108 protein-coding genes, 1 tRNA gene and 2 riboswitches (2 of these 111 cut by a window edge) are annotated in these 113,301 nt (G+C 61.4%); of the genes, 55 read left to right on the top strand and 54 right to left on the bottom strand.

Annotated features, from left to right (window positions below):
* The 3 genes in view from SE16_RS10620 to SE16_RS10610 are tightly spaced (at most 23 nt apart) and all read left to right on the top strand, a layout consistent with a single transcriptional unit that may run on beyond the window.
* Positions 1-140, top strand: the 3' portion of a protein-coding gene (locus tag SE16_RS10620; protein WP_054491691.1) for a site-2 protease family protein. It extends 499 nt beyond the left edge of the window; 140 of the gene's 639 nt are visible here — the last part of the coding sequence; its start codon lies beyond the left edge, outside the window; the stop codon is at positions 138-140.
* Positions 141-143: 3 nt separating this feature from the next.
* Complete coding sequence (locus SE16_RS10615) at positions 144-668, top strand: hypothetical protein (protein WP_054491690.1); 525 nt, start codon at positions 144-146, stop codon at positions 666-668.
* A gap of 23 nt (positions 669-691) precedes the next feature.
* Positions 692-1,681 (top strand): prephenate dehydrogenase, encoded by a 990-nt coding sequence (locus SE16_RS10610; RefSeq protein ID WP_054491689.1) that lies wholly within the window; start codon positions 692-694, stop codon positions 1,679-1,681.
* A gap of 60 nt (positions 1,682-1,741) precedes the next feature.
* Here SE16_RS10610 and SE16_RS10605 read toward each other — a convergent pair whose 3' ends face one another.
* Genes SE16_RS10605 through SE16_RS10590 form a run of 4 tightly spaced genes read right to left on the bottom strand, consistent with a single transcriptional unit; the run spans position 1,742 to position 6,778 of the window.
* Positions 1,742-3,571, bottom strand: coding sequence for a hypothetical protein (locus tag SE16_RS10605; protein WP_152917990.1), 1,830 nt, complete (start codon positions 3,569-3,571; stop codon positions 1,742-1,744).
* Positions 3,475-5,724, bottom strand: coding sequence for a glycoside hydrolase family 2 protein (locus SE16_RS10600; protein WP_054491687.1), 2,250 nt, complete (start codon positions 5,722-5,724; stop codon positions 3,475-3,477). The genes SE16_RS10605 and SE16_RS10600 overlap by 97 nt, the downstream gene beginning before the upstream one ends.
* The gene (locus SE16_RS10595; protein ID WP_054491686.1) at positions 5,700-6,197 is read right to left on the bottom strand and encodes a peptidylprolyl isomerase; all 498 of its coding nucleotides are present in this window, start codon (positions 6,195-6,197) and stop codon (positions 5,700-5,702) included. The genes SE16_RS10600 and SE16_RS10595 overlap by 25 nt, the downstream gene beginning before the upstream one ends.
* Positions 6,198-6,211: 14 nt before the next feature.
* Positions 6,212-6,778, bottom strand: coding sequence for an Asp23/Gls24 family envelope stress response protein (locus SE16_RS10590; RefSeq protein ID WP_054491685.1), 567 nt, complete (start codon positions 6,776-6,778; stop codon positions 6,212-6,214).
* Positions 6,779-6,915: 137 nt separating this feature from the next.
* A riboswitch (cobalamin riboswitch) is annotated at positions 6,916-7,060 on the top strand.
* A 26-nt stretch (positions 7,061-7,086) separates the two neighbouring features.
* Here SE16_RS10590 and cbiB point away from each other — a divergent pair.
* From cbiB to SE16_RS10565, 5 genes are all read left to right on the top strand, one after another.
* A complete protein-coding gene (cbiB, locus tag SE16_RS10585; protein WP_160316922.1) occupies positions 7,087-8,067 on the top strand; it encodes an adenosylcobinamide-phosphate synthase CbiB in 981 nt (326 codons plus the stop codon).
* A 42-nt stretch (positions 8,068-8,109) separates the two neighbouring features.
* The gene (locus SE16_RS10580) at positions 8,110-8,382 is read left to right on the top strand and encodes a type II toxin-antitoxin system VapB family antitoxin (RefSeq protein ID WP_054491684.1); all 273 of its coding nucleotides are present in this window, start codon (positions 8,110-8,112) and stop codon (positions 8,380-8,382) included.
* Positions 8,383-8,470: 88 nt separating this feature from the next.
* On the top strand, positions 8,471-9,559 hold the full coding sequence (locus SE16_RS10575) for a pyridoxal phosphate-dependent aminotransferase (protein WP_054491683.1): 1,089 nt from the start codon (positions 8,471-8,473) through the stop codon (positions 9,557-9,559).
* A gap of 17 nt (positions 9,560-9,576) precedes the next feature.
* Entirely contained in the window at positions 9,577-10,140 is a 564-nt protein-coding gene (gene cobO / locus SE16_RS10570) for a cob(I)yrinic acid a,c-diamide adenosyltransferase (protein ID WP_054491682.1), read from the top strand.
* 24 nt (positions 10,141-10,164) lie between these two features.
* Positions 10,165-14,514, top strand: coding sequence for a cobaltochelatase subunit CobN (locus SE16_RS10565; protein WP_060687572.1), 4,350 nt, complete (start codon positions 10,165-10,167; stop codon positions 14,512-14,514).
* 18 nt (positions 14,515-14,532) lie between these two features.
* Here SE16_RS10565 and SE16_RS10560 read toward each other — a convergent pair whose 3' ends face one another.
* Genes SE16_RS10560 through prfA form a run of 5 tightly spaced genes read right to left on the bottom strand, consistent with a single transcriptional unit; the run spans position 14,533 to position 19,336 of the window.
* Complete coding sequence (locus tag SE16_RS10560) at positions 14,533-15,594, bottom strand: glycosyltransferase family 9 protein (RefSeq protein WP_235472295.1); 1,062 nt, start codon at positions 15,592-15,594, stop codon at positions 14,533-14,535.
* A gap of 1 nt (position 15,595) precedes the next feature.
* Positions 15,596-16,708, bottom strand: coding sequence for a glycosyltransferase family 4 protein (locus SE16_RS10555; RefSeq protein ID WP_060687570.1), 1,113 nt, complete (start codon positions 16,706-16,708; stop codon positions 15,596-15,598).
* A gap of 22 nt (positions 16,709-16,730) precedes the next feature.
* Positions 16,731-17,372, bottom strand: coding sequence for an L-threonylcarbamoyladenylate synthase (locus SE16_RS10550; protein ID WP_054491793.1), 642 nt, complete (start codon positions 17,370-17,372; stop codon positions 16,731-16,733).
* A gap of 18 nt (positions 17,373-17,390) precedes the next feature.
* On the bottom strand, positions 17,391-18,257 hold the full coding sequence (prmC, locus tag SE16_RS10545; RefSeq protein ID WP_054491792.1) for a peptide chain release factor N(5)-glutamine methyltransferase: 867 nt from the start codon (positions 18,255-18,257) through the stop codon (positions 17,391-17,393).
* On the bottom strand, positions 18,254-19,336 hold the full coding sequence (gene prfA / locus SE16_RS10540; protein WP_054491791.1) for a peptide chain release factor 1: 1,083 nt from the start codon (positions 19,334-19,336) through the stop codon (positions 18,254-18,256). Before prfA ends, prmC begins: the two co-directional genes overlap by 4 nt.
* A 297-nt stretch (positions 19,337-19,633) precedes the next feature.
* Between prfA and dnaK the strand changes: the two genes are divergently transcribed.
* The 3 genes from dnaK to SE16_RS10525 all read left to right on the top strand — a co-directional run bounded on the left by dnaK (position 19,634) and on the right by SE16_RS10525 (position 23,525).
* A complete protein-coding gene (gene dnaK / locus SE16_RS10535) occupies positions 19,634-21,529 on the top strand; it encodes a molecular chaperone DnaK (RefSeq protein ID WP_054491790.1) in 1,896 nt (631 codons plus the stop codon).
* Positions 21,530-21,623: 94 nt separating this feature from the next.
* Positions 21,624-22,265: an RNA polymerase sigma factor gene (locus SE16_RS10530; RefSeq protein WP_054491789.1), complete on the top strand. Its 642-nt coding sequence runs from the start codon at positions 21,624-21,626 to the stop codon at positions 22,263-22,265.
* Positions 22,266-22,304: 39 nt separating this feature from the next.
* Positions 22,305-23,525: a VLRF1 family aeRF1-type release factor gene (locus tag SE16_RS10525; RefSeq protein ID WP_054491788.1), complete on the top strand. Its 1,221-nt coding sequence runs from the start codon at positions 22,305-22,307 to the stop codon at positions 23,523-23,525.
* Positions 23,526-23,600: 75 nt separating this feature from the next.
* Here the strand turns inward: SE16_RS10525 and pspAB are convergent, their stop codons facing one another.
* Entirely contained in the window at positions 23,601-24,233 is a 633-nt protein-coding gene (pspAB, locus tag SE16_RS10520; RefSeq protein ID WP_054491787.1) for a PspA-associated protein PspAB, read from the bottom strand.
* Between the two features lie 8 nt (positions 24,234-24,241).
* Positions 24,242-25,132, bottom strand: a complete 891-nt coding sequence (gene htpX / locus SE16_RS10515) for a zinc metalloprotease HtpX (protein WP_054491786.1) — start codon at positions 25,130-25,132, stop codon at positions 24,242-24,244.
* 793 nt (positions 25,133-25,925) lie between these two features.
* Here htpX and SE16_RS10510 point away from each other — a divergent pair.
* The 8 genes from SE16_RS10510 (at position 25,926) to SE16_RS10475 (ending at position 31,210) form a co-directional block, all read left to right on the top strand.
* Entirely contained in the window at positions 25,926-26,177 is a 252-nt protein-coding gene (locus tag SE16_RS10510; protein WP_200907160.1) for an SWIM zinc finger family protein, read from the top strand.
* 259 nt (positions 26,178-26,436) lie between these two features.
* On the top strand, positions 26,437-26,784 hold the full coding sequence (locus SE16_RS16020; protein ID WP_054491785.1) for a hypothetical protein: 348 nt from the start codon (positions 26,437-26,439) through the stop codon (positions 26,782-26,784).
* Between the two features lies 1 nt (position 26,785).
* Entirely contained in the window at positions 26,786-27,196 is a 411-nt protein-coding gene (locus tag SE16_RS10500; RefSeq protein WP_054491784.1) for an ANTAR domain-containing protein, read from the top strand.
* Positions 27,193-27,672, top strand: a complete 480-nt coding sequence (locus SE16_RS10495) for a GNAT family N-acetyltransferase (RefSeq protein ID WP_054491783.1) — start codon at positions 27,193-27,195, stop codon at positions 27,670-27,672. The genes SE16_RS10500 and SE16_RS10495 overlap by 4 nt, the downstream gene beginning before the upstream one ends.
* 9 nt (positions 27,673-27,681) lie before the next feature.
* A complete protein-coding gene (locus SE16_RS10490) occupies positions 27,682-28,401 on the top strand; it encodes an HNH endonuclease (RefSeq protein ID WP_054491782.1) in 720 nt (239 codons plus the stop codon).
* A 14-nt stretch (positions 28,402-28,415) separates the two neighbouring features.
* Positions 28,416-28,886 (top strand): DinB family protein, encoded by a 471-nt coding sequence (locus tag SE16_RS10485; RefSeq protein ID WP_054491781.1) that lies wholly within the window; start codon positions 28,416-28,418, stop codon positions 28,884-28,886.
* 6 nt (positions 28,887-28,892) lie between these two features.
* Complete coding sequence (locus SE16_RS10480) at positions 28,893-29,993, top strand: glycosyltransferase (protein ID WP_054491780.1); 1,101 nt, start codon at positions 28,893-28,895, stop codon at positions 29,991-29,993.
* Complete coding sequence (locus SE16_RS10475; protein WP_054491779.1) at positions 29,990-31,210, top strand: glycosyltransferase family 4 protein; 1,221 nt, start codon at positions 29,990-29,992, stop codon at positions 31,208-31,210. The genes SE16_RS10480 and SE16_RS10475 overlap by 4 nt, the downstream gene beginning before the upstream one ends.
* Positions 31,211-31,218: 8 nt before the next feature.
* On the opposite strand, the gene SE16_RS10470 is transcribed toward SE16_RS10475, so the two are convergent.
* The 4 genes from SE16_RS10470 to SE16_RS10455 form a co-directional block, all read right to left on the bottom strand.
* Complete coding sequence (locus SE16_RS10470; RefSeq protein WP_054491778.1) at positions 31,219-31,602, bottom strand: SHOCT-like domain-containing protein; 384 nt, start codon at positions 31,600-31,602, stop codon at positions 31,219-31,221.
* A 69-nt stretch (positions 31,603-31,671) separates the two neighbouring features.
* Positions 31,672-32,097: a DUF2089 domain-containing protein gene (locus tag SE16_RS10465; protein ID WP_054491777.1), complete on the bottom strand. Its 426-nt coding sequence runs from the start codon at positions 32,095-32,097 to the stop codon at positions 31,672-31,674.
* 16 nt (positions 32,098-32,113) lie between these two features.
* Entirely contained in the window at positions 32,114-33,469 is a 1,356-nt protein-coding gene (locus SE16_RS10460; RefSeq protein ID WP_054491776.1) for an MFS transporter, read from the bottom strand.
* A gap of 293 nt (positions 33,470-33,762) precedes the next feature.
* The gene (locus SE16_RS10455; RefSeq protein ID WP_054491775.1) at positions 33,763-34,917 is read right to left on the bottom strand and encodes a thiolase C-terminal domain-containing protein; all 1,155 of its coding nucleotides are present in this window, start codon (positions 34,915-34,917) and stop codon (positions 33,763-33,765) included.
* A gap of 104 nt (positions 34,918-35,021) precedes the next feature.
* Here SE16_RS10455 and coaE point away from each other — a divergent pair, with 104 nt between their 5' ends.
* The 7 genes from coaE to SE16_RS10420 all read left to right on the top strand — a co-directional run bounded on the left by coaE (position 35,022) and on the right by SE16_RS10420 (position 41,419).
* Entirely contained in the window at positions 35,022-35,681 is a 660-nt protein-coding gene (coaE, locus tag SE16_RS10450; RefSeq protein WP_082373844.1) for a dephospho-CoA kinase, read from the top strand.
* The gene (locus SE16_RS10445) at positions 35,648-35,866 is read left to right on the top strand and encodes a hypothetical protein (RefSeq protein WP_054491774.1); all 219 of its coding nucleotides are present in this window, start codon (positions 35,648-35,650) and stop codon (positions 35,864-35,866) included. Before coaE ends, SE16_RS10445 begins: the two co-directional genes overlap by 34 nt.
* A complete protein-coding gene (locus SE16_RS10440; RefSeq protein ID WP_082373841.1) occupies positions 35,841-36,839 on the top strand; it encodes a GNAT family N-acetyltransferase in 999 nt (332 codons plus the stop codon). The genes SE16_RS10445 and SE16_RS10440 overlap by 26 nt, the downstream gene beginning before the upstream one ends.
* 33 nt (positions 36,840-36,872) lie before the next feature.
* Positions 36,873-38,414, top strand: coding sequence for a glutamine-hydrolyzing GMP synthase (gene guaA, locus SE16_RS10435; protein ID WP_054491772.1), 1,542 nt, complete (start codon positions 36,873-36,875; stop codon positions 38,412-38,414).
* Positions 38,415-38,437: 23 nt separating this feature from the next.
* On the top strand, positions 38,438-39,799 hold the full coding sequence (locus SE16_RS10430; protein ID WP_060687568.1) for a hypothetical protein: 1,362 nt from the start codon (positions 38,438-38,440) through the stop codon (positions 39,797-39,799).
* A 130-nt stretch (positions 39,800-39,929) separates the two neighbouring features.
* Positions 39,930-40,757, top strand: coding sequence for a hypothetical protein (locus SE16_RS10425; protein WP_054491771.1), 828 nt, complete (start codon positions 39,930-39,932; stop codon positions 40,755-40,757).
* A gap of 29 nt (positions 40,758-40,786) precedes the next feature.
* Positions 40,787-41,419 carry an MBL fold metallo-hydrolase gene (locus SE16_RS10420; protein ID WP_054491770.1) on the top strand — a complete coding sequence of 211 codons (633 nt, stop codon included), beginning with the start codon at positions 40,787-40,789 and terminating at the stop codon, positions 41,417-41,419.
* A 45-nt stretch (positions 41,420-41,464) separates the two neighbouring features.
* On the opposite strand, the gene SE16_RS10415 is transcribed toward SE16_RS10420, so the two are convergent.
* The 4 genes from SE16_RS10415 to SE16_RS10400 all read right to left on the bottom strand — a co-directional run bounded on the left by SE16_RS10415 (position 41,465) and on the right by SE16_RS10400 (position 45,070).
* Complete coding sequence (locus SE16_RS10415) at positions 41,465-42,079, bottom strand: GGDEF domain-containing protein (RefSeq protein WP_054491769.1); 615 nt, start codon at positions 42,077-42,079, stop codon at positions 41,465-41,467.
* Between the two features lie 181 nt (positions 42,080-42,260).
* Complete coding sequence (locus SE16_RS10410) at positions 42,261-43,508, bottom strand: threonine synthase (RefSeq protein ID WP_054491768.1); 1,248 nt, start codon at positions 43,506-43,508, stop codon at positions 42,261-42,263.
* Positions 43,509-43,645: 137 nt separating this feature from the next.
* Positions 43,646-43,756, bottom strand: a riboswitch (SAM riboswitch).
* Between the two features lie 82 nt (positions 43,757-43,838).
* Complete coding sequence (ruvC, locus tag SE16_RS10405) at positions 43,839-44,324, bottom strand: crossover junction endodeoxyribonuclease RuvC (protein WP_152917998.1); 486 nt, start codon at positions 44,322-44,324, stop codon at positions 43,839-43,841.
* Entirely contained in the window at positions 44,321-45,070 is a 750-nt protein-coding gene (locus tag SE16_RS10400; protein WP_054491767.1) for a YebC/PmpR family DNA-binding transcriptional regulator, read from the bottom strand. The genes ruvC and SE16_RS10400 overlap by 4 nt, the downstream gene beginning before the upstream one ends.
* 275 nt (positions 45,071-45,345) lie before the next feature.
* On the opposite strand from SE16_RS10400, the gene SE16_RS10395 reads away from it, so the two are divergent.
* The 3 genes from SE16_RS10395 to rsmA all read left to right on the top strand — a co-directional run bounded on the left by SE16_RS10395 (position 45,346) and on the right by rsmA (position 48,344).
* Complete coding sequence (locus SE16_RS10395) at positions 45,346-45,879, top strand: hypothetical protein (RefSeq protein WP_054491766.1); 534 nt, start codon at positions 45,346-45,348, stop codon at positions 45,877-45,879.
* Positions 45,880-45,996: 117 nt separating this feature from the next.
* Positions 45,997-47,484, top strand: a complete 1,488-nt coding sequence (locus SE16_RS10390; protein ID WP_054491765.1) for a ubiquitin-like domain-containing protein — start codon at positions 45,997-45,999, stop codon at positions 47,482-47,484.
* On the top strand, positions 47,481-48,344 hold the full coding sequence (gene rsmA / locus SE16_RS10385) for a 16S rRNA (adenine(1518)-N(6)/adenine(1519)-N(6))-dimethyltransferase RsmA (protein WP_200907157.1): 864 nt from the start codon (positions 47,481-47,483) through the stop codon (positions 48,342-48,344). The genes SE16_RS10390 and rsmA overlap by 4 nt, the downstream gene beginning before the upstream one ends.
* On the opposite strand, the gene SE16_RS10380 is transcribed toward rsmA, so the two are convergent.
* Positions 48,317-48,898, bottom strand: coding sequence for an RNA polymerase sigma factor (locus SE16_RS10380; RefSeq protein ID WP_054491764.1), 582 nt, complete (start codon positions 48,896-48,898; stop codon positions 48,317-48,319). The two genes, rsmA and SE16_RS10380, sit on opposite strands and share 28 nt — an antisense overlap.
* A gap of 42 nt (positions 48,899-48,940) precedes the next feature.
* On the opposite strand from SE16_RS10380, the gene SE16_RS16220 reads away from it, so the two are divergent.
* Positions 48,941-49,123, top strand: coding sequence for a hypothetical protein (locus SE16_RS16220; RefSeq protein WP_054491763.1), 183 nt, complete (start codon positions 48,941-48,943; stop codon positions 49,121-49,123).
* Position 49,124: 1 nt separating this feature from the next.
* Here the strand turns inward: SE16_RS16220 and SE16_RS10370 are convergent, their stop codons facing one another.
* From SE16_RS10370 to SE16_RS10345, 6 genes are all read right to left on the bottom strand, one after another.
* Positions 49,125-49,775 carry a hypothetical protein gene (locus SE16_RS10370; RefSeq protein ID WP_054491762.1) on the bottom strand — a complete coding sequence of 217 codons (651 nt, stop codon included), beginning with the start codon at positions 49,773-49,775 and terminating at the stop codon, positions 49,125-49,127.
* 11 nt (positions 49,776-49,786) lie between these two features.
* Positions 49,787-50,290 carry an NUDIX hydrolase gene (locus SE16_RS10365; protein WP_054491761.1) on the bottom strand — a complete coding sequence of 168 codons (504 nt, stop codon included), beginning with the start codon at positions 50,288-50,290 and terminating at the stop codon, positions 49,787-49,789.
* A gap of 43 nt (positions 50,291-50,333) precedes the next feature.
* A complete protein-coding gene (locus tag SE16_RS10360) occupies positions 50,334-51,083 on the bottom strand; it encodes a DUF3891 family protein (RefSeq protein ID WP_054491760.1) in 750 nt (249 codons plus the stop codon).
* Between the two features lie 110 nt (positions 51,084-51,193).
* The gene (ilvD, locus tag SE16_RS10355; protein WP_054491759.1) at positions 51,194-52,903 is read right to left on the bottom strand and encodes a dihydroxy-acid dehydratase; all 1,710 of its coding nucleotides are present in this window, start codon (positions 52,901-52,903) and stop codon (positions 51,194-51,196) included.
* Between the two features lie 131 nt (positions 52,904-53,034).
* Positions 53,035-53,970: a branched-chain amino acid transaminase gene (locus SE16_RS10350; RefSeq protein WP_054491758.1), complete on the bottom strand. Its 936-nt coding sequence runs from the start codon at positions 53,968-53,970 to the stop codon at positions 53,035-53,037.
* A gap of 130 nt (positions 53,971-54,100) precedes the next feature.
* Positions 54,101-54,442 (bottom strand): YkvA family protein, encoded by a 342-nt coding sequence (locus tag SE16_RS10345; RefSeq protein WP_054491757.1) that lies wholly within the window; start codon positions 54,440-54,442, stop codon positions 54,101-54,103.
* Between the two features lie 147 nt (positions 54,443-54,589).
* Here SE16_RS10345 and SE16_RS10340 point away from each other — a divergent pair, with 147 nt between their 5' ends.
* Positions 54,590-55,774: a hypothetical protein gene (locus SE16_RS10340; RefSeq protein WP_054491756.1), complete on the top strand. Its 1,185-nt coding sequence runs from the start codon at positions 54,590-54,592 to the stop codon at positions 55,772-55,774.
* Positions 55,758-57,125 (top strand): AlbA family DNA-binding domain-containing protein, encoded by a 1,368-nt coding sequence (locus tag SE16_RS10335; protein ID WP_054491755.1) that lies wholly within the window; start codon positions 55,758-55,760, stop codon positions 57,123-57,125. The genes SE16_RS10340 and SE16_RS10335 overlap by 17 nt, the downstream gene beginning before the upstream one ends.
* 30 nt (positions 57,126-57,155) lie before the next feature.
* Here SE16_RS10335 and SE16_RS10330 read toward each other — a convergent pair whose 3' ends face one another.
* From SE16_RS10330 to thrS, 5 genes are all read right to left on the bottom strand, one after another.
* Positions 57,156-57,917, bottom strand: coding sequence for a TrmH family RNA methyltransferase (locus SE16_RS10330; RefSeq protein WP_054491754.1), 762 nt, complete (start codon positions 57,915-57,917; stop codon positions 57,156-57,158).
* A 78-nt stretch (positions 57,918-57,995) separates the two neighbouring features.
* On the bottom strand, positions 57,996-58,352 hold the full coding sequence (gene rplT, locus SE16_RS10325) for a 50S ribosomal protein L20 (protein WP_054491753.1): 357 nt from the start codon (positions 58,350-58,352) through the stop codon (positions 57,996-57,998).
* A gap of 97 nt (positions 58,353-58,449) precedes the next feature.
* Entirely contained in the window at positions 58,450-58,656 is a 207-nt protein-coding gene (locus SE16_RS10320; protein WP_054491752.1) for a large ribosomal subunit protein bL35, read from the bottom strand.
* A gap of 55 nt (positions 58,657-58,711) precedes the next feature.
* Positions 58,712-59,242 carry a translation initiation factor IF-3 gene (gene infC, locus SE16_RS10315; RefSeq protein ID WP_082373832.1) on the bottom strand — a complete coding sequence of 177 codons (531 nt, stop codon included), beginning with the start codon at positions 59,240-59,242 and terminating at the stop codon, positions 58,712-58,714.
* A gap of 131 nt (positions 59,243-59,373) precedes the next feature.
* Positions 59,374-61,242: a threonine--tRNA ligase gene (gene thrS / locus SE16_RS10310; protein WP_082373829.1), complete on the bottom strand. Its 1,869-nt coding sequence runs from the start codon at positions 61,240-61,242 to the stop codon at positions 59,374-59,376.
* Between the two features lie 497 nt (positions 61,243-61,739).
* Between thrS and SE16_RS10305 the strand changes: the two genes are divergently transcribed.
* Together SE16_RS10305 and SE16_RS10300 are read left to right on the top strand one after the other, a co-directional pair.
* Positions 61,740-63,920: a penicillin acylase family protein gene (locus SE16_RS10305; RefSeq protein WP_054491750.1), complete on the top strand. Its 2,181-nt coding sequence runs from the start codon at positions 61,740-61,742 to the stop codon at positions 63,918-63,920.
* Between the two features lie 83 nt (positions 63,921-64,003).
* Positions 64,004-65,590 (top strand): hypothetical protein, encoded by a 1,587-nt coding sequence (locus SE16_RS10300; RefSeq protein ID WP_054491749.1) that lies wholly within the window; start codon positions 64,004-64,006, stop codon positions 65,588-65,590.
* 52 nt (positions 65,591-65,642) lie between these two features.
* Here the strand turns inward: SE16_RS10300 and SE16_RS10295 are convergent, their stop codons facing one another.
* The 4 genes from SE16_RS10295 to SE16_RS10280 all read right to left on the bottom strand — a co-directional run bounded on the left by SE16_RS10295 (position 65,643) and on the right by SE16_RS10280 (position 72,248).
* Positions 65,643-66,908 carry a S1C family serine protease gene (locus SE16_RS10295; RefSeq protein WP_054491748.1) on the bottom strand — a complete coding sequence of 422 codons (1,266 nt, stop codon included), beginning with the start codon at positions 66,906-66,908 and terminating at the stop codon, positions 65,643-65,645.
* Positions 66,909-66,986: 78 nt separating this feature from the next.
* Complete coding sequence (locus tag SE16_RS10290) at positions 66,987-68,480, bottom strand: hypothetical protein (RefSeq protein WP_152917997.1); 1,494 nt, start codon at positions 68,478-68,480, stop codon at positions 66,987-66,989.
* Positions 68,434-70,311: a glycosyltransferase family 2 protein gene (locus tag SE16_RS10285; RefSeq protein ID WP_054491746.1), complete on the bottom strand. Its 1,878-nt coding sequence runs from the start codon at positions 70,309-70,311 to the stop codon at positions 68,434-68,436. The genes SE16_RS10290 and SE16_RS10285 overlap by 47 nt, the downstream gene beginning before the upstream one ends.
* Positions 70,312-70,313: 2 nt before the next feature.
* Positions 70,314-72,248, bottom strand: coding sequence for a cellulose biosynthesis cyclic di-GMP-binding regulatory protein BcsB (locus tag SE16_RS10280; RefSeq protein WP_054491745.1), 1,935 nt, complete (start codon positions 72,246-72,248; stop codon positions 70,314-70,316).
* Positions 72,249-72,424: 176 nt separating this feature from the next.
* Between SE16_RS10280 and SE16_RS10275 the strand changes: the two genes are divergently transcribed.
* A complete protein-coding gene (locus SE16_RS10275) occupies positions 72,425-73,741 on the top strand; it encodes a M23 family metallopeptidase (protein WP_054491744.1) in 1,317 nt (438 codons plus the stop codon).
* Between the two features lie 3 nt (positions 73,742-73,744).
* On the opposite strand, the gene menH is transcribed toward SE16_RS10275, so the two are convergent.
* From menH to hisS, 5 genes are read right to left on the bottom strand one after another with little or no spacing between them, the layout of a single operon-like run.
* Positions 73,745-74,539: a 2-succinyl-6-hydroxy-2,4-cyclohexadiene-1-carboxylate synthase gene (gene menH / locus SE16_RS10270; protein ID WP_054491743.1), complete on the bottom strand. Its 795-nt coding sequence runs from the start codon at positions 74,537-74,539 to the stop codon at positions 73,745-73,747.
* Positions 74,540-74,541: 2 nt separating this feature from the next.
* Complete coding sequence (gene ruvA, locus SE16_RS10265; protein ID WP_054491742.1) at positions 74,542-75,111, bottom strand: Holliday junction branch migration protein RuvA; 570 nt, start codon at positions 75,109-75,111, stop codon at positions 74,542-74,544.
* 18 nt (positions 75,112-75,129) lie between these two features.
* Complete coding sequence (locus tag SE16_RS10260) at positions 75,130-75,912, bottom strand: B-box zinc finger protein (protein WP_054491741.1); 783 nt, start codon at positions 75,910-75,912, stop codon at positions 75,130-75,132.
* Between the two features lie 8 nt (positions 75,913-75,920).
* A complete protein-coding gene (locus SE16_RS10255) occupies positions 75,921-76,778 on the bottom strand; it encodes an NAD(+)/NADH kinase (RefSeq protein WP_054491740.1) in 858 nt (285 codons plus the stop codon).
* A gap of 20 nt (positions 76,779-76,798) precedes the next feature.
* On the bottom strand, positions 76,799-78,073 hold the full coding sequence (hisS, locus tag SE16_RS10250; protein WP_054491739.1) for a histidine--tRNA ligase: 1,275 nt from the start codon (positions 78,071-78,073) through the stop codon (positions 76,799-76,801).
* Positions 78,074-78,244: 171 nt separating this feature from the next.
* Between hisS and SE16_RS10245 the strand changes: the two genes are divergently transcribed.
* From SE16_RS10245 to SE16_RS16015, 4 genes are all read left to right on the top strand, one after another.
* A complete protein-coding gene (locus SE16_RS10245; protein WP_054491738.1) occupies positions 78,245-78,838 on the top strand; it encodes an NUDIX hydrolase in 594 nt (197 codons plus the stop codon).
* A 122-nt stretch (positions 78,839-78,960) separates the two neighbouring features.
* Entirely contained in the window at positions 78,961-82,005 is a 3,045-nt protein-coding gene (locus SE16_RS10240; protein ID WP_054491737.1) for a tetratricopeptide repeat protein, read from the top strand.
* Between the two features lie 2 nt (positions 82,006-82,007).
* Positions 82,008-83,027, top strand: coding sequence for a glycosyltransferase family 4 protein (locus SE16_RS10235; RefSeq protein WP_054491736.1), 1,020 nt, complete (start codon positions 82,008-82,010; stop codon positions 83,025-83,027).
* A gap of 12 nt (positions 83,028-83,039) precedes the next feature.
* Positions 83,040-83,177 (top strand): hypothetical protein, encoded by a 138-nt coding sequence (locus SE16_RS16015; RefSeq protein WP_160316925.1) that lies wholly within the window; start codon positions 83,040-83,042, stop codon positions 83,175-83,177.
* 43 nt (positions 83,178-83,220) lie between these two features.
* Here SE16_RS16015 and SE16_RS10230 read toward each other — a convergent pair whose 3' ends face one another.
* Positions 83,221-83,760, bottom strand: a complete 540-nt coding sequence (locus SE16_RS10230; protein ID WP_054491735.1) for a hypothetical protein — start codon at positions 83,758-83,760, stop codon at positions 83,221-83,223.
* Between SE16_RS10230 and scpB the strand changes: the two genes are divergently transcribed.
* Positions 83,759-84,424 (top strand): SMC-Scp complex subunit ScpB, encoded by a 666-nt coding sequence (scpB, locus tag SE16_RS10225; RefSeq protein WP_082373816.1) that lies wholly within the window; start codon positions 83,759-83,761, stop codon positions 84,422-84,424. The genes SE16_RS10230 and scpB overlap by 2 nt on opposite strands.
* Positions 84,425-84,451: 27 nt before the next feature.
* On the opposite strand, the gene SE16_RS10220 is transcribed toward scpB, so the two are convergent.
* Both SE16_RS10220 and SE16_RS10215 read right to left on the bottom strand, forming a co-directional pair.
* The gene (locus SE16_RS10220; RefSeq protein ID WP_054491734.1) at positions 84,452-85,786 is read right to left on the bottom strand and encodes a MazG family protein; all 1,335 of its coding nucleotides are present in this window, start codon (positions 85,784-85,786) and stop codon (positions 84,452-84,454) included.
* An 84-nt stretch (positions 85,787-85,870) separates the two neighbouring features.
* Positions 85,871-86,239, bottom strand: a complete 369-nt coding sequence (locus SE16_RS10215; protein ID WP_152917994.1) for a hypothetical protein — start codon at positions 86,237-86,239, stop codon at positions 85,871-85,873.
* A gap of 266 nt (positions 86,240-86,505) precedes the next feature.
* On the opposite strand from SE16_RS10215, the gene SE16_RS10210 reads away from it, so the two are divergent.
* Positions 86,506-87,201 carry a response regulator gene (locus SE16_RS10210; RefSeq protein ID WP_054491732.1) on the top strand — a complete coding sequence of 232 codons (696 nt, stop codon included), beginning with the start codon at positions 86,506-86,508 and terminating at the stop codon, positions 87,199-87,201.
* Positions 87,202-87,306: 105 nt separating this feature from the next.
* Positions 87,307-88,452 (top strand): M20/M25/M40 family metallo-hydrolase, encoded by a 1,146-nt coding sequence (locus tag SE16_RS10205; protein ID WP_054491731.1) that lies wholly within the window; start codon positions 87,307-87,309, stop codon positions 88,450-88,452.
* 7 nt (positions 88,453-88,459) lie between these two features.
* Here SE16_RS10205 and SE16_RS10200 read toward each other — a convergent pair whose 3' ends face one another.
* Together SE16_RS10200 and SE16_RS10195 are read right to left on the bottom strand one after the other, a co-directional pair.
* The gene (locus tag SE16_RS10200) at positions 88,460-89,443 is read right to left on the bottom strand and encodes a 2-hydroxyacid dehydrogenase (protein WP_054491730.1); all 984 of its coding nucleotides are present in this window, start codon (positions 89,441-89,443) and stop codon (positions 88,460-88,462) included.
* Positions 89,440-90,300 (bottom strand): WecB/TagA/CpsF family glycosyltransferase, encoded by an 861-nt coding sequence (locus SE16_RS10195; RefSeq protein WP_200907156.1) that lies wholly within the window; start codon positions 90,298-90,300, stop codon positions 89,440-89,442. Before SE16_RS10195 ends, SE16_RS10200 begins: the two co-directional genes overlap by 4 nt.
* 49 nt (positions 90,301-90,349) lie before the next feature.
* Here SE16_RS10195 and SE16_RS10190 point away from each other — a divergent pair, with 49 nt between their 5' ends.
* The gene (locus tag SE16_RS10190; RefSeq protein ID WP_054491729.1) at positions 90,350-91,081 is read left to right on the top strand and encodes a class I SAM-dependent methyltransferase; all 732 of its coding nucleotides are present in this window, start codon (positions 90,350-90,352) and stop codon (positions 91,079-91,081) included.
* Here SE16_RS10190 and SE16_RS10185 read toward each other — a convergent pair.
* Positions 91,035-91,589, bottom strand: a complete 555-nt coding sequence (locus tag SE16_RS10185) for an NUDIX hydrolase (protein ID WP_054491728.1) — start codon at positions 91,587-91,589, stop codon at positions 91,035-91,037. The two genes, SE16_RS10190 and SE16_RS10185, sit on opposite strands and share 47 nt — an antisense overlap.
* A 124-nt stretch (positions 91,590-91,713) precedes the next feature.
* Here SE16_RS10185 and SE16_RS10180 point away from each other — a divergent pair, with 124 nt between their 5' ends.
* The 3 genes from SE16_RS10180 to SE16_RS10170 all read left to right on the top strand — a co-directional run bounded on the left by SE16_RS10180 (position 91,714) and on the right by SE16_RS10170 (position 95,222).
* A complete protein-coding gene (locus SE16_RS10180; RefSeq protein ID WP_054491727.1) occupies positions 91,714-92,715 on the top strand; it encodes an isocitrate dehydrogenase (NAD(+)) in 1,002 nt (333 codons plus the stop codon).
* The gene (locus tag SE16_RS10175; RefSeq protein ID WP_152917993.1) at positions 92,712-92,903 is read left to right on the top strand and encodes a hypothetical protein; all 192 of its coding nucleotides are present in this window, start codon (positions 92,712-92,714) and stop codon (positions 92,901-92,903) included. The genes SE16_RS10180 and SE16_RS10175 overlap by 4 nt, the downstream gene beginning before the upstream one ends.
* Positions 92,904-92,999: 96 nt before the next feature.
* Entirely contained in the window at positions 93,000-95,222 is a 2,223-nt protein-coding gene (locus tag SE16_RS10170; protein WP_060687565.1) for a DNA translocase FtsK, read from the top strand.
* Positions 95,223-95,228: 6 nt separating this feature from the next.
* Here SE16_RS10170 and SE16_RS10165 read toward each other — a convergent pair whose 3' ends face one another.
* The 4 genes from SE16_RS10165 to SE16_RS10150 form a co-directional block, all read right to left on the bottom strand.
* Positions 95,229-95,495 carry an amphi-Trp domain-containing protein gene (locus SE16_RS10165; protein WP_054494064.1) on the bottom strand — a complete coding sequence of 89 codons (267 nt, stop codon included), beginning with the start codon at positions 95,493-95,495 and terminating at the stop codon, positions 95,229-95,231.
* Between the two features lie 34 nt (positions 95,496-95,529).
* Positions 95,530-96,585, bottom strand: a complete 1,056-nt coding sequence (gene selD, locus SE16_RS10160) for a selenide, water dikinase SelD (RefSeq protein ID WP_152918216.1) — start codon at positions 96,583-96,585, stop codon at positions 95,530-95,532.
* A gap of 73 nt (positions 96,586-96,658) precedes the next feature.
* Entirely contained in the window at positions 96,659-97,384 is a 726-nt protein-coding gene (locus SE16_RS10155) for a gamma-glutamyl-gamma-aminobutyrate hydrolase family protein (protein WP_054494065.1), read from the bottom strand.
* A 90-nt stretch (positions 97,385-97,474) separates the two neighbouring features.
* On the bottom strand, positions 97,475-98,629 hold the full coding sequence (locus tag SE16_RS10150; protein WP_054494066.1) for an acyl-CoA dehydrogenase family protein: 1,155 nt from the start codon (positions 98,627-98,629) through the stop codon (positions 97,475-97,477).
* Positions 98,630-98,781: 152 nt separating this feature from the next.
* Here SE16_RS10150 and SE16_RS10145 point away from each other — a divergent pair, with 152 nt between their 5' ends.
* From SE16_RS10145 to SE16_RS10110, 8 genes are all read left to right on the top strand, one after another.
* A complete protein-coding gene (locus SE16_RS10145) occupies positions 98,782-99,996 on the top strand; it encodes a DUF711 family protein (RefSeq protein WP_054494067.1) in 1,215 nt (404 codons plus the stop codon).
* A gap of 107 nt (positions 99,997-100,103) precedes the next feature.
* Entirely contained in the window at positions 100,104-100,688 is a 585-nt protein-coding gene (locus SE16_RS10140) for an RNA polymerase sigma factor (protein WP_054494068.1), read from the top strand.
* Positions 100,688-101,446, top strand: a complete 759-nt coding sequence (locus tag SE16_RS10135; protein ID WP_082374449.1) for an anti-sigma factor — start codon at positions 100,688-100,690, stop codon at positions 101,444-101,446. Before SE16_RS10140 ends, SE16_RS10135 begins: the two co-directional genes overlap by 1 nt.
* Positions 101,447-101,486: 40 nt before the next feature.
* Complete coding sequence (locus tag SE16_RS10130) at positions 101,487-103,127, top strand: hypothetical protein (protein WP_161804532.1); 1,641 nt, start codon at positions 101,487-101,489, stop codon at positions 103,125-103,127.
* 95 nt (positions 103,128-103,222) lie between these two features.
* A complete protein-coding gene (locus SE16_RS10125) occupies positions 103,223-104,551 on the top strand; it encodes a PQQ-dependent sugar dehydrogenase (protein ID WP_060687563.1) in 1,329 nt (442 codons plus the stop codon).
* 137 nt (positions 104,552-104,688) lie between these two features.
* Complete coding sequence (locus tag SE16_RS10120; RefSeq protein ID WP_200907374.1) at positions 104,689-106,356, top strand: acyl-CoA mutase large subunit family protein; 1,668 nt, start codon at positions 104,689-104,691, stop codon at positions 106,354-106,356.
* Positions 106,356-108,629: a lytic transglycosylase domain-containing protein gene (locus SE16_RS10115; RefSeq protein WP_060687562.1), complete on the top strand. Its 2,274-nt coding sequence runs from the start codon at positions 106,356-106,358 to the stop codon at positions 108,627-108,629. The genes SE16_RS10120 and SE16_RS10115 overlap by 1 nt, the downstream gene beginning before the upstream one ends.
* An 84-nt stretch (positions 108,630-108,713) precedes the next feature.
* The gene (locus SE16_RS10110; protein ID WP_054494025.1) at positions 108,714-109,652 is read left to right on the top strand and encodes a PLP-dependent cysteine synthase family protein; all 939 of its coding nucleotides are present in this window, start codon (positions 108,714-108,716) and stop codon (positions 109,650-109,652) included.
* On the opposite strand, the gene SE16_RS10105 is transcribed toward SE16_RS10110, so the two are convergent.
* A complete protein-coding gene (locus SE16_RS10105; RefSeq protein WP_054494024.1) occupies positions 109,649-111,199 on the bottom strand; it encodes a spermidine synthase in 1,551 nt (516 codons plus the stop codon). The genes SE16_RS10110 and SE16_RS10105 overlap by 4 nt on opposite strands.
* 149 nt (positions 111,200-111,348) lie before the next feature.
* On the opposite strand from SE16_RS10105, the gene SE16_RS10100 reads away from it, so the two are divergent.
* A tRNA-Gly gene (locus tag SE16_RS10100) sits at positions 111,349-111,420 on the top strand.
* Between the two features lie 391 nt (positions 111,421-111,811).
* On the opposite strand, the gene SE16_RS10095 is transcribed toward SE16_RS10100, so the two are convergent.
* From SE16_RS10095 to SE16_RS10085, 3 genes are all read right to left on the bottom strand, one after another.
* The gene (locus SE16_RS10095; RefSeq protein ID WP_054494023.1) at positions 111,812-112,162 is read right to left on the bottom strand and encodes a transposase; all 351 of its coding nucleotides are present in this window, start codon (positions 112,160-112,162) and stop codon (positions 111,812-111,814) included.
* Positions 112,163-112,170: 8 nt separating this feature from the next.
* The gene (locus SE16_RS16735; RefSeq protein WP_054494022.1) at positions 112,171-112,620 is read right to left on the bottom strand and encodes a winged helix-turn-helix domain-containing protein; all 450 of its coding nucleotides are present in this window, start codon (positions 112,618-112,620) and stop codon (positions 112,171-112,173) included.
* Between the two features lie 86 nt (positions 112,621-112,706).
* Positions 112,707-113,301: the 3' end of a BglG family transcription antiterminator gene (locus tag SE16_RS10085; RefSeq protein WP_082374435.1), read on the bottom strand. Its footprint extends 836 nt past the window's final position; 595 of the gene's 1,431 nt are visible here — the last part of the coding sequence; its start codon lies off the right edge, out of view; its stop codon occupies positions 112,707-112,709.

The following is a 113,301-nucleotide window of genomic DNA, read 5'->3' as shown; positions in this document are numbered from 1 at the left end:
TCCAGTACCAGCGCATTCAGGAGATGGGGCCATTGTTGCTGTTGGTGTTGATTTTCCTGCCCCGTTTCATTGGGCTGGACATTCTTGGCATGCTCATCAGCCCGCCCATTCGTCTCATTCTCACCCTGTTGCTTGGGTAGCCTATGAACCGGGCGCGCTGGCTCTATCGCATTCAGCAAGTGGTTCGCCACCTGCTCGATCGCCCAGCGGCGGACGATGACGCCCTGGCAGCCGCCCTGCTGCCGCCGCCGCTCATGGCGCTGTTTCGGGGCATGTCGCCCAGCGACCAGGCGCACGCCGCGCGCGTCTGTCGGGCGTTGATGCGACAAGGCTACGATGACCCCATTCTTCTGCAAGCCGCCTTGCTGCACGATGTCGGCAAAGCCGGGGGCGTGCCGATTGTCTACCGTGTGCTCTACGTCTTGCTGAAACGGTTCGCCCCCCGCCTGCTGGAAACGCTGGCAGACCGCACGGCGCCGGTTGCGCGCTGGCGGCAACCGCTGGTACGATTAGCCCACCACCCGGCAATCGGCGCCGAGATGGCGGCGCACGCCGGCGCTCACGCCGATGTGGTCGCGCTCATCCGCGCCCACCAGGACGGGCGCGAGTGCCCGCCACACTTGCACGAACACCTTGCCGCTTTGCAAGCGGTAGATGACGCGAATTGAATGTGCGAAAGGAGCAAAGGCGCATGAGTCAATTGAAAGTGAGTATCATCGGAACGGGAACCATTGGCACCTCTTTGGGGTTGGCGCTGAAAAACAGCCAGGCGTCGGTCGAAATCACCGGACACGACCTTGAACACGAACACGCCGGTCAGGCGCTCAAAATGGGGGCGCTTGACCATACCCACTGGAACTTGCCCAAAGCCGTTGAAGGCGCCGACCTCGTCATTCTGGCAACGCCGTTGTCGGCAATCCGCGAAACACTGTTGCACATTGCCGAAGACCTGCGCCCCGACGCGGTGGTGATGGATGTTGCCGAGTTGAAAAAGCCGGTGCTGGCGTGGGCGACGGAATTTTTGCCCGATACGGTGCACTTCATCAGCACGAACCCGCTGGTGTCCGTGCCTTCTCGTGGTCCGGCCGGCGCCTCGGCGACACTTTTCACAGGCAAACGCATTGCCCTTGTGCCGTCGGCCAACGCCAAGAGCGCCGCCCTTGACTTGGTCACAAACGTTGTGCAGGTCATCGGGGCTGAACCGCTCTTCATCAGCGCCGAGGAAAACGATTCGATGGTCGCGGCGATGCGCCAAATCCCGCTCATGCTCAAAGTGGCATATGGGCACCGGATCTTTACTTCCCCCACTTGGCGCGAAATGCGCGAGATGGTGGACCAAACGTTTGCGGCGTTCACGGCATTGCCGACCAACGATGTGGAAGAACTGTACACGCTGCTCTTCTCCAACCGCGCCGCCCTGCGCCATTGGGTGAACGCCTTGCAAGACACGTTGAGCCTGTTGCAAGCCTTCCTTGAAAGCGACCCCGTTGAGGAACAAGAGCAACACGAGCGCCTGCGGCAGATGATTGCTACACTTCTGGAACAACAAGAGCAATGGGATACAGGGGTTGAACAAGAGGAAGTCGAGCGGTTTGACACGGCTATGCGGCAAGCGAAAGAAATCACCAGCCTGGAACAACTCTTGTACGGGCGGTTCTTCCGTCGCCGCCGCAAAGATTGACGCCCCCGCTGAGGAACACGCAAAGCACCACAAACAGCCCCCGCGCGGGGCTGTTTTGTTTCACCACTCTTCGACCCGCGGCAAGTAGCCCGCACGGCGCAAAGCCGCAATCAGGTCGTCCACGCGGTCTTCATCCACCACCACCGTGCGGCGGTTGAGCACTTCGCGGATGAAGGGGCGCAGATGCGGCAATCGGCGCACCTCTTCCAACAACTCCGGGCTATCCACTTCCAGCAGAACAACGCGGCGCACACGCATACGCCCGAAGCCGGCGACCCACGCCCAAAATTGTTCTTCCACTTCGGGCGGCAGGGCGTTGTCGGCGGTGTGCCGCAAGAAGGCGATAATCCGGTCGGGGTGGCTCCCTTCCAGCAAGACGTTGATGATGCGCTCACGGTCCAGGCGGTAGCGGTGCGGCGGTTCTATCGGCACGCTCAAGCGTTCCAGGTGCAGGCGCTCCCAATCGTCCGCCCCTTCGGGCACAAAAATGGCGCCGTCCGGTTCGATGCGCACCGGGCGACGGGGGGGCGGGGCAGGCAACGCGACGTCGTGCCCCAGGAAAGCCGCCCCTTCGCGCGTGATGCGGAACGCAATAGCCTGCGGGGTTGGCGAATCATCGTAGCCGACTTCGACGATGTTCAGCCATTGCAGAGGGCCACGCAAAAAATAGCGCAACAAGCGCCCTTCCACCTCATCCCACGACTCCCAGCCGCGCAAAAAGCGCCCTGTGCGCGCGTCTCGAATGTACCAGGATTCATAGTCGCCGGTCGGGCGCTGAAAATCGGGGTCCACCCGCTTGACGGCGGCGACAAACGAATCCACGCTCACCCACGTATCCAACGGCACCTGTGCCAACCAGTGCAGGAGACGGCGGCGCGTCTGAAAGGGGTCGTTGCGCCAGCCGGTGCGTTCAAAGCGCAGTTCGGGCACACGCCACAGTTCGTTCCATGTCTGGTCAGCCGCCCACGCCCGTTGCAATGAAAAGAGACGGCGCACGCGCGGTGCTTCGAGCCAGCGGCGCACGCGCGGCAAAGCCGGACGCAGCAATCCGCGGCGGTCGGTTTCGATGAGATGCAACGCACGCAACAGGTGCAACAGCAACCCCAGGCGGCGGGTTTCGCGTTCGTGCCCAATGTGCGGTTCGGGGTAGCGCAGGCGTTCGTTGATACGCGCCAGCACTTCGGGCGGCACATAGCGTCCATCCACCGGCGGGGCGGGGTTTTGCTGCAATTCGCTGAGTACCACAAACGCGTCTTCCACAAACGCCAAGCCGGCGGCGCGCACATGCGGCGGTTCGGCAACCGCTTCGACCGAAAACTGCACGGGCGGCGTTTCCACCGGCGGCAACAGCGGCAACAAATCGGATGGAATGTAGCAAATGCGCCCGCGAAATTCGCCCACCACGCCAAACGTGATGTGAATCAGCCCCAAGTACCAGAGCCGCTCCGTCGGTGAGATGGGATGCTCCCATGGGCGCTCGCGCTCCAAACGTCCCGCCCCCAATTCGCGGATGTCGCCGTATTCGCGCATGATGCGGTGCGCGGGGAAAGCGCCCCCTTCGGCAATCAGGCGGTCGAGCACGGCGCGCTCTTCCGGCGTGAGCACGTCCAGCACCCACGCCACGGTTTCGGGATGGGCGATGTGCTCGGCGAGCACGCGCGGCAATTCACTGCGCGGCACGCGGCTGACGTCCAGGTTGTAGCCGGCGGCAATGGCGCGCAGCAAGGGCACCGGATGTTGTTCAAGTGATTCGCGCAAATCTTTGAGCATGGTCTGGTTCTCAGGCGTCGGGTTCAGAAGCGCATGACCAATTTTGCCACGAAACGGCGCAAGCGATAAGCCGGCGGCACCGCCCCCATGTCCACACGCCGCAGGTCGTACATTTCCCACGTGAGCACCTGTTCGCCCCGCCAAAGTTCGATGCGCCAGACCGGTTCGTCCAGGGTGAGGGTGAACCGCCACGCCGGTGTCGCTGCCGACGGCAAGGCGGTGCATGTGGTTTCGTGACGCACGCGCCCCCCTTCCAGAATACGCACGCGCAGGTTATCCAGCGGGTGTGGGGTATCGTTCACCACCCAGACCGTGCCGCGCAAGGTGTCGCCGCGCGCGTAGGCAGCGGGCGGCACATCGAGCGCGGGGGCAACGGGAGCGTAGAGCCGCGCCAGACGTTTGAGGGCGGCTTTGGGGCGCCCGTCATGGTCAAGGAGCGCCCACGAGATAGCCGGCCACGGTTCATTGTACTGCCAGATGAGAACGCCTGCGGCTTCCGCTTTGCGGCGGCGCTGATGTTCCACCACCAGTTGCACCCCCCACGCCTGCGCCTGCTGGCTCGCCAGCACCGCCTCTTCGGCGGAGCGGGGCATGCGCCCCCCTAGCCAGGCGCGCACGTACCGCTCGGCTTTGTTCCATTCGCCGTAGCGGCGCACCCAGGCGGGATTGGGGGGCCAAATGGGGGCGTCGGGTTCGGCGCGCCGCCAGGTGTCAAGCGACGGCAAGGCTTGCAAGCCGGCTTCGCTGATGATTTGGGCGTTGTCGGTGGTGTAGGTGGTGAGGGGCGCAAACCCATGCCAAACCAGCCACTGGTGCGATTCGCCGGCGGACGGCGAGGGCGGTTTGAAGGGACGGGTGGGGTCTTCCCGCTGAACAGCGCGCCGCAAACGCTTCACCAGCGGCGCGTTGCGGCGCGGACCGTATTCGTTGCCGGCGCAATAGAGCGCGACCGAGGGATGCCCACGCACCGCCCGCACAATGGCGGCGGCGCTGGTTTCGGCAAGGTCAAGAAACGCGCGGTCGCGCGGAAAGCGGTCGAGGAAGGCGCAGGCGAACGGCAAATCCTGCCAGACGAGCAAGCCCAGTTCATCGCACACATCATAGAAGGCGCGTTTTTCACGCAGACCGCCCCCCCACACGCGCACGATGTTGGCGTTGGCGTCGCGGATACCGCGCACCAGCGGTTCGTAGTCGGCGCGGGTAAGCCGCCCGTAAAGCAGGTCGGCGGGCACCCAATTGACGCCGCGCATAAAAAACGGCGTCCCGTTGACCTGCAAACGCCACCCATCCCACACCAGCCGGCGCAAGCCAAACGTTGTATGCCGGGCGTCGCTTTCGCCGTCGCCGTCGAAAACACGCACATGCAGGGCGTAGCGTGTGGGCGTCCCAATGTCCCACGGAGACCAGAGGCGCGGTTGGGTGATAGGCAACCGCACGGGCACGCGCTGCCGCCCCGGATGCAGGTTGACCACGGCGGTCACGCCTTCCAGCGTCTGCGGTTCGCCCACCACCTGCCAGCGCAGTTCCAGCCGCACACGCTCCGGGCGGGCGGCGTCCAGTTCGAGCCAGGCGCATGGGGCGTTGGGGTTGCCGTCCACCCAGACGTTGCGCAGGTGCACGCTGCCGGTAGTGATGAGGTGGACATCATCCCAAAGCCCGAAAGCAAGCAGGCGCGGGGCGAAATCCCAGCCGTAACTCATCTGGCAACGCACATGCCCCAAGCGCGGATGGTAGGCGCACAGGCTTTCGGGGGGACGGTGCAATCGCCGCGCTATCGGCTTCCAAAGGCGGTCGAGCCACGACCAGCGCGGTTCAGGCCAGGCGTGGGGTCCCCAGAAACGCACGGCGAGCGTGTGGGTGTGGGAGCGTCCATCGCGGGGGAGAAAGGGCGTGAGTTCGAGATGCGCGGGCACAAACTGCCCAATGTGGCGCGTCACGCGGTGCGTGTTCCACCAAACATCGGCTATGTAATCCAGCCCATCGAAGCGCACAAAGGCACGCTGGTGCGGTTCGAGGGCGAGGTCAATGGCGCACGTGTACCACCAATCGCGGGTTTCCACCCAGGCGGCGCGGTGTGCGCCATCGGCAACGTCGGGGTCGGGGAGCAGGTGGTGGTCAAGCAAATCAGCCTGCACATGACCGGGCACCTGCGCCGTGCGCCAGACGGCGACATGCGCCCGGTCGTCGTCGGTGAAAGCGAGCGGCTGGGGCGGCGCTTCACCAAATCGCCAGGCACGCCCGTTGAGGCTCAGGCGTTGGGCGCGGGGTCGCATTCTTCAATGAGCACTTCTTCCATCACATCCCCAACTTCCAGCCTATCCACAACATCCATCCCCTCGATGACCTTCCCAAAGACCGTATGGCGTCCATCGAGGTGCGGCTGGGGTGTGTACACGATGAAAAACTGCGAGCCGTTCGTATTCGGTCCCGCGTTGGCCATGCTGACCGCCCCTCGTTCGTGGCGGTGCGGGTTGCCGCGCACTTCGTCCTCGAACCGATAACCAGGTCCTCCCCGACCGGTACCGGTCGGGTCGCCCCCTTGCGCGACAAAGTTGGGGATGACACGGTGAAACGTAACCCCATTGTAAAAGCCGTCACGCGCCAGAAAGACGAAGTTGTTGACGGTTTTGGGGGCGGCGTCGGCAAAGAGCCGAATGCGGAACGCCCCTTTGTTGGTGCGGATAACCGCTTCGTACTGTTTCGTGGGGTCAATCACCATGTCGGGATAGCGGCGATACTGTTTCATGCCCAGGCTCCATTTCAGGCTTCTTCTTCAAACGGCGAGTGGTCAATGTTCACCACCAGTTTCTTCACCTTCACGCCAACCTGCTCTTCCAGCACTTGGCGCGCCACCTGCTTGATTTCGGCGTCTTTCATGGGAACGTCAATGTTGGGGCGCGTGCGCACAATGAGATAGGCTTCCACGCCGTCGCCCTTGGGCTTCAGCACGGCGTCCACATCCACCACATCATCCAGTTGGTCAATGGCAAACTTCAAGCGGCGAGTCACCGCACTGGCGGACACAACCGTTTCGCCCCCTTCGCTGGAACGCACGGGCAAGAGCACCTCTTTCGACGGCGCGGGGCGCAAATCGAGCACGAGGAGGACAAACGCCACCAACCCTAACAGGAGGAAAAAGCCGCTCACCGTCGCCCGCTGCGACGTTGGGAGTTGCGCCAGCAAGAGAATGAAATCACTCACCCATTGGCGCACAAAATCGGCGACGGGTCCAATCTGCAAAGCCCACACGCCCAGCGCCATCGCCAGCGCGCAAATGATAAAACTGAGCAAAGCCAGCACAGCCAAAAAACGATTGAGCGCATTCATAACCGGTACGCCTCCTGGCGTTCATTGAAGTTCATGTTTTGATTGTATCCCACTTAGGGGGCAAAGCAAGCATACGGCAAAACGCCCTATTTGCCTCTTGGGCGCACTTTCCTACAATGCCCCTCACCTTTGACAACCACACACCGCCCGGTACAGGTGCGCCAGTCGCCCGGATGCGCGGCGCACAATGGAGGAAGACCGGTGAAAGTCCGGCGCTGTCCCGCAACGGTAACACGCCCGCGAGCGTGAAGCCCGATACTCCGCCTGTACCGTGCTCGTGTACCACCTTCGCGGAAAGGGGGGCGAGCGTGAAGACCAATTCGCGCATTTCCCGCCCTTGGGCGGGTTTTTTGTTGCCACACAACCAGCGCGCCGCTGTTGCCCTGGCGGCGCTCCTGCTCGACCAGTTGCTGGGCGAACTTCCCAACCGTCTGCATCCGGTGGCCTGGCTGGGGCGTTTTGCCCACACCCTGGAAACCCGCCTGCGCGCCCGCCTGCCCTCCTCACCCGTGGGCGACATCGCCGCCGGCGCAGTCGCCCTGTTGGGCGTGCTGGGCGTCTCCGTCGGCGCGGCGCGCGGCATCGAACGCCTGCCGCCCCCTCTGCGCACCATCGCCGAAATAGCAGCGCTCAAACAAGCCCTCGCCGCCCGCGCTCTCGACCAAGCCGTCGCCGCTGTCGAAAACGCGCTTCTTGATGACGATTTGCCCCGCGCCCGCCATCTGCTCGGCTGGCACCTCGTCAGCCGCGAGACCGACACGCTCACCGCCACCGAAGTCGCCATGGCGACGGTGGAAAGCCTGGCGGAAAACCTGAGCGACGGCGTGCTCGCCCCGCTGACGTGGTATCTGCTCGGTGGCTTGCCCGCCGCCTGGGGCTATCGCGCCGCCAACACCGCCGACGCCATGTGGGGCTACCGCACCCCGCGCTACGAATGGTTCGGCAAACCCGCCGCCCGCCTGGACGACCTGCTGAACCTCTTGCCCTCGCGCCTCACCGCCCTGCTGCTCGTGCTTGTCTCAGGGCGTCCACGCCACACCTGGCGCACCTGGCGGCGTGAAGCCCGCCACACCCCCAGCCCCAACGCGGGGCATCCCATGGCGGCCATGGCGGGCGCTCTGCGCACCACGCTGAGCAAGCGGGGCGCGTACACCCTGCACGGCGGCGATACTCCGTGCGATACGGGGCACATACGGCGTGCGCGCATGCTGGCGGGGCGTGTGAGAGGCGCGGCAATGGTGTTGATTCTGCTCAGCGTAGTGGTGAAAAGGCTGAAAAATGGTGGCTAGCACCCCACAATAAGCATAAATGCAAGCAAAACGGGAGGAACTATGCCAATCATTATTGAAAATCTGGAGGTTGAAACGCTTCTCAATGCAGCAGCACAACGGAGCGGACGCAAGAAAACTGAAATCATGCGGGACGCTTTGCAACTCTATCTGGCTCATCACTCAACACGCATCCCCTCCCAACAGCGCCTCGCACTTTGGTATGCTTTTTTGGAAGATGAAATCTGGCCGCACATCCCTCAAGAACAACAGGGGCGTGCTCCAAGCAAAGCCGAACGGGAAGCCATTCTGGGATACGGCGAGGAGGGCGCATGATTCTCAACACACCCACCTTGTTCCCATTTTTCCGCTGCTCTGCGTCGGCAACGACTTCGCGCAAACCGACCTCCCACAGGCATGACCCATGTCCACAGTAGCACACGGCGCGCTCGATTACGGTGAACTCGCCCGCCTGGGGCTGACGCCCGACGACGTGCTCGACTTCTCGTCGAACATCAACCCGTTCGGTCCCCCGCCCGCGCTGGTCGCCGCCTTGCGCGAGGCGCTCAGCGCCCCCCTGCTGGCGCGCTACCCCGACCGCGAATGCCTGGCGGTGCGCCGACGGTTGGCGGCGCTCCACGGCGTCAGCCCCGCGCACGTGCTCGTGGGCAACGGTTCCGCCGATTTGATTGCCTTGCTCATGCAGGTGCTGGCGCGTGGGAAGCGCGTGGCGGTGCTTGCCCCCACCTTTGGCGAATACGCCCACGCCGCCGCGCTGGCGGGCGCAACCGTCCACGTAGTGCCCCGCCCCGGCTGGCGCATGACAACCAACGCTACCTTCACCCCAGCCCCGGACGAGGGAGTGGACGCCTGCGCCAAACGGCTGGCGGCGCTCGCGCCCGACATCGTTGTGCTCTGCAACCCCAACAACCCCACGGGCGACTACCTGCCGCCCGCCGCGCTCGCCCACCTGCGCCAAGCCGTCCCCCATGCGCTCTGGCTGCTCGACGCCGCCTACGAAGCCTTTTGCGATAGCCTCTCCCAGCCAGCCGCCCCCAGCGCGCAAACCATCGTCCTGCACTCGCTCACCAAAGATTTCGCCCTCGCCGGCTTGCGCCTCGGCTACCTGCTCGCCTCGCCCGACATCGCGGCGCGGCTCTACGCCGCCCAGCCCCCCTGGAACGTGAACGCCCTGGCGCAACACGCCGCCCTGCTCGCCCTGGACGCCCTCGACTGGCGGGCGCACACCATCGCCGACCTGCTTGTCGAACGCCGCCGCGTAGAAGCCCATCTGCACGCCGTCGGCTGGAGCCCCTACCCCACCACGACCAACTTCCTGCTCTTGCCCGTCGGCAACGGCGCCCGTATGCGCCAACGTCTCCTGGCGCATGGGCTTCTCGTCCGCGACGCCGCCTCATTCGGCTTGCCCCACTGCATCCGCATCGCTGTGCGGCGTCCTGAGGAAAACGACCGCTTGCTCGCGCACCTTGGTTCACCACCCACAACCACCTGAAACGAAAGGAGCATCGTATGGGAGAAGCAGAACGCCAAGCCGCCCGTGCCGCCAAGAAGAAAAAAGGGCTTGTCATCGTGAACACAGGCAACGGAAAAGGCAAAACCACCGCCGCGCTCGGCATCCTCTTTCGTGCATGGGGGCGCGGTATGCGCGTCTGCATGCTGCAATTCCTCAAACATGAAAACGCCTCATTCGGCGAAAACAAAGCCGCGCGCAAACTCGGCATCGAAATCGTGCCCACGGGCGACGGCTTCACCTGGACCAGCCGCGACATGGATGAAACCGTCGCGCGCGCCCTGCACGGCTGGCAACTCGCCCAGCAAAAAATCACCTCTGGCGAATACGACATCGTCATTCTCGACGAATTCACCTACCCCCTGCACTACGGCTGGCTCGACACTCAGGACGTCATCGCCTGGCTGCGTGAGCACAAACCGCCCATGCTGCACCTCGTCATCACAGGGCGCTACGCCCCCGATGCGCTCATCGAATTCGCCGACCTCGTGACCGAAATGCGGCTTGTGAAACACCCGTTCAAGGAACAACAGATTCGCGCCCAGCCGGGCATCGAATTTTAGACAACCAACCCAGCGAGGAATGCCATGCCGCCGTCACGCTATATCCGCTCGCGCGTTCTGCGTCCCGATGGAAAACTCATCAACGTCGTGCACCACCGCGGGCATCTCATGGTCTGCGCCACAGGCTGTTGCTGTGGACATACCGAACGCGGGCATGCGCCCGTGCCGACCGACCTCTACCATACCGAATGGGAACGCCGCAAACTGCGCAACAAAGTCCACCTGACCCAAGGCGGTTGTCTGGGACCCTGCCCGCTGGCAAACGTGGTTTTGCTCATCTTCGACGGGCGTCCCATCTGGTTTCACTCGGTCAATAGCCGCGAGCAAATCCTCGCCATTTTCGATTACATCGAAGCCATGCTCGCCGCCGACGGCTACCTGCCGCCGCCCCCCGACCTCGCCGATTTCGTTTTCGACTACTACACCTGGACGCACGACGGGCGTTTGCTCACGGGCGAAACCACCCCCGCCGCCACACCCGCCGCCTCGGCGCGCCCATCCCACCACCCCGCCGCCGACATCGTCCTGCTGAGCCACGCCGACACCGACCTGCTCACGCTCGCCGCCGCGCGCCCGCTCCTGCCCGACGATTTCCCCAGCGTGGACGCCGTCAGCCTGAACAGCATCAAGCAAGAAGCGCACATGCAGCGGCTGATTGCCGAACGCCTGCACGGCGCGCGCGTCATCATCGTGCGCCTGCTCGGACGCCTCGGCGGTGTGCCCGGCATGCCCCTGCTGGTTGAACACGCCCGCGCCCACGACACCGCGCTCCTCTTGCTGAGCGGCGCCGGCGCGCCCGACCCCGAACTCGCCGCCCTTTCAACCGTTGACCCCGCCTTGCTGGAAAGCGCCGCCGCCTATCTCCACGCCGGGGGACGCCAAAACATGCTGAACCTGCTCCGCTTCCTCGCCGACCACTTTTTGCTGACCACCTACGACTACGAACCGCCGCGCGACCTGCCCGCCCATGGGTGCTACCATCCCACCCACGCGCCCGAAAGCACCCCCACCCCCACCTGGCTCGACCCCGCCCGCCCCACCGTGGGCGTGCTCTTCTACCGCGCCCACTGGCTCAGCGGCAACCTCGACTTTGTGGACGCCCTGGTGCACGCCATCGAAGCGCACGGCGCGAACGCCCTGCCCGTCTTCACCGCCTCGCTCCGCGAGCAAGATGACGAGGGCTTTCCCGCCGCGTTCACCTTCCTGCGCGATGAATGGGGACGCGCCCGTGTGGACGTGCTGTTGAGCACGCTGGCGTTCGCCATGAGCAGCGCCACACCCGCCGCCGACGACCTCGATTGGTCGGCGGAAGCGCTTGCCCTGCTGGACGTGCCCGTGGTGCAAGCCATCCCCGCCGGCGTGAGCAAATGGCAATGGGAAATTGCGCCGCGCGGCTTGAACCCGCTCGATACCGCCATGCACGTCGCCCTGCCCGAATTTGACGGGCGTATCATCGGCGTGCCCATCTCGTTCAAAGAAAAACGCCCCGCTTGCGACGGCGGTTGCTGTGCCGACGCCGCCACGTTCGACGTGACCATCTACGCCCCCGAACCCGACCGCATCGCGCGTGTGGTGGGGCTGGCGCTGCGCCTGGCTGAATTGCGCCGCACCCCGAACGCTCACAAGCGCATCGCCTTCGTGCTGACCAACTCGTCGGGCAAAGCCGCCAAAGTGGGGAACGCCGTTGGGCTGGATTCGCCCGCCTCGCTCATGCGCCTGTTCGCCGCCATGCGCGAAGCCGGCTACACCCTGCACAACCTGCCCCCCGACGGCGATACGCTCATCCACACTCTGCTGGAACGCGGCTCATACGACGAGACCTTCCTCACCGAAACGCAACTCGCGCACGCCGTCATCCGCATTCCCGCTGAGCAGTACCGCCGCTGGTTCGACGACCTGCCCGCCGCCCAGCGCGAGGAAATCGTGCGCCAATGGGGCGAACCGCCCGGCGACGCCTACGTCCACGAGGGGCACATCTGCCTGCCCGCCCTCGATTTGGGCAACGCCCTGGTGGTTCTGCAACCGCCGCGCGGCTACGGCATGGACCCCGACGCCATCTACCACCGCCCCGACCTGCCGCCGCCCCACTACTACTACGCGCTCTACCGCTGGTTGCGCGATGAGTGGCGCGCCCACGCCATCGTCCACATGGGCAAACATGGCACGCTCGAATGGCTGCCCGGCAAAAGCGTTGGGCTTTCCGCCGCCTGCTACCCCGATTCGTTCCTCGGAGATATGCCGCTCATCTACCCCTTCATCTTGAACGACCCCGGCGAAGGCACACAGGCGAAACGCCGCGCCCACGCCGTCATCATTGACCACCTTACCCCGCCCATCACCACCGCCGACGGCTACGGTGAACTCGCGGAACTCATGCAGTTGGTGGATGAATACTACCAGGTCGAAATGCTCGACCCCGCCAAATTGCCCATCATCCAGCGCCAGATTTGGGACCTCATCAAGCGCGCCAACCTCGACCAGGATTTGGCGCTCATCATGCGGCAAGACCACGGCGACCACGTGCACGAGTGGGACCCCACCGAAACCGAGGACGGCACGCCCGTCTCGCTCGCCGAAATGCAAGGGCGCGACGTTGCCCACCTCATTGAAGACCTGGACGGCTATCTCTGCGAACTCGCCGGGGCGCACATTCGCGGCGGCTTGCACATTTTGGGGCGCATCCCCGAAGGCGACGACCTGGTGGATTTGGTGCTGGCGCTCACCCGCCTGCCCAACCTGGACGCGCCCAGCCTGCGCGCCGCCCTCGCCGCCACGTTCGGGCTGGCGCTTGATGAAATGCTCGACACCCTTGGGCGACGCATGGAGAACGTGCCCACGGCGCTCGCCGACCTTGCCGACCGCCCCCTCATTACCGCGGGCGACGTGGTGCAGGCGCTCGACGAACTCGCGCATCATCTGGTCGCCTCGCTCGCCCTGCACAACTTCGACCCCGCCCGCATCGAAGCGGTGCTGGCGGAGACGCTTCCCACACCGCACGAAGACGTGCGCTGCGTGCTCGCCTTCATTTGCACGCGCCTGGTGCCGCGCCTGCGCCAAACCGAAGACGAAATCGCCAATCTGCTCGCCGCGCTTGACGGGCGCTACGTCCCCGCCGGACCCAGCGGCGCCCCCACACGGGGCAACGCCCACGTGCTCCCCACGGGGCGCAACTTCTACGCGGTGGACCCGCGCGCCCTGCCTTCGCCCGCCGCCTGGCACGTTGGGCAAGACCTGGCACGCGAAGTGCTGGAACGCTACCGCCGCGAAACAGGCGACTATCCCGAAGAAGTGGGGTTGAGCATGTGGGGCACCAGCGCCATGCGCACCCACGGCGACGACGTGGCGCAAGCGCTGGCGTTGCTGGGCGTGCGCCCCGTCTGGCATCGCGCCAGCCGCCGCGTGGTGGGCGTTGAGGTCATTCCGCTGGAAGAACTGGGACGCCCCCGCGTGGATGTGACCGTGCGCATCAGCGGCTTCTTCCGCGACGCCTTCCCGCACCTGGTCGCACTGCTCGATGAGGCGGTGCGCGCCGTCATCGAACGCCCCGAACCGCTTGACCGCAACTTTGTCCGCAAGCATTACCTGGACGACCTAGCGCGTCTCATGGCGCAAGGGCTTTCAGCCAACGAAGCCGAACGCCGCGCCCGCTACCGCATCTTTGGTTCAAAGCCGGGCACGTATGGGGCGGGCATTTTGCCGCTGATTGAAGAAGGCAACTGGCAAAACGAACACGATTTCGCCGAAGCCTACGTCAATTGGGGGGGCTACGCCTACACCGCCGACGAGCAAGGCGTGGACGCGCGCGACACATTCCGCCACCGCCTGAGCCACGTCGAAGTGGCGCTCCACAATCAGGACAACCGCGAACATGACATTTTCGACAGCGACGATTATTTGCAGTTCCACGGCGGCATGATTGCCACCATCCGCGCGCTCACGGGGCGCAAACCGCGCCACTACTTCGGCGATACACACGACCCCTCACGGGTGAAAGTGCGCGACTTGCGCGAAGAAGTGTTGCGCGTCTATCGCACGCGCGTGGTGAACCCCAAATGGCTGGAACGCATTCGCCAGCATGGCTACAAGGGGGGGCTGGAAGTCGCCGCCACAGTGGATTACCTCTTCGGCTACGATGCGACCGCCGATGTGGTGGATGATTGGATGTACGAGGAAGTGGCGCAACGCTACGCGCTCGACCCTGAAATGCAACGCTTTTTGCAACAGAGCAATCCCTGGGCGCTTCAAGCCATCAGCGAACGCCTGCTTGAAGCCGTCGAGCGGGGCTTGTGGGCGAACCCTTCCCCCGAAACGGTGGCGGCGCTTCACGCCCTGCACGAACAAGCCGAAACGGTGCTGGAGCACCAAACGGAGTGAGGCGCGATCTGCACGCTGTCAACGCTTCGCCATCTGCTCCATCACTGCCAACACTCGTTCGGGGGCAAGCCCCGTCAGGCAGGGGCGGTCGGGGCAGCCATCGGGAAGCCCCAAACTATGCCCCCGATAGAAGCAGGGCTGGCACGGCAAATCACGGTGTACAACCGCCGTGTGCGCGCCCCACGGTCCCCACGCCCGCCAGTTGGAAGGACCATACACCCCCACGACGGGCACACCCGCCGCCGCCGCCAGGTGCAGGGGACCGCTATCGTTGCCTACAAACAGGTCGGCGCGGCGCAACAACGCAATGGTTTGGAGCAAGGTGGTGCGTCCGCCCAGGTCCACCAGGGGGGCTTGGGCGTGCGTACACACAACGCTGGTGATGTCCGCTGTGGCGTCCACCAAGGCAACCGTGCCGCCATGCCGCGCATACCAGGCATCCGCGAGCGCGGCAAAATGCTCGGCGGGCCAGCGCCGCGCCGTGCTGTACGCCCCACTGCCGGGGTGCATCACCACCAGCGGGCGCGCCCAATGCTGAACAAGCGCCTCCGCCCACGCCTCGGCGCGCTCATCGCATGGAAGCCACAAACGGTGGTCGCGCGTGCGTGCGCCCAGTGTTGCCACCACCGCCAGGTCATATTCGACTTCGTGGCGTGCGCCGAACCCCTCATCGGGGACGCGGTGGGTGAGGAACCAGCCCCGCCCGTTGTCCAGCCCCGCGCGAATGGGCGCACCACTGGCAAGCGCCAGCGCGGCAAATTTCAGCGCCCCCAACGCCGTTGTCAGATGGCGCGGGATGACCAGCGCATCGTAGCGGCGGCGGCGCAGGTCCCACGCGAGCCGCGCCAATGCCCACCAGCCGCGCGGCGACAACAGGGCGCGCGGGTCGTCAAAGGCGTATTTGTCGAACGCCACAATTTCGTCCACGTAGGGGCAATCGCGCAGCAAAAACGCCGAACGCGGCGGCGCAAACAGGTCAATGCGGGCGTGTGGGAACGTTTCACGCAGGGCGCGCAGTGCGGGCGTGACAAAGAGCAAATCGCCCAGGTCGGCGGGTTTCACCACGAGCAGGCGGCGCATTTCAACCACGGTACGCCTCCATCAGCGCATCCCACACGTGGGCGGCGCTGGCGTCCCACGTGAAGCGGGCGGCGTTGGCACGTCCACGAGCGGCAAGGTCGGCGCGCAAAGCGTCGTCTTCCAGCAGGCGGCGCATGGCGTCGGCAATGGCGTTGGTTTCCAGCGGGTTGACGAGCAGCGCCGCATCACCAGCCACTTCGGGCAACGATGTGGTGGTGCTGGCAATCACGGGGGTGCCGCAGGCGTGCGCTTCCAGCACAGGAAACCCAAACCCCTCGAACAGGCTAGGGAAGACCAGCGCCACCGCGCCCGTGTAGAGGGCGGGAAGTTCCGCATCGTCCACGTACCCTGTGCGCACCACACGGTCGCCCAACGCGGTCAGCAGGTCGGCGAAAGCGTCCATGCGCCAGCCGGCCGCCCCCACCAGCACCAACTGCACGTCGGGGAAGGCGGGCGCTGTTTGCGCAAAGGCGTCCAGCACGCGGCGCAGGTTTTTGCGCGGTTGCAGCGTGCCCACATAGAGCAGGTAGCGCCCATGAATGCCGTAGCGGGCGCGTACAGCGGCGACGGCGTCGGGGGGGCGTGGGGCAAAGTGCGCAAGGTCCACGCCCGGATAGACAACACGCACACGCGCGGGGGGGGCGGCGTAGAGCCGCACAAGGTCGTTGCGCGTGGCGTGCGAGTCGGCAAGGATGAGGCGGGCGGCGCGCACATGCCAGCGGGTGGTCAGGCGCAGGTAGAAGCGCTGAAAGCGCGTGTGGGCGTCGGGGAAGTATTCGTAGCCCACATCGTGCACAGTGACGACGCTGGCGGGCGGATGCCACAGCGGCAACACGTGCGCCGGCTCGAAAAAGAGGTCGGGTGGGCGGCGGCGCAGTTCCGGCGCGAGGGCGGTATGTGTCCAGAGGCGCGGGCGCGGCATGACGACCCATTCGGCGTGGGGGGCGGCGGCGCGCAATGCAGGGGGCGGGGGCTGGTCGGTGTAGAGCCGCACACGCCAGCCGGCGCGGTGCGCAAGCGCACTCAACCGCACGACGAGTTCATAGGCGTAGCGTTCGGTGCCGGTACGGCGGGCGCGCAAGGCGCGGCTGGCGTCAATGCCGAGGGTGGTCATCAGTATACCACACCCCCGATACTCAGGCGATTTCAATTCCCAGCACCTCGGCAATCTCCGCCGCGCTGATCGGTCCCTCGCGCAAGATGCGCGGCGTGGGCGTGCTCACATCCACAATGGTGGACGCTATCCCCTCGCGCGCCGGACCGCCGTCCAGCACGAGCGACACACGCCCCTGCAACTGCGCCAGCACCTCTTCGGCGGTGGCGGGGCTGGGTTGCCCTGAAAGGTTGGCGCTGGTGGCGGCAATCGGTCGCCCCAGACGGCGCGCCAGTTCACGGGGCGTCTCGTGGTCGGGTAGGCGCACGGCAATGGTGCGCTGTCCGGCGGTCAGAATGGCGGGCATGCAGGGGCGCACAGGCACAACCAGCGTCAAACCGCCGGGCCAAAAGGCTTCGGCGAGTTTCCAGGCGGCGGGTGAGACGTAGTCGGCGACTTTGAGCATATCGGCAATGTCGCCCAACAACACGGGAATGGCTTTGTCCAGCGGGCGTTCTTTGACCTCATAGAGCCGCCGAATGGCGTCGGCGTTGCCGCTGTCAGCCGCCACGCCGTACACCGTATCGGTTGGGTGGGCAATCACCTGCCCCGCCAGGAGCAATTGCACGGCTTCTTCCAGTGCCTGGGGGTCATCAGCAGGCAAGACGCGCGTTTCCATCGCCATGTTGCCATGCTCTCCTTTCTAGGCTTCGGCCGTCAACCACAAATCGCTGATTTCTACCACACGGTCAAGCCCCGCCAGGTCGCGGTGAAGCACGACCTGCGCATGCGGCCACCGTTCACGCACCAGGCGCGCCACGGCTTCCCCCTGCGCATAGCCGATTTCCAGCAAGAGCGCCCCGCCGGGCAACAACACCGCCGGCGACACCTGCGCCAGCAAGTCCCGAATCAGCGCCAAGCCGTCTGGACCGGCAAACAACGCCACGTGCGGTTCGTAGGTGGCCACATCGGGCGCGAGAATCTCCATCTCGTCGGTGCCCACATAGGGCAAATTGGCGACGATGAGATGCACAGGCGCATCCAGCGGTTCCAGCAGCGAGCCGCGCCGAAAATCCACACGGTCGGCGACGCCATGCCGTTCGGCGTTGGCGCGCGCCACCGCCAGCGCCCCTTCGCTGACATCGGTGGCAATCAGATGCGCATCGGGACGCTCCGCCGCCAGCGTCACGGCGATACAGCCGCTTCCCGTGCCAATGTCGGCAATGCGCGGAGCGGGCACGTCGGCGAGCCGCGCCAGCGCACGCTCCACCAGCAACTCGGTTTCGGGGCGAGGAATCAGCACGCGGGCGTCCACCAGAAAATCACGCCCGTAGAATGCTTTACGCCCGACAATGTACGCGACGGGCTCACCCCGCTCGCGCCGCGCAATGCGCCCCTGAAACGCCTTGAAGGCATCGCGCGCGAGCGTGTCATGCAGGCGGGCAATCAAGCCGGCGCGGGAGACGCCCAACACATCCGCCAACAGCACTTCGGCGTCCAGGCGCGGGGTGGTGCTGGCGTGTTGCAAACGCGCCGCTCCCCATTGCAACGCCTCGCGGACGGTTTTCACGCGTGCTCCTCGGCTTCCAGTTCCGCCAAGCGGCGCGCCTGGTCGGTGGTTGCCAATTCGTCAATGAATTCGTCCAGATCGCCGTCCAGCACCTGGTCGAGTTTGTAGAGCGTCAACCCAATGCGGTGGTCGGTCACGCGGTTTTGGGGGAAGTTGTACGTGCGGATTTTCTCACTGCGTTCCCCCGTGCCCACCTGACTGCGCCGCGCGGAACTGATTTCTTCCTGGCGCTTGCGCTGTTCCAGCTCGTAGAGCCGCGCCCGCAACACTTTCATGGCGCGCTGGCGGTTCTGCAGCTGTGAGCGTTCATCCTGCGACGTGACAACAATGCCCGTGGGAATATGGGTGATACGAACCGCCGAGTCGGTGGTGTTGACGCTTTGCCCACCATGCCCGCCGGAGCGGAACACGTCAATACGCAAATCCTCGGGGTTGATTTCCACTTCCACCTCATCCATTTCGGGCAACACGGCAACGGTTGCGGTGCTGGTATGAATACGCCCGCTCGACTCCGTCGCGGGGACGCGCTGGACGCGGTGCACGCCGCTTTCGTATTTCAAGCGTGAATACGCGCCACGCCCCTTGATTTCCATGATGATTTCCTTGTAGCCGCCAATCCCCGTCTCGTTGGCGCTGATGACTTCGGTCTTCCACCCCTGCTTTTCAGCGTAGCGCGTGTACATGCGCGCCAGGTCAGCGGCAAACAAGGCGGCTTCGTCGCCCCCCGCGCCCGCCCGAATTTCAAGGATAACGTCCTTTTCATCGTTGGGGTCTTTGGGCAACAACTCAACCTTGATCGCCTCGGTCAACTGTTCCAGCTTCTCTTCCAGCTGGCGAATCTCTTCGCGCACCAGCGCTTCCATTTCGTCGTCCAGGTCTTCTTCAAGCATGGCGCGCGCATCATTCAGCGCCCGCTCCACCTCGCGGTACTCGCGATGCAACGCGACAAGCGGCTCCAGCGACGCCGCTTCTTGCCCATATTCACGCAAGCGGTCGGGGTCGGTCGCGATTTCCGGTTGCGACATGAGGTGCGTCAGTTCGTTATACCGGGCGACAATCTGTTCGACTTTTTCAATCATACGCCTCATCCTTTCACCATGGCATACAAAAAGCCCCTCGCGCAAGAAGGGCTTTCCGGAGATGATGCTTCATTATACCGCAGGCGGACTGAAAACGAAAGAGCGGCGCGCCAGCCGGAAAGCCCTGACGGCAAGACGACTTTGCGCCAATCCCGTGCAGACACGCCATTTTGGGCAAAATTCGTCTTGCTTTCTAATACAATTCTATGATTTCACTAGTAGGCTTCCAACACCTGACGGCTAAGGTAGCCGCAGACAACTCGCGGAAGCCAAATTTTTGAAAGAGAGGTGATGACTATGGGCAAGATTCTGGGCATTGACCTTGGGACGACCAACTCGGTCATGGCCGTGATGGAAGGCGGTGAGCCGACGGTCATTCCCAACGCCGAAGGTGGTCGCACAACGCCATCTGTGGTGGCGTTTACCAAGGACGGACAACGCTTGGTGGGGCAATTGGCGAAACGCCAGGCGGTGGTCAACTCGCAAAACACCGTTTTCTCGGTGAAGCGCTTGATGGGCCGCCGCTATGATGACCCCGTTGTGCAAAAATTCAAGGAACACGCGCCGTATGAAATCGTCCCCGGCCCGCAGGGTGACGCCCGCGTGAAGATTCCGGCGACCGGCAAGGTGTACACGCCGCAAGAAATCAGCGCGATGATTCTGCAAAAGCTGAAAGCCGACGCCGAAGCCTACCTGGGCGAACCGGTCACACAAGCGGTCATTACGGTGCCGGCGTACTTCAACGACAGCCAACGCCAGGCGACGAAGGACGCGGGCAAGATTGCCGGGCTGGAAGTGCTGCGCATCATCAACGAGCCGACGGCGGCGGCGCTTGCGTATGGTCTGGACAAGAAGAAGGACGAAACCATCCTGGTCTTCGACCTTGGTGGTGGGACGTTCGACGTCTCGATTCTGGACGTGGGCGATGGCGTGGTCGAAGTGCGTGCCACCGCTGGTGATACGTTCCTCGGTGGTGACGACTGGGACCAACGCATCGTGGACTGGATGATTGAAGAGTTCAAGAAAGACCAAGGGATTGACCTGCGCAACGACCGCCAGGCGTTGCAGCGCTTGAAAGAAGCCGCCGAGAAGGCGAAGATTGAACTCTCGACGTTGCAAGAAACCGAAATCAACCTGCCGTTCATCACGGCGGACGCTAGCGGTCCGAAGCACTTGCAACTGCGCCTGACGCGCGCCAAGTTCGAGCAGATGACCGAAGACCTGGTCGAGCGCCTGAAAGGTCCGTTCAACCAGGCGTTGAAAGACGCCGGTTTGACGGCGAAGGACATTGACGAAGTGGTGCTTGTGGGTGGCTCGACCCGTATGCCGATGGTGCAGAACCTGGTGCGCCAGTTGACCGGCAAGGAACCGCACAAGGGCGTCAACCCGGACGAAGTGGTGGCGATTGGTGCGGCTATCCAAGCCGGTGTGTTGGCGGGCGAAGTGAAGGACGTGCTCTTGCTGGACGTGACGCCGCTGTCGCTGGGTGTTGAAACGTTGGGTGGCGTGATGACGGTGCTCATCCCGCGCAACACGACCATCCCAACGCGCAAGTGCGAAATTTTCAGCACGGCGGAAGATAACCAGACGGCGGTGGACATCCACGTCCTGCAAGGTGAGCGCCCGTTGGCGAAGGACAACATGACGCTTGGGCGCTTCCGCCTGGAAGGGATCCCGCCCGCACCGCGTGGTGTGCCGCAAATCGAAGTCTGCTTCGATATTGACGCCAACGGTATCTTGCACGTCTCGGCGAAGGATAAAGCGACCGGCAAAGAGCAGAGCATCACCATCACGGCGAGCACCAACCTGAGCAAGGAAGAAGTCGAACGGTTGGTGCGCGAAGCCGAACTGCACGCCGAAGAAGACCGCCGGCGCAAGGAATACATCGAACTGCGCAACCGTGCGGACGCGCTGGCATACCAGATTGACAAGCAGTTGCGCGAACTCGGTGAACAGTTGCCGGCGGACGTGAAAGCCGACATCGAAAACAAGGTGCAAGCCGTGCGCGACGCGCTCGAAGCCGACGATGAAGCCCGCTTGCGCACTGCGTTGAGCGAACTTGAACAAGCCGCCATGCAAATGGGGCAAGCCGCGTACCAGCAGGCTCAGGCGGGTGCCGCTCCCGACAGCGGTGCTTCGACCACGGGTGGCGCTGACGACGACGTGGTCGAAGGCGAATACCGCGAAGCCTAATCGGCAAAGGAGACGCAAGGCACAAGACGGGGGCGGTTCGTGAATGGGAACCGCCCCCTTTTGTCGAAAAGCGCCGCAGAAAAGGAGGCAAACCATGCAACGGCGCATGACGCGAACACGCATTTCCAAGCAAGAAAAAGAACGGTTCCGCCGCCTGATTGAGCGGCACTTCGATGAGTTGTACGAATACGCCGCGCGTGAATTGCGCTACCTGGAAGCGCTGGGCGCGCTTGCACCAGGCGCCGTGACGCCCGCCGAGGTCATCAACGAAGCCGTCATTGCTGCGTGGGATATGTGGCGCACTCGGCGCGGCAAACAGCGCGCAACCGTTTCAGGGCGAACCTTGCTCTATAGCGCCGTGCGTCGTGCGTTAGCCACACTGGCACGTCAATATCAGATGACGAGCGGCGACATTTCCATTGAAGACGTGCTCGTTGACCCGGAAGCCGACCAGCAATTGTGGGCGTATTGGGAGCCGGACGACGTGACCACGTTCGAGGACATCATTCCGGATGAGGAACACGAATCGACGGAAGAGGAAGCCCTGGAAGAGATTGAAGTGGAGGAAGCCGAAGCGCTGTTGAACCAGTTGCCGCCGCTGCAACGGCAAGCGTTTATCTTGCACGCCATACACGGGCTCCCATTGGAAGAAACAGCGCGGTTGTTGAACACGTCAATCCAGGCCGTACAGAAAGCCGTACAAGAAGCACGCCAGCAATTGAAGCAAGTTGGTTGAGATATTTTCAAAATAATCCTGGGTAAAGGAGGGGGCTCTATGACCGAACGCAACACCATCCGAGAAGAAGCACTGGAACGTCTGGACGCGGAGATGAGCCTCCGGGCATACGATTTGCTCACGCCCGAAGCCATTGAATCGCTGGCACAGTTGCGTGCCGATAAAGGCGTCTTTGTCTCGCTCTATCTGGACATGACACCCCAACGCCTGCAAGAAGCGCAATTGCCCGTGCGGGTAAAGCGCTTGTTGCGTGAGGCGTATGACGCATTGGAAGCCGAAGACACACCCAAAGAAACGCTGAAAGCCGCCAAAGAGACGTTTGACCGCATTCAAACGTTCTTTGAAGAAGAATTTGACCTGACGGGGCATCACGGCAAGGGGCTGGTGCTGTTTGCTGCACCGGCAATGGACATCTGGAACATCTATCGGCTGCCCGTCCCTGTGCGCGACATGGTCTATGTCGGCGACCGCCCGCAAGTGCGCACGTTGGTACGCATTGCCGAAGAGTTTGAGCCGACGGGTGTCATCTTTGTGGACCGTCGCCATGGGCGTCTGTTCCGCGTCTTCATGGGCGATATTGACGAATGGGCGGAAGAACGCGATGACGACGTGCCCGGCTGGCACGATCAGGGCGGTTGGTCGCAAGCACGCTATCAACGCCACATTGAAGACCACATCGAACGCCACTTCAAAAAGGTTGCGGAAGATGCGCGGCGCTTCTTCGAGCAAGCGCCCATCACGCGCCTGATTCTCGCCGGGCAATCTGAAAACACGAAGGCGTTTGAGGAATTCTTGCCCAACGACCTGCGCCAGAAGGTCGCGGCGCACATTCCAATGGAACACTTCGCAGGGCTGCGCGATATCCTTGAACGCGTGCTTGAAGTTGAGCAGCAAATCGAGCGCCAGGTCGAAGCGGAACGCTTCCAAAAGTTACAGGACGCCTATCACACCGGCAAAGGGGTGATGGGGCTGGATGAGACGCTGCATGCGCTGAACGAGAAGCGCGTGATGGTGCTCCTGGTCGCTGAAGGGTTTATCGCGCCAGGGGCGGAATGCACGCAGTGCGGTTGGCTCACCAGCAAAGCCGACCTGGCGACGTGTGAACTCTGCGGTGGCGCGATGCTGCGTACTGATGACGTCGTGGAACTCGCTATCGAGCGGGCGGTGGAGCAAGCCGATGATATCGATGTGATTCGCGGCGAATTACGCGAGAAGATGCTTCAAGAAGCAGGCGGCATTGGCGCTATTCTGCGCTACTAAGGTGCATGCGCTGGCACAGCAACACCCCGAATGGACGCTGGTCTGTTCGGGGTGTTGTTTGTTAGGGAGTAGTCATCACATCACATTGCCAAAAGCAGACTTGCCGCCCCCCTGCTGTGGGCGTTGGAGCGGTAAATCCCACAGTGGATACCAGCGGGCGGTGTCTGGCTCGATGGGTAATTCGTTCGCCAGCACTGCTTTGATACGAAACTCGCGCGCGGTATCGCGTGTTTTGCCACCTGTGGGGACAAACGGATAAAAGCGCCCCCGCTTGAAATTGTAAATCATGTACACTTTGTGCTCTTCTTCATCCACATACTCGAAGACCGCCGCGAGCAATGACGGTCCAAAGCCCTGGTCTTCCAGCGAACTGGTTACCAGGTGCATAGCCGCCACCAACTCCTCGAAATCGTCATCGTAGAACACAATCCACCAATAGCCATACGTATCCTTCATGGCATGGCTCACGGTCTGCGTCTCACGCGCCGCAATCTTCAACAAATCGCGAATCTCCGCTTGCAAGCGTGCAAACTGCGCCGATTCCAATGCCTTGAAGACAATCGCCGCCACACCTGTGGGCTTCAAACCCAACGAGACTTCCATTGTGATTTGCGCCGTATTCAGCGCAAAGAGGCGGTCCGATTGGCTAGGCGCGGGGGCGACGTTGCGCCCCAGTATGGCATTCACCCATGCCCGCACACGCTCCATACGCCCCCCTATTGTGCCATTTCCTGCTGCAAGCGTTCCAGGTACGCCAGGCGTTTTTCCAATGGTGGGTGGGTGCTGATAAGTTCGATGAACAAATTTTGCACACCAGCCGGCACAATGAAAAACGCCGACAAGCCTTCAACTTCCCGCAAATCTCGTTGTGGGACGCGATTCATCGCCCCGCTGATTTTGAGCAAGGCACTTGCCAGCGCGCTGGGCGAACCGGTGAGAAGTGCCGCACCACGGTCGGCGGCATACTCGCGATAGCGCGACAAGGCCCGCAACAAGAAGAAACTCACAAGCCAGACCAACAACGAGACCAACCAGACGAACGCGATACTGCCCCCGTTGCGACGGCGGCGACTACCGCCAAATCCTGCCCACATCAACCAGCGCGCCACCAGCTGCGCAACCGTGGCAAAAAAACTCGCCATCGTCATCACGGCCACATCACGATTGCGAATGTGCGTCAATTCGTGCGCTAAGACAGCTTCCAGTTCGCTCGGTGTGAGGAGATCGAGCAACCCTCGCGTCACGGCAACAACTGCGTGGCGCTGGTCGCGCCCGGTGGCGAAGGCGTTTGGTACACGTGAGGGAACAATCGCCACTTTGGGCATGGGGAGGTCGGCTTGTTGCGCCAAGCGCGCCACCATCTCATACAATTCCGGGGCTTCATCGCGTTCAACGACACGCGCACCAGCCGACATCAGCACCAGTTTATCGCTGAAAAAGTACTGGACTCCCAACATGACCAATGCAAACAAGAATGTCGTCGTGGCGCGCGCCCCCGACATAAGCATAACAGCAACAAAGAGCAAATAGACCACCGCCAGCAAAAACATGGTGAGGAACATTCGTATCTGTAATTGCGGGTCCGGTCTATACCATGATTGTTTCATATTTCCCTCGTCTCACGCTAGGCTTGGTACGGCGATATTGTAGGCTTGTTTGGTCAGCCTTCAAGCAACGCCGATAACAGGCTTTGTTGTGTGGTTCAGCACCACAAAACACGTGGTTATGATACGGAATATGAACAAGGAAGTTGCCACTCAACCAATCTCTTGAGATGAAGTAACAAAAAAAAACGCACCCTAGCGGGAGCGTTTGGTGCTGGAGGGGGGGGGAGGGAAGAACGGTAGCGATGGTTGCGAGCCCTTTTCCTTTCGGAGTGTTGCCTTGCGGCGGTTTCTACAGGAGGTGTTTCCTGTTTTCGCCCCCCGTTCTTCCCTGTGGGGGTAGGTGTGCATGCACAGTATACCAACTTGAAACGCGCTTGTATAGGTACACGCGTACTCAATTTATGAGTACATTTGTACTCATTGCTTTTTGTGAATTCTAACTTTTCAGCACGAATTCAATCTAGCGACAGCCACTGGCCGCATTCCACATTCCCCATAGGCGCTGCTCCTCCTTTGGGGGCTCCCATTACATCAACGAAGCCAAGCCTCATCTTTTCTGAGATTTGTAGTTTTGCCGGTTGACAGGCGCTTGTGCGGTGGCTATACTGTTGTTCACAGATGCAATTGCACAGGATCGCACAGGGCGCGACAAAGAGGAGAACAGCCCATCATGCGAACACCAACACGAAAAGCAGCAGTGAAGCAATTCAAACATGCGTAACCAACCCAGGCCTGCATGCGCCTGGGTTTTTTGTTCGGTTCAACCGGTTCAAACAAGGAGAGGAGGCTCCACATGATCGATTCAAGCATGATCAGCAAGATCCAGAAGGCGAAAGAATACGCTAGCGAGCCCCATCGCATTCAATTCAAACAATTCACTGTCCAATTCGACGGCATTCACGACGGCCACACGGTAACCTACAATGAAGGTCAATGGCACTGCGATTGCCACTACTTCGAGGGGCATGGTATTTGCAGCCACACCATGGCGATGGAACGCGTGTTGGGCGTCATGCTGCCGGAGCGTGAACAAGAGACCCCATGATTCTTGAAAATGCGGAGAAACGGGGTCCTGCGGGACCCCGTTTTTACATGCCGCGGCTTTGGACACATCGTCCACGCACAGTATACTTGCGTGCATCAACGCAGCGTCTCTCAGCATGTGATGGAGGGGATTCATGACACAACCCGCACAACTCGTTGTTTGCCCTATTTGTCAGAAAGAACGTCCACCGCAGATGATGCACACCTGCCGCGAATGCGGTGAGCAATATTGCTCGCGATGCAGTGCCATTCGGCGAGCCATGTCCTATGCCATGTGGAGCGAGTCGTGGCACCATGTGCCACCGCACTGGGAAGACCGCTGTGCGGCTTGCTTTGAGAAAGAGATTGCCCAACCGCGCACTTGTGCTTCTTGCGGCAAACCCACTGACCAGGCGGATATTTTCTGGGGTGGCGTCTGCGACAAATGCAACGATTACGTGTGCTACGATTGCGCCATGGCGAAAAAACGAGCGGGGGGCGGCTGGGAAGCCCCCGGCGGCGTGTGGGATTTTCGTTGCCGCAAACACGTGGGCTTTTTGAAATTCGGCTGGCAAACCCCCGAACGCCCGCCCAACTATGAAGGGCAAAAAGTCAGCAAGGGCGTCTGAAATGGCTGAGCGCCGCCTGCTCCTTCTCTCGCGCGATTGGCAAACGCGCGCGCTCGTGTTAGCCGAACTCAAGGAACGCGGCTACGAAGTTCTGGCATTGCCGGGGCTGACGTGGGGCGTCAAAGCGCTTGTCCAAGGGCGTGTCGAACCGCCGCTCATCATCGTGGACAGCCGCGATGATCCCGACGTGACGCCTGAAACGGTGCGCGCGCTCCACCGTATGGCGCCCCACGCCCCGATCATTCTGCTGACAACCGTGTTCGACCGCGCCACGCTAGAACCGATCCGCCCCGAGGTGGCGGCGTTTTTGGTACGCCCGTTTACGGTGGGTGAAGTGGTGGAAGCAGTGGAACGCCTGTTGCCGCCTGCACTCTCACCAACAGGCACAGAAACAGAAGGAGAAGCACCATGAACGAACAAACGCTCACCGTCCGCATTCGCGCCATGCACTCCGATGATTACGAGGCGGTCTTCGAGGTCGCACGGGCGCTGGCCAATTGGTTCACCGCCCCCGACCAACTCATGATTGCCGCAGACTTAGCCCGCTATGAAGGCCTGGTGGCTGAGATAGATGAGCGCGTTGTGGGATTTGCGATCTATCACCCCATCATGCCGGACATTATGGCGCTCGCCTGGATTGGTGTTGCACCATCCCATCAGCAACACGGTATTGGCTCACAACTCCTTGATGCCGTTGAGCGCATCGCCCACGCCCGCGGCTACCAAACGCTGGAAGTGCGTACGATTGCGCCCGAAGTTCCCGCACCACATTTTGAGGCGACGCGCCGCTTTTATTTGCGCCGCGGTTTCAAGGTGTGGCGCCGCGAAGAGCATGTGTTTGGTATTCAACGGCATGCGCTGGTGCTGGTGAAGCAACTGGGAAAATAGAGGAAAACGATGCCAACGTGGCGCGAAAGCGTGCTGAGCGCTCTTCGACACTACGTCGCACAACACGGCTCGGTGCTGATGACACGCCAGGCATTCATCGCCGAGATGTTGCCTCGCATTGTGGCGGCAACCGGAAGCCATGGGCGCACCCCCGAACAAACGTTGAGCCGTGTTCTGCAAGAATTGCGCGACGATGGTTTGCTTGAATTTCTTGGCGAGGGGCGATATCTCTTTCTCGGCGATCCGATCGCAGTGCAAGATGAAGATTTGCCCGATGAAGCCCTCGACCACGCCATTGAAGCAGATCGCCTTACGATCCCGAATGAAGCAACCGTCAGCGATACCGTTCAACGCGCACGTGTACGTCGTGGACAAGACCGCTTGCGTACACTCACGCTTGCCAACTACGGATGGCAATGCGCCTTTTGCGACGTGCGCGACACCACCCTGCTAGTCGCCGCCCATATTGTGCGCTGGGCAGACGCACCTCAATGGCGCGGTTCCTTACACAACACCATGGCAATGTGCCGTTTTCATGATCCGCTCTTTGAGCATGGGTATTTTGGACTCAATGCAAACTTCGACATTGTACGGCGCCCTCTCCCGCCGGAAGCAGGTTCGCTTGCTCAGATGATTTTGGACGCAACAACAACCTTTCATCCCCCACGCCAACATGCGCCAGATCCTCGTTTTCTGGCCATGCATTGTCAACGCCACAATCTTGCCTAAAGGAGGAACCACCCATGTCCGACCTCGTCCGACGGCTGGAAGCCAACCGCAACGCCTTCACATCCTTCCTGAAAACCATCAATGAAGAACGCGCCAACCGCCCTCTGCCCCACAACCCCAACTGGCGCATTCGTGATGTGCTGGCGCATCTCGCCGCCTCAGAAGCGGGCATGCTCAAAATGGTGCAAATCATGGTCGCGAAGAAGGGCTATCAGTTTCGCCCCTACAACCGCGACGAACTGAACGCGCAACGTGTCGCTGAACGCGCCGACAAACCCCTGGACGAGATTCTGGCCGAATGGAACACCGCCCGCCAGCAGATGATTGAAACCGTCAAACAGTTGACGGACGAAGAGTTGGCCTACCAGGGAAGCGATGGTGGTTCCAACTGGGGGGATTTCACGACCCGCGATATCATCGAAACAGCCATCCGCCACACCGAAGACCATATGAAAGACCTTGTCATGACGCTCTTGCATCTGTGAACAAACATGCGCATCCTCTATCTTTCCAAAGCCCTGGTTGTGGGGGCGTACCAACGCAAAATTGAAGAACTGGCAGACCTGGGTCTGGATATCCACCTCGCCGTGCCCCCCGCATGGCGTGATGAGCGCGGTATCCAGCCGCTGGAACTGGCGCACACGCGCGGCTACACGCTCTGGCAGGTGCCCATGCTCTTCAACGGCTCGTACCACTTGCATTTCTACCCTCGCTTGGGCGACCTGCTCGACGCCGTGCGCCCCGACCTTCTGCACATTGATGAAGAACCCTACAACCTGGCGACCGCCCACGCGGCGTGGCTCGCTGTTCGGCGTGGCATTCCGTTTCTTTTCTTCACCTGGCAGAACCTGTTGCGCCATTACCCGCCCCCCTTTGCCTTCATGGAGCGCTTTGTCTATCGCCACGCCAGCGCCGCCATCGCCGGCAACCGCGACGCCGCCCACGTGCTGCGCCGCAAAGGGTTCACGGGACGCATCGAGGTTATCCCGCAATTTGGTGTTGACCCCGACCTCTTCAGCCCCGCCCCGGAACAAACCGAACGCCCCTTCACCATCGGCTATGCGGGGCGCTTCGTTCCCGAAAAAGGCTTGCTGGTGTTGCTTGAAGCGCTCACCCACCTCGACGGCGAGTGGCGCTTTATCGGGCGCGGGAGCGGCCCCCTGTTGGAGACACTCCGCCAGCGTACCGCCGAACTGGGCTTGAGTGCGCGCGTGACCTGGGAGCCGCCCGTCCCCTCAACACAGATGTCGGCGTTCTACCGCACCCTGGATGTGCTCGTGTTGCCGTCGCTTTCACGCCCCAACTGGGTGGAACAATTCGGGCGCGTCCTCATCGAAGCCATGGCGTGCGGCGTCCCGCCGATTGGTTCCAACAGCGGCGAAATCCCCCACGTCATCGGCGACGCGGGGCTTGTGGTCCCCGAAGGCGACGCCGCCGCCCTGCGCGACGCCTTGCACCGCCTGATGACAACGCCCGACCTGCACGCCGCCCTGCGCCAACGCGCCCGCAAGCGCGTGCTAGCCCACTTCACCCAAGCGCAAATTGCCCGCCGCACCGCCGAGGTCTACAAGCAGATACTCGCTGCGCCATGACAACCACGCAACCGCCCTCTCCGGCATCGCCCAAACGCATCGTCTTCATCGCGCCGTTCGGGTTGCGCCCCAAAGGCACCGTCAGCGTGCGCGCCTTGCCGCTGGCGCGCGCCCTTGCCGCACGCGGCCACCAGGTGAGCCTGCTCATTCCCCCGTGGGACGACCCCGACAACGCCGGGCGCACCTGGTACGATACAGGCGTTGAAGTCGTCAACCTGCCGCTTGCCGGGCAGCTTCCCCCCCCCTCTCTCGTGGCGCGCCTGCTTGCCGAAACCCTGCGGCGACGCCCCCACGTGGTGCATGTTTTCAAGCCCAAAGCGTACAGTGGGCTGGTGGCGGCGGTGTTGTGGCATTTGCGACGGCTTCGCCGTGCGCGCCTCGTCATGGACACCGACGACTGGGAAGGTCCCGGCGGCTGGAACAATTTGCACGCCTACCCGCCCCTGCTCAAACGGCTCTTCGCCTGGCAAGAACGCTACGGGCTCACCCACGCCCACGGCGTCACCGTTGCCAGCCGCGCCCTCGAAACGCTGGTTTGGGCAATGGGCGTTCCCCCGCACCATGTGCACTACCTTCCGAACGGCAGCACGCTCGCCATCCCCGCCGACCTGGACGCTCAAGCCGCCCGTGTGCGCCAGGCGCTCGGCTTTGCAGAGACGCCGCTGGTGCTGCTCTACACGCGATTTTTTGAATTCAACCTTGAGCGTCTCGCCGACGTCTGGCAAGCGGTGGTGCGCCAAGTGCCCTCCGCACGGCTGCTTGTGGTGGGACGTGGCTTGTTTGGGGAAGATGAGCGCTTTGCGCACGCCCTGCACACGCGGGGCGTCGCGCAGACGTGGCGCCATTTGGGGTGGGTGGAACCCAACGACCTCGCTGCAACCCTGCGCGCGGCAGACGTGGCGCTCTATCCAATGGATGACACGCTCGTCAACCGCACCAAATGCCCAGTCAAACTCGCCGACCTGATGGCGCTGGGGATTCCCGTGGTGGGGGAAACCGTGGGGCAAGTGCGCGAATACCTGGACGAAGGCGCCGGCGTCCTGGTTCCACCCGCCGACACCGCCGCCTTTGCCCACGCCGTGGTGAACCTCCTCCGCTCACCCGAAACAGCCCGCCGCATTGCCCACAAAGCAGAGCACCGCCTGCGCCACCAGTTCGCCTGGTCGCAACAAGCGGTGCAACTGGAAGCCTTTTATCACGCGCTCCCTACACGATAGCCATCGCCCTAGACGATTTCCACCACCACGCGCTCGCCGCTTTCGTCGTCATCAACTTCCACAATTCGCCCGACCTTCTCCTCGGTCAGCGCGCGCAGAAACTCATCCAGCGGCACACCGTCAATTTGGGGCACAAAGCGCGCCCCCAAGCGCGACCCCAGGCGCACCAGTTTCAGCGGAATGCGCACATTGACGCGCGTTTTGCCGGTGTGCAAATCCGTCACCTGCACACGGAACCAGCGAGGCATCGCCTCGTTGTGCGGCTCCTCCACCTCGACTTCGACGGTTTGCGACGTTTGCGCATCGAGCGCCGCCAGCAATTCTTCACCCTGTTCGGGCGTCAACTTCCCTTCGGCGACCATCTTCAAAATTCGCATGCGTTCGTTGCTCATAGCATCCTCCTTTTTGGTATTTGGTTGGTTGGGGGAGAAACAGCGTGCCGAACACGCCGAATGTCCGCATCAACGTCCTTTCAACAATTGCATGGCTTCTTCAAACGAAATCTCGCCCGCTTCTAACTGCGCCAGCACCGCTTCGCGATCAACGGCGGGCGTTGGCGGCTCAGGCTGTGCGCCACTGCTCGGCTCGAACCCCAGCGCCACCAACACCTCATTCAACCGCGCCCTGAGCGTGGGATAGGACAAATTGAGTTCCTCTTCCAGGCGGCGGAATTTGCCTTCGGCGCGCAAAAACGCCTCGACAAAGCGCAGTTGTTCCGGCGAAAGCCGCGCCAACCGTTGCAGAACAGGCAGCTGCTCGGGCGCAAAACTCGCCAGACGTTCCAGGCTGAAATGCCCCTGAAAGGACGTTTCACAGCCGAAACAGTGCAACTCCGTGACGACCAAATCCGTGCCGCAGAACGGGCATCGCGTAGGGACTGATTGCATACACGCCTCCTTTCATTCAAATGTGTGCCGCTTCGGCACGTATCGTTTGGGTTTCATGGTCGGGGAGCAGGTGTTCGACATCACGAATGGCGGGGATGAGATACCCCACCACACCCGCCAACGCCCCCAGCACGCCGCTCAGAACCAAAATTGCCGCCATGCCTGCACCGGGACCAGTGCCTACCATCGGGGCAAACAGCCGCCCCAGCCACGTATCACCACTGCGCAAAGCCGGCTCAAAAATGTTGTCCGCCAGTGGACCCGCCAACAACATCGCCAGCGGCGCGGTGATTTGGGCAATCATGCGTCGGGCGGCGAACACACGCCCCTGCACATCAGGCGCCACCTTGGATTGCCAAATGGCTTGATTGGAACCATTGAGGATGGGCAGCAGAACCGCTGTGCAAAACGCCGCCGCCATCCAAACGGGGAGCGAACGCCCCAATCCCATCACCGTTTCCCCCAACAGGCTCGCCAGGATGAACCCCATCAGCACGCCATGAATGCGTCGCTTCGGTCCACCCCACACACTCAACAGCACCGCCCCCAGCACACCCCCAACGCCAAACGCCGACTGCACCGACCCCAGCGCCAGCTCGTTGTTGTTGGTGCGCGCCAAAATCATCGGCGTCGCAAGCACAAACCCGAACGTGGTAACAAAATTCGACCAGAAGAAGGTGAGCTGCAACCCCAACAAACTGGGGCGCGCCAAAATGTAGCGAAAGCCGTAGAGCGACTCCTGCCAGAGCGAACTACGGCTTGCTTCGCCTTCGGCGGTGCGTGGCGGTGTGGGAATAGGCACCAAAAGCAAAGCAACCAGCGCCATCACAAAGGTCACCAGGTCAATGAAGAGCACGCCGCCAATACCGATGAACGCCAACAACGCCGCCGCCAGAGGGGGCGCAAAAATCTGCGAAACACCTTCTGCGAGCGACATCATCCCGCTGGCGCGCGCATAATGCTCTTTTTCGACCATAGTCGTAATCGCCGCCGAATACGCCGGCCACTGGAACGCCTGAAACGTCCCCGAAATAAAGCCCCCCACGTACAGGTGCCAGATTTCCAAATGCCCCGTGACATAGAGCAACCAAATCGCCGCCGTGACCACCGCCGACGCCAAATCGCTCAGCGCCATCACCACCTTGCGGTTCCAGCGGTCCACCAGCGCCCCGGCTGTGGGGCTAAACAAAATTTGTGGCGCAAACGAGAAAAACCCCACCAGCGCCAACGCCGTCGCCTCGCCCGTGGTCTGCCATGCCCAAATCGTCAAGGCAAACGCGGACATGGCTGTTCCCACCAGCGAAACCACCTGCCCTATCCAGACAACGAAAAATGCTCGCAAACCCGGCTTCTGTGAAGAAGTGGTGCTCATTGAAAACCCCCGCGGCACTTGCAATTTTCGCAAACACTCTACACCGAAAAATCAATTTTGTCAAGGGTCAATTTTCGTTTTTCAAAACTGAATTTTGAAGAAACTCAAAAATACCCCGTCTGGAATTGCGGAAACAGAAAAGGGGAAACGAAACGCATCATCTTGTGAGAGGCAATGTCATCTCCACATGCGAGGAACCGGGGTGTTCATACAGCCCGGTCGCTGAGGCGGTACATTTTGCACCCGGCGTTGGTGCTCCATCGCGCCGTGGGGCTTGTGCGGCGAGCACGCCATCAAGAGGGACGTTCACGCCCGAAGAGGTGCGTGAGAATGGTCGTGCCTGCGCCGCCCACGCTCTGCAACATGGCGAACCGCGCGCGTTCGAGTTGGTTTGCGCCCGCTTCGCCGCACAATTGCAACACAATCTCGGCTGTTTGGTAGAGCGCCGTCGCCCCAATGGGATGCCCGCGCGCTTTCAGCCCGCCCATTGTCGCGATGGGCAAGCGTCCTTCGCGGAAAATATGCCCTTCAACGGCGAGTTGCCATCCCGTGCCCCGTTCGGCAAACCCACTGGCTTCCAAAAGCAGGCACGCCATAATGCTGAACGCATCATGCACCTCGAAAAAGTCAATGTCGGCGGGCGTCAAACCTGCACGCTGAAAGGCTTTGCGCGCCGAGAGACGGGCGGCTTCCAGCGCCAACGGGTCGGGGCGGTCTTCCACGACAAAGCGGTCGGTGGCCACCGACGACGCCAGAACACGCACAGGGGTGCGCGCAAACCGCCCTGCATGCGCATCGGGAACGAGCACCACCGCCGCCGCCCCATCGCAAATGGGCGAGCAATCCAGCAAGCGAATGGGGGGATTGACAATGCGCGACGCCAGCACATCTTCCACTTGAACAGGTTTGTGGAAGAGCGCAAAGGGGTTCGTCAAGGCGTTGCGGTGCGCGTTCACGGCAAAATTGGCAAAGGCTTCGTAGGGCACGTTGTAGCGCTGCATGTACGCCGCCATCATGCGGGCGTTCATGCTGATGAGCGTTGCGCCTGTGGGCACTTCACGCTTGGCGTCCAGCGCCTTGGCAAGCGCGGGTGTTGGGGGCGCGCTGCTCATCTTTTCCACCCCCACCGCCACGGCGATATCCGCCTCACCACTGGCGACGGCGAAATAGGCCATGCGCAACGCCGCCGCCCCCGTCGCCGTCGCCGCCCGCACATGCAACGCTTCCACGCCAAACAACCCCGCGGCATCCGCCAACAGCGAGGCAATGTGTTTCTGCCCCTGCAACTCGTCCGCCAGCATGTTTCCGGCAAACACAGCATCCGCACGCGGCGCCCCGGCATCACGCAGAGCGTCACGAATCACCGACGCCCCCAATTCCCGCAAAGAGAGGCGCGTCTCTTTTTCAACCGGGCGCATGGCGATACCGACAATACTCACGGGGCGCATACAGGCTCCTTTCATTGGCTCGCATCAAGTGGGGAAAGCGGCTTTTGCAAACCTCTTTGGCGAACAGTATAATCCGCCTGAGCGCCAACTTCAAGGAATACCCAATGAAAATCATCGGTCTGACCGGCAACATTGCATCCGGCAAAAGCACCGTTCTGCGCATGTTGCGCGAACGTGGGGCGGAAACGCTCGACGCCGACAAAGTTGTTCACGCCTTGTTTGCGCCGGGAACGCCCGTCACACAGGCGATTGCCGCCACCTTCGGCGAAGACGTGCTGAATGCAGACGGGAGCGTCAATCGCAAGGTGTTGGGCGCGCGCGTCTTTTCCGACCCCGACGCCCTGCGCCGCCTGGAAGCCATTGTGCACCCGGCGGTGGGGCGTGCCATCGAAGAAGCCATCGCCGAAGCCCGTCGGCGCCCCAACCCGCCGCCTGCCTTCGTCATCGAAGCAGTCAAACTGGTTGAAACAGGGCGCTACCGCCTGGCAGATTCACTGTGGTTGGTGGTTGCCGACCCCGAGGTGCAATTGCAGCGCCTGATGAACGATCGCGGTCTTTCACGCGAGGAAGCGCTGGCACGCTTGCAAGCCCAACCACCATTGGAAGAAAAACGCCGTCTGGCGGACGTCATCATCGAGAACAACGGTTCACTGGAAGACCTCCGCCGGCAGGTTGAAACAGCGTGGCAGCACTTGATGCAAACACCAAACAAAGAGGGAAGCACAGAACAATGCGACGCTTTTGGAACGAACACCCCTACCTGACAGCATGGATTGCCCTATCGATTGGCATGGTTGCCATTTTGCTCTACGCCCTGCGCGGTGTGGACGCCACCGCACTGCAACAATTCTGGATGGTGGTCGCCACTATTGCTGTTGCGGGGCTTTCGGTCTGGATTCTTTCATGGGAAGACGAGTCTGAGGATGGTCACACAAACGCTGGAGTCTAACGCCTCCGGGGGGCGCGGCATACGCCCCATGGACCCGATGCGCGACCTGGAAGGCATCGCCGACCTCATCGAAATCGCCTTCGCCGACGACATGCGCTACGGGGGGCAACAAATCATGCGCGATTTGCGCATGATGCACCGTCTGCGCCCGCTCTTCTGGGCGTTGCAAGCGGTGTCGCCCTCTCTGCGCGCCTTCTTTTCGGGCTTTGTCTGGATTGAGCAAGGGCGCGTTGTCGGGAATGTGACCATCTCGCGTGTGGACCCCCACACGCAAACCTGGCTGATTAGCAACGTCGCCGTCCTGCCTGAATACCGTCGGCGCGGCATTGCCCGCCGCCTGATGGAAGCCGCCCACGAGCACATTCGCACACATGGTGGGCGGCGTATTGTTTTGCAGGTGCGGCAAGATAACGACGCCGCACACACCCTCTACGAAAGCATGGGGTACGAAACCGTGGGCAGTCTGGTGGATTTGGCGGCGCACAGACCTCGCCCACCATCCGCCGCCCCCCCTTCCGACGTCCAGGTGCGCTGGCCGAATGCACGCCACTGGCGGCAAGCCTACCACCTGATGAACCGCGCCACCTCGCCGCTTGTGAAAATGATTCGCCCGCCGCGCGCCTCGCGGCTGGCGTCCAGTCCGCCGTCGCCGCTGACAAGCCTGTTCGAGCGGCTGGGCATGCCCGCACGGCGGCAATGGTGGGCGTATCAGAACGGTGTCATCGTGGGGCTGGCGTTTGCCGAACGCAACCGCCACACCTCCACGCTCGAACTGTTCGTCGGTGAAACCATCACAGGCGCTGTGGAAATGGCGCTTTTACACAAAGCGCTTGCCTTTCTGCGCCACACCCGCCTGGTCCGTACCGAAGTGGACGCTCAACAACACACAACCTTGCGCGCTCTGGAAGCCGTCGGTTTTCAACGTATCCGTGTGCTCGATCAAATGGTGCTTCCATTGGAAAAACCATTCTGACCCTTGCCAACCAACCAAAAGATTCGGGAAACCATGAGCCACAACACAATCGTCATCCTCGATTACGGATCGCAATACAGCCAACTCATTGCCCGCCGCGTGCGTGAAGCACGTGTCTATTGCGAATTGTTGCCGTGGAACGTTGCCCCCGAAACCGTTGACCGTCTGAATCCCGTGGGCATCATTCTCAGCGGCGGTCCGTCAAGCGTGTACGACGCCCACGCCCCCACCCTCCCCTCCCACGTGCTGGAACGGGGCGTGCCGGTGTTGGGCATCTGCTACGGCATGCAACTCCTCGCCCACAACCTGGGGGGGCGTGTCGAAGCCGCCCAGCAACGCGAATACGGCCCCGCCGAATTGACAACCATCCGCACGGATAGCCCGCTCTTCCGTGGGCTGAGCGCCCCCATGAAAGTGTGGATGAGCCACGGCGATAAAATCACCGCCCTGCCGCCCGGGTTTGAAGCGCTGGCAAGCACGCCCAACACGCCCTACGCCGCCATGGGCGATGAAAAACGCCGTATCTACGGGTTGCAGTTCCACCCCGAAGTGGCGCACACGCCGCGTGGGCGCGCCATCATCGAAAACTTTCTCTACGAAATTTGCGGATGCACCGGCGACTGGACACCCGGCAATTTCATCGAAGAAAGTGTGCAGCGTATTCGCGCCCAGGTGGGCGACGGGCGCGTCATTTGTGCGCTTAGCGGCGGCGTGGATAGCACGGTTGCCGCCATGCTCGTGGCGCGTGCTGTGGGTGAACAATTGACCTGCGTCTTCGTTGACCACGGGCTATTGCGGCTGAACGAAGCCGAGCAGGTCATGGCGATGCTGCGCCACCACCTGCCGGCGCGCGTCATCAAAGTGGATGCACAAACACGCTTCCTTGCCGCACTGGAAGGCGTCACCGACCCCGAAGAAAAACGGCGCATTATCGGGCACGAATTCGTACGCGTCTTTGAAGAAACCGCCCGCCAACTCGGTTCGTTCCAGTTTCTCGCACAAGGCACGCTCTATCCCGACGTCATCGAATCGGCGGGCGTTGGCGGAAGCGCTGCCAAAATCAAAACCCACCACAATGTGGGGGGCTTGCCCGAAGACATGCAATTCGAGTTGGTGGAACCGTTGCGCTGGCTCTTCAAAGACGAAGTGCGCGAAGTAGGTATCGCGCTCGGCTTGCCGCCTGAGGTCGTCTATCGTCAACCCTTCCCCGGGCCGGGGCTTGCGGTGCGCATTTTGGGCCCGGTGACAACCGAAGCCCTGCACACGCTTCAATTGGCGGACGCCATTGTGCGCGAAGAAGTGGAAAGCGCGGGGCTCAACCGCGACGTGTGGCAATACTTTGCCGTACTCACGCCGCTCAAAACGGTGGGCGTTCAGGGCGACTATCGCACCTACGGCAATGTGGTCGCCATCCGCGCCGTCACCAGTGAAGACGGCATGACGGCCGACTGGGCGCGTCTGCCCTACGGCGTGCTGGAACGCATGAGCACCCGTATCGTCAACGAAGTGCCCGGGGTCAATCGCGTGGTGTACGACATCACCAGCAAACCCCCCGGCACAATTGAATGGGAGTAAGCAAAACCAAAGGGAGAAGCGCCATGGCAGCAAAGCGTTCCACAAAACAACCCGAATATCCCGACGAAATCAAAGCCCCTCAGCCGTGGGATGAAAGCGGCGTTTCGCGCGACATCGGCGAAGCGCCCTCTCCCGAAGAAGCCGTCGCCGAAGCGTTCCCATGGGACGAGGTGCAACCCCCGCCGATGGACGCCGCCCCCCACGCGCCATCGGCAACAACCGAGGAAGCCATTCCGCTGCAATCCGCTTCGTCCCCATTTGAAGTTGATTGGGAGATGGTCGAAGCCGAAGAAGCGACAACGCCATCCACGAACGCCATTCCCGACACCGATGGGCTGCCCACAGAATCCGACCCGTTCCCGGAAGGGATACCCGCCACTGCGACGCCGCAACCGCCGCTGGAACGCTGGATGCCCCCCGCTAACCCTTTTGAGCCGGCTGAGCGCATACAACCGAAGCCTATCCCCGCCTATCCGGTGGATAGCCGCCAGGAAGCGATTATTGCCCGCCAAATCACCAACGAAATGCGCATGGCGCTTCTGCAAGAAATTCAACATTTGTACGATGAAGTCGAACAAAAATTGAGCGTCAACCGCGACCTTTCCACCGAAGCCCTCAAAAAACTCAACGAAGCCCAAACCATCGTCCTCGCCGAACCGGGACGATATCCCGAAGCCGAATTGCGCGTGAAAGAAGTGCGCATTTTGTTGCGGCGCGCTGAAGAAAGCGAACGCGCCGCGGCGAAACACGCCAAGCCGCTCTTTGCCTTCAATATCGGCGTTTTGGTCTTCTTCTTCGCGCTCGCCATTTTTGACCACGCAATTGCCAAATGGCTTGCCGCCCATGGGGTTGACCCGCTGTATCCCCAGCCGCTCACCGACCCCCAAGGCAATCCCATCCCAATGTCCATGGCGATGTACTTCTTGCCCTGGAACACGATGGTGTGGGGCGGCATTGGCGGCGCTATTGGGGCGCTCTACACCCTCCGCAACTACGTCGCCCACCGCGAATTCGACCCGCTCTACAACATCCACTACTGGGCGCACCCACTCATGGGCGCGGCGCTTGGCGCCATCGTCTATTACCTCTTCGTCGGCGGGTTCTTCGTCGTCGAATCAATCGTCCAAACCGCCCAACTGCTCGACCCCGCCCAGCGCGTCATCACCGCCACCAGCCCCGTCCTCAGCCTGATTGCGCTGGCGTTTGGGCTCTGGCAAAGCGCCGTGTACAAAACGCTCATGCGTGTTGTGGATTCCGTAACCGGGGGAAGCAAGGACGAAGAAGAGAAAGAACGTGTCGCCGCCGAAGCAGAGGCGTTGAAAAACGCGCTCAACACCATGCAACCAACCCCCTTCCACGAAGTTCAACCACCTGACACACCCTGACCTGTTCTGCACACACGCAAGACCTGCCCCGCGGGGCAGGTCTTTTTGTTGCGCCCGGCGATACCGTCCATGTTGGCAATTGCCAGCGCATCGTTAGAATGTGAGCAGATGAAGCAGGGGAGCAGGGACTGTGGGAAATTCACGCCGCTACTGGCCACATATTCGCGACTTTTTGCAAGCGCACGAGGTACCCGCGCCCAACATCCCCAACGCACCGCGGGACGGCGTCTGGCGTGAACTGCTCATCATTCTTGCACCCGCCTGGCTGAAAGGGGCGCCCCCCGACACCGCCGACGCCACATCGCCCTTGGCGGACGTGCTCGGTAGAGTTTTGCGCCGCATGCAAGCGCTCTTCACCCAACACTCCACCCTGCACAAACGCGCCGAACACGCCGACATCCAGATGGCGCTGGTCGCCCCCCCCGGCGGCATGCGCTACCTGCAACAATCGCAACTCCGTTTGCCGCTCCCGCAGACCTTGCACGCCCTCGAAGAAGCAGAGTTTCGCGACTTTTTCGACAACAACGGGTTCTTTCCCATCGCCCCCACCGCCCCTGATGCGCTTTGGTTTGTCGTGCGCCAAGTGAGCGATTGGCGCAAACCACGCGCGGTTGTACCTGTGGCGCCCAGCCACGCCGGCGGTTGGACGGAAGCCGCCCTCTGGTATGAGCGTATCGAACAGCAGATGCCCTACTTTGTGGATATCACATTCAGCGGCGCGCCCAGCGCCGTGCTGGCCGACGCACGCCACGCTTCCTTGCTGAGTGGACGCTTGCAACGTGATGAAACCGGCGTTTGGGTGGCGGAATGGCTTCGCCCGGCACGCCTGCCACTCACCCCCGCACTCTACACCGCCTTCCTGAGCGGTTTGGCGCGCGACTGGTACACCTGGAAGACAACCCACTCGTGGAGCCATCGGCTCAAACAATTCTGGCTCCACCGCAGTGGGCTGGGCTAATCGAACCAAGCCAATCAAAGGAGGAACCGATGCTCGAATTGCGCTCCGCCAGCGTTGGCCCCTGGCCGATGAACGCCTACGCCTTCGTCTGCCCCCACACACGCCACAGCGTTCTGATTGACCCCGGCGCCGAACCCGAAACGTTGCAACGCCTCCTCGACGGCACAATCCCCCAAGCCATCTTGCTCACCCACACGCACCCCGACCATATCGGCGCCCTCGATGAGATGCGCACCGTGCTGGGCGTGCCCGTATTGGCGCACGCCGGCCCCCACTGGCAAGGTGTGGATATTCACCAAGATGGCGTGCTGGTAGATGGCGACATCGTGCCCGTTGGCGAGGGACGTTTACGGGTGGCATACACCCCCGGACACACAGAAGACATGCTCTGCTTCCTGGATGCGCACGGTGTGGATGCAGTCGTTGGCGACACCCTCTTCGAGGGGGGACCGGGCAAAACATGGTCGCCGGAAGGCTTTCGTCAAACACTCCGCACCTTGCGCGACGTAGTGCTCACCTGGCCTGACGAGACACGCTGTCATCCCGGACATGGGGCGTCATTTCGGCTTGGTGATATTCGCGCACGCATTGAAGCATTCCTGGCGCGCGAATACGGTGATTTTTACGGCGACGCCACCTGGGACATGGGGCTGGACGCATAAAAAAGCGCCCCCTGTGCGGGGGCGCTTGCATGTGCCAACGGTCGGTTAGAGTTCAATCAGCGGCTCTTCACCCAACGTGGGAACCCACACGACAATCACACCTTTCCCCGACGATTGGGCTTCTTCCAGCGCCACCAACGCACGACGCAGCAACACATCAAACGTTGTCGGGTCGGCGGCTTCATCAGGCGCATAGACACTCATCCCTGTACTCAGCGTAACACGCACGCGGGCGCTCCCTACAACAAAAATTTTTTCGGCAATCGTCTCAACCAAACGTTCAGCCACATATTGCCCACCGGCGGCATTGGTTTCAGAAAGCACCAAAATAAAGATGCCATCTCCCCAATAGCCAAGGATATCCGTGGCACGCAACGCCTGATCAAGCACCTCGGCGGTTTCAGCCACAACCGTCTTGGCGGTGTTGGGGCCATAGACCTGCTCGATACGCTCGAACTGGTCAAGCCCGGCGGCAATAACCGTGAGGGGGCGATGGTAGCGCTTGGCGCGTTGCACTTCGCGCTCGCCCAATTCGGTCAGAGCACGGCGGTTGTACACGCCCGTCTCTTCATCGAGATAAACGCCTTGTTGCAAAAATTCCAGTTTTTGCTGCAACGCCTCAATTTGCGCACGCAACAGGTCTACACGCACATCGTTCATACATCATCCTCCACGGGATAAGGGCTCGTCTTCCCCTTCACTATACAGGAAACAGCCGCCAAATGCAACGGTTTTATTGAAAATCACGGGGGAGCCGCCTTTCATAACTAAACGCCCATTGAAAACAAAATCGGGGGCTTTTGGCAAAGCCCCCTCATCCCTGCGGAAGCGCACAAGCGCATCACACGGTTGCGTACGCGGTTGTGCCCAACGCCTGTTCCAGTGCCGACAATGTTGGTGCGGTCTGCACCACCTCGAAACGCCCGGCAAGCACATCCGGGGTTTTCAAGCCGTTGCCCGTAATGTACACAACCACGGTTTCATCAGGGTCAATGCGCCCCTGTTCAGCAAGGCGTTTCAAGCCGGCCACGGTCACGCCCCCTGCGGTTTCGGTGAAAATGCCTTCTGTTTCGGCAAGCAAGAAAATAGCCTCGATGATTTCTTCGTCTGTGACCGCTACTGCCGCGCCATTGGAAGAACGAATTTCATGAATGGCAAAAGGACCATCAGCCGGCGCACCAATCGCCAGTGATTTGGCAATCGTGTTCGGTTTCTGCGGCGTGACCTGGTCGGTGCCGGCTTCGTAAGCAGCCACAATGGGGGAACACCCAAGCGCCTGCGCCCCAGAAACGCGCACGGGCTTCTCTTCAATCAACCCCACACGCGCCAATTCGCGGAACCCTTTGGCGAGTTTGCAGAGCAACGCCCCGCTCGCCATGGGGGCGATGATATGGTCGGGGGCATGCCAACCTAGTTGCTCGGCGGTTTCAAACGCCAGCGTCTTCGCGCCTTCGGCGTAGAAGGGGCGCAAATTGACGTTGACAAACGCCCAGCCATACGCTTCGGCGACCAGCGCCGCCAGGCGGTTGACATCGTCGTATGTCCCATCGACCGCCACAATGGTGGGGCGATACACAGCAGACGCCAGAATCTTGTTCGGCTCAAGGTCGGCGGGGATGAAGACAACGGCACGCATTCCGGCGCGGGCGGCGTGCGCAGCCACGCTATTGGCAAGGTTGCCGGTACTCGCGCACGCCAGCGTGTCAAATCCAAGGTCGCGGGCGGCGGTGGTGGCCACACTCACGGCACGGTCTTTGAACGAGTATGAAGGGTTGACGGCGTCGTTCTTGATGTAGAGACGGCGAAGCCCCAGACGTTCCCCCAATCGTTCGGCATGTAGCAACGGTGTACAGCCGGTGCCGATATCCACCACGCGGCTCTCCTCGTGCAAAACCGGCAACAAGGGGCGATAACGCCACAAGGTGTGTGGTCCTTGTGCAATCGTTTCACGCGAGATGGTTGCGGCGATGGCGTCATAGTCGTACCAAATTTCAAGCGGGCCAAAACATTCTTCACAGACGTACGCCGCTTCGAGTGGGCGGGTGGCGCCGCATACGCGGCAACGTAGGGCTTGTGCAAACGTTGGCATGGAAAATCCTCCCTGTCTGGTTGGTGTTTGAGGCGCATGTGTGGGGAACCGGGGGCATAAAAAACACCCTCGCGATGCGAGGGGCGAGAAACAAAAAACCCCATCTGGCGTGATGGGGTTGCGTGTTTCAGCATCCCCTCTCATCGTCCAGAAGCAAGCGCTTCTGCCGGCATTGGCACCTGGCCTGCCTGAGCAGGCTGGTTGCCGGGGCTTCACAGGGCCGGTCCCTCCACCCCTCTTGATAAGAGGTACTGCGCCGTTTCAAGTTTGAAATGTTCGCGCGGTAGTCTAACAGGTTCGGTGGGGGCCGTCAACACCCATTTGGACCATTCAAGCCCACCGTGCGCCAATGTGGTTGTGGCAACAGATGGCAATGGCAAGCGCATCGGCGGCGTCGTCCGGGCGCGGGATCTCCTCCATGCCGAGCAAAAGGCGCACCATTTCCTGCATCTGGCGCTTGTCGGCGCCCCCATAGCCGGTAATGGCTTGCTTGACCTCGGTCGGCTTGAATTCCGCAATGGGGATACCCGCCTGCGCCAACGTCAACAAGACAACCCCACGCGCATGCCCAACCGACAAGGCGGTGCTGACGTTCTTGCGAAAAAAGACCTGCTCAACCGCCGCCCGATCGGGGCGATAGGTTTCGAGCAGGTCTTGCATTTCGCGGTAAATGGTGAGCAAGCGTTCCGGCAACGGCTGTTTCGCCGGTGTGCGAATGACGCCATACGCCACAAGGCGCACATTGACGCCATCACCTTCCACAACCCCCCATCCGGTCAACGCCGTACCGGGGTCAATGCCCAGAAAAACGCTCACGCTGCGAACTGCTCCAGCACCTCTTCGTCAAAGTCCACATTGACGAAGACTTGCTGCACATCGTCCAGATCTTCAAGCGCTTCGATGAGTTTGGCAACCGAGACCTGCGTTTCGGGGTCCAGTTCAAGCATGTTGGTAGGCACCATTTGCAACTCGGCCGATTCAATGGGCAAGTTGTATTCGTCCAGCGCCTCACGCACTTTTTGCAGGTCGTTGCGGCTCGTGTAAATCTGGATAATTTCACCCGCTTCTTCAATATCTTCAGCGCCGGCGTCAATCGCCAACAGCATCAGTTCTTCGGGGTCCTGCCCTTCGGCGCGCACCGTGATGACCCCCTTCTCCTCGAACTGCCAGGCAACTGAACCGCTTTCGCCCAGGTTGCCCCCATGCTTGCGCAAGGTGGAGCGAATTTCGCCCACAGCGCGGTTGCGATTGTCGGTCAACACCTTGATCATGAACGCCGCCCCGCCGGGACCATAGCCCTCATACCAAATTTCTTCCAGGGCTTCGGCTTCGAGCTCACCCGTTCCGCGTTTGATAGCGCGTTCAATGTTTTCCTTGGGCATGTTCGCGGCACGGGCTTTTTCCAACACCATGCGCAGCATAAAGTTGAAGTTCGGGTCGCCACCGCCCAAACGCGCCGCCGTTTCAATTTCACGCGCCAGTTTGGTGAAGATTTTGCCCTTCTTGGCGTCAACAGCGGCTTTGCGGTGTTTGATGTTTGCCCATTTTGAGTGTCCAGCCATGGAATCACCTCTTCAATACAAAATCCCACAAGACGTTTTACGGGTCAACAGGCAGTATAGCACAAAGCCGTATTTGCGACCAAGTGATTTTGCGCATGCCTGGAAAACACCCCATGCAACATACACGTCTTCTTTGCCGAAGCACGCCATTTCTGATATATATTTTTTGAAACGTTTCGCATCTCTTCCGTCGTTCATACGTATGCCGCACACGCATCATCTGCCGTCTTCTTCATCTTTATAGAACATCAAAACCACTGTCGGGAGTGTCAACCATGCATCCTGCGGATTTTGTGCTGATTGCCTATATTCCCACGCCTGCCGACCTGCAACGCGCCCAAGAGGCACATTGGTATCGCATCCCACTGGTCCATGCGCCGCTTGCGCTGCGCTACGCCCGCGCCATTGCCTTTTATCAAGGGCGCGCTTTTGGTGAGGCGCGTTGGCAAGTCGCCTGGTGGAGCTGCATCGAGCAAGTGAGTGTGGTACGCCGGCGCGACCTTTTACCCGAAGAGCCCCAACATCCCCACGCCAACGATTTCTACGTGAAAGTCCATCTCGCGGAACTCAAACCACGTGTACCCCCCCTGGTTGGGCAAAAAGGTCGGCGCTTGCTCTTCAAAACCATCACCTGGTCGGCGTTTTGTCGGGCGGAATCACTTGAAGAACTCTTCAACGAGTACCGCCTGGAAAAAGACCCGCTCTACGCGATTATTCGCTCGCAACTCTCCACCGAAGAGTTGTTCGGCATCGCCGACCCCGACTCGCCACACCAACTCCGCTTGTTTGAACAAGCCGCCCACTGGTAGCACCGTTTTGGCACGCACTGCCGACGGCGCTTTTTCCCGCAAATGTTTTGCAAAAGAGATTTTTTTGTTGTATAACCGCCCCGTTGGTGAGGGGAGACGGAGACGGGAATACAACAGATGAGTGAATCATCTCTCAATCCAGAGCATCGTGCGGTCATCGTTGCTCGCCCAGCCGTCTCAACATGGTGGCCCACACACGGCTTGTTTACACTGGCGGCGCTCCTGCTGCTGATTGCCGCACTCGCACAAGGATACCGCCTCAGCGCGCACACGGTTACGCTGGTCATCAACGGCACGCCCATTCAAATACGCACACACCAGCAAACGCTGGGCGGTCTGCTCGCCGAACAGGGGCTGACCCTTCGTCCCGAAGACGTGCTCATTCCCGGTGCGGAAACCCGTTTGAGCGCCCGCACCCCCCTCGAACTCCATCTCGCGCGCGAAATCACATTTGACCTGTACGGCGTTCAACAAACAGTCTATTCACACGCGCCCACGGTGGCTGATTTTTTGTACGAACAAGGGGTTTCCCTCGGAGCGGAAGACCGCCTGTATCTCGATGGAACGCCCATCACGCCAGAAACGCCGCTGCCGACCGCCGACTTTTTCCAACGCCCACGGGCGCATGTGGAACTGGTGCGCGCGACGCCGCTGCTCGTTGATTTGGACGGTATCACCTTGCGCCTCTTCACCCGCGCCGAAACCCTGGCGCAAGCCCTGCGCGAAGAAGGCATCACCCTTTATCCCGAAGACATCATCAGTCCGCGCCCCAACACGCCCGTTGCGCCCAACATGCACGTCAGCATTCGCCGCGCAACACCGTTTAGCGTGCAGGTTGATGGGCAAACACTCACCGCCCGCACGCACGCCCCCACCGTTGGCGACGCCCTCGCCGAGTTGGGCGTCAGCCTTTCACCGCTGGATCGCGTCGAGCCGCCGCTGGAAACAGCGTTGACGGACGACACCGCTATCACCATCACGCGCGTCGAACACGAAATCATCGTAGAGCGCGAAACCATCCCCTTCCAGCGGGTACTCGTTCCCGACCCCACACTGGAAATTGATACGTTCGCCGTGCGCGAGGAAGGCGCACCGGGCACACGCGCACGCGAGATTTTGGTGGTGTACGAAAACGGGGAAGAAAAAGAGCGCATCGTCCAGCGTGAATGGGTGGAACAAGAACCGGTCAACCGTGTGGTGGCGTACGGCACGAACATCGTCATCCGCACGCTCGATACCCCCAACGGACCCATCCAGTATTGGCGGCGCACCCGTATGCTCGCCACCAGTTATACCGCCGCTTCCAGCGGCAAGCCCAAAGACCACCCACGCTACGGCATCACCCGCACGGGGTTGCCAGCCGGCTATGGCATTGTCGCGGTTGACCCGCGCGTTGTCCCGCTTTGGACACAAGTCTATGTGCCAGGGTATGGGCAAGCCTGCGCCTGCGATACCGGCGGCGGCGTCATCGGCGCATGGATTGACCTGGGATACGACGAGGACAACTACAAGCCCTGGTATCGCTGGGTGGACGTGTACTGGGTAGCGCCTCCGCCCCCGCCCGACCGCATCCAATACATTCTCCCAACAGCCCAAGTGCCATGAACCGCCAGGAAGTTCGCCGCCTGCTCGCCGCGCATGGCTTGCGCCCCCGCAAAGGATTGGGGCAAAATTTTCTGGTGGATGAAACCGCCCTGCAACGCATTGCCGAAACAGCCGAAATCGCCCCGCATGAAACCGTGGTCGAAATTGGACCGGGGCTGGGCGCGCTCACCGAGCATCTGTTGGCGCGCGCTGAACACGTCATCGCCATTGAATTGGACGCAAACATGGTCGCGATTCTGCGTGAACGCTTCGGCGCACAGCCCCACTTTCACCTGGTGGAAGGCGACGTTTTGGAGCAAAACATCCCGGCTTTGGTGCAACACCTGACCGGACAACCCCGCTACAAAGTGACCGCCAATCTCCCCTACTACATCACCTCCGCCGCCATTCGCCACTTGCTGGAAAGCCAGCCCACGCCCGACCTGATTGTCCTGCTTGTCCAGCGGGAAGTGGCCGAGCGCATTGTCGCGCAACCGGGGGCGATGAGCCTGCTGGCGGTGAGTGTTCAGGTGTACGGCACACCTTCGCTCGTGGCGCGTGTGCCGGCGGGGGCGTTCTATCCCCCACCCAAGGTGGAATCCGCCATCCTGAAAATTGTGCCCCACGCGCGCCCGCATGTGCGCCCAGAAGAAGCCGAGCAGTTTTTTCGGCTGGTGCGCGCTGGGTTTCACCAAAAACGCAAACAATTGCGCAACACGCTCTCGGCGGGGCTTCACCTGCCGAAAGAAGAAACCGACCGCCTTTTGCAGGCGGCCGGCATTCAACCTTCACAACGCGCTGAAACGCTTTCGATTGACGATTGGCGACGTCTGTTCGACGTCTGGCGTGCCCATCAAGAAGGGTCGGCTTCTTCCAAATAACGGCGCACCGTCTCTTGAATCTGTTGGCGGGCACGGTGAAGCCGCACTTTCAGCGCACTTTGGGAAATACCCAACGCTTCGGCGGCTTCTTTGGTTGAAAGGCCTTCAAATTCACGCAACAGAAACGCTTGGCGGAGCGTTTCGGGCAAAGCAAGAATCGCGCGGTCCACGACATCAAACAGTTCTTGCGAAAGCAGAGCCTGGTCGGGAATATGGCGCATATCAGCGATGACACTATTGAACGCCTGCTCGTCATCTTCGTCGGTTTCCAACGGCACCGTTTCGCGCTGGCTGCGCTGCCACTGCAAACCACGATTGCGCGCGATACGATAGAGCCACGTACTCAAACGGGCGTCGTTCCGAAACGATTGCGCCGCCTGGCACGCGCTGATAAACGTCTCTTGAAGGACATCTTCGGCGGCATCCGGTTGCCCGGTGAGATGAAGGGCAACACGATAGACGGTATCGTAATAACGGCGCACCAATTCATCGCATGCCGATTGGTCGCCGGCACGAAGCGCCTGAACAAGGTCGGTTTCACTTTTTGCAGACATCACGCACTACCTTCTTCAAAATTGTGATGGATGGAGAAGCCTATGCCAACAACCGAACGACCACCCCAAGAACCCGACGCAACCAAGCGCCCAGAGCCGCCGCGCCGCGAGCCGTTGCGCACCGATGATACGGAATGTTGGCTGTGTGGCGGTCCAGTCATCAAGCGCCACTGCAAAATCATTTGCCAGGTCTGCGGCTTCATGCGCGATTGCAGCGACCCCTAACCTAGCGCCCGCCGCGCTGTTCCCACAGCGCCACAGCCTGCCGAATCATCTGCTGGATTTCGGGGTCGGGCACTTGCTCGATGGCGTAATAGATGCGCCCCTCATAGGAAATGCGCATACGTCCATCGCGCGCCGTTGCCAGCGAGACATCGGGCGGGTTGGCCATCTTCATCAACATTTCCTGCAAAATCACATCCACCTGTTCGGCAAGCCCTCGTGCGGGGTCGGGGTGCATGGTGTTGATGGGCGTCGCCACGCCCGAAAGCGAAGGGCGCTGCGACGGCGTCGCGGGGGGCGCAGGCGGCGGCGTTGGCGCCACAGACGAACGTGGGATATCGGGCGCCGTCCCCGTCAGGCGCTCCCACGTCTCCGGCGGAATTTGGGTTTGCGCCATGCGAATCGCCCCCAAAATCATGCGCAAGTGCTGTTCGTCTTGCACATCGGCCACAGATTCGTACACCACGCCTTCCACTTCAAAACGCACCGGCGCAACGGGGTTTTTCTGCGAAATGATGATTGCATCGCGTTTTTGGGCGGCTTTGCGCTGGGCTTCCCGTTCAACACGCGCACGCAAAATGTAGAAAATCAGCAATCCCAACACCAACGCCATCAAAATCACGCCAATGAGTAGCACAATAAGTTCTGGTGGCATTTTTCACCTCATCATGTGTCCAGTTCAATCGTCTCAATGTCTCCGCCCGGTGTGCGAATCTCCACGTGATTGTTGGCGAAGGTAAATGTAGCGTACACAATCTCGCGCTGTTCGTCCAGCACACGGGGCAACAACCAGCGCAAATCAGCCACCAGGGGCATGTTTGCAAGCGCCGAAAGCGGTATCCATTCGAGCGTGCCTTCATCTGTGGTCGCGTGAATATCGCCCACAGCACGCCCCACGAAGACAAAGAGCAACACACCGGGGTCGCCAACAATGTGAATCACACCGCGCAACGCCAAATCGGTGGGCTGCACGCCCGTCTCTTCGTATGTTTCGCGCATGGCGGCTTCGATGATGGTTTCGCCGCGTTCGACATGCCCCCCAACACCGTTGTAGCGTCCGGCGAACCATTTGTGGGCTGCACCACGCAAGAGCAAAACGGCGTCATCGCGGCGCAAGAAAATGAGAGTGCGTGGAACGAGCGCATAGCGCCCGCGTGTCTGTTGGTCCATGGTCTCACCCTCGGCAATTCGGCTTTTGTAAACGTCAAAAAGGCTAGACCTGACGCGCCACACGCATCAGACGCCATTCACGGAGCACGAGCGGCGCTTGGCGCAGGGTTTCGCGAAAATCCGCATCATCCGCAAAGGTGCGGCGCGGCACCCGGCGGGCTTCCATGCGCACGTGCAGGCTGTCGGTATCAAACGGCCACGGGCGCACGGTGAGATGGGTGGCATCGTCAAGCGGTTCAAGCACCAGCGGCACACCCCCCGGACCACTGCCCAGGTCCACACTGCCATGCTCGGCACGCCCCAGCGCCAACGCCAGCGAGAACCAGTCCATGAGGCGAATCAGGCTATACGCCTCGCGCGTGGCGTTTTCGTCAAGCCCCAATTCGGCCCGCAAACGGGCTTGCAATGCGGACTGTTCGTCCAACATCGCCAGCACAGGGGCTTCACTGCGGCGACCTTCGTACAAGTAGGTGAAGTGGCAACTCACAAGCAAGGCAATCAGGCGGCTTTGTTGCAAGGCGTAGGCAATGCCTTGCCGCCAAATCGCCAGGTGGTCATCAAGGCTCATTTCCAGAAAATCGCGCGGCTCGCCACGTTGGTTGAGCGTCGGCGCGGCTTCCCACGCATGCCACCCCAGGTCGTGCTCGGCGACAGCCACCAACAGAAGCGGCCAGGGGTCGGGACGGGGAAAGTCGGCATCGCCCCGCCAATGCGCCGCCAGAAACGCCGAGACCAGCGCATGGTGGGGTTGGGTTGTCAGCAACCAATCGTTTTCGGCGGTATAGCGAATCACAAGACGCCTCCTTTGGTCGCCCCGTATTGTGGGTGTTTGGCATGGCTTGCCAAATGAAAAGGCACGGCACCACGTGCCGCGCCTTCCTGCAAAGTATCAAGGGGGAAAGCCTATTCGTCGAACAAGTCGGTCACCGCGCCCCGGCTACTGCTGGAAACCAGGCGCGCATATTTCGCGAGCACACCGCGGGTGTAGCGAGGCGGCGGGGGCGTCCATTCGGCGCGGCGGCGTGCCAGTTCTTCATCGCTCAGATGAACTTCCAACAAGTTCTGGTCGGCGTCAATCGTCACCATATCGCCTTCCTGCACCAGCGCAATAGGCCCCCCCACAGCCGCTTCGGGCGCAACGTGCCCGACAACCATCCCATACGTGCCGCCGGAGAAGCGCCCATCGGTAATCAGCCCGACACTGTCGCCCAAGCCGGCGCCGATGATAGCCGACGTGGGCGCGAGCATTTCACGCATACCGGGGCCGCCTTTGGGTCCTTCATAGCGGATGATGACCACATCGCCCGCCTGAATCTTGCCGTCCAGAATGGCTTGCAAACAGGTTTCCTCAGATTCAAACACACGCGCCGGACCGGTAATGCGGCGCTTCTTCACGCCGGTGACCTTCGCAATCGCCCCCTCGGGTGCCAGGTTGCCGCGCAACACCACCAAGTGCCCTTCGTCATAGAGCGGGTTGTCCCACGGGCGAATCACATCCTGGTCGGGCGAGGGTTCATCGGGAACATCGGCAAGGACTTCGGCGATGGTTTGCCCGGTAATCGTGAGCGCGTCGCCATGCAGGACGCCATGGTTGAGCAAGATCTTCATCACCTGCGGAACGCCGCCCGCACGGTGAAAATCAACGGTGACATAGCGTCCCGACGGTTTCAGGTCGCAAAGCACCGGTACACGTTTGCGGATGGCTTCAAAATCATCCAGCGAGAGCGGAACATCGGCGGCGTGCGCCATCGCCAGCAAGTGCAACACAGCATTGGTGGAACCGCCCACAGCCATAACCACGGCAATCGCATTCTCGAACGCCTTGCGGGTCATAATATCGCGCGGGCGGCGGTTGGCACGGATGGCATCCATCAGCACGCGCGCCGATTCTTCAATGTTGCGCACTTTCTCGTCATCTTCCGCCGCCATGGTCGAAGAGTAGGGAAGGCTCATGCCCATTGCTTCGATAACCGACGACATCGTATTGGCGGTGTACATACCGCCACATGCGCCTGCTCCGGGGCACGCATGGCGTTCAATTTCGCGCAACGTCTCTTCGTCAATGCGTCCCGCGCTGTATTCACCCACCGCCTCAAACGCGCTCACAATGGTCAAATCCTGCCCATCATAGTGGCCGGGCTTGATTGTGCCGCCGTACACAAAAATAGCGGGAATGTTGAGCCGGGCGATGGCAATCATCGCTCCGGGCATGTTCTTGTCGCACCCCCCGGTGGCCAGCAAACCATCCATTGCCTGCGCGTTGCAGACGGTTTCGATGGCGTCGGCAATCACCTCGCGCGAGACGAGCGAGTACTTCATGCCTTCGGTGCCCATCGAAATCCCATCGCTGACCGTAATCGTCCCAAACATCTGCGGCATCGCCCCCGCTTCACGCAACGCTTTTTCGGCGCGTGCAGCCAGCCGCCAAATGCCCAGGTTGCACGGCGTGAGATTGCTGTACGCATTAGCCAACCCGACGATGGGCTTGGTGAAGTCCTCATCGTCGAAGCCCACAGCGCGCAACATGGCGCGGTTGGGCGTGCGCGCCACCCCCTCCGTGATGACCGCGCTGCGCCAATTCAAACGTTCTTGGGTTTGTTCTTGCCGGCTCATACCACTCCGCTCCCCTTTCATAAAATCAGTTTGATAGTGATTGAGAGGCACAACATGCATCTTGAAAATGCAAAAGCGCCGAACGTATCTGTTCGGCGCTTCGTTGCCTGTTGGATTGTTGGTGAAACGGTCTAACTCGCCGGCGCCTCTTCGTACACGTAGGTCAGCCAGCCATGCCGGTCTTCAATCTCGCCGCTTGTAATGCCAAAGAATTCACGCTGCACCTTTTCGGTGATGGGACCACGGCGGCCGCTCCCCACCGGAATGCCGTCCACCGAGCGAATGGGCGTCACTTCGGCGGCTGTACCCGTGAAGAACAATTCATCGGCAATGTAGAGCATTTCGCGCGAGATGACTTGCTCTTTCACGGGGATATTCAAATCCGCGAGCAGTTGCATCACCAACTTGCGCGTAATCCCCATCAAGATGGAATTGCCCGTCGGCGGCGTGTACACAACACCATCAAACACCAGGAAGAGGTTTTCACCACTGCCTTCGCTCACGTAGCCGTAAATATCCAGCGCAATGCCCTCGGCGAAACCACGATCGTGGGCTTCCATCGCCACCAATTGCGAGTTGACGTATTGCCCACCAATCTTGCCCATCGCCATCAACGTGCCGGGCGCCATGCGCCGCCACGAACTCACACCCACATCCACACCCTGCTCGATGGCTTCTTCGCCCAGGTAGCGCCCCCATTCAATGGTAGCAATCGCCACTTGCACCGGGCATCCGCGGCCATCAACGCCCAATTTGTTCATCCCACGGAAGACGAGCGGGCGAATGTAGGCCGATTTGAGGTTGTTCGCGCGCAGGGTTTCCAAAATGGCGTTGTTGATTTCGTCTTCGGTGTAGGGGATTTCCATGCGCATCATCTTCGCCGAGTTGAAGAGGCGGCGCGTATGGTCTTGGAGCGCCAACACCGCCGGACCGCGCTTGGTGTTGTAAGCCCGAATGCCCTCAAACACGCTTGTGCCATAGTGCAGGGCATGCGCCAACACGTGGACGGTTGCTTGTTCCCAAGGCACCAGTTTGCCATCCATCCAAATGTAATCAGTTGGTTGCATGTTGTACCTCCTTGTACACATGTCTTGACGTGTAATTGACCCGATGTGCTCGCACAATCGCCTCCATGTCAAAGGTCACAACCGCCCCGATGGTAGCGGAATTTAGCCGGCTTGTCCAAACGTACACGCCTCACTCTTCATCAAAATCAAGCCATTCGGCATCAACGTCAATAATGTCGGCATCCTCTTCCAAATCGGGGGAAAGCCCCAATTGGCGGCGGTACATGTCAACGATATCCTGCGGCGCCAAACTGATGAATGTTTGCAACGCCAGCAGGAAAAGCCCAACATCGTCTAATTGCCCCGCTATCGGCATCACGTCCGGCAAGATGTCCACGGGCGAGACGATGTAAAAGAGGCTGGCGATGGGAATCATTTTCAAGAATGGGCTCACATGTTCATCGCGGAAAAGCCGCCACGCCAGAACGCCATGCTGCCAAAGCAAATGCCAACGGTTATGAGATGGTGTCACTGTTCTAGCCTCCTGGGGGATTCATACCATTTTTGGTGATAAAAAATTTCCAAATTTCGCAAAAATACTTGTCTTGTTTGTTGAACTTATGGTACACTACGCATACCGTCAATCGCAAACGAGACCGCCTGGCGAGGTAGTAGCCCTATGAAACGCTTGATACCCGTTGTGATTTTAGCCATTCTAGCCGCCAGTTTGCTGCAATGTGAATCGCTTGGTGGCGCTACACCATTGAGCACGTCACCTTCGATCAACCTGGGACAACTGATTGAAAACCGCCATCCCGACCGCGTGGATGTCAGCGATGTGGTTGAAGCCGATTTCGACGAGGACGGCGAAGCCGAATGGCTGGTTGTCTATCGCTACGATCCCACGCTCAGCGGCAACTTCGCCAACGCCCCAAGTCGCGCTCTCATGTACGATGCGGTCTCGTGCGAGTTTCCTGAATTCGTGCGCTACAATGTACCTACCCCCGATAACGACTATTTGGGGGAAAGCCAGGTACAGGTGCGGCGCGTGGACTTTCTCAAAACCAACGATAGTTTTGAAACCAATCAGGAAATTGTCTTTTCGTCCCTGGGCGGGTACCGCAAGGTGTTGGCGATTTACCGCTTCCGTGATGAACAGCAAAACCCCTGCGTTGCCCCAACCACGCCCCGCGCCGGCTTCCAATTGTTGGGCTACTTCCAATCGAATTTTAGTATCATTGCGCCGCTCAGTCCAGAGAATAAGCGTATCACGGTGTGGGAACGCACCGCATTTGAACGCAGCCAACTGGCTGTACGCCGCACCTACGAACCGATCGAAAATGCGCGTGGCGAAACCTACTTGCGCGATGATGGCTCACTCGTGGAACCGGTCGAGCAATCTGTGGACTTTGTGTTTGGTCTGCCACGCAGCCCCAGCGATTCACCCTATCCAGAAAAAGCGGTCGCGGCTTTCTACCTCTACTTGAACAGCAACAAAGCAGCCGCCAAAAACTTCCTCATGCCCGCTTTGCAGGAAAACTTCGAGAACCGCCACTATGGCATGCCGGTGCCGGTAGCAGATGTGGCAAGCCTCCAAGTTCAGCGAGTCTCGTATCGCGTTGACATGAACGCCGAAAACTTGCGCCAACCGCGGGAAGTCACGATTGATGTTCTGGTGCAACCCGCCCAAACCGGCAAAGTCGCCAGTCCGGGTGTCTGCTCAATCCGCTGGCGTGTAGAAAACTTCCAACATGAACCCGAAACGGTCGTTGAAGGCGCGACGCCCACCGCCGCCCAACCCAACGACCTGGAATGGCGCCTGGCTGAGATTGTGAGCGTCAGCGGCGATGGTTGCCAGCCATAACCTGCCCCCCGCCGACGAACAACACGCCTACCTTCCCGCCAATGCATCACGCCGCCAGATTGCTGAAACGCTGGCGGCGTTTGCCAATACGCGCGGCGGGCGGCTGGTGCTTGGTCTGAATCGCCAGCAACGCCTCATCGGCGTAGAGAACCCGCAAGCCGTCATCGAACGCGTCCTCGATGCCGCATGGCACATTGAACCGCCGCTTACGCGCTCCATGCCGTTCCCTCGCACCGAAACGCTCGACGGCAAAACGGTTGTTATCGTGGATGTGCCGGCGGGTTTGTCGCATGCATACCGTTTTGAGGGGCGATTTTACGGGCGACGGGGCGCACAAAACGAACCACTCGACGCCGACGCCTTGCGTCAGTTGCTCTTGACGCGCGGCGAAGTGACGTTTGAGAGCCTTCCGGTGCGCGGCGCCACGCTGGACGACCTGGACATGCAAGCGGTACAGGCGTATGCCAGCCGGGTGGAGCGCTTTGTCGGGCTCTCGCCGCTGGATGTGCTCCGCCGCCGCGGGTGTGTCACCCCCAATGACGAACCAACCTACGCGGGGATATTGCTTTTTGGCTACGCACCGCAGCGCTTTCTGCCCAGCGCCCAAATTGTGCTGGCACGCTACCCCGGACGCGAAATGGGCGACCGTTTTTTGCGCCATGTGGCAGACGGCACCCTACCCCAACAAATCCTGCAAGCCGAAGCCTTTTTGGTGGATAACATGCGCCGCGGCGCGGTGATGCGCGGGTTGGTACGTGAAGAGCAAACCGAATACCCCATCGAGGCGGTACGCGAAGCCATCGTCAACGCTGTGGCGCACCGTGATTACAGCATTCGCGGCGCAGAAATTCAAATCTTCATGTTCGCCGACCGCATCGAAGTCATCAGTCCGGGGCGCTTGCCCGGTCATGTCACGCTGCAAAATCTTCTGCATGAACGCTTCAGCCGCAATGAAATCATCGTGCAAGTGCTCAGCGATATGGGCTTTATCGAGCGGCTGGGGTACGGTATTGACCGCATTGTGCGCGTCATGGCGCAAGCAGGGCTGCCCGCCCCACGCTTTGAAGAGACCGCCAACGGCTTCAAACTCACCCTGTTTGGGCACGGCGAACAGATGCTGAGCACCGACCGCGAATCGGCAAGCCGCTGGAAGCATCTCGGACTGAACGAGCGCCAAATCCGCGCGTTGGAGTTCATCGCCGAAAACGGGCGCATCACCAACCGCGACTACCAACAACTCGTGCCGGACGTGAGCGCCGAAACCCTGCGCCGCGACTTGGCGCAACTGGTCGAAATGGGGTTGCTCATCAAAGTCGGGGAAAAGCGCGGCACGTATTACATTTTCAAATGATGCACAGATCGAAACGGCGCGTGCAGGCGGCTATGTTGAACGCATCAACCGCTGCCGTCGCGCCTCGAAGAGAATCACCGTCCCCGCCATCGCCGCATTGAGCGATTCCACTTCGCGCGCCAATGGAATGGCGACGGCGGTGTGCGCCAAAGCACGCGCAGCCTCGCCAATGCCTTCTGTTTCACCGCCAACAATCAGCACCGTTGGCGCCGTCCAATCCACGTCGAAATAGCGCACCGCTCCCCGCGCGTCGGCAACGTACACGGTCAACCCATTGACCGCTTGCGCTATCTCTTCCCACGTCAGCCCCGCCCGCACCGGCAGGCGAAAATGCGCCCCCATGCCGGCGCGCAGCACTTTCGGGCTCCACACGTCCACCGTCCCTTTGGGGAGCAACACCCCTTCCACGCCTGCACCGGCGGCGGCGCGCAACAGCGTGCCCAAATTGCCGGGATCGCGCACATTGTCGGCGATGAGGAGCAACGTAGCAGATGTCGGCCACGCCAGCTGTGGGCGCTCGGCAACAGCGACAATGCCCTGTGGCGTGACCGTATCGCTGAGCGCCTGCATCACCTCTTCACTCACCAGCCAGGCGCACGAGCGCAACGCCTCTGGAATATGCGCCGCCTGGTCGGATGTGTAGAAAAGCGCTTCAAAAGCAACGCCGGCCTGGAATGCGTCATGCACCAGGCGAGCGCCTTCCAGCAAGATTTTGCCCTCGCGCTCACGCATACGGCGACGATGCAACGCGCGGGCAGCCTTGACACGTGGATTGGCGAGGCTGGTAATCATCGTCAACCTTCCCCCTGGTCTCCGAAAAACGAAAAGGCGAGAGGTTTCCCCCTCGCCTCTCATCTGCCGCTGCACGTCTTACTTCTGGTGCTGCTTGGCAAGTTCCACCAATTTGGCGAACCCGTCCGCGTCATTCACCGCCATATCAGCCAGCACCTTGCGATCGAGTTCCACACCGGCTTGCTTCAGCCCATAAATGAAGCGGCTGTAGCTCAAGCCATGCAGGCGGGCGGCGGCGTTGATGCGCTGAATCCAGAGACGGCGAAAATCGCGCTTGCGGCGCTTGCGGTCGCGCGTCTGGTTGCGCAGGGCTTTCAGAACGGCTTCGTTGGCGGCGCGGAAACGGCGGTGGGCTGCCCCACGATAACCGCGCGCCATTTTCAGGATTTTTTTGTGTCGTCGGCGGGTTCGGAAACCGCCTTTCACGCGAGCCATATGTTCACCTCCATCTTGGTCTATGTGATATCAGGAGCCGGTTGTCAGGCGTGGAGGCTCGTTCCACAATCTGGCCTGACGAACACGGCAAAACACCTTACTTCCAGAGCGCCGGCGCCGAGCGACGAATCCGGCGGATGGTACCCTTGTGGGTCACCTTGATGTACTTATCGAAGCGACGGCGCACGCGCTTGGGCTTGTGGTAGCGCAAGTGCCCTTTCGAGACCTTCATGCGCAACACTTTGCCCGTGCCCGTGATTTTGTACCGCTTCGATGTAGCTTTGTGGGTCTTCATCTTCGGCATGGTTCATCTCCCCTCTACACCAAAACTCGGGCTTGCGCCCGAGCAGTTTCACCGCTCACTTTTTCTTCTTCTTATCCGTGTCCGGCGCGAGCACCATGGACATATCGCGCCCCTCAAAGACAGGTTTTTGCTCGACAACCGCGATATCCGAGAGCTCCTCGGCGACTTTCATGAGCAACTCTTGCCCAATCTCGGGGTGCGAGCGCTCACGCCCACGGAACAACACACGAATACGAACCTTGTGCCCTTTCTCGATGAACTTGCGCGCCTGCTTCAGTTTGAAACCGATGTGATGGTCGTCTGTTTTCGGGCGCAGGCGCAATTCCTTCACTTCAATTTGCTTTTGCGCCTTACGAGCCTCGCGTTCGCGTTTCGATTGCTCGTACAGGAACTTGCTGTAATTCATCACGCGGCACACGGGCGGACGCGCCTCGGGTGCCACCTCGACGAGGTCAAGACCCACCGAGTCGGCGTAGGCCAACGCTTCTTTTGTTGGCACAACACCGCGGTTTTGTCCTTTCTCGTCGATCAAACGGACTTCCGGAACGCGGATTTGCTCGTTGACGCGAAATTGTCGCTCGCTAATAGGACCACCCTCACTTCTGTCTGTGCAGGTTTGACAAGGCGCGCGAAATATACATGAGTCTGTTCATCTCGTCAAGCCTGAGCGCGCAAACAACGCGCGGGGGTGGCGAAGGCACGCCACCCCCGTTGTGTTTACCAGAGGTCCATCGTGCGTTGGGCAACCAATTGGCGCACTTTGGCTTCAAATTCACCCACCGGCATGGCGCCCAGGTCTTCGCCGCTTCGCAAGCGCACAGCGACGGTCTCTTCTTCGACTTCTTTGTCGCCAACGATGAGCATGTAGGGAATTTTTTGCATTTGCGCCGCGCGAATCTTGGCGTTCATGCGGTTGGCGCTATCGTCCACTTTGACGCGGAGATCCTGCTGGAAGAGCCGCGCCGCCACCGAACGCGCGTATTCGATGTGACGGTCGGCGATGGGAATGACCACGACTTGCACGGGCGCGAGCCACGGCGGGAACGCCCCGTTCAGGTGTTCGATGAGAATCCCCACAAAGCGCTCCATGCTCCCAAAGGGGGCGCGGTGAATCATGACCGGGCGGTGCGGCTGGTTGTCTTCGCCGATGTAGGTCAAGTCGAAGCGCTGGGGCAGGTTGTAGTCCACCTGCACGGTGCCCAATTGCCATTCACGCCCCAACACGTCGTTGACCACGAAGTCCAGTTTTGGACCATAGAAAGCCGCTTCGCCCTCTTCAACCGTGTAATCGAAATCGTAGTCGTTCAGCGCGTTCAGGATAGCCTGCGTGGCTTGTTCCCACACTTCATCCGAGCCGACATACTTGTCGCTTTCGGGGTCGCGCACGCCAACACGCGCCCGGAAATCGGTGAGCCCCAGGCTGCGGAACACCTTGAGGGTGAGTTCCACCACGCTCTTGAATTCATCTTCCAACTGGTCGGGACGGCAGAAGAGGTGCGCGTCGTCCTGGGTGAAGCCGCGCACGCGTGTCATACCGCTGACTTCGCCGCTCTGCTCGAAGCGATAGACCGTGCCAAATTCAGCGAAGCGGATGGGCAAGTCGCGATATGAACGCAGGTGCTGCTTGTAAATCATGATGTGGAACGGGCAGTTCATCGGTTTGAGCAAGTATTCCTCGTTCTCATCCACCACCATGGGGGGGAACATGGAATCTTTGTAGTAGGGGTAGTGCCCGCTGGTCTTGAACAGTTCCACTTTGGCGATGTGCGGTGTGTAGACGGGCTGGTAGCCGCGACGGATTTGCTCTTCTTTCAAGAAGCGTTCCAACTGGTCGCGAATCACCGCGCCGTTGGGTTGCCAGAGCACCAACCCAGGTCCCACCATCTGGGGCTCGATGGCGAAAATAGCGAGGTCTTTCCCCAAGCGGCGATGGTCGCGTTTTTTGGCTTCTTCAAGCCGCTTGAGGTATTGCTCCAATTCCACGCGATTGCGCCACGCCGTGCCGTAGATGCGCGTGAGCATGGGGTTCTTCTCATCGCCGCGCCAGTACGCCCCCGCAACACGCATGACCTTGACGGCGTTGGCTTTGATTTGCCCCGTGTGCTCCACATGCGGCCCACGGCAGAGGTCAATAAACGTATCATGCTGATAGACGGTAATCTTGGGGCGCTGGTCTTCGGGCAATTTGTTGCCGTACTCGTCGTATTGCCCCCGCGCCAACCCTTCGATGAGTTCCAGTTTGTAGGGCTGGTCTTTGAACAATTCGCGGGCTTCTTCCACAGAGACTTCGCGCACGTGGAAGCGATGTTTGCCCTTGATGATTTCCTTCATGCGCTGCTCGATCCACGCCAAATCCTCTTCCGTGGGCGAGCGCGGCAATTCAAAATCGTAGTAAAAGCCATCTTTCACGGGCGGCCCGATGGCAATGCGTGCACCGGGGAAGCGCTCCATAACGGCTTGCGCCATGATGTGCGCCGCAGAGTGCCGAATTTTGTACAGGTCGGGGTCGTAGCCCGGCGGAATGTACTTTTCGGCTTCGGCTTTCAATTCGGCTTCTCGTTCTGGGTCATACACATTTGTGCTCATGCGCACCCTCCTCACAGATGCTCAACTGGCTCAACAAAAAAACCTCCCGTCCACGCTGGGACGAGAGGCGATGCTCCCGCGGTTCCACCCGGCTTGGCTGGCGTTTGCCAACCCGCTTGCTGGCAGATAACGGTGCCACCCGGATTGCCCTACTTGGCGAACCGTTCAGGCAATCGGCTCCGGGAAGGTATCGCAACGCTCGTTTGCGAGCAGGGCTTCCAGCCTCAGACCCCGCCTCTCTGGCGCACGTCACGTTGCGACGTGGTCCCTTCAACGCCTTTTCGCATGCGTATTGTGGGTTTCATTATAAAAGCCCTGCGGTGAACGTCAATTCTACGCCAGGCAAGAGGCGCGTCCACGTTTCGGGCTGGTATCGGCAATGCCTGTTTTCTTTTTCCACACATATTTGCGTGTGTGGTATCATCTGTGCAGGAAAACGCCCCACACCACCGCCCCGCATGATGTCAAACAGCAAGCGAACAGAATGGGAGTTGCCAATGGCTTCACCACTTGAACCCGATTTTCGCCCGATGCCGCCACGCCTGTACCGCGCGTTGGTGCGCCTGGTGCTGGTCGCTGCCATCCTCATCGCCGCCCTGCTCACCTATGCGTTTTGGCCGACGACGCCACATGTGGAAGACCTACCCGACGGCGGCGCACGCTATGCGGTGCGCATTCTGCGCGATGAATGGGGCGTTCCCCACATTTTTGGGCAAACAGATGTTGATGTGGCATTCGGGCTGGCATACGCGCACGCCGAAGACGATTTCATCACCATTCAGCAATCCATCATCGCGGCGCGGGGCGAATTGGCGCGCGTGTATGGGCGCAACGCCGCCGCCAATGATTATCTGGTGCATTTGCTGCGCTTGCACGAGACCATGGAACGCCACGCCGAGACGCGCCTCAGCCCCACGATGCGCGCCATGCTGCAAGCCTATGCCGACGGGCTCACCCATTACGCCGCCCAACACCCGGATGAGGTGTTGCTGGACGATATTTTCCCGCTGACGGCGAACGATATTCTCGCGCCCTCGCTCCACAAAGCGCCGCTCTTCTTTGGTCTGGATGATACGCTCACCGACCTGCTCGACCCCAACCGGGGACAAGATGCCACGCCGACGCCCCTTGCCAATCGTTTCGACCCGTTGGGCATTGGGACACCTCTCGCCGGCTCCAATGCGATAGCCGTATCGCCGCGACGAAGCGCCAACGGGGAAACATTTTTGCTGGTCAACTCCCATCAGCCGTGGGAAGGTCCCGTGGCGTGGTACGAAGCGCATGTCCATAGCGAAGAAGGGTTGGACATGGTCGGCGCAACCTGGCCGGGCGTTCCCGTCATCATTCATGGGCACAACCGCGCTTTGGGGTGGGCGTTCACCGTCAACAAGCCCAATGTAGTGGACGTGTACCGCCTTGAGATCAACCCCGACAATCCCAATCAATACTGGTTCGATGGCGAGTGGCGCGACTTTGAGGTGGACGAAGCCCGCCTGCGCGTCAAACTGCTGGGGCGCATTGAATGGACGTTCACGCGCGAGGTGCTCTGGTCGGTGCACGGTCCGGCGCTGCGCACGCCCACCGGCACATACGCGGTGCGCTACGCCGGCATGGATGAAGTCGGCTACTATGAGCAACTGTACCGCATGAACAAAGCCCGCACCTTTGAAGAATGGCTGGACGCCATGCGATACCGGGCGCTGGCGATGTTCAACACCGTCTACGCCGACCAAGAGGGCAACATCTTCTACCTGTACAACGCCCGCGTTCCTGTGCGGTCCCCCGAATTTGATTGGCAAGGCGACCTGCCCGGCACAACGTCCGCCGCCTTGTGGACGCAGGAAGTGCCCTTTGAGGCGCTTCCCCAAGTGCTCAACCCCGCTTCCGGCTTTGTGCAGAGCACCAACGCCACGCCGTTTCGCACAACCGTGGGCGATGACAACCCCTCACCCGACGCCTACGACGCCACATGGGGCATTGAAACCCGCATGACAAACCGCGCCTACCGCGCCCTGGAACTCTTTGGCGGCGATTCTTCGATCACCGCGGATGAGTTTTACGCCTACAAGTACGATATGGCGTACTCCACCCAATCGGCGGTGGCGCGCACGATTGCGCGCGTGCTGGCAAACCCACCCGACGACCCCGAAATTCAAGAAGCGCTTGACCTGCTCGCTTCGTGGGATTTGCAGGCAACGCCTGAGAATCGCGGGGCGGCGCTGGTGGTGCTGTGGCTCCAACCCTTTGGCGAGCGCCTGCTTGAAGAAGAAATTCCCGACGAGGAGTTGCACGCGCATTTGCTGGATGCGGTGCGCTTTTTGCGTGCGCATTACGACCGCCTTGACCCACGTTGGGAAGAGGTCAACCATTTGAAGCGCGGCGACCTGGACATTGGGTTGGGGGGCGCGCCGGATGTTCTGCATGCGGTGTACAGCAAGCCCGCCGAGGACGGGCACTTGCATGGGCGCGCAGGCGATTCGTACATTCTCATTGCCACGTGGGAGCAGGACGGCGCGTTGCATTCGCAAAGCATTCACCAGTACGGCGCGGCAACGTCCCGCCCGGAATCGCCCCACTATGCCGACCAGGCGTTGCTCTTTGTGCGCCGTCAGATGAAGCCCGTCTGGATGGATGAGGCGGAGATACGCGAGCATTTGGAGCGAGCGTATCAGCCCTAAGCGCAGGGGAACGCCGGCAACACGATGGCGCGCACATGCGTATCGTTGTCCGCCGGGTGAGGCAAGCAGAGAGGAGGGTGCACATGCGTGGAGAAGACACAAAACGCGGTTGCACGATTCTCATCATCGGCTTGCCCATTTGCGGTTTGGTTTCAACCGGTGTCGGAGGGCTGCTCCTCGTCTTGCTGCTCTTTCTGCTCATGCTGATTGGGTGTTCAGCGCCACCCGCAACAGTGGGCGTCATTCTCTACCCGTCAGACCAGTCCTCTGTCCCCAGCGGTGAAGTCATCGTTGAAATACAAGCGTATCGCCGCGGTTGGGCAACCCTGAAATTTGATAGTGGGTGGTCTTCTTCAAAATCGAAGCCGGAGCGCATTGTGTTGAAGGTGGACGACACACCAGTTTTCACCTGGCAGAAAGGGGACAACGCCGATTGGTACGACCGCCTGAGCGTTCCCATTCTGCTGGACGAGGGAGACCACACGCTTGCCCTGGAAGTGGTCGCCGACGGCAGGGTTGCGCGGGACACGGTGCAGGTGACGGCGGTGGAAAAAGGCGCTTCGCCCTGGCACACCATTCCCCTGCCTGACGAACTCTCCGAGGAGATGCGCTTCATTGTTGATGCGGAAGGGCGACTCTGGCGAATTGAAGCCCCGCAATCAACCCGTACGCGCGTCCTCGCGGCAGACGTTGTTGAAGGTAAGCAATCTTCACCAGTGGACGGAACGGGCGTCATCACCGCCATCGAGGGCGCAACGGCGCACTTTTTCCTGCTTGAAACGGGCACGCTCTACCGTCTGGTACTGGAGACGCCGCTGCCCGACGAGGCTGTTGTGGGCACGCTCTACCTGCGTGAAACGGATGAGAGCGAACTCTTCTGGCAACCCTACACGCACGCAGACCGCTGGAACGGTCATGCGTGGCAATCCACGGATGTTGCCCTTCCCCCGTTCCCCCGTTTTGCACGGGGCGTGGGACCAACCGTATGGGAAATGAACACGCCCCAAGATGTGTGGGTTCTTTCAGAACGCAGCGGCTACGCCGCCCAGTGGGATGGCGCAAACTGGCGAATCGTTGCGCCGCCTGCGCCCACTGCGAAGAGTATCCGCGCCCGTATTGCCCTGCACGAAGGGCGTTTTTGGGTGTGGGATGGCTCGGGCTGGCGCGCGGCCGCCCCTCTGCCGGACGCGGCAAGCCCACACGCCTTTGATTTCATTTTCGCGGACCAAGTGCTCCTCTGTGGCGACGCCCTGTTCTTTGCCAGCCCCGCTTACGAATGGGAACCTGAACCAGACGCATTTCTCGATGCCGTGCGAATTTTCCAGTGGGATGGCGGAGCATGGACGTGGCACGACGTTCAGATTGCGCGTTTCCCGCATGGACGCCTGGCGTGCGTGGGGGGGACTCCCTGGCTGCTCAGTAGCCCGCGCGCGCCGCGTGATGCCATGCAATCCAACCCGCCACAAGTGCGCACACGCTTCGGGGGGCGCTTCCTCGGTCCTGAATCGAATTTGCGGTTGGAGAAAGGGCGCGTGTGGATGTGGGACGGCGCAGCCTGGCGTGAAGCCGTTCAGCCGCCCTTCTTACCCTTCTTTGATGAGCGCCTCCCCGGCAACGGGCTTGGTTTTATCATCCAGACCCCTCCCAGGCTCACGTTCGCAGCACCGTGAAAGGCAAACGCGGGGGCATCTGCCCCCGCGTTTTGCGACGCCGGCAACCTGGTCATGGGCGCTCAGCCAGCACCACGTCCACGTCCAGCGGTTCGCCGTCGCGCATGATGTTGAGCGTGATGCGGTCGCCCACACGGTAGCGGTTTTCCAGCAAGAGATTGAGGTCGCGCAGTGAGGAGACCGGTTCCCCATTGACGCCCACAATCACGTCGCCCCCCACGGGCAAGAGCAAGTTTGCGATTTGCACGCGCGCGGTTGCGCCACGAATGCCTGCATTCGCCGCCGGACCACCACGGTACACAGCGACCACGAGCACGCCTTCATCAGGCACCGCCACACCACGCCGACGCAGCACTTCGGCGAGGCGCGGCGTCAGGTCGAACGCTTCGATGCCAAGCCACGGATGGCGGTAGTAGCCGCGCTCAATCAGTTCGGGCACCACGCGCTGCACCGTGTGCGCCGGAATGGCGAAGCCAATGCCCGCATTGGCGCCGCTCGGCGAGATGATGGCGGAGTTGACGCCCACCACGCGCCCCTCGATGTCCAGCAAGGGACCGCCGGAGTTGCCGGGGTTGATGGCAGCGTCGGTCTGGATGACTTCGCCGATGAACGTGCCGCTTTCGTTTTGAATGACACGCCCCAGCGCGCTCACAATCCCCAGCGTCATGGTACGGTCAAACCCGAACGGGTTACCGATGGCAATCACAAACTGCCCCACGCGCAGCGAGAGCGAATCACCAAGCGGCAACGGCGGCGTATCAGCGGGCACTTCATCCAGTTTGATGACGGCAAGGTCGTTTTGGGGGTCAACGCCGACAATGGAAGCGGTGGTGCGTGTCCCATCGGCAAGCGCCACTTCGATTTCGCGGGCGTTTTCCACCACGTGATAGTTCGTCACCACATGCCCCTCGGTATCCCAAATGAAGCCCGAACCCGTTCCTTCTTGCGGAATGGGGCGCAAGAAAAAGTCATACGTGTAGGTGCGGGTCGTGATGTGTACCACGCTTCGGCTGGCGCGGTCGTAGAGGTCGCTCAGCCAGGCTTCTTGCGCTTTCCACGCCGCTATTCCCTCGACGGGGGGCGTTTCCGCGCTGAGTTCGGACTGTGGCGTTTCTGCGAAAGGCGAAGGCGTGGGGGTTGGCGGCTCGCTGTTTTCAGGGGCTGGCGTTGCGGTGGGTTCCGCCGTAGGCGAAGGCGCACCTGTTGCGGCTTGCGCGGCGACTTCTTGCACAACGCGCGTGGGGCGCAAACGCCCCGCCTGCAAGGCACACCCACTCAAGGCAACCAAGACGAGCATAAAAGCGATATAGCGGCGCATGGACTCTCTCCTTTTCGTCTCAAATGATCGCCGGAAATGATGATGCGATTGCACCATGCGCCAAACGACGTTGCGTTTTCACTCCGTGAGGAGCGGCGGCGTGTCAAGACGGCGGTACAAACGCCAGCCAGGCCAGGCGGCTTCAAGCACAAACCCCGGCGGCGCCTGTGTCGCATAGCGCGGCGCAAGCGCCTCACCGGGCACGGGCTGTTCGGCAACCAACACGTAGCGCACAAATCGGCGGGGGGCTTGCACCGCCGCGGTGAAATCACCATCAACAGGGAGCAGGAAGGGGCGCGCTGTTCCCGCCCGCGCAATCAAGCGGTAGGCGGTGTGATCGTCGGCGAGGATGCTTCCAGGCGGCGCGAGGCGCAGGCGCTCGGCGATTGCCTGCTCGCGCAGGTCGGCTTCGCGCGGCGTGCCTTGGAGCAAAAACAGCCCCCACTCGCGTGTGATGGATTGCGCCGGTGGCGCGAAGAGCCCGATGGCGATATGCAACAGCGCCGCCGGAACCAGCAACATGCGCCAGCGCGGCGACGCACGACGCGGCAACGCCGCCAGCGCCATCACGGAGAGCGTGCCCGCGGCAAACGTTGGGGGATACGCTAGCCCCATGGCACGCACCAGCAAAATGATGAGGGGTGCAATGAGGAAGGCAAACAGGCGATCGGGGGTATGGTAGGCGACAATGACGCCGATGGCGATGACCAGCGGCAAATGCAGCAAATCGCTCACCACGGTACGCACCGCCGCTACCAATCCATAGACGGGGGTCGCCGCCGGATGCAGAAACGCATAGACCGGCGACGCCGGTTCAGCCAGAAAGCGGAGAGCGTCGCCCGTGAAGAGCCAGTTGATGTAGGTCCATGTTCCAAACGCCAACAATGAGGGGAACGCCACAATCACACTTGAAGTCAAAAGCGCCTGCCAACGTTTGCGCGGTGGAATGTCGGGGGGAAGGACGCGAAAGAAAGGCGTCGCCAAGGCGTAGAGCACGCCAAACAAAACGGCGTAGGCGTGGAAAAAGAACGCCAGCCCCAGCACCAACCCGGCGGCAAAGCCGCCCCATGTTTCACGGCGGTGGGTAAAGCCCAGGAAAAAGCGCCACGCAAGCAGGAAGAAAAACAGCGTGCTCATCTCATCCAGCGATTGGGTTGCCACGTAGGCGGATGACGATGTGATAGCCATTGCAACCAAGAGCAACACAAGTATGCCGGTTGAAAATCGTGTTTGCCAGAGGTGTTGCCACAACAGCCAGGCGGTTGCCCCCGCAGCGAGCGCCGACCAGATGGACGGCGTCAGCGGCGAGGGGGCAAGCATGGTCAGCAGAAAGGGCAACGGTGGATAGGTAAATCCTACAAATTCCAGACGCCCTCGGTCCAGCGCCAGCAAGACTTTGGCGGTGAAGACAGCATGCGTATCGCTGATGAAGCCCAGCGAATGCACCCAGACCGCCAACCAGAGAAACGGGATGGCGAAGATGAACGCCCCCACGAGATGCCCGTACCAGGGCAACTCTATCAAATCATGCGTGCGTGGATGTCTCTGTGTCCAGGAATTTGCTAATGCCATGGCGTGTTTTCTCCCAGTAGAAGGGGCGTGTGAAGAGTTGCCACAACGCCTTGTATGCGGCGATGGTATGCAACACCCAATAGAACGGGTTGAGCAAGGCAAATAGCAACAAGTGGTAGTATTCGCGCTTGAAGACCGCCAGCATGTTCAGGTAAATCATCAACCCGTTGCCAATCAACAAATTGAAGAGGCTTACATACAACGTAATGGGGGGGAACAGAAAGTCGAACGCATGCGTGCGCGTCAAGAGCCACACCAGATACATGCCCCACAGCGGCGGCGCCGACAAGAACGTCAACGGTGTGCCCCCAATCAACAGGGCGAACCCCAGCGCATTGCGCCAGCCAACCCGCCGCACCAGCGCAATCGGGCGGCGGGTATGCACCAGAACGGTTTGCATGTAGCCCTTGATCCAGCGTGAGCGCTGGCGAATCCAGTTGCCGATGTGGTTGTTGGCTTCTTCGTAGGTTGTCGAGTTGATGACGCCCACCACATAGCCATGCCCCGCCGCGCGAATGCCCAAATCGGCGTCCTCAGTGACGTTGAAGGGGTCCCACCCACCCAACTCGCGCAAAACGTCGGTGCGGAAATGGTTGCTGGTGCCCCCCAGCGGAATGGGCAGGCGCAGGCGATCCAAGCCCGGTAAAATGTAGTCGAACCAGTAGGAGTATTCGAGCGTGAACATGCGCGTGAGAAAATTCTCATCGCTATTGAAGTAGTTGAGCGCCGCCTGCACACACGCCAGATTCGGCGGTCCTTTGCGAAAGGCCACCACCGCTTTTTTGAGTTGGTCGGGGTCGGGGCGGTCTTCGGCGTCGTAAATCACCAGGTACTCACCCCGTGCAAAAAAGAGCCCGACGTTGCAGGCTTTGGGCTTCGTTTTCGGTTGCCCGTCGGGAATCATCACAAACGTTACTGTTTCGGGGGGATTGGCGGCGCGTGCCGCGGCAATCGTTTCTTCATCGTCTTCTTCCAGCAACAACAGGATTTCCAGTTTTTCGGGTGGATACTCAATGCGCCCCAGGTTTTCAATGAGAAGTGAAACGATGTTGGCTTCACGATAGACCGGGACAAGAATGGTATAGGTCGGCAAGGTGCGCTCATCCAGCGCCGCCACTTCTTCATCCGTCACCCACTGCACATGCTCCGACTGTGCCCCAACCAGCGACACCACAAATTTGAAGAGAATGCCGATGAAAAAGCCGATGTTCACCAGAAAATTGAGCGCAATCAGCGTGGCACGCGGCCAGAGATACAACGCGGTGAGCGCAGCCACCACCGCCGCCCCCAGCGCCAGAAATTGCCACGGCACCATGACCGTATAGGCGCACTCGTCGGGCGTGCGGTAGTACAACCCAAATACAGCGCGGTCGAGAATGGTGTCGCGGTACAGGGTGCGAATCGCGTAGTCAATATCCCATTCGGTTGTCGCGTAAAACGCCACGTCGGCGGCGCCGCTTTTGGCACGAATCCGCGCCGCCAGGTCGGCGTTGGGCGGTTCAGCGGTGGCCACAACCAGCGTCTTGCCCTGCCACACCAGCGGGATGAAGCGCTCCGCCACCAGTTCGGCGGGGTCGAACAGACGCAAAACGTGCGGCTCAGGGCGGCGTTGCGTCAAATCGACAAACGGCACCCCCCACACATCCGCCAGCACGTTGTACAAGTCTTTGCGCTTGACCGCCCCTAACGCGATGAGGATACGCCCCAAGCGTTCGCCGGTACGCTGTTGAAGGTCCAGCGCTTTGGCGAGTTGTGCAGGCGAAATCAAGCCCCGCTCCACCAGGGCTTCGCCGAGCCGTTTGGTTTGGACGGGCGTAGAGGTCTGCACCATGCTCATCCGTCCTTGGGCTGTTTTTGCACCACACGCGGGTACGCCCACGCCAAAAACAGCGTTGTTCCAAAGAGCAAGAAGGCATACACCAGCGGGCGCAGGCGTTGCCACCACATCGTGCGCGACGGCGTCAACGGTTCAACCCGTACCGCTCCCGTGCGCACGCTCAACGCCACCGGGTCGCCCTGCTCCGGGACGATGAGTACATCACCTTGCAGGTCGTACCAACCGTTGGGGGACGCCAGCGCTTTTTGCGCGGTCGCGTCCAGGGGCATATCGCCCTGCTGTGTCAGCAATACCACCATGCGCCCCCGCTGCTCGAAGGCTTCCAGCACGCCAAAGGGGGCGTCCATGCCCATCGTGAAAATTTCTTGCCCGTTGACATCCAGCACGCGGAACGGCGTCGGCTGGAGAGGCGGGTTGAAAGCCGAGGCGTTGTCGGGCACGTGAGCCAGCACCAGCGCCGGTGTGCGCGCCGCCACGACGCTTTCCAACGATTGCACGCGCGGGTCAAGCGGGGTGCGTGTGAGGCGCTGCCATTCAGCCGTCAACAGGGCGGCGGCACGCAACGCCGCAAGGTCGAGCCGGTCGAACGCGACGTCAAACGTGGGGAGCAGGCTTTGCGGAATGCGCCCAAACCCCGGCGGCAGGCTCCCCCCCCGCTCAAACGCCAGATACGATTGCGGCGAGAGCGTCAGCCCAAAGGGGTGCGCCCCGATTTCACAGTTGCCGCCCGGCGGTGTGTAATCCACCTGAATGCGGATGGTGTTGTCACGCTGGAGCAAGGCGCCGGCGACGGGAATGTAAAGGTCAAAGAAGCCGCTTTGATTGAGCGGGACCGCATGCACCAAGCCTTCGTTGACATAGACGCTCAGCGTGGCGTGCGCCGTTTCGGGCGGCGGCGTATGCGTCCCGGAGAGCCGCAGCGCCAGCGTTTTCACCGGTCCACCCAAATCAGCCTGTGAGACCGCCAGGGGAATAGTCATGCGCCCCACGCCGAAGAGGTTGAGCGTGGGCGGTTGCAACTCGGCAAAGGTGATGAGGTCGCGCCCGACGGTCTCGGCTTCAGCCAAGGTGATCGCGTCGGCTGTGCGGGCGACAACCGCCGACACGAGCCGACTGGCAACCAGTCGGCTTTGCATGCGCAGGGCGTCCGGCGAGCCTTCCAGCCGGAGCGTCGGCATATCGTCCGTGTCGAGTGTCAGGCGGTTCACGGCCGACGTTTCGCGAATGACAATGCGTCGCTCCCACAACCGCGCCAATGTGGGGTTGGCGGCGCTGGGCGGGGGAAATGGTCCATCTTCGCGCAGGGCTTCAATGTGCAGAGTGGGGCGCACCGCGCGGTAGCGCTGCGCCACCGCCGCGGCAATACGCAGGGCGGCTTCGGCTTCCACCGGGCTTGGCGCGGGCGGGACAACGATATGCACATCATGCACGACGGGGGGCCAGAACTCGCCAATCCGCGCCGGCGATTGGGGGACGCCTTCAAACGTCAACGTCGGCTGTTGCCATTCGAGCCAGCCCCCCACATACGACGTGGTGCACACGTCATCATCACTGCGAATACGAGCGCGCAGGGTCAGCGGCATGACGTTGTCTTGCACGCGAGCCTGTTCAAGCGGAACACGCACATGGCACACGGTGTTGGTAAACGGGACTGTCGCCAGCAAGCGGTCTTGCGAGCGTACTTCAACATAGCCGTCCACCACATCGGGCGAGACCACCATATCGGCTTCCAGGTACGTCGCCCGAATACCCTTCGCCAGCGGAACAAAATACGTCTGTTCGGCGACCGCCCCTTGCAGGCGGAGCGTCTCCGGCAAACCAAGGTCGGGAAAGGGAACGCGCCAGGTTTCAAGCGGCGGTTCTTGCGCCGCTACGCGCCCCACAAAACCAAGCCCCACGAAAAACAGCAAGAGCATTTTGAACCAACGCATAGGCTTCCTCATTGTCGGATTCACTCGATTTGCCTTCATCATGCGTCTTGCGCCTTACGAACCGAATTACAAGCCCCCCACAAACAATGAAAGTTTTTCCAAACAAACATCTTGAAAAACACCAGCGGGTGCGATAGGCTAAGCATGGTGGTAGTGCAGCATGAAAGGAGGAGGCAATGCAAGCAAGCGCATGGCGACGATGGGGCTTCATGTTGGGCTATGGCATTGGCGCGGGGTTCCTGGTGGTCGTGGGAATGTTTGTGCTGGTCGGCCTCTGGCGTCCACTGCTTGAACCTTGGCCAACGGGGGTGCGCATACGCGGTTTGCTCTGTGCGCTGGCCACAAGCGCCTTTCTGGTCGGAGCGCTCATCGGACGGTTGCAAAATGGTCTGCGCCGCCTGGTATTCGTCACGGCCGGCGGCACTGTGCTGACCTTGTTCCTCTTGCTTCGCGCCACTGCACCACCCCAAAACGCCACCGCCCTCGTCGCCTATCGCATGCCGGGCATGTTGATCGCACTGGCGGGATTGCTGGCGGGAACTACCGTGACGGTCTGGCTGCGCCCACGGCTCACCGCCGAGCGGGTCGCGTTGCTTTCGGCGGGTGTTGTGGCGGCTGTGTGGGGGCTGGTATGGGGGCTGGACGGCGGCGACTTCAAAATCTGGCTTTGGAATCTGCTTCCAACGGTATTTCCCATGGTAGGGGTGCTGTTCGGCGTACTGGCGTGGCGAACGCCAACCCAGTACACGAAAGCCGCGCGCGCTATTCGGGCGATCGCTCTTGTTCCCCCACTCTTGCTCAGCGCCCCGTTCGCCTGGACGATGGGCGTTGGTCGTATGGCGTACCCCGCAGCAATCGAGGCGCTTCACCCCCACGCCTGGGTGCGCTTACCCGCCGACGAACCGCTCACCGTGGTCTGGGGCGGCGATACGCTGGAAGCCAATTACCACGCTTTTTCGGCTGACCAACGCTGGGCGTATGACCTGGTCATTGCGCCCTTTTTTGTGGGCGTTGCCGCGCTTGACGCATACGGCTGTTGGGGGGTGCCTGTGTTGGCGCCGGCGGATGGTGTGGTGGTCGCGGCGCACGACGGCGAACCCGACCACCCGGCGGGGCAATTTCCAGCCACAGACGAAATCCGCAATGAAACGGTCTTCGGCAACCATGTGGTACTCCAACTGGCGGAGACGGGCACATTTTTGGTGCTGGCGCACCTGCAAGCGGGGAGTCTGCGTGTACAAGTGGGTGAAACTGTGCATGAAGGGGAACCACTCGCGGCGTGCGGCAATTCCGGGCACAGCAGTGAGCCGCACATTCACATCCACCACCAGCGCCAGCCCCCATGGGAGCGACCTGTGGGATTTGCTGAGGGGTTGCCGCTCTTCTTCCGCGACCACGACGGACCTCCGATGCCTTCGGGCGGCGTGCGGCATGTTGAAGGGCGCTGGGTTGCTGTGGGGGCAACGGTGCGCCACGCAGGGCGTGCGCCCTAGCGCCTAGATACCCCAGCGTGCCAGATGCGTGCGCACGGCGGCGATGAACGCCTGCGGCGCTTCAAGATGCACGGTGTGGCTGGCGTGGGGAACGATGGTGTGCAGTGCGTTGGGCGCGAGCGTGCAAACCCGCCCACCCAGCGCCGTGTACTTCTCATCCAGTGCCCCGCTGACAAACGCCAGCGGCATACGCAAAAAGGGCAACGCCCCCCAAAGCGGCGGCATACGTCCGGGGCTAAGTTCGGCAATCACCCGCGCCATGGCGTCGGGGTCTTGGGCGCAGCGGCGTTGTTGCACCTGAGCGAGCAAGGCGGCGTTTGCAGCCAGCCCGCGAAAGAGCGGCGCGGTGTACCACGCCTGCACGAACGCCCCCAAGCCGTCGCGCCGAATACGCGCGGCGCGCTCATCGTCGAGGTGGGCGCGCGCCCGTCGCTCGTCGGGACGTTCCAGCCCCGGTGAAGCGCTTTCCAGCACCAGCCCGCGCACATGGTAAGGCCACATGGCGGCGGTGTAGAGCGCCAGCCGCCCCCCAAGCGAGTACCCCACCAGCCAGACGCGCGTCAGCCCGTGCGCCGAGAGCGTCGCCAACAAGCCGCGGGCGAGCAGGTCGAACGTGAGCCGTTCAACGGGAAGTGGGCGGTTTGCGCCATGCCCCGGCAGGTCGGGCATGAGGCAAAAGAAGTCATCGGCAAAGGCGGCGGCAATCTCGCGCCACTCGTCGCCGCTCCCCATGAAACCGTGCAGAAAGCAGAGCGGCGGGTTGTCGGGGGAACCAAGTGTATGCAGCGGCCACGCCATACTCATTCCGCCAACCGTTGCAGCGCGCGGAAGATTTTATCTTCCAGCGGGAGATCGGGGGGCAAGCCTTGCAAGGCATGTTGCGCTTCCTGAATGCTGTACCCCAACGCCGTCAACGCTTCGATGGCGTCGCTGTCGGTTGTCGCCGCCGGCAACAGGTCCAGTCCGGTGGTTTCCACTTTGTTCTTCAAATCCAGCACGATACGTTGGGCGGTGCGTTTGCCAATGCCGGGAATGCGCGTCAACAAGTCCGCCTGGTCGTTGACGATGGCGTTGGTGATGGTGACGGGGTCGAGCGTGGAAAGGCAGGTGATGGCGACTTTGGGACCAATGCCGCTCACCCCCAAAAGCAACTCAAAGAGATTGAGTTCCTCTTCGGTGCGAAACCCGTAGAGGCTGATTTCGTTTTCGCGCACGTAGGTGTGGATGAACAAGCGCACGGTGGCGCCAACCGCGCCGGCTTCGGCGGCGACATGCGTGGGCACGCGCACTTTGTAGCCCACACCGCCAACGTTGATGAGCAATGTATCCTCGGTTTTGTGCAGGAGTGTGCCTTCCAGATAGCCAATCATGGCATGTGCGCTCCTCTCTCAACGCAGGCGGGCGACGGCTGCGCCGCCCCCCAGCACCAGGTAGAGCCAGGTGAAGGGGTTGGCGAGAATCAGCAACCCTCGCAGCGGCGCGCGCGCGAGCAGACCAACCCCCAACCCGACCAGCACCACTCCCGCCAGCATGCCCGCCACCGTCGCCAACTGCAACAGACGCCCACGCTTGCGCGGAACGACACGCTCCACCACAGAAGCGACCGCCGTCCCCAACGCCGGCGAGACGAAGATGAGCAGCAACCAGAACAAGCCGCTGATGAACATGGAGACCAACATCGCCACCACGCCGGCGGCTGTGGCGGCGGCAAACGCCAGCAAGGCTTGCGCCCATGTCACCTGATAGACCGGCGAGCGCGTCGCCTGCACGCATTCGCGGCAACGCATGCCCACGGGGTGGCGCACAGCGCATTCCACACACATGGGACGCCCGCACCGATTACAGCGCAACATGGTTTCGCGGTCGGGATGGACGGTGCAGTAGAGCGGTTCTTCGGTGGCGCGTTCGGCGAGCGCCCCTTCTTGCGCCTGGATTTTTTGCAACGCCAGGCGGGCTTCTTCCAGGGAAGGGTCGAGCCGCAAGGCTTCTTCCAGGTAGGCTTTCTTGTCCGCCGTGCCTTCGGTCACCGTGCTCAGCCAGAGCCAGGCTTGTGGGTTTTGGGGGTCGAGTTCGATCGCGCGGCGGAAGAGTTTGCGCGCTTCTTCTGTATCGCCGGCACGTACCGCGGCAATTCCTTCTTGCAAAAGGCTGGCTGCTGTTGGTTCAGGCATGCAACGCCTCACTCATTGCGTCGGTCCAGGCGTGTTTCCAGGGTAGCGTAATAGTAATTTGACGCCCCCAGGCGAACAAACCGCAAGGTGTGTCGGCTTTGCGTCACCACCAGACGGTGCGCCGGCGTCCACGCCAGGGACAATTGCCCGTCAATGACGGCGACTGTTTCATGATGATGGGTGACGGTGCTGAGCGCCACACGCGCCGAACCGGGCACCACCAGCGAGCGCACATGCGTCAGGTGGGCGGCGATGGGTTGCACAATCAGCACATCGGCTGTGGGCGCAACAATCGGGCCGCCGGCGGCGAGCACATAGGCGGTCGAACCGGTGGGCGACGCCACCACCACGCCGTCGGCGGTGTAGCGCGTCAGGTGCGCGTCATCAACCCACACATCAATGCGCAGCGCACGCGGTCCGTCCCCCCGCGCGAGCACCACCTCGTTGACGGCGACCGCCTGCTCCACCAGATTACCGTCATCATAAACGGCTACGTCGAGCAATGGGCGTTCTTCAATCCAGAAATCCCCCGCCAGCACACGTTCCAGAGCGGGCTCCACTTCATCAGGCGACACCTCGGCGAGAAAGCCCAACCGTCCAAAGTTGACGGCGAGAATGGGGGGCGCGTCCGGCAGGGCGGCGCGGGCGGCGCGCAAAATGGTGCCGTCGCCCCCCAGTGTGATAAGCAGCGTACACGGTTCACGGCTGCATGTGCGAATATCGGTCACCTCGTAAGACGACCCCAGCCACGCGCGTACACCACGCGCCTGCAACCAGGCGTGCAGGCGTTCGGCAAGCGCACGCGCCGCCGGGCGGTATGGGTTATAGAGCACGCCGGCGACCGAAATGGGGGGAGCAGCAGACATGTTCACGGTTGGCTCGCCACCTATTCGCTCAAACAGGCTTGCAGAAACGCCACCAACCCTTCTTGCGGAACGGTGGTCTGCTCACCGCTTGCCAAGTCTTTGATCGTCACCTCGTTGCGTTCCAATTCACCTTCGGCAAGAATGGCGGCGAAACGCGCCGAAGAACGCCCCGCCTGACGCAATTGCGATTTGAAACTGCGATTGCCAAAGGCAATTTCCGTGCCAATGCCGGCGGTACGCAAGGTATGCGCCAACTGCACGGCGCGGTCTTTGGCGGCTTGCCCACGGTGCACAAAAAAGACCACCGGTTCTTCCAGCGGGGGCGGTTGAATGCCCTGCTCTTGCAACAAGAGCATGACACGCTCAATCCCCGCGGCAAAGCCGACGCCCGGCGTCGGGGCGCCGCCCAGCAATTCCACCAGCCCGTCGTAGCGACCGCCGGCGCAAATGGTGTTTTGCGCCCCCAACGCGCCCTCGGCTTTCACTTCAAAAACGGTTTTGGTGTAGTAGTCCAGCCCACGCACCAAACGCGGGTTGACCACGTACTCGCGCCCCATCAGGTCGAGATAGTGGCGCAGGTCGTCAAAGTGAGCGCGGCATTCGTCGCACAAAAAATCGGTGATGACGGGCGCTGCGGCAATGATGGGCTGGGTTTCGGGTTCTTTGCTGTCCAGCACACGCAAGGGGTTCTTTTGCAGGCGTTCCTGGTCAATTTTGGGCAGGCGCTCGCGGTGTGCTTCCAGGTAGGGGATGAGCACCTCGCGCAAATAGCGTGGGCGGCACGCGGGGCACCCAATGTTATTGATTTCAAAGCGCAAGCCCGTAAAGCCCAGGCGGTCGAACAAATCCCACGCCATGGACATGATTTCAAAGTCGGCGAGCGGGTCGGCTTCACCAATACACTCGCACGAGAACTGCGTATGCTGGCGATAGCGCCCGGCTTGGGGGGCTTCGTAACGAAACACAGGACCAATCGAATAGAGGCGCACCGGCTGGGGCAACACGTGCATGCCATGTTCAATGTAGGCGCGCACAATCCCCGCCGTAAACTCCGGACGAAGCGTCAAAGAGCGTCCGCCACGGTCTTCAAACGTGTACATCTCTTTTTCGACAATATCCGTGCCCGTGCCCACGCCGCGCGCAAAGACATCCGTCTCCTCAAAAACGGGCACTTCAATGGGGCGGAACCCATATTGCCCGGCAATCGCCCGCGCTTCGGACAAAATCCATTGCCAGTACGGTTGTTGTTCGGGCAGAATATCGAGCGTACCACGTGGTGCTTGGAACTTCGCCATGGTTGTTTGCCTCATCTTCCATCAAATTGCTGTTCAGCGTGCCATTATACGAGTTGTGAAAGCCCTGCAAAAGCCCGTGCAAGCGCGGTTGACAACGGCGCGCGCCTTGTCCTCTCATGCCCCTTTCGTACAATGCCGTATCGTTGGCAACCCACTTTGTGAGGCAGGTGTATGCACGAACGGCTCATACTCATTCCCGAAGAAGTGGACGACCTTGCCGCCCGTTTTGGCACGCCTCAGCGCGAACATGTGCGGCTCGACGTCGGCGAAGACTTTTTCATGCCGTGGGAAGGCAAATTCTATTCACGGCGCGGCGAAGTCATGTTCCTGTTGCCGCGCCCCGGCGGTCTGCTGGTGCACCGCAAAGCGCACTACCCGCCCAACGTCTGGCGGCTGCTGACAGGCGGCATTGAACTGGGCGAACGGGTGGAAGAGGCGCTGCTGCGTGAACCCGAAGAAGAAATCGGCTTTACGCCGCCGGTGCGGCGCTTTGTGGGCGTGTTGACCTACGACATCGGCATTGGCGAGCGTCGTGTTGACTTTGCCACCTACATCTTCCTGATGGGCTATTCCGACCACCCCATTCGCCAGGGCGAAGGTGAAGAAATCGCCGAAGCGCGCGAAGTCCCGTTGTCGGCGCTCCCCACCATCGCGCACAACCTGCGCAGCCTGCCCGGTCGTTGGCGCGATTGGGGGCGTTTTCGTGCAGTCGCGCATGACCTGGTCGCCAAATGGGTGCGTGAAGATGAAGTGCGGGCGGAATAAGGCATAACACGCTTTCAGCCGCACCATGCCAGAACGCTTTGCCTTCACCTGTGCACTTCATTAAGATACCGGTCTGCCAAGGCAAACATTTTTTCAACCAATTGTGAGCAGTAGGGAAGCGCATGGAAACTCGATTGTCGCGGTATGCTGAACGGTTTATCGAAAGCGCCTGGTTGGCGGCGCTCATCGTTGTGCCGCTCTTCTTCAACGTCTATGACGAGCGCGTGTTTGAGGAAGACAAAATCCCGCTTTTGCGCTCCATCGCCCTGCTCATGCTGGCGTTGGGCATCATCTGGGCGATAGAACGGGGGCGGCAGGCGTTTTCGTTTGAAGATGAACGCCCGTTCTGGAAACAGCCGCTGGTGTTGCCCTGGGCGGGCATGGTGCTGGTTTACATTCTCACCACACTCTGGAGCGTGACGCCGCGCATCTCACTCTGGGGCGCGTATATCCGCCGACAGGGCATGTACAGCAACCTTTCGTACATGCTCATCTTCCTGCTGGTCTATCTCATCCTACGGCGGCGCGAACAATTGGGGCGGCTTATCACCGCGATTTTGCTGGCAAGCGCGCCCGCCGCCATCTACGGCATCATCCAGCACTTTGGGCTTGACCCCCTGCCCTGGGGCGGCGACGTCACCAAGCGTGTCAGCAGTGTGGCGGGCAACCCCATTTTCATCGCCGCCTACCTCATCATGGTGGTGCCCTTCACCATCGCCAAAATCATCGAACACATGGGGCGCTTGCTGCGCGATGAAGAAGACGACCAGGCAACGCTCCCCGCTTCCTTACTGCTTGGCGCTTACCTGTTCTTGCTGGTCATTCAGGGTTTGACGATTCTGTACAGCCAGAGCCGCGGTCCGATGATTGGGCTGGCGGTGGGCTTGTACTTCTTTGCGCTAGTGGGAGCGCTGCACCTCAAATCACGCCGCCAACGGCTGGTGGGCTCGTTCGCCACCATTGCCGCAGCGGTTTTCGGCATCGCGTTCCTCATCGTGTTCAACCTGCCCAACAGCCCGCTCGCCGACCTGCGCGACGCGCCCTACATCGGGCGGTTGGGGCGCGTGTTTGAAACCGAAAGCGGGACGGGGCGCGTGCGTTTGCTGATTTGGGAAGGCGTGCTCGACTTGCTCGCGGCGAACCCCGTGCGCACGCTCATCGGTTACGGCGATGAAACGCTCTACGTGGTCTATCCGCAACACTACAAACCGGACCTTGCCAAACTGGAAGCCCGCAACGCCTCGCCCGACCGCTCGCACAACGAAACGTTCGACGCGCTGGCAATGCGCGGCGTGATGGGGTTTGCGGTGCAACTCTTCCTCTTTGCGTCGCTCTTCTACTACCTGCTCAAATGGCTGGGGCTGATTCGCACCCGTTGGCAACAGAGGCTCTACATCGGTTTGTGGATTGCCGGCGGGCTGATTGGTTGGTTCACGCCATACCTGCTGACGGGGAGTTTTGCGCTTTCGGGGGTCGCCATGCCGACGGGTATCGCCATCGGCATGGTGCTCTATCTCATGGTGTACGCCGTCGCCACCTTGAACGCCGAGCATGAAGCCGTTGTCGCCGAACACCCGCACAGCCTGGTGCTCATCGCGCTGCTGGCGGCACTCATGGCGCACTTCGTCGAAATCCACTTCGGGATTGCGATTGCCGCCACCAAACTCTACTTCTGGACCTATGCCGCGCTGGCTGTGGTGGTGGGGGCGCAATGGCTGCAACGCACCACGCTCGCGGAAACGCCCGCGCCACGGCAAAGCCGCAAACGGCGGCGCAAGCAACAAGCCGCAACGCTTGCCCCCGGCGCGATAACGCCCACCTTGCTCGCGCTGAGCGTGCTGGTCGCGCTCATTCTCTCCACCCTCATGTTCGACATCATCACGGTGGAAAGCCAGGGCGGCTGGGTGCGCTTCTACTGGCTCGCCAGCACCTGGGTTTTTGCCGCGCTGGTCGTGGTCGCTGAATCAATGTTCGAGCAAGAGCAATCGGGGCAATGGGCGCAGCGTTTGGGCGTTTTCGCCGCCATCTCGCTGACGCTCTCGCTCTTCTACTTCTTTGTGCATTACGGGTGGGTGACGTGGCGCCCCACAACCGACGGCACCATCACCCCTGACAAACTCGAAGCCATGGTGGCGCACCTCGCGAACACCGTCACCCTCTTCTACATCTGGACGTTCACGCTCATCGGGCTTGGCGGCCTGGCGTTGCTCTACGGCGAACCAATGCCCGCCCGCACGTCATCAGCGGGCGCAGCAGCGTGGGGGTATCCGGTGCTGCTCATGCTCACCATCCCGCTCATCGTGAAAACCAATCTCAACATTCCCCGCGCGGATATTTTCGCCAAACAGGCGCAAGCCTACGAAAATTCAAGGCAATGGGACGCGGCGATTCTCTTGCACCGCCGCGCGCTCGACCTGCAACCACACCAGGACCGCTACTTCCTCAACCTGGGGCGTGTCTATCTGAACCGCGCCCAAACCTCGCCAGACCCCAATGAGCGGCAAACCTATTTGCAACTGGCGGAAGACGTTTTGGAAGAAGCCGCCCAAACGAACCCGCTCAACATGGACCACTGGCGCAACCTGGCCAGTTTGCACCGCGCCTGGGCGCGCATGGAAACCAACCCCGAATTGCGAGCGCAACATCTCGCCAAAGCCGATGAATACTACCAGAAGGCGCTGGAACTGGCGCCCAACAACGCCTCGCTCTGGAACGACTGGGCCTCGCTCGCGCTGGAACAGGGAAATTTGGAACAAGCCTACGAGCGCATTCAGCATTCGCTCTCGCTGGACGACCGCTTCGACCAGACCTATGTCCTGCTGGGGTCCTACTACGCACAGCAAAACAAGTGGGAAGAAGCGCGTGAAGCCTACCGCAAAGCCACCGAACTCAACCCGCGCAACATTGAAGCATGGAGCGGGCTGGGCGTCGCCGAGCGCCGCCTGGGCAACGTGCAAGGCGCCATTCAGGCGAATTTGAAGGCGCTGGAAATTCGCCCCAACGATTACATCACCCATCGCAATCTCGCCGTGCTCTATCAGGAAATTGGCGATATTCAAAGCGCCCTGCAACATGCGCAAACCGCCCTGCAACGCGCCCCCGAACGCGACCGCGCCGCGTTGCAACAACTCATCAACCAGTTGCAAAGCCAGGCGGGTGGAGGCTGAGCATGCCCACTGGGAACTTGCTTCTGATTTTTGGCACGGCGTTGCTGTTGGCGCTCACTGGAACCCCCGTCATGCAGCGTGTGGCTGTGCGCCTGGGCGTGGTTGATCGCCCCTCGGCGCGCAAGATACACGCCACGCCCATCCCTTTGCTGGGGGGCGTCGCCATCTATGCGGGGGTCTTGCTCTCGTTGCTCTTTTGGGGTGAACGGCGCTTCATTGTCGAAGCGGCGGCGGTGCTGGTTGGCGGCACGTGGATTGTGCTGTGGGGCGCGTGGGACGACCGCAGCAATCTGAATGCATACGCCAAATTGGTGGCGCAAATCGCCGCGGCCGTCATGCTCATCATCGCGGGTATTCAAGTGCAATTGCCCTTCTTGCCCGCGTGGGGCGACCTTGCCGTCACCCTTCTCTGGATTGTAGGCATCACCAACGCTTTCAACCTGCTGGACAACATGGACGGACTTGCCAGCGGCGTGGCGGCGGTTGCCGCCGCTTACTTCTTGCTGTTGGCGGCGCTGAGTGGGCAGTATCTTGTCGGCGCCATGGCGGCGGCCACGTTGGGCGCGTGCATCGGGTTTTTGCGCTACAATTTCCGGCTGAGCAACGCCAGTATCTTCATGGGGGACGCCGGCAGTCTCTTTCTGGGGTTTGTGCTGGCGGTGATAGGAATCAAATTGCGCTTTCCCACCAACGTGCCCTGGGTAACGTGGATGGTGCCGCCGCTGGTGTTGATTGTGCCCATTTTTGACACCACGCTGGTTTTCGTTTCACGCCTACGGCGCGGCAAAAACCCACTCACCACCCCCGGCAAAGACCATCTGTCGCACCGCCTGGTGCGCATGGGCTGGACGCGCCGCGAAGCCGTGCTCTTGCTCTACCTGTTTGGCTGTGTCGGCGGCGGGCTTGCCATTTTTGTCAGCGTCAGTACACGCGCAACCGCGTATGCCGTGGCGGGAGTGCTGGCGCTTTTGGCCATTGCGAGTATCCTCTGGCTGGAACAACACGACACAGCAACGAGTTGAGGAGAGGAACGCATGAGCGAACGTGAACCCTTGCAAGTTGGACGCACAGGCGAAGCAGGCACCACACGCGCGAACATCCTGGGCGTGCTGGTTGTTGTCCTGTTTGTGTTGGCGTACACCTTCTTGGCGACCTATTTCTTGTTGCCATAAAAAAACCCCGCTGGCTGACCAGCGGGGCGTCGCTGTTTGCAAATCATTTTTGCACACGCAGACGCACATAGAGCGTGCCATCTTCGACGCGCACATCTTCAACGCTTACCGTCTGCGAATTGGTGATGACATTTTCAAGTTCAGTTGTCAACCGGTCAACGACATCTTGCGGCATGGACAAAAAGCCGACTTTGGCTTCTTCCACCGTGAGTTGCAAAGCGCCGTTCGAGACCGACGGTTGAATGACAATCACGGCTTGTTGGGAAAGCCCTTCAATGCTGAGTTTCGCTTCAGCACGAATGCGACCATCACGCAAGAAAACGACGGGGTTTTCCAGCGGCAAGTCGCCCAAGCGATAAACAATCAGCGACGTCAGTTCTTCTTCGGTCAGCGCAATTTCGGTGGAACCGTCGGCAACCTGCGTCGCTGCGGCTTGCAATTTCATTTCGGCGCGTTGGGCGGCTTCCTCCGAAACCGGTACCGTCGGTAGAGGGGTGGGTTTGGACGCCAGCGGGTTGGGAAGCCCGCCACACGCCAACGACGCCAACAAAAGCAAAGTCAACGCCAAAAGTGGATAGCGCATGAGTGAAACACCTCCTGTTGAATCGCAGCAACCCGACAACGAGAGTGTAGCCGAAAGAGAGCACAATGGCGAGCCGTCACCCGCGCCGGTCAACGACGCGCACGCCTTGGCGCCCTGGCTGGAAGCCATTCTCTTCGTCGCCGACGCGCCGGTCGAACTGGACGCACTCGCGCGTGCGGTCGGCGGCACCATCGCACAGGTAGAAGCGGGGCTGGACGCGCTGGAAGAAGCCCTGGCGGCGCGCGGCGTGCGTCTTCAACGCGCGCGTGGGCGTGTGCGCATGGTGACTGCGCCGGAATATGCGGCGGCGGTGGAGCGTTTCCTGGGGCTGGATTTGTCCACCAAGTTGTCCAAAGCGGCGCTAGAGACGCTGGCGATTATCGCCTACCGCCAGCCCATCACCCGCGCCGAAATTGATGAAATTCGCGGTGTGCAAAGTTCGGGAGTCTTGCGCACCCTGCTAGCGCGCGAATTGATTGAAGAAGTCGGGCGGCTGGATACCGTGGGGCATCCCATCCTCTACGGCACCACGTTTCGCTTTCTGGAATACTTTGGGTTGAAGAGCCTGGACGACCTGCCGCCGCTGGATTCCGAAGAAGCCGAAGCGCTCTTTGGCACAGCGACGCCATCCCCTTCCGCTGAAACAGAAAACGAGGAGGAATAGTCCTCCTCGTCGGGGAGTGCGCCGGTTTCATGATTGGCGCGCTTTTTGCATCCAGTGCGCCAGGGTTTCGCGCAAGGCGGTTTCGGCATCAATGTGTTGGTCGCGGGCATGCGCCGCCAACGCCAGCAACAACGTGCCCAGGGTGGCAGCGTCGGGGGTGCTTTGCCAGGCACGCCACGCCTCATCGGGAGAAGGCACGTTGTAGCCAAGCGCCCGCAACCGCTTGACGATTTTTTGCGCTTTGGCAAGCGCCGGCAACGCAACAGGCACGCCCTCGAAGGGGTCTGCGGTAGCGCTTGCTTCGCCACGCGCCGCCTTTTCCTGCTGTTTGAGCGCTTCCCAGTTTTGCAGAACCTCTTGCGAGGAGTTGACCGTGCGGTCGCCAAACACATGGGGGTGGCGATAAATCAGTTTTTCGATCAGCCCAGCCAACACATCCGCCATCGTAAACTCGCCATATTCAGCGGCAATTTGGGCGTGCAACGCAACTTGCAGCAGTAAATCGCCCAACTCTTCACGCAAGGCGTGCGCATCGTCATTGTCCAGTGCTTCCAGCACTTCGTAGGCTTCTTCCAGCAAATAGGGGCGCAGGGTCTGGTGGTCCTGCTCGCGGTCCCAGGGACACCCATCCGGCGCCCGCAAATGCGCCACCACATCCATCAACGCCGTCATCGAAGCGGGCTTGCTCAAAGGCGGCACATAGAGCGAACTGAGCAACGCCCAATCCTCGCGATGGTCGAGTTGGTAGAGCGGCATCGTCACCACGGTTTCGTGCGCGGTCCCCGCGGCGTCAACCAGCGTGACGGGGTGGTCTGCAGGATAGACATCGAGCAAGAGCACTTTCACTTCGGACGCCACGAGCCGGTTGTACACCTGGGCAATCAGCGCGGGGCGGTCGGGCTCGAAAGGCGGGGCATACCGCGCGGCAAAGGTGGTCGCATCACAGAGTTGAATGTTGTCGAGCGCGTCAACCTGCAAAGCCGCCAACGTTGGTTCGATAAAACTCAACCCATGCTCAATATGCACAGGGATGTGTTCCTCGGCGGCGCGTTGCGTAATCAGGCGTACCGTCAACTCGCCCACCCACGGGTGCCCCGGCACGGCGTACACCACCCCTTCCGGGCGGCGTCCCAAGTCGAGTACGCGGTAGGCAATCGTTTCGTAGAGCGTGGCAAAGTCGCTGGCTTGCTCGTAGAGGTCGTCAAATGAAGCGAGGCGAATGTGCGACGGCAAGGCTTCTACAACAGGGTGGTGGCGTGTGCGCAACCAAAGTTCCGATGTTTCTTGCAAAAGGGTGTGGGCACGCAGCGTCAACAAAGAAAAATCGCCCGGTCCCAGACCCAGGATTGTGATGTGCGCCATAGCGTCTTCCCCTCCTTTGGCTGCATTGTAGCATACAATGAACGGAGTGGAAGTGTCTGAGACCGAGCGATTCCTCAGGACGCTTCAGGCGGCGGGATAGAGAACCCGTTCCAGCAATGCGTGCAATGGTGTCCGCCACGCGCCCTGTCGGTGTTGTGAGAGCAACGCATGCAGGCTTTGGTCGTCGTTGCAGCCATACCGCAGGCAGCGTTTCAAGTCTTCTTTGAGGCGGTAGGCATGTTCCAGCAATGAGCCTTCGTGCTCCCACAACAGAGACATAACCGCAAGTTGATCAGACGGGGACAGATGTTGCTGCAATGGGAGAAGCAGATGAACCTGATGTTCGATGTTGGCTGCTTCGTCAGGCGGCAATGTTTCCATATAGGCGATGACGCTCATCAGGAAGCATTGGTCAATGATGGCTTCGTTCAAGAGCGGGCTGTGATGCTTCATCTGCTTCCGGTCCTCGACAATCTGCCCCCGTTTGACTGCGTGTGCCCACTTGCCTGTGGACGCAGCCAGCATAGCATCTCTTTTCAAACAATTGAAGGGGACTTTTTGACTACATTTTGAGGACTTTTGCCCTTGAACACCCTTGTCCTCCATTCTCAGGCGTTTCATGAAAAAGTAGGACTTTCGGCATATTGAAGGTTTCTTTCGTTTCGACGTATACTGTTGAATAGGGAAATTTGAATGAAAGCAAGCGCGGGGAGGCTGGGATGATTCGATTGCTCATAGCCGACGACCACACGGTCTTGCGGCAAGCACTTGCCCAAGTTTTGAATGCTGAACCAGATTTTGAGATTGTCGCCGAAGCCGCCGACGGGCAACAAGCGGTTGACCTGACGCACCAGCATCAACCCGATGTGGTGATTCTGGACATCAACATGCCCTATTTGAACGGGGTGGAAGCGACCAAAGCCATCATGCAAATGCCAAATCCCCCCCACATTATCATCCTGACGATGAGCGAAGACGACGAGCAAATGCTGGAAGCCATTCGCGCCGGCGCCAAAGGGTATTTTTTGAAGAACAGCGATATTAGCCAGTTGGTGACGGCCATTCGGGCAGTGATGGGGGGTGACGTCATTCTCGACACCAAGTTGGCGCACAAAGTCATCAGCCTGTTCCGTGGGCGGCAACGCCAAGCGGCGCTGGCGCGCGAGGAAGTGAAAGAGCACGTTGACGATGACGTCATGCTGGATGAGCGCGAGGTGTTGTTGTTGCGTGCGGTCGCACAAGGGTGGAGCAACCAGGAAATCGCCGATTATCTGGGGCGCTCGGAGAAAACCGTCAAAAACCAACTCTCGAACCTGTTTCGCAAATTGAATTTGAACAACCGCACACAAGCCGCGCTCTACGCGCTGAAAAAAGGGCTGATTACGCTTGAAGAAGTTGATTTGCCAAACGAATAAGCACCGGCAACGTACCACCCGCCCGGTATCGCCGCACGCTTGGCGTGGCGGTATGCCCCACGTATACTGCGCCTGTTCCCGATGAAAGAAGCCGCAGGAACGTGTATGCCGTCTCTCAACCCAACCACAACCCACATGCTCGACACCATCCGTTTTTTGAGCGTGGCGATTGGTCCACGCCCGTCCGCCTCACCGGCTGAACGACGCGCCGCCGAATGGGCCGCCGACCACTTGCAAGCATGGGGCTATACTACCCATCTGATGCCGGTGGCCGGCTTGCGAACCTTCACCGCCTACACAGCCCCCATCTACATGCTGGGAGCCTTGGGCGCGTGGGCGTTGCAAAAGGGCGCGACTCGCCGCGCCGTGCAACTCTCGGCGCTTGCCGGCGGATTGCTCTACGCCGAACAGACCATGCGCCCCATCCTGAGCGAACTGCTCCCACGCACGCCCTCGGTCAACGTGGTGGCGCGTCGCCCCGCCACCCGTGAGCGGCGGCGCACGGTTGTTCTCACCGCCCACCTCGACACTCAACAAGCCGCGCTGCTCTTTCATCCGCGCCTGGTGGGCGGCTTTCGGCGTTCATACCTGTTGCTGGTGCTTTCGCTGGTCTGGGGGCTGGTTGGGGCGCCGTTGGGACGTGCAGGGCGCACACTGGCGCGGCTGGCGCTGGGCAACATCGGCGTCGCGCTGGGGTTGATGCTCCACAAAGAACGCATGCCGCACGTAGACGGCGCGAACGACAACGCCAGCGGGGTGGCGGTTGTATTGGCGGCGGCTCAGGCGCTCCAGGGCGGGCTTCCCTTCACAGACGTATGGGTGGTGCTCACCGGCTGTGAGGAAACCGGTTCGCAAGGGATGCAGGCTTTTTTGGAAGGCTATCGCTTCGACCCGGACACCACCTTTTTCATCAACTGCGACACAATCGGCATTGGGCAGGTGGCCGCTGTTTCCAGCGAGGGTCCTCTCAAACGGTATCACGCCGACCCCCATTTGCTGGCGCTGGTGCGCCGCATCGCAGCAACCTACCAACTTCCCGTCACGATACGCCCCTACCACCTTTTACTCACCGACGCCGAAGTGGCAATGCAACGGGGCTATCGCGCCATCAGCCTTATGGCGTTCGATGAAACCGGGCGCTTGCCCAACTGGCATTGGGTGAGCGATACCATCTCCGCCATTCAACCCACCACGCTGGACACGGCGCTGGCGCTGACGTTGCGGCTAGTACACGCGCTCGATGCCGAATAAGCCTCTTTCAGCGCTTCTCGAACACTTCCGGGTTGGCGCAGTGCGGTAATCGCTCCCCACGCAAGCCCGCCAGAAGATTCGCCACCGCCATTTGCGCCATACGCCGCCGTGTCTGCACCGTTGCCGAGCCAATGTGGGGGGTGATGATGACACGCTCGCACTGCATGAGCGGATGGTCGGACGGGAGCGGCTCCGGTTCGGTCACATCCAGACCAGCCGCGCCAAGGTGTCCCGCACGCAGAGCCGCCAGCAGGGCGTCGTGGTCCACAATGCCGCCACGCGCCGTGTTCACCAGAATAGCGCCGGGCTTCATACGGGCGAAGGCGTCGGCGTTGAACAGGTGGCGCGTTGCCGGTGTGAGCGGGCAGTGAATGCTGACCACATCGCTCTCCGCCAACAACCGCTCGAACGAGACGTAGGTTGCGCCCAAAGCGGCAGCGACATCCGGTTTTTCGCGCGGACCAGTGTAGAGAATGCGCATGCCAAAACCATGCGCGCGTCGCGCCGTTGCCGCGCCAATGCGCCCCAGCCCCACAATCCCCAGTGTTTTGCCGTGCACATCTTGCCCCAACAGCCCGAACGGTTCCCACGTTTGCCACGCGCCCCGCTCGATGAACCGCACGCCGTCCAGCAGGCGGCGCGCCGCGGCAAGAATGAGCGCAAACGCCAGGTCGGCTGTGCTTTCGGTCAAGACGCCCGGTGTGTGTCCCACGGGAATGCCCCGCGCCGTCGCCGCCGCCACGTCAATGTTGTCGTAGCCCACCGCCATCTGGCTGATGACGCGCAGGCGCGGCGCTTGCGCGATGAGGGACGCATCAATGCGGTCGGTGAGCATGCAGAGCAACCCATCAGCCGCGGCGGTGCGGCGGCGCAGTTCATCATACGGCGGGGGAAGCCGCTCCGGCCAAACATCAACGTCGGCGTGCTCGAACAACGGGGCGAGAATATCATCCGGCAGGCGGCGGGTGATAAAAACACGCCATTGGCTCATACATGCCGCTCCTTTCGCAAGCGTATCGCTTCAAACAACGCCAACATCAAAAACTGGGGCAACGCCAACATGCGCCGCCAGCGCCACGGTTGCTTGTAGAGCCGGTAGAGCCATTCCAGCCCCATCTGGCGCATGCGCACCGGGGCGCGCGGCACAACACCGGCAAGAAAGTCGAACGCCCCGCCCACGCCCATCATCACAGGCACGCCAAGGGCGTCCTTGTTGGCGGCAATCCAGAGGTCCTGGCGAGGGTGCCCATAGGCCACAAAAAGCACATCCGGCTGGGCGGCGCGCACACGTGCAATCAGGTCGGGCGTCTCTTCGGGAGTGGGTGAACCAGCATACGCCCCAGCCGCCCGAAAAGTCGGGTAGCGTGCCTGCAAGCGTGCGATGGCTTGCTCCGCCACGCCGGGCGCAGCCCCCAGGAAGTAGAGCCGCCACCCACGGCGGGCGCTTTCCGCCGCCAAACGTTCCACAAGGTCGCTGCCCGCTACACGCGCCCGAAAGGGGCGCCCCTGCAAACGCCCCGCCAGCACAACGCCAATGCCATCGGGAATAGCAAGGTCGGCGTTCAGCAACACCCGACGAAAAGCGGGGTTGCGCCGCGCTTCCATCAAAAATTCCGGATTGACGGTGACGACGTGATGGGGCTGGCGTGTGGCAATCATCTGCGCCATGAGAGCAACCGTCTCATCTTCTGTGACGTTGGCGATGGGCACACCCAGCACCGCAATTTTTTCAACGGACATGGCTTCCTCGTCTGCATGGATGATAGCGGCTTGTTGGTAGCGTGGGTGGCCGTTTCTGTCAAGCAGGTGCGCCGCGAGGTCTGCACGGGCAACTTGCTCAACCGCCATGTTGCGCTACCATCCCCCACCGAATTCACGCAGAGGGAGCATCGCAACCATGCCCAGCAAATTCGCCGCGCAACTCGGAGAGCCATCCTACGTCTGGCGGGCGGGTCAAGCCTTCCGCTGGCGGCTCATCGTCGAATGGGGGCGCTTGCAGACCGCCGCCACCGTTCTGGACCATGGGACCGGCGTCGGGCTTTACCTGGGGCAAATGAGCGCCCTGCCTAACGTTCAACTGGCGGTGGGGACTGAATACGAGTTCGAGCGCGCGCAACAAGCCGCACAACGCGGGCATGTCGTCCAGGCGGATGAGCGCTTGCCTTTTCCCGACAACACGTTCGACGCGGTCCTCTCGCATGAAGTGCTGGAACACGTCGGCGACGACCGGCTGGCGGTGCAAGAAATTGTGCGCGTCTTGCGAGCGGGGGGGCGCGCGGTCATTTTCGTGCCGAACCGTCTCTGGCTCTTCGAGACGCACGGCATCTACTGGCGCGGCGAGTACCACTTCGGCAACATTCCCCTCGTGAACTACCTGCCGACGCCCCTGCGCAACCGGCTCGCGCCCCACGTGCGCGCCTACACGGTGCGCTCTCTGCGTCGCCTGTTCGACGGGCTGCCGGTGCGTGTTGTGCATCATTCGCAAGTGTTTCCCGCGTTCGACAACGTCATCGCCCGCCGCCCACTGGTGGGGCGTCTTCTGCGTGCCAGCGCCCGCTTCGCCGAACGCACACCGGCGCGCATCATTGGCTTATCGCACCTGCTGGTGGTGGAAAAGGTTGCCCCGTAAGCCGCGCCTGCGCCCACATGCGCAACACATTGGCGTGAATGGGAAAAGCGATTGGCGCAGGGAGCGCCTCAGGCGCAAACCACCCCACTTCCACCACATCATCGGCGGGAACAGCCGGCGCGTCATCTTGCGGTACGCCGTAGTAGAAAATGGCAATGCCGGCTTTGCCCCCCAGCGTCTCATCGAAAAACCAAACCCCCAGCAAATGCGTGATGTGGACGCGCAACCCGGTTTCTTCCTCCACTTCACGCCGTGCGGCGGCATCGGGCGGCTCGCCGTATTCGACGAAGCCCGAAGGAATGTACCACGCCCCTTTGCCGGGGTTGACGCCACGCCGCCCCAGCAACACCCGCCCATTGGCTTCAACCAGCACCCCCGCCGTCACCTTGGGGTCCGCGAATGCGACAAAACCGCACGCCGGGCAGACGGGACGTTCTTCCCCCGAAACGGTTTGGCGCGCCAAACGTGTGCCGCACCGTGGACAAAACACCCATGTCTCCGTTCGCATGACCTTGCTCCTCAATTCTTCTTGCCACTTTGCTTCTGCATCATATAATGAAATCGTCCAAATTGGCATTGGCAACAAGGGCCTCGCGGCCATTTTTTTATGTCTTGAAGAAGGAGTAGCAGCTATGACATACACAGTAACGTTGATTCCCGGTGATGGCATTGGACCAGAAGTTGCGTTTGCCGCCAAGCGTGTGATTGACGCCACAGGCGTTCCCATTGAGTGGGAAATCGTCGAAGCAGGCGGCGACGTCATGTACAAATACGGTACACCGCTGCCGGAAGAAACCATCGAATCCATTCAGCGCAACCGTGTGGCGTTGAAAGGCCCGATTACCACCCCCATTGGCAGCGGGTTCCGCTCGGTGAACGTGCAGTTGCGCCAGCGCCTGCATCTGTTCGCCAACTATCGCCCCGCCAAAAGCATTCCCGGCGTCAAAACCCCCTTCGAGAATGTGGACTTGATTGTGGTGCGCGAAAACACCGAAGGGCTGTACAGCGGTATCGAGCACGTGGTGGTGCCGGGCGTGGTCGAAAGCCTCAAAATCATCACGCGCGAAGCGACCGAGCGCGTGGCGCGTTTTGCGTTTGAAATGGCGCGCCGCGACGGGCGCAAGAAAATCACCGCCGTGCACAAAGCCAACATCATGAAGTTGAGCGACGGGCTGTTCCTGGAAGTCTGCCGTCAGGTGGCACGCGAGTACCCCGATATCCAGTACGAAGAAGCCATTGTGGACGCCACCGCCATGCGCCTGGTGCTCAACCCGCACCAGTTCGACGTGTTGCTCATGGAAAACCTGTACGGCGACATCCTCAGCGACCTCACCGCCGGCTTGATTGGCGGTTTGGGGCTGGCGCCCAGCGGCAACATCGGCGAACACTACGCCGTTTTCGAGGCGGTACACGGCTCCGCGCCCGACATCGCGGGGCAAAACGTCGCCAACCCCACGGCGCTCATCCTCAGCGGTGTGCTCATGTTGCGCCACCTGGGTGAACAGGAAGCCGCCGACCGTGTGCAGCGCGCGGTTGAACAGACCATTGCGGAGGGCATTCGCACGCGCGACCTGGGCGGCACGGCGACAACCAGCGAATTTACCGACGCCGTGATCGCACGGGTACAGGCATGAGCATGCAAGACCCTCGCGAGACACCGGGGCTTTCGTACGAAGAGATGAGCACGCTCATTGATGAGTTTCTGGACACGCTCGCCGAGACGCTGGGCGATGAAGAGGTGGACGTCGAAACCATTTTGCGCTTTGTCGCGTCGCTCATCCACGAAAACAACGTGCGCCTGGCGGAATACCTGCGCCGATAGCACAACCGAACCTGCCAGGTCTCCTCACACAGGAAGAGGCCTGGCAGGTTTTCATTTGCGTTGTGTTCCTTCTGAACGCCGTGCTACAATACACCCATGGCTCGCAAGAAAACAGCCCGTTCCAAAACCCAAAAAACCTCTCGTCAACGACGCCGCACATCCCAGCGTCGTTTTCGCTTTTCATTCGCCGCCCTGGTTGACGCCGCCGCCTTGCTGCTCATTTTGCTGGGGCTTTTTTCTGCGGTGGCTTTCCTCAGCACCACGCACAGCCCCCCCATCGCCCGTTGGGTGGCTTTCTGGCAAACCTGGCTGGGGGCGGGGCGCTGGTTCGCCACACTCGCCCTGATCAGCATCGGCGCCTGGCTGCTGGCGCCGCGCCTCGATTGGCCCGAAATGCGCCAGCCGCGCTTTCTGGGCGGCCTGTTTGCGGGAAGTCTGCTGGCGCTTGCGGCGCTTGAAGTGGCGGGCGGGGGAACCGGAGCGCATGGCGGGCGTGTTGGGGCGACATTGGCGCGCTGGTTGCTCCTTGGTTTCGGGCGCTGGGGGACGTGGTTGGTGCTTGGTCTGCTAGCGCTGTTGCTGCTCCGCTGGGTGAGTGGTCGCCCGTTGCACACTTTCCTTCCCACCATGCCGCACATCCCCCTGCCCACCCCCTCACTCGCCTGGTGGCGTCCCGTGCGCAACGCGCTGGGGCGGTTGCTGGCGTTCGCCGCCACCCTGGGGCGACAGGCTTGGCGTGCCCTGCGCCGGTGGCGCGCACCACGGCTCACGCTTCCCGCCGTCGGCATAACGCGCCGCGCGACCTCCGCCCCCACCCTTGACGATGAAACGCCCTGGCCGCTTCCGCCCTGGCAAACCTTCCTGCGCGAAGACGACGAAAGCGCCTTCGACCCGCTCTCCATTCGCACCAAAACGCGCATCATCGAAGAAACGTTGGCGCACTTTCATGTGCCCGCGCGTGTTGTCGAAGTCCAGCGCGGTCCCCGCGTCACGCAATTTGGCGTTGAACCGGGCTACATTGAGCGCACAGTGCGGGGCGAAACCCGCCGCTACAAAGTGAAGGTGCGCGCCATCACCCGCCTGGCAAACGACCTCGCCCTGGCGCTTTCCGCGCCGCGCATCCGCATCGAAGCGCCGGTGCCGGGGAAGCCCATCGTCGGCATCGAAGTGCCGAACGACAACGCCGACATCGTCACCTTGCGGGGCGTCATGGAATCGCCCGAATTCCAGCGCCTGCAAAGCCCTCTGCGGCTTGCCCTCGGGCGCGACGTCAGCGGTGCGCCGCTGGTTGCCGACCTCGCCAAAATGCCGCATCTGCTCATCGCCGGCGCAACCGGCAGCGGGAAATCGGTCTGCATCAACGCCATTCTCGCCTGCTTGCTCTGCCACAACCCGCCCGACCGGCTCAACCTGCTGTTGATTGACCCCAAAATGGTCGAATTGAGCGTCTACAACGGCATCCCCCACCTGGTGACGCCGGTGATTACCGACATTGAGCACGTGACACCCGCCCTGCGCTGGGCGGTGGCGGAAATGGAGCGGCGCTATGTGCTGTTCAGCGCCGTGGGCGCGCGCCACCTGGACGCCTACAACCGCGCCGCACGTGAGCGCGGCGACCGCCCGTTGCCGTACATGGTCATCGTCATTGACGAACTCGCCGACCTCATGCTCACCGCACCCGATGAAGTGGAGTACAACATCACGCGGCTGGCGCAAATGGCGCGCGCCACGGGCATCCACCTCATCGTGGCGACGCAACGCCCCAGCGTCAATGTGATTACCGGGCTGATCAAAGCCAACTTCCCGGCGCGCATCGCGTTCGCCGTCGCCAGCCAGATTGACAGCCGCGTCATTCTCGACAAACCGGGCGCCGAAACCCTGCTCGGCAGTGGCGACATGCTCTACCTCGGTTCCGACGCCTCAATTCCCATGCGCGCGCAAGCCTGCTACGTCAGCGACGAAGAATTGCGCGAACTCATCCGCTTCTGGCAGAGCGCCGCCGCCCAACGCCCGGCGCACGCCAAAGAAAAACGGCGATCCACCAACCTGGTAGATGCGCCGCCCGAAGGTGTCTTGATGCAACAATCGTTGTGGGACGCCCTGCCCGCGGATGAATCCGAACCCGACCCACTTTTGCCGCAAGCGCGCGAACTCACCACGCAGTACGCCCGCCTCAGCCCGCGGCTCATTCAGCATCGCTTGCGTGTGAGCCTGGCGCGCGCCGAGCGCCTGTTCGAGTTTCTGGCACGCGAGGGGCTGATTGACCCACGCACAGGCATGGTGCGCAAACGCGCCGCCACCCGCGAAAAAGAAGGCTAGCCCGCCTCAGGCGTCGGCTTCAACATCCACGGCGTCCGTTTCTTCCTCGTCGGGAATGTTCCATTTGAGTTGAAACTCCAACTCCTCGCCATCCGCCGCCCGCTCATGCTCAATGCTGATGACGGCATCGCGCGGCACATAGATGCGCTCCCCCGCCACCTGAATCACAAACGGCTTGTTGGCTTCCAGCGCATCGGCGAGCCGCCGCAGTTTGGCGGCAAATTGCTTCACCGAATAGACTTTTTCAACATCGCGGTGGGGTTTTTGCGTCATGCCAGGCTCCTTTCGTGTCGGTTTCCACGCCCCCTCACTCGTGCGCCGTCACGTCAATATGCCCCGGCGCACCCGCCACAACCTCACCAATCAGCGCGCGCGTTGCCACGCCACGGGCTTCCAGCGCAGCCAAAAGCGCCTCCACCCGCTCAGGCGGCACGGCTATCAGCAAGCCGCCGCTCGTTTGTGCATCACACAACACAATTTGCTGCTCCCACGTGAGCGCGGCATCCCAGGTCACCGCCTGAATTTCGTCTGTGAGATAGCCGAACGTGCTTTGCGAACCGCCGGGCACCACATTCTGCGCGGCAAACGTCCACGCCGCCTCCAGCACAGGCACACGCTCGGCCACAATCCGCGCCGCCGCGCCGCTTGCCGCGAGCAATTCATGCAAATGCCCCAGCAAGCCATAACCGGTAATGTCGGTGGCGGCATGCACGCCCACCGCCGTCATCGCCTCCGCCGCCGCCCGGTTGAGCGTCGCCATCACCTCGACGGCTTCGCGCAACACATCATCGGGGAGCATGCCCCGCTTGTGCGCGGTTGTCAGAATACCCAGCCCAAGCGGCTTCGTCAGCACCAGCAGGTCGCCCGGCTGTGCGCCTTGATTGCTCACCAGCCGCTGAGGATGCACAACGCCCGTGACCGCCAAGCCGTACATCGGTTCGGGTCCCTGCACGGTGTGCCCGCCGAGAATCGCCACACCAGCCTCCCGCGCAACCTCAGCACCGCCGCGCAACATCTCCACCAAAATCTCGGTCGGCAACCCCTTCGGGAAACTCACCACATTCAGCGCCGTGCGGGGCGTCGCGCCCATCGCATACAGGTCGCTCAGGCTGTTCGCCGCCGCAATGCGCCCGTAGTCGAAGGGGTCATCCACCACCGGGGTGAACAGGTCCACGCTTTGCACCAGCGCCACATCGTCGCTCAAACGATAGACGCCGGCATCAGCCGGCACAGCCGTGCCGACCAGTACGTTGGGGTCTTCACTTGTTGGCAATTGGCGCAACACGTGCGCCAAGTCGGCCAAGCCGACTTTGCTGGCTCAACCAGCGCAGGCGACGAGTTGCGTCAAACGAATGTCCGCCATGAAGCCCTCCTTGTTCAATCAACAGGCGTGCGCAAACGATAGACGAAAGCCCGGCGGTGTCAATCGTGCGCCGCTACGCGCGCCCACCGCGCGCCGCCTGCACCAATTGCTTGAACAAACGCTGATGCACCGCCTCATCTCCCAACAACTCCGGATGCCACTGTACCCCCACCACAAACCGCGCCTTGCGCACTTCGATGGCTTCCACCACGCCATCGGGGGCATGCGCCACCACCTGCAGAGGCTCGGCAACCGTGCGCACCGCCTGGTGGTGGCCGCTGTTCACACTCAACCGCTGCGTTTCCAGCACTGCCGCCAGGCGGCTGCCCTCTGCAATTTGCACCTCGTGGCGCGGCAACGGCACGCGCAACGGCTCAGGGCGGTGCTCCAACGCCGAAGGTATCGCATCGGGGATATGCTGAATGAGCGTGCCACCCAACGCCACCGCGAGCACCTGCATCCCGCGGCAAATCGCCAGCAGTGGCATATCGCGCGCCACCGCCGCTTGCGCCAGCGCCACTTCCAGCGCATCCCGCGTCTCATCCAGCCCATAGACTTGCGGGTGCGGCGGCTCGGTTGTGTAGCGCCAGGGCGCAATATCGCCGCCCCCGCTCAAAATCAACCCGTCTATGGCGTCAAGGTACATTTCGGCAATCTCCGGCAACGGGGGAATCAACAGCGGAATCCCACCCGCCCGCATGACCGCCTCCGAATAGGCGCGCGTCGTGGCGACCTGCGTCAGCGGGAACTCCGGCTTGGGTTTGAGCGTGCTGGTGGTAATGCCAATCACAGGGCGCATGGTGTCTCCTCCTCGTCTGCAAACAGAAAGCCGCACAGGCATGGTCGGTTGCCCGTGCGGCTTGGGTTGGTTGTGTTGCACCGTCAGCGGTTAGAAAAAGGCCTCCAAGCCCGTCAAATGCCGCCCAATAATCAACTGCTGGATTTGGCTGGTGCCTTCGTAAATGCTCGCCACACGCGCATCGCGCCAGAGCCGTTCGGGCGGATATTCGTTCGAGTAGCCATAGCCGCCGTGAATCTGAATCGCCATGTCTGCGGCGCGTTTGGCCACTTCGCTGGCGTAGTATTTCGCCACCGAGACCGGAATGGTGCTCCGTTCGCCTTTGTTCTTCACATGCCCCGCCTGATAGACGAGCAAGCGCGCGGCTTGCGTTTCAACATACATATCCGCCAGCATCGCCTGCACCAACTGGAACGAGGCAATCGGCTTGTCGAAGGCAATGCGTTCCTTGGCGTATTCCACACTGCAATCCAGCGCGCGCTGCGCAATGCCCACGCACCCGCTGGCCACGCCGTAGCGCCCGTTATCCAGCGCGCTCATCGCCACAAAGAACCCTTGCCCCACTTCGCCCAACCGCGCCGAATCCGGCACGCGCACATCGGTGAGGAAGAGTTCGCCCGTGTCGCTGGCGCGCAAGCCGAGTTTGCCCTTCATCTTGCGCGCCTCAAAGCCGGGTGTATCGGTTTCCACCAGGAACGCCACCATGCCCTTGTGGCGACTGCCGGGTTCGGTCTGGGCAAAGATAATCGCCAGGTCAGCCCATGTGCCGTTGCTAATCCAGATCTTCTGCCCATTCAACACCCACTCATTGCCGTCGCGCACGGCGCGCGTCTGCACATTGCTCGCATCCGATCCCGCGTTCGGCTCGGTCAGCCCAAAGCACCCGATCCACTCACCGGAGCAAAGTTTGGGCAGATACTTGCGTTTTTGCTCTTCGGTGCCCCAGTTCAGAATGGTCAACTCAACCAGCGACATCTGCACCGACAACGTGGTGCGCACCGAGGAGTCGGCGTAGCCGATTTCTTCAAACACAATGGCTTCGGCAATGTAATCCAGCCCGGCGCCGCCGTACTCTTCGGGAATGGGCACACCCAAAAAACCCAATTTGCCCATCTCACGAATCAACTCACGGGGGAAGGCTTCCTGCAATTCCCAATCGCGGGAGTAGGGGAGAATCTGCTCGCGGGCAAAAGCGCGCACGGCATCACGAATCATCCTTTGTTCTTCGGTATACTCGAAGTTCATACGAACACTCCTTCACTCTTCATTGAGTTGGCAGGCGTTGCGATTGTATCATGAAGCCGACTTGCTCGAAAGTATCAACACCCATTTGACGCGCCTCTTGCTTTACGCTACACAACAGACGAAACGCCAACAACGACCTTGCGGAGCAACCTATGCACGTGCGTTCCATCACGTTTTTCACATCCATAGACCCTTTCGACCCGCAACCGCACCTCGAACCGCTGGCGCAAGCCGCCGCTGACATTCGCGAGACGCTCAACGCCCGCGGATTTACCGTGCAAACCGTGCGGTTGGCGTTGCCCCCCTGGCACACGTGGGGCGACGACCGCGACGTGTACACACTCGCCCTCTATCTCAACCGCGAAGCCCCCCAAATGGGCTTCGATTACACCTCGCTCGGAACGCTGGACGCCACCCAACGCAACCAGCACACCCGTTTGCAGACTCTCACCCGCATCCTCGAAGCCACGCAAACCATCTTTTGCAGCGTGCTCTACGCCTCGGTCAGCGAAGGCATTCACATCAGCGTTGCCCGCGAAATAGCCGCTCTCATTCGCCACCTTGCCACCGTCGAAGAAAACGGATTTGCCAACCTGCGCTTTGCCGCACTCGCCAACGTGCCGCCCTATAGCCCATTCTTCCCCGCCGCCTACGCCCATCCCAAAGAGCCGCCGACTGTGGCCTTAGCGCTGGAATGCGGCGACCTGCTCGTCGAAGCCTACACCGACGCCGACACGCTCGGCATGGCACGCGCGCGGCTTGCAGCGGCGCTGGAATCCCACGGGCGTGCGCTGACCATCATCATGGATGAACTGGCGCAACGCCACAACCTCATCTTCAAGGGGCTGGATTTTTCCATGGCGCCCTTCCCCACGCCCGACAAAAGCACCGCCGCGGGCATCGAAGCCCTTGGGGCATCCCCCTTTGGCGCTCCCGGCACGCTCATGGCGGCGGCGCTCACCACCGACGCCTTGCGGCGCGCACGCTTTTTGCACACGGGCTTCAACGGTCTCATGCTCCCCGTTCTGGAAGACGCCATCCTGGCGGCGCGCGCCGGCGAAACCTACTCCGTCCACGACTTGTTGCTCTACAGCGCGGTCTGTGGCACCGGGCTGGACACCGTGCCGCTCCCCGGCGACGTCAGCGAACGCGCGCTCACCGGGCTGTTGCTGGACGTTGCCGCGCTTGCCGTGCGCCTCAACAAGCCGCTCACCGCGCGCCTCATGCCCATCCCCGGCAAACAGGCCGGCGACCTCACCGACTTCAACTTTGAATACTTCGCCAATGGGCGCGTGCTCCACCTGCACGAACCGGGCGAAGGCGCGCTCTGGCAAACCATGCTGGATGAAATCGTCGAACTCTTCTGAACGCAAGCCCCCCGAAAACAGATCGGGGGGCTTCTCATTCGCTTTGCTCCCTTCTTTCTCGTGGGTATACTCCTGCCGAACCGACAAGAACCCACCACCCAGGCATCATGTTGCTCTTAGCGCTCATTCTCGAAGAAGATGATAGCGACCTGGTCCACCGCGTTGCGCAAGGCGACGAGGACGCCTTTCGCCGCCTCTACGAAAAATACCTCGACGCGGTCTATTCCATGGCGCTCAAAGTCACCCGCGACCCCCACATGGCGGAAGACGTTGCCCAGGAAGTCTTTGTGCGTCTCTGGCAACGCGCCGGGCAGTACCGCAAAAAACGGGGGCGCTTGCTCTCGTGGCTTCTCTCCATCACACGCAACCACGCCATAGACCGCCTGCGCTATCACAACCGCCGCCCCGTCGCCGAAGAAGAACTCGACCTTGGGCGGCAGAACACGGGCGCGCGCACCATCTGGGAAGCCTTCGAGGATGACATCATCCGCCTGAGCCTGGATGAATTGCCCGACGAACAACGCCAATGCCTGGAACTCGCCTTTTTCTACGGGCTGAGCCACACCGACATTGCCGAAATGCTGGGGGTGCCGCTGGGCACGGTAAAAAGCCGCATTCGGCTGGGTTTGCAAAAATTGCGCGCGATATACCTGGAAGAGGCGCAATCTGAAACACAGACACCGCGCGTATAATGAAAGAGACGACAATGAAGGTGCAACAAGCCGTGAACTGCCACGAGTGTTTGGAACAATTGGAACTCTATCTGGTGGGGGCACTCCCCGAAGAAGAAGCCGCGGCTGTGCGGTTTCATCTGCACACGTGCCCAACGTGCGCCGCCGAAGCCGCCGCCTACGACCCCATCATCGAAGCCCTGCATTACACACCGCCGCTCAGCGCCGCGCCCCCCACGCTTGTGCAGCGCGTGGCAGCCATTCCCGCACGCTACCCGCGCGCCCACGCCACACGCAAACCGCGCTGGTCGCTCTGGGGCGGGCTGGCGGCGCTCTTCATCGTCGGGTTGCTGCTCAGCAACCTCTGGCTCTATCGCAACTGGCGCACCACCCAGGCGGAACTGCAACAACAGCGCGACCTCATCGCCCACCTGGCGGCTGGTGAATGGCGCGCCGTGCGGCTCAACGTGGATGAACCGCTCCAAAACGCGCCCGTCCAGGCGGTGCTCTACTACCCCGAAGACGACCCCACCGCGCCGGGCTACCTGATTATTCGCAATCTTCCCCCGCCGCCTTCGGGGAAAGCGTACCAACTGTGGCTCATTCGCCCCGAGGGAATGCGTGAAAGCGGCGGCATTTTCACAGGGGGCGATACCGTGGTGCTCCCCATCACGCCGCCGGATGAGTGGCGCACCTACCAGGGCGTCGGCGTGACCATCGAACCCGCCGGCGGTAGCCCTGGTCCAACCGGTCCGCGTGTGTTGAATGGTGGTCTCTAACGCCGTCGCTATGCGCGCACCCCGCACGCAGACCGAACGCATGGCTGTTTGGGCGGAGCGACTGGCGTGGCTCGTGCTGCTCGGCTTGACGATTGCCACGCGCATCGCGCATATTCGCCACCTTGTTCTGCCGAATTGGGTTGACCCCATTCACCACCTCATGATTGTGCGGCTCTTTCTGGAACACATGCGCATTCCGCTCTCATACGACCCCTTTATTCCCAACAGTCGCGCCTTCTACCATTGGGGCTTTCATGCGCTTACAGCGCTCGCTGCGCTTCCGCTGGGCACGCACGACGCCTTCACTCTCGCCACCTTTTTGCTCTGGTGGGGGCAACTGCTGAACGCCCTGACCCCGCTGGCGCTCGCATTGGGCGCGCGACTGCTCTACCGCAACCGCACCGCGGCGCTCTTGGCGGCGGTGCTGGGCGCGCTCGTCTCATGGATGCCCGCCTACTACGTTTCGTGGGGGCGCTACACGCACCTGCTGGGCGTCCTCATCGCGGTGCTCTTCGTCCAGGCGCTCTGGCGCTTGCACACATCTCCCGCGCCGCGTTGGTGGTTCGCCACCATCTGGTGGGGGCTCTGGTTGGCGCTGGTGCATCTGCGCGTCGCCGTCTTCACGCTGACCCTCGTCGCCTGTCTGGTCTTGCTTCTGCTGGCGCAACGCGCCTGGCGTTCGCTCTGGCGCTGGGGCGTGTGCGGAATGGTGGTGGCGCTCTTGCTTTCCCCCTGGCTCTGGTGGCTCATTCAACAACGCCGCTATGCCATCGTCGCATCCAGCCCACCGCCAACACCCACCATCTCCACCAACCTGCTCTGGATTCCCCACAACGCCGAACTGCTAACGCTGGCAACCGGCGGCGTGGCGGTGCTCTTCAGCGACACCCACGCGCCCCTCTGGCTCGTCATTGCCGGCGGTCTCTGGGCGCTGGTGCTCTACGCCACGCTCTGGCGCGGGCGCTCGCACGCCTTCACCCGCCGGGCGTTGGGGGGCTGGCTGCTGCTGGCGCTCTGGTCGGCGCTGACGGTGGTGGTGGTTTATGGGCGCTACATTGGCTTGCCAAGCCCCACCTTCGTCAACGTTGATTCAGCATTCATCACGCTGTTTGTGCCGCTGAGCCTGGCGGGGGGCGGGCTGGTTGCCTGGGTGTTGCACGTCTGGCTGACGCCGCCGCGGGCGCGGCTTGTGGGGGCGGTGCTGGCAACCCTGCTTGCTGTGTGGGGGGCGTGGGCAATGCGCGACATCGTCAACCCCATCACCGTGCTTGCAACCGCCGACGACGTCGCAGCGTTGCGCTGGGTGCGCGACGCCACCCCGCCCAACGCTCTCTTCGTGACGCCTGCGCGTCTGTGGCAATACAACATCTACGTCGGGAGCGACGGCGGCTACTGGCTCAGCGTCCTGACCGACCGCGCCAGCCTTCCCCCGCCCTCGCTCTACACCGTTTCGGGCGAGCCTGACTGGATACGCGAGACCAACGCCCTGCTGGAAGCATGGGCAACCGCCGACGGCTTGGACGACACCGCCCTGCTGGAACGCTTGCAAGCGGCGGGCGTGACGCACATCTTCATCGGCGCGAAGAACGCCCACTGGACGCCGCCACCCCCCACCGCCCCCCTCGACCTGGTGTTTCAGCATGGGCAAACACGCATCTACGCCTTTCGCACCAACCGCTAAGCCCGCGCGTCGGTCGTGCTCTTTTTGGCGAACCTGCGCATCTCTGTACCATATTCCCCACACGAAACAATCCTGCACGTACAAGAGGCACACCAATGCAGAAGAAAATCCCACTCTGGGCTGCTCTGACACTGGCGCTCGTCCTGCTCATTCTGGCAACATTGCTCGTCTGGCAATGGCGGCGTCCTCTCGCTTCGACCTCGGCGGGGACGGCGCGCGTTTTGGCAACTGTGCCCCCCACGCGCACGCTCGCCCCCACCGCAACAGCCATCCCCACCACCGCCGCCAGCGCCACCGCAACACAACAAGCGCCTACCGAAACGCCCAGCGCCACCGAAACACCCACACCGGTCTGGCCGCCGCGTATCGCGCTGGAACCGGTTGGCTCGCTAGGGGAAGGCGACCTGGTGCACATGACGGCTATCGGCGATGGAAGCGGGCGGCTCTTTCTGGTGCAACGCCAGGGCTACGTGTACGAATGGCGCAACGGCGAGATTGACCCCACACCCTTCCTCGACATCCACACGCTCGTTGAAACGGACTTCAACGAGCAAGGCTTGCTGAGCATCGCCTTCTCGCCCGATTTCGCCCAAAGCCGCGAGTTTTACGTCAACTACACCGCCAAAAGCGGCAATGGCGATACCATCGTCGCTCGCTACCGCGTCGGCGATGACGGGCGCGCCGACCCCACGAGCGCCCAAACCATTCTGCAAATTGACCAACCCGCCGCCAACCACAACGGCGGCTTGCTGCTCTTCGGTCCCGACGGCTATCTCTACATCGGTACCGGCGACGGGGGCGCCGCCGGCGACCCCTGGAACAACGCCGAGCGGCTCGACACGCTGCTGGGCAAACTTCTGCGGATTGACGTCGTCGGACAGGAGACGTATGCCATTCCCCGCGGCAACCCCTTCGACCCCGCCGACGGGCAAAAAGCCGAAATCTGGGCGTATGGGCTGCGCAACCCGTGGCGGTTCAGTTTCGACCGCCTGACAGGCGACCTCTACATCGCCGACGTGGGACAAAACAAGTGGGAAGAAGTCAACTTCACGCCGGCAGGAAGCCGCGGGGGGCTGCACTACGGCTGGGACACGATGGAAGGCGCGCACTGCTTTGAACCGCCCGAAGGGTGCGACACGTCCGGCAAAGTGCTGCCCGTCGCTGAATACGACCACGGGCTGGGGTGTTCCGTCACAGGCGGCTACGTCTATCGCGGCACGCGCTTCCCCGCGCTCTACGGCACCTACTTCTTCGGCGACTACTGCTCCGGGCGCATTTGGGGGTTGCGTCAGCAAGACGGGCAATGGGTGTTGGAAGAACTGCTGGACACCACCGTCTTCATCTCATCGTTTGCCGAAGACGAAGAGGGAGAACTCTACGTGCTCGACTTGCGGGGCGACGTTTACCATCTTGTTGCTGAATAAGACCAGGCACTGCATGATTTTCCTTGCGCGTGTTGTTGCCAACAGCCGCACCAGAACGCAGGCACGCGTGTTTTTATCAAGATGAAGCAGTTTGAGAGTGCATCAACAGTTCGCCTGGACAGAAAGGGGGCTTCATGATGAATCAGGACGACATCCGCCGCGAAAAAGAACGTTGGGAAGAAGAGACCGTTGCCCGATTTGTGGCACGCCGCCCCGAGCGACGCCCGACCTTTGAAACATCTTCTCACATTCCCGTAGACCGCCTTTACACACCCGCCGACGTCGAAGTGGACTACCTGAACGACCTCGGTTTTCCCGGCGAATACCCCTACACGCGCGGCGTCTATCCCACCATGTACCGTGGTCGCTTCTGGACCATGCGCCAATATGCGGGATACGCCACCGCCGAGGAATCCAACCGCCGCTACAAATTCCTGCTCGAACAAGGGCAGATGGGACTTTCCGTCGCGTTCGACTTGCCCACGCAACTGGGGCTCGACGCCGACGACCCGCTCGCCGAAGGGGAAGTCGGCAAAGTCGGCGTCAGTATCTCCTCATTGCGCGACATGGAAATCCTGTTCGACGGCATTCCGCTGGAAAAAGTCAGCACATCCATGACCATCAACGCCCCCGCCGCTGTCCTCTGGGCAATGTACATCGCCGTCGCCAAAAAACAGGGCGCGGACATTCGCAACCTGCGCGGCACCATTCAGAACGACATTCTCAAAGAGTATCTGGCGCGCGGCACGTACATCTTCCCCCCCGAACCATCCATGCGCCTGGTGACGAACACGTTTGAATTTGCGCACAAGTACGTGCCCAAGTGGAACCCCATCTCCATTTCGGGCTACCACATCCGCGAGGCAGGCAGTACCGCCGTGCAGGAAGTCGCCTTTACGTTCGCCAACGCCATCGCCTACGTCAACGCCGCGCTCAAAGCGGGGCTTGCCGTGGACGATTTCGCGCCGCGGCTCAGTTTCTTCTTCAACGCGCACAACAACTTGCTGGAAGAAATCGCCAAATTCCGCGCTGCCCGCCGTCTCTGGGCGCGTATCATGCGCGAACGGTTTGGCGCACAAGACCCCCGCTCGGCAATGCTGCGCTTCCACACCCAAACCGCCGGCTCCACACTCACCGCGCAACAGCCCGAAAACAACATCGTGCGCGTTGCCATTCAGGCGCTTGCCGCTGTGTTGGGGGGCACGCAAAGCCTGCACACCAACGCCATGGACGAAGCCCTGGCGCTCCCCACCGAAAAATCAGCGCAAATTGCCCTGCGCACCCAACAAATCATCGCCTACGAAAGCGGCGTCGCCGATACCATTGACCCGCTCGCGGGCAGTTATTTCATCGAGCACCTCACCAACGAAATTGAACACCGCGCGCAAGCCTACATCCAGAAGATTGACGACCTGGGCGGGGCACTGCGCGCCATCGAAACGGGCTACATGCAGAACGAAATCCAGCAAGCCGCCTACGAAGAACAACTCGCCATCGAACGGGGCGAAAAGAAGGTGGTCGGCGTCAACATCTTCACCTCGGACGAGACGCCCGACATCGAACTCCTGCGCATTGATGAGTCGGTTGCCGAACGCCAGCGCGAACGCCTGCGCGAACTGCGCGCCACGCGCGACAACGAAGCGGTGCGCCGTACACTTGCCGCACTGCGCACCGCCGCCCAACGCGACGACGTCAACCTCATGCCCTACATTCTCGACGCGGTGGAAGCCTACGCCACCACAGGCGAAATTTGCAACACACTGCGCGAGGTGTGGGGCGAATATGAACCCGCTGTGATTTTCTAATGCGCACCCAACGCCACAGGGCGCAGATATGCGGCGTTCTCTGCGCCCTCTTCCTGCTCATCATCACGGGCGCGTGCCGTCCCACGCCCCCCGACACCACGCCCACGCCCGAACCAACCGCCACGCCCACCATCGTCCCGCCCACCCCCACGCCGGCGCCCGCCGAACGGCTGGCGCTCGCGCGCGAAGCCGCCCGCCTGGGTGAACTCGAAACCGCCGAGGGGCACTACCTGGCACTGCAAGAAGACCCCACGCTCGCCGACACAGCCCTCTGGGAACTCGGCGTGCTCTACGAACGCGAAGAACGCTTCTTGCAAGCCAGCGTGGTCTTTCAGGCGCTCCTCCAGCGCCACCCCGAAAGCCCCTTCGCCCCCTACGCCCACTTTCGGCTGGGGCAACGTCTCGCAGCACTGGGCGAATACGACGCCGCCGTGCACCACTACCTGGCGTACGACGCCGCCCGCGACGCCGCCGACGACGCCGTCGCGCTGGCGCTGGCGCGCGCCTACGCCGCCCTGGGGCGCACCGAGGACGCCATCGCCGCTTACGAACGCCGCTACCGCCTCGCCGACGCACGGGGCGACCGTGTGCAACGGGCGCTCACCGCCCGCACCCTGGGCGACATCTACGCCGACCTTGCCATGTGGGACGCCGCCGCCTCCTGGTATCGCGCCGCCCTGCGCGACTCGCGCGTCCCCTCTTTCCGCGCCACGCTCATCGCCGCCATTGCCAACGCCGACCTGGCGCGTGGACGCTTGCCGCTGGCGCTCCACTGGTGGCGCACCCTCATCGCCGAACACGGCGACACGCCCGAAGCCTTTGCCGCCCTGCAAGCCCTCGCCGAACATGGGCACCCCGTCGCCCCGCTGGATGAGTGCCGCGTGCTAGCGCTCAACGGCTTGTGGGACGCCGCCGTGCAAACGTGCTGGGCGCTCCTCGAAACTGACGACATCGCCGAAGCCCACTGGTGGGCGGCAATCGCGTTCAAAAACGCCGGCAATTGGCAACAGGCGTGGCGGGAATTCGACAAAATCGTGCAAACGCACCCCGAAAGCGACCTGCAAGACGACGCCCTGCTGGAACAAGCGCGCGTGGACGCCGCCCAAGGCGACACCGAAAGCGCCGTCGCCGCCTACGCCCAACTCGCCACGTCCGACAGCCCCCTTGCCGCCACAGCCCTCTGGGAAAGCGCCCACCTGCTGCACAGCACCTCGCCCGAACGCGCCGCCACCCTCTACGAAGCCCTGGCGCAGCGCTTCCCCAACGACACCCACGCCGCCGATGCGCTCTGGTCGGCGGGGATGTTGCGCTACCGCCTGGGCGAGACGCCCACCGCGCTGGCGGACTGGGAGAGGCTCGCGGCTTACGACGGCTGGCAGACGCAAGCCACGTTCTGGCAGGGGAAAGCCCTCGCCGCAATGGGCGACACCGACGCCGCCCGTGCGCGCTGGCAAACGACCGCGCAAAGCGGTTTCGATTTCTACGTCCTCCGCGCGCGCGACCTGCTCGATTCCCCGCCGGCGCCACGCACCACGCGCACCCTCACATCGTTCACCCCCGCCCCCGACACACCACCGCCCACCACCGCCGCATGGGAACGCGCCGAAGAACTGCGTCGGCTCGGCTTGTCCGAAGAAGCGCGCACCGCCTACCTGGCGCTCTTTGAAGAACTGGCGCAAGACGCCCCCGACAGCCTCATCGCCGCCGCCACCACCCTCTACGCACAAGGCGAATACGCGCTCAGCATTGCCGCGGCACGCATTCTCATGCGCACCCACGGCTGGACGCCCGAAACCGCGCCAACCGACGTGGCGCGCCTCGCCTACCCGCTGCCCTTTGCCGCCCTGCTGAACGACGCCAGCCGCACCTACCAACTCGACCCGCTGCTCCTCGCCGCCGTCATCTACCAGGAAAGCCGCTGGGAACGCCGCGCCACCAGTTCCGCCGCCGCGCGCGGGCTGATGCAAGTCATTCCCGCCACACGCGAATGGATTGCGGCGCGGCTGGGCGAACCCACCACCGACCGCGACCTCTACCGCGTGCCCGTCGCCGTGCGCTTCGGGGCGTTCTACCTGAACTACGTCTTGCAGCAATTCGATGATGACGTCTTCGCGGCATTGGCGGGCTACAACGGCGGTCCCGGCAACGCCGCCCGCTGGCACGACCCCGACCCCGACCTCTTCGTGGAAAACATCACCTTTGCCGAGACGCGCACCTACGTGGAAGCCGTCTACACCCATTGGGGCGCGTATCGCGCAGTGTGGGGGCGCTAGCCGACGTGAAGCATAATTTGCAATTCGGCTTGCCTTCGTATAATCGCAAGGAGACGCAAGGGAACAAAGGCGATCAAAATAGGCATGATTGCACAAAACAGCCTTAACCTCATCGGCAATACACCACTGGTGGCGCTCAATTCGCTGGCGCGCCACCTGCGGATGCCCCTTTACCTGAAACTGGAAACCGCCAACCCAACCCACAGCGATACCGACCGCGTGGCGCTCGCCATCATCGAATCCGCCGAACGCCAGGGACTGGTTGACCTCGATACGGTGATTATCGAACCAACGGCGGGCAACATCGCCTTTTCGCTCGCCATGGTCTGCGCGGCGCGCGGCTATCGCCTCGTCCTGGTCCTTCCCGACTGGGTGCCGGAATGGCGCATTCGCCTCTTGCGCGCCATGGGCGCCGACGTCCACGTCACGCATGGCATGAACAACGCCTTTGCGCGCGCCGATGAACTGGCAAACGCCTATCCCAAAGTGTTTCGCCCACGCCAGTTTGCCAATGCCGCCGCTGCGGAAGCGCACCAGCAAACCGCGCAAGAAATCTGGCGTGATACAGACGGGGCGGTGCAAGCGGTTGTCATTCCCGTGACGACTGGCGCGGCGTGTACGGGGATTGGCACATGGTTCAAACACCATCAACCCCATGTGCGCGTCATCGCCGTCCAGCCCGCCGAATCACCCGTGTTGACGGGGGGCAAGCCGGGCAACCATCACATCTACGGCATGGGCGCGCCTTTCGTGCCCACCCTCTACAACGATGACGTGATTGACCACGTGATTGACATCAGCACGTCCGAAGCCTACGAAGCCCTGGCGCGTCTCCTGCGCATGGAAGGGTTGCTGGTGGGACCATCGAGCGGCGCGGCGGTGGCGGGGGCGCTCAAATTCGCCCAAACCATGGCAACCGAAACAACCCCCATCGTGGCGCTCGCCCTCGATTCCATCGAACGTTATGTGCAAACCGACGTGATGCAGCGCGTGCTCAACAGCACGCCCATGCTTCCTCGCTAGCGGTTCAGCCGCACGCCCTCACGCACAATCAGCCAATCCACCAGATACTCCACCGGCGCGTGGTCGTCGGTGAGCACTTGCGCGTTGGTGTGTGGGGCAAGCCGCGCCTGTTGAACCCACTGCACCAGGTGCGCAGGCAGAAGCGGCGCAAACATGGCGCTGTTGGCACTCACCTGTTCGGGCGTTGTGGGGCGCACCGTGCCGATGAGGAAGGTGTTGTAGGTGTGCGGGACCGGCATGCGATAGACCGTCGGGAAAACGGTTTGCATGGTTGCGGCAAGCGCATCCACCAGACGCTCATCTTCGCCATGCGCCACATTGACGGCGATAACCCCGTCAGGCGTGAGATGCCGCCGCGCCGCCTGAAAAAATTCGACCGTGGTCAATTCAAAGGGAATGTACGGCTGGCGGTAGGCGTCCACGATGAGCAGGTCGTAGGTGTTGGGCGTTTGGGCGAGCCAGGCGCGTCCATCGAGCACCACCACGTCGAGGTTGGGCATGTTCATGGCGAAGTAGGTGCGCGCCACATCCACGACCTTGGGGTCAAGTTCAACGCCGGTGATGGGGTCGGGACCGTAGGTGGCGGTAATGAGGCGTGCCGCTGTTCCGCCCGCCAGCCCAATGATGCCCCAGGAACGGGGTTCGTCGAGCGGTTTTGGTTGGGCGGCAAACGCAGGAAGCGCCACGAAGTAATCCCACAGGCGTTGGGTAAAGAGGCGTTCCGGGTGGTAGATGCTGTGTGTGCCAACGCCCTCGTTCAATTCAAGGTAGCGCATACCGTCGGCGTCTTCCAGCACGCGAATGTACTGATACGCGGACTCGGTTTCGTAAAGCAAGTTTGCGTGGGGTTTGATGGGGGACGCCTGCACGGTCCACCACAACCAGCCCACCAGCACCATGCCCGCCAGCGGCACGGCAATCAACAGGCGGCGGCGCACCAACCAGAAACCCGGCAACGTGACGGCGAAGAGAGAGGCGCTGAATGTGAAAAAGGTGGCGCGTGTGCCCATCAGCGGAATGAGGAGCAGCACGGGCAAAAAAGTTCCCAGAAAACTGCCGATGGTGGAGAGCGCGAAAAGCCGCCCGGCGACACGCCCACTTTCACGCACATCTGCCGTTGCCAGCCGCACCGCAAAAGGGGAAACGCACCCCAGGAGCGTCATCGGCAAGGCGAACAAGAGCAACACCCCCAGAAACGAGCCGATGAGCCAGGCGCTTTCGTAGTTCACCAGCCATGTTTGCACGTTGTGCAGCAGGGGCGTCGCCAGCACAGGCACCAGCGCCACACTGACACCGGCGGCAACCAAAATGAGAAGCAAGGTTGTCAGGTGAGGCGAACGGTCCGCCCATCGCCCACCGAGCCAATAGCCCGCCGAAAGGTAGAGCAGAATCAGCCCGATGAGGTTCATCCAGACCAATTGGGACGTTCCGAAAAAAGGCGCCAACAAGCGCGAGGCTGCCAGTTCGATTCCCAAGGAAACCAAGCCGCCAACGAAGACGACAATGCCGAGGTAGGTTGTATGTGGGGCGCGTGGTTTGTTCGTCATGCATGCTCCTTCCACTCGTGGGATGGCGGGTTCGCACATCAAGCGGCGTAAAGCATACTCGACTTTGAGCGGAGACCAAAGGGGCATGCGGGCGTTCATCGCCAGGCGTTTGACCGAGACCAGAGGCGGCGTATAATAGGCGCAGGTGTGCGGGAGTAGCTCAGGGGTAGAGCATCTGCCTTCCAAGCAGAGGGTCGCGGGTTCGAATCCCGTCTCCCGCTTTTGGAGCCAAAGCAAACACCCGCCAAATGGCGGGTGTTTGTTGTTATGCGATACACATTTCCACTTGCAAATCCATGCAACCACGTCTTTACGCCCTGTTTTTACCCCTTCGATGACGGCAAACGATGCTCCAAGTGCGCAAAAAACCACTTCATCACCGTTTCAGGAACACCTTTGCGCGCCCCAAAGAGTAATACCAACTCCACTTCTAAGTAGGACAATTAAAGGCTTGCTGAATCCATGACCAATTCGTCAGCGAACGCACCAGGTCAGGCCGTTGCTGCTACCTGTGCAACACAGCTTCCACCGCTTGCTGTTTCTCCGCCAACGTGGGATACCGGTACCCCTCCACTGCCCGCCGCACCTCTTCAAACAAACGTTCTATTGGGTTCAGCTCCGGCGAGTAAGGGGCAGGTAAATCCGTCGTACGGCCACCCCTGCCAACGCTTTGGCCCGATGCCCCGGCGCCCGGTCCCAAATCACCGCCTCCATGCCCGTGGCCTGCGCCGCCGCTTCCAGGGCCTTTTTGTGGCTTTCGGCCCCCATGGTCGGTATCCAGGTCCACCAAATCTCCCCACGCCCCGGCGCCACCGCCAGCACCAGATACACCCACTCAAAGCGCATGGCCACTTTCTGCACCAGTTTCATCCCCCGAGGCGCCCACCGATGCCGTATCTGGTCCAACCCTCCCACACGCATCTCATCCCAAAACAGCACCTTCTTGCCACAGAACCCCGCCACCTGGGCTTTCAGCCCCCCTTTTTCCAGGCCGTCTGGGCCTGTTCATCGGCTTTCACCCCTTGCGGGCGGGGCTGCTTCCGCCGCCACCCCCGCCGGCGCAACCAGGCATGCATGCCGGAATACGAATAGGCCATCCCAACGTTTTCCTTCACCCAAGCCACCACGTCCCATACCGTGCGAAACTGCCCCTGCCGGGCCGCTTCCTCCAGGGCCGCCGCCTGTTCTTCCCTCAGCCGAGACCCCTGACGCGCGCCCGGACGGCGGCCATGGGTCCGCCGCACCACTTCCTCCCAGCCCCCTGCGTTGTACCACCTGAGCCAGCGGTGCAGCGTGTTCCGGCTGCGGCCCGGCGCCTGGCCCACCCGGCGGATGCTTTTTCCCCGGGCCGGCTGCCGGAATGCCCAGGCCCGCTCGCGGCGCTGCGGGTGCTTTTCTTTGCGGTACCGCTCCTGCCACACCGCTTCCGTATCGCCCGGTCGCCATGCGTATGGGCTTTGCGTCCAGGCATCTTCTTGCCTCCGGTTTTTTTCCGCTATTGTACCCTTCAACGATGGAGTTGGTATATGGAGGACAAGTCATGCTGGTGGAGCGTGCGCAACGAAGCAACTTCGATATGCCGAAAACGAGGAAACCGCGCCTTCAGACGAGCCATCAGTATTTGTGAAGTGGCCATACCACTGGGGCAAACTAACAAAACACGATACGGGTAATAGGGCTGTTGGTGAAGATACGTCGCACGCAAAAGCAGCGCTATGTTGAACAGGTCTTGTGTTGACAACTCAACGCCAACTTCATCAACCAGACGCGCATTCAAGCGCTGCGCCAGTGCATATTCGCGGTGATAGCGCGGCGGCAGTTCGACATTGGGCGTGGGAAACCACAGTCGAAAAGCCTGCCGAAAATATGCCGGAATGACATGAACAAGCAGGTTCGTTCGGAGGGTTGTGTCATGCGAAAATTGCGGCGCGCCATACTGTTGTGCCGCTTCCCGCAAGAAATCATCCACAAGAGAAACCAGGCGAGGCTCGAGCGCCAGATCCTCAACCCACAGGGCATCACGAGGCGCCGCCAACAGCGCCATAGCCAGCAAAGCAATCTCATCAACCGGCCATGCAGAATTGTTCGACCACCAAATCAAT

Source organism: Ardenticatena maritima (assembly GCF_001306175.1).
Taxonomy (GTDB): domain Bacteria; phylum Chloroflexota; class Anaerolineae; order Ardenticatenales; family Ardenticatenaceae; genus Ardenticatena; species Ardenticatena maritima.
Note: the sequence above shows the minus strand (reverse complement) of the source record. Positions and strands in the feature narration are given on the sequence as shown.

Excerpts from the sequence above, each read along its gene's own strand:
- SE16_RS10615 (WP_054491690.1), top strand. The coding sequence starts at position 144 with ATGAACCGGGCGCGCTGGCTCTATCGCATTCAGCAAGTGGTTCGCCAC.
- SE16_RS10610 (WP_054491689.1), top strand. The coding sequence starts at position 692 with ATGAGTCAATTGAAAGTGAGTATCATCGGAACGGGAACCATTGGCACC.
- SE16_RS10600 (WP_054491687.1), bottom strand. The coding sequence starts at position 5,724 with ATGCGACCCCGCGCCCAACGCCTGAGCCTCAACGGGCGTGCCTGGCGA.
- SE16_RS10595 (WP_054491686.1), bottom strand. The coding sequence starts at position 6,197 with ATGAAACAGTATCGCCGCTATCCCGACATGGTGATTGACCCCACGAAA.
- SE16_RS10590 (WP_054491685.1), bottom strand. The coding sequence starts at position 6,778 with ATGAATGCGCTCAATCGTTTTTTGGCTGTGCTGGCTTTGCTCAGTTTT.
- SE16_RS10580 (WP_054491684.1), top strand. The coding sequence starts at position 8,110 with ATGCCAATCATTATTGAAAATCTGGAGGTTGAAACGCTTCTCAATGCA.
- SE16_RS10575 (WP_054491683.1), top strand. The coding sequence starts at position 8,471 with ATGTCCACAGTAGCACACGGCGCGCTCGATTACGGTGAACTCGCCCGC.
- cobO (WP_054491682.1), top strand. The coding sequence starts at position 9,577 with ATGGGAGAAGCAGAACGCCAAGCCGCCCGTGCCGCCAAGAAGAAAAAA.
- SE16_RS10565 (WP_060687572.1), top strand. The coding sequence starts at position 10,165 with ATGCCGCCGTCACGCTATATCCGCTCGCGCGTTCTGCGTCCCGATGGA.
- SE16_RS10560 (WP_235472295.1), bottom strand. The coding sequence starts at position 15,594 with ATGCGCCGCCTGCTCGTGGTGAAACCCGCCGACCTGGGCGATTTGCTC.
- SE16_RS10555 (WP_060687570.1), bottom strand. The coding sequence starts at position 16,708 with ATGACCACCCTCGGCATTGACGCCAGCCGCGCCTTGCGCGCCCGCCGT.
- SE16_RS10550 (WP_054491793.1), bottom strand. The coding sequence starts at position 17,372 with ATGGCGATGGAAACGCGCGTCTTGCCTGCTGATGACCCCCAGGCACTG.
- prfA (WP_054491791.1), bottom strand. The coding sequence starts at position 19,336 with ATGATTGAAAAAGTCGAACAGATTGTCGCCCGGTATAACGAACTGACG.
- dnaK (WP_054491790.1), top strand. The coding sequence starts at position 19,634 with ATGGGCAAGATTCTGGGCATTGACCTTGGGACGACCAACTCGGTCATG.
- SE16_RS10530 (WP_054491789.1), top strand. The coding sequence starts at position 21,624 with ATGCAACGGCGCATGACGCGAACACGCATTTCCAAGCAAGAAAAAGAA.
- SE16_RS10525 (WP_054491788.1), top strand. The coding sequence starts at position 22,305 with ATGACCGAACGCAACACCATCCGAGAAGAAGCACTGGAACGTCTGGAC.
- pspAB (WP_054491787.1), bottom strand. The coding sequence starts at position 24,233 with ATGGAGCGTGTGCGGGCATGGGTGAATGCCATACTGGGGCGCAACGTC.
- htpX (WP_054491786.1), bottom strand. The coding sequence starts at position 25,132 with ATGAAACAATCATGGTATAGACCGGACCCGCAATTACAGATACGAATG.
- SE16_RS10510 (WP_200907160.1), top strand. The coding sequence starts at position 25,926 with ATGATCGATTCAAGCATGATCAGCAAGATCCAGAAGGCGAAAGAATAC.
- SE16_RS16020 (WP_054491785.1), top strand. The coding sequence starts at position 26,437 with ATGTCCTATGCCATGTGGAGCGAGTCGTGGCACCATGTGCCACCGCAC.
- SE16_RS10500 (WP_054491784.1), top strand. The coding sequence starts at position 26,786 with ATGGCTGAGCGCCGCCTGCTCCTTCTCTCGCGCGATTGGCAAACGCGC.
- SE16_RS10495 (WP_054491783.1), top strand. The coding sequence starts at position 27,193 with ATGAACGAACAAACGCTCACCGTCCGCATTCGCGCCATGCACTCCGAT.
- SE16_RS10490 (WP_054491782.1), top strand. The coding sequence starts at position 27,682 with ATGCCAACGTGGCGCGAAAGCGTGCTGAGCGCTCTTCGACACTACGTC.
- SE16_RS10485 (WP_054491781.1), top strand. The coding sequence starts at position 28,416 with ATGTCCGACCTCGTCCGACGGCTGGAAGCCAACCGCAACGCCTTCACA.
- SE16_RS10480 (WP_054491780.1), top strand. The coding sequence starts at position 28,893 with ATGCGCATCCTCTATCTTTCCAAAGCCCTGGTTGTGGGGGCGTACCAA.
- SE16_RS10475 (WP_054491779.1), top strand. The coding sequence starts at position 29,990 with ATGACAACCACGCAACCGCCCTCTCCGGCATCGCCCAAACGCATCGTC.
- SE16_RS10470 (WP_054491778.1), bottom strand. The coding sequence starts at position 31,602 with ATGAGCAACGAACGCATGCGAATTTTGAAGATGGTCGCCGAAGGGAAG.
- SE16_RS10465 (WP_054491777.1), bottom strand. The coding sequence starts at position 32,097 with ATGCAATCAGTCCCTACGCGATGCCCGTTCTGCGGCACGGATTTGGTC.
- SE16_RS10460 (WP_054491776.1), bottom strand. The coding sequence starts at position 33,469 with ATGAGCACCACTTCTTCACAGAAGCCGGGTTTGCGAGCATTTTTCGTT.
- SE16_RS10455 (WP_054491775.1), bottom strand. The coding sequence starts at position 34,917 with ATGCGCCCCGTGAGTATTGTCGGTATCGCCATGCGCCCGGTTGAAAAA.
- coaE (WP_082373844.1), top strand. The coding sequence starts at position 35,022 with ATGAAAATCATCGGTCTGACCGGCAACATTGCATCCGGCAAAAGCACC.
- SE16_RS10445 (WP_054491774.1), top strand. The coding sequence starts at position 35,648 with ATGCGACGCTTTTGGAACGAACACCCCTACCTGACAGCATGGATTGCC.
- SE16_RS10440 (WP_082373841.1), top strand. The coding sequence starts at position 35,841 with ATGGTCACACAAACGCTGGAGTCTAACGCCTCCGGGGGGCGCGGCATA.
- guaA (WP_054491772.1), top strand. The coding sequence starts at position 36,873 with ATGAGCCACAACACAATCGTCATCCTCGATTACGGATCGCAATACAGC.
- SE16_RS10430 (WP_060687568.1), top strand. The coding sequence starts at position 38,438 with ATGGCAGCAAAGCGTTCCACAAAACAACCCGAATATCCCGACGAAATC.
- SE16_RS10420 (WP_054491770.1), top strand. The coding sequence starts at position 40,787 with ATGCTCGAATTGCGCTCCGCCAGCGTTGGCCCCTGGCCGATGAACGCC.
- SE16_RS10415 (WP_054491769.1), bottom strand. The coding sequence starts at position 42,079 with ATGAACGATGTGCGTGTAGACCTGTTGCGTGCGCAAATTGAGGCGTTG.
- SE16_RS10410 (WP_054491768.1), bottom strand. The coding sequence starts at position 43,508 with ATGCCAACGTTTGCACAAGCCCTACGTTGCCGCGTATGCGGCGCCACC.
- SE16_RS10400 (WP_054491767.1), bottom strand. The coding sequence starts at position 45,070 with ATGGCTGGACACTCAAAATGGGCAAACATCAAACACCGCAAAGCCGCT.
- SE16_RS10395 (WP_054491766.1), top strand. The coding sequence starts at position 45,346 with ATGCATCCTGCGGATTTTGTGCTGATTGCCTATATTCCCACGCCTGCC.
- SE16_RS10390 (WP_054491765.1), top strand. The coding sequence starts at position 45,997 with ATGAGTGAATCATCTCTCAATCCAGAGCATCGTGCGGTCATCGTTGCT.
- rsmA (WP_200907157.1), top strand. The coding sequence starts at position 47,481 with ATGAACCGCCAGGAAGTTCGCCGCCTGCTCGCCGCGCATGGCTTGCGC.
- SE16_RS10380 (WP_054491764.1), bottom strand. The coding sequence starts at position 48,898 with ATGTCTGCAAAAAGTGAAACCGACCTTGTTCAGGCGCTTCGTGCCGGC.
- SE16_RS16220 (WP_054491763.1), top strand. The coding sequence starts at position 48,941 with ATGCCAACAACCGAACGACCACCCCAAGAACCCGACGCAACCAAGCGC.
- SE16_RS10370 (WP_054491762.1), bottom strand. The coding sequence starts at position 49,775 with ATGCCACCAGAACTTATTGTGCTACTCATTGGCGTGATTTTGATGGCG.
- SE16_RS10365 (WP_054491761.1), bottom strand. The coding sequence starts at position 50,290 with ATGGACCAACAGACACGCGGGCGCTATGCGCTCGTTCCACGCACTCTC.
- ilvD (WP_054491759.1), bottom strand. The coding sequence starts at position 52,903 with ATGAGCCGGCAAGAACAAACCCAAGAACGTTTGAATTGGCGCAGCGCG.
- SE16_RS10350 (WP_054491758.1), bottom strand. The coding sequence starts at position 53,970 with ATGCAACCAACTGATTACATTTGGATGGATGGCAAACTGGTGCCTTGG.
- SE16_RS10340 (WP_054491756.1), top strand. The coding sequence starts at position 54,590 with ATGAAACGCTTGATACCCGTTGTGATTTTAGCCATTCTAGCCGCCAGT.
- SE16_RS10335 (WP_054491755.1), top strand. The coding sequence starts at position 55,758 with ATGGTTGCCAGCCATAACCTGCCCCCCGCCGACGAACAACACGCCTAC.
- SE16_RS10330 (WP_054491754.1), bottom strand. The coding sequence starts at position 57,917 with ATGATTACCAGCCTCGCCAATCCACGTGTCAAGGCTGCCCGCGCGTTG.
- rplT (WP_054491753.1), bottom strand. The coding sequence starts at position 58,352 with ATGGCTCGCGTGAAAGGCGGTTTCCGAACCCGCCGACGACACAAAAAA.
- SE16_RS10320 (WP_054491752.1), bottom strand. The coding sequence starts at position 58,656 with ATGCCGAAGATGAAGACCCACAAAGCTACATCGAAGCGGTACAAAATC.
- thrS (WP_082373829.1), bottom strand. The coding sequence starts at position 61,242 with ATGAGCACAAATGTGTATGACCCAGAACGAGAAGCCGAATTGAAAGCC.
- SE16_RS10305 (WP_054491750.1), top strand. The coding sequence starts at position 61,740 with ATGGCTTCACCACTTGAACCCGATTTTCGCCCGATGCCGCCACGCCTG.
- SE16_RS10300 (WP_054491749.1), top strand. The coding sequence starts at position 64,004 with ATGCGTGGAGAAGACACAAAACGCGGTTGCACGATTCTCATCATCGGC.
- SE16_RS10295 (WP_054491748.1), bottom strand. The coding sequence starts at position 66,908 with ATGCGCCGCTATATCGCTTTTATGCTCGTCTTGGTTGCCTTGAGTGGG.
- SE16_RS10290 (WP_152917997.1), bottom strand. The coding sequence starts at position 68,480 with ATGGCATTAGCAAATTCCTGGACACAGAGACATCCACGCACGCATGAT.
- SE16_RS10285 (WP_054491746.1), bottom strand. The coding sequence starts at position 70,311 with ATGGTGCAGACCTCTACGCCCGTCCAAACCAAACGGCTCGGCGAAGCC.
- SE16_RS10280 (WP_054491745.1), bottom strand. The coding sequence starts at position 72,248 with ATGCGTTGGTTCAAAATGCTCTTGCTGTTTTTCGTGGGGCTTGGTTTT.
- SE16_RS10275 (WP_054491744.1), top strand. The coding sequence starts at position 72,425 with ATGCAAGCAAGCGCATGGCGACGATGGGGCTTCATGTTGGGCTATGGC.
- menH (WP_054491743.1), bottom strand. The coding sequence starts at position 74,539 with ATGGCGTGGCCGCTGCATACACTTGGTTCCCCCGACAACCCGCCGCTC.
- ruvA (WP_054491742.1), bottom strand. The coding sequence starts at position 75,111 with ATGATTGGCTATCTGGAAGGCACACTCCTGCACAAAACCGAGGATACA.
- SE16_RS10260 (WP_054491741.1), bottom strand. The coding sequence starts at position 75,912 with ATGCCTGAACCAACAGCAGCCAGCCTTTTGCAAGAAGGAATTGCCGCG.
- SE16_RS10255 (WP_054491740.1), bottom strand. The coding sequence starts at position 76,778 with ATGTCTGCTGCTCCCCCCATTTCGGTCGCCGGCGTGCTCTATAACCCA.
- hisS (WP_054491739.1), bottom strand. The coding sequence starts at position 78,073 with ATGGCGAAGTTCCAAGCACCACGTGGTACGCTCGATATTCTGCCCGAA.
- SE16_RS10245 (WP_054491738.1), top strand. The coding sequence starts at position 78,245 with ATGCACGAACGGCTCATACTCATTCCCGAAGAAGTGGACGACCTTGCC.
- SE16_RS10240 (WP_054491737.1), top strand. The coding sequence starts at position 78,961 with ATGGAAACTCGATTGTCGCGGTATGCTGAACGGTTTATCGAAAGCGCC.
- SE16_RS10235 (WP_054491736.1), top strand. The coding sequence starts at position 82,008 with ATGCCCACTGGGAACTTGCTTCTGATTTTTGGCACGGCGTTGCTGTTG.
- SE16_RS16015 (WP_160316925.1), top strand. The coding sequence starts at position 83,040 with ATGAGCGAACGTGAACCCTTGCAAGTTGGACGCACAGGCGAAGCAGGC.
- scpB (WP_082373816.1), top strand. The coding sequence starts at position 83,759 with ATGAGTGAAACACCTCCTGTTGAATCGCAGCAACCCGACAACGAGAGT.
- SE16_RS10230 (WP_054491735.1), bottom strand. The coding sequence starts at position 83,760 with ATGCGCTATCCACTTTTGGCGTTGACTTTGCTTTTGTTGGCGTCGTTG.
- SE16_RS10220 (WP_054491734.1), bottom strand. The coding sequence starts at position 85,786 with ATGGCGCACATCACAATCCTGGGTCTGGGACCGGGCGATTTTTCTTTG.
- SE16_RS10215 (WP_152917994.1), bottom strand. The coding sequence starts at position 86,239 with ATGAAGCATCACAGCCCGCTCTTGAACGAAGCCATCATTGACCAATGC.
- SE16_RS10210 (WP_054491732.1), top strand. The coding sequence starts at position 86,506 with ATGATTCGATTGCTCATAGCCGACGACCACACGGTCTTGCGGCAAGCA.
- SE16_RS10205 (WP_054491731.1), top strand. The coding sequence starts at position 87,307 with ATGCCGTCTCTCAACCCAACCACAACCCACATGCTCGACACCATCCGT.
- SE16_RS10200 (WP_054491730.1), bottom strand. The coding sequence starts at position 89,443 with ATGAGCCAATGGCGTGTTTTTATCACCCGCCGCCTGCCGGATGATATT.
- SE16_RS10195 (WP_200907156.1), bottom strand. The coding sequence starts at position 90,300 with ATGGCGGTTGAGCAAGTTGCCCGTGCAGACCTCGCGGCGCACCTGCTT.
- SE16_RS10190 (WP_054491729.1), top strand. The coding sequence starts at position 90,350 with ATGCCCAGCAAATTCGCCGCGCAACTCGGAGAGCCATCCTACGTCTGG.
- SE16_RS10185 (WP_054491728.1), bottom strand. The coding sequence starts at position 91,589 with ATGCGAACGGAGACATGGGTGTTTTGTCCACGGTGCGGCACACGTTTG.
- SE16_RS10180 (WP_054491727.1), top strand. The coding sequence starts at position 91,714 with ATGACATACACAGTAACGTTGATTCCCGGTGATGGCATTGGACCAGAA.
- SE16_RS10175 (WP_152917993.1), top strand. The coding sequence starts at position 92,712 with ATGAGCATGCAAGACCCTCGCGAGACACCGGGGCTTTCGTACGAAGAG.
- SE16_RS10170 (WP_060687565.1), top strand. The coding sequence starts at position 93,000 with ATGGCTCGCAAGAAAACAGCCCGTTCCAAAACCCAAAAAACCTCTCGT.
- SE16_RS10165 (WP_054494064.1), bottom strand. The coding sequence starts at position 95,495 with ATGACGCAAAAACCCCACCGCGATGTTGAAAAAGTCTATTCGGTGAAG.
- SE16_RS10155 (WP_054494065.1), bottom strand. The coding sequence starts at position 97,384 with ATGCGCCCTGTGATTGGCATTACCACCAGCACGCTCAAACCCAAGCCG.
- SE16_RS10150 (WP_054494066.1), bottom strand. The coding sequence starts at position 98,629 with ATGAACTTCGAGTATACCGAAGAACAAAGGATGATTCGTGATGCCGTG.
- SE16_RS10145 (WP_054494067.1), top strand. The coding sequence starts at position 98,782 with ATGCACGTGCGTTCCATCACGTTTTTCACATCCATAGACCCTTTCGAC.
- SE16_RS10140 (WP_054494068.1), top strand. The coding sequence starts at position 100,104 with ATGTTGCTCTTAGCGCTCATTCTCGAAGAAGATGATAGCGACCTGGTC.
- SE16_RS10135 (WP_082374449.1), top strand. The coding sequence starts at position 100,688 with ATGAAAGAGACGACAATGAAGGTGCAACAAGCCGTGAACTGCCACGAG.
- SE16_RS10130 (WP_161804532.1), top strand. The coding sequence starts at position 101,487 with ATGGCTGTTTGGGCGGAGCGACTGGCGTGGCTCGTGCTGCTCGGCTTG.
- SE16_RS10125 (WP_060687563.1), top strand. The coding sequence starts at position 103,223 with ATGCAGAAGAAAATCCCACTCTGGGCTGCTCTGACACTGGCGCTCGTC.
- SE16_RS10120 (WP_200907374.1), top strand. The coding sequence starts at position 104,689 with ATGAATCAGGACGACATCCGCCGCGAAAAAGAACGTTGGGAAGAAGAG.
- SE16_RS10115 (WP_060687562.1), top strand. The coding sequence starts at position 106,356 with ATGCGCACCCAACGCCACAGGGCGCAGATATGCGGCGTTCTCTGCGCC.
- SE16_RS10110 (WP_054494025.1), top strand. The coding sequence starts at position 108,714 with ATGATTGCACAAAACAGCCTTAACCTCATCGGCAATACACCACTGGTG.
- SE16_RS10105 (WP_054494024.1), bottom strand. The coding sequence starts at position 111,199 with ATGACGAACAAACCACGCGCCCCACATACAACCTACCTCGGCATTGTC.